We start from the raw sequence: 115,343 nt of genomic DNA, 5'->3' as shown, positions 1-115,343 counted from the left end.
GTCGAGAACATGCTCGCCGGCGAAGGGCGGGGCATGAAAGTGACGCAGGTGCGGCTGGCGCCGGCTCGCCTGACGCACTGCATGCGCTGGCTTGGCTTGTCCAAGCGCTGCGTCGAGATTGCGCGCGCCTATGCCACCGAGCGCTACGGTTTCGGTATCCGGCTCGCTGACCGCGAAAGCATTCAGCTCAAGCTTGGCGATCTGGCCATGCGCATCGAGATCGGCAGGATGCTGGTGATGAAGGCGGCGTGGGAGCTCGATCGCGGAGGTTACGCCCGCAAGGAGATTTCGATGGCCAAGGTGCAGGTCGCCAATGTGCTGCACGATGCAGCCGACGTGGCGATCCAGATCAACGGCGCGCGCGGCTATTCGAAGGATACCGTGCTTGAATGGATCTACCGCTATGCCCGCCAGGCACGATTGGTGGACGGCGCCGACGAGGTCCACAAAATGGTGCTGAATCGTTTCCTCAATGACGAAGGTTCGGGCTTCTGGCGCTGGAATGTCGAGGGTGAGGCCTAGATTGGCAATGGGGGGAGACAAGGCAACAGGCCTGATGAAAACCGATTTTGATCCGGCAGCACTGGAGGCTTTTCTGGCGGAGCGTTTCGGTCGTGGCGAGATGCGTCTGGAACGGATTGGAGGGGGGCAGTCCAACCCGACCTATTTCGTCGATTTCGGCGAACGCCGCATGGTTCTGCGGAAGAAGCCGGCCGGCGCGATCCTGCGAGGCGCGCATGCCGTCGACAGGGAGTTCCGGGTGCTCGAAGCGCTCGCCCCGACCGACGTGCCGGTGCCACGACCATTGCTGTTTCACGATGCCGACACGCCACTGGGAACGCCCTTCTACCTTATGGAGCGGCTTGACGGACGGGTCTTCCACGACTGTTCCTTGCCCGGTCTTTCGCGTGAGGAGCGACGCGACATATATCTCGGCATGGCTGAAGCCATGGCGAAGCTTCATGCCGTGCGCCCGGGCGAGGTTGGGCTGGACGACTATGGCAGGCCCGGCAATTATTTCGAGCGGCAGATCGGCCGCTGGACCAGGCAGCTCCGGGAATCGCCGGGCGAACGGATCCTTGATCTGGAGACAGTTGCCGATTGGTTGCCGCGTGAGATGCCGGCTGACGATAGTCAGGTGTCGATCGCCCATGGCGACTTCCGCCTTGGAAACCTCCTCTTCCATCCCGAAAAGCCGACGGTGATCGGTATCCTTGACTGGGAATTGTCGACGCTCGGCCATCCGCTTGCCGATCTCGGCTTTTGCAGTATGTCCTGGCACTCTTCGCCAGATGAGTATGGCGGCATTCTGGGGCTCGATCTGGAGACGCTTGGCATCCCGAGCCAGCGTGAATTCCTCGATCACTATTTCGCCCATGCAGTGCCGACTGCGCCGCTCGAGCCCTTCCACCTGGTCTTTTCGCTGTTTCGCTTCGCGGTGATCTTCGTGGGCATTGCCGACCGCGTGAGGGCCGGAAACGCCGCGGCCGCAGATGCCGCCGAGGTAGGCCCTCTGGCGGCTCTCTTCGCCGCCCGCGCCCTGGAGATCATCGATGGTGCGAGGCCATGGTAGCACCCTGATCGAGAAATTATGAAGAATAAATACTCGAAGTTTCTTTCATATCGCCGATTATAGCAAGAATAATAAGAGTAATAACTCTCTGAAAATCTTAAAAACCGGAAATCATCTATTCGATGAATTCCCAATCTTTGCTCCGGTGGTGGCGACGGATGCAGGGATCGATTTTTGCGTCACGCTCTGATTCCTGGGAGGGATCCATTTATGAAGTATGAATATCTACCGTCTGCGGCGTTGGCGGTGATGCTTGGAATGCCCGCGGCTTTCGCGGCCGATGGCATCGTCCTCGCCGAACCGGAGGCGGCCGAATACATGCGCGTCTGTGATATTTACGGAGCAGGCTTCTACTATATCCCCGGAACAGAGCACTGCCTGCGCATGAGCGGCTATGCACAATATGACGTGGGTGTGGGAGACCTGTTCGGCCGCACGTCCTGGGACAAGAAGAATGGTGCGCCTGACCAGAACGACACCTACTTCAAGCGCTCGCGCGTCACGTTGCAGCTGGATTCGCGCACTGAAACCGAACTCGGCACCTTGCGCAGCTATACCGAGCTCTTCCTCGACGACGGATCTACGAGAGACGCTTACAGCAATACCGGCTTCAGCTGGGAACTGAAGCACGCCTTTATCGAACTGGGTGGCCTGCGGGTCGGTAAATCGGATTCGCTGTTCAAGACGTTCACTCTGGCCGGCGGTAAGGTCATCAACGAACAACTGGTTCCGTTTGCACCGGTGCCGACGAACCAGATCTCCTATACCTTCAAGGGTTCGAACGGCTTCAGCAGCCTGATCGCGCTCGAGCAGGGTCACGGCACGAACACCATCGATTCGTATGTTCCCCATATTGTCGCGGGCGCTGGGTTCAAGCAGAAGTGGGGCAGCGTCATCGGCGTGGCAGGCTACGACTCCAACTATGAGGAGTGGGCCGCCAAGCTTCGCCTGGATCTGAATGTGGGCGAGGCGATCTCGCTGTGGGCAATGGTCGGCTACGGTTCGGACGACCATGTCGCCAAGAGCTTCTACAAGCCTTGGAGCGGCAACTGGGCCGTATGGGGCGGCGGCAGCGCGAGGGTTTCGCGGAAAGCGACGACAAATCTGGCGCTCGGATATGATGAGGACAAAAACTTCGCCGCGATTGCCAACGTTGTCTACAGCGTCGTCCCAGGCTTCTTCGTCCAGCCGGAGGTTGCCTACAAGGACAGGCTGAAAACCAGCGGCGACGGAGAGCTTGGCGGCTGGCTGCGTATCAGGCGCTCCTTCTAGGCTATCCGGCCGAGCGGCCGGTTCATGTTGCCGGAACCGTCCGGTGGTGCCGGACCACGGGCAGGAGGCGTGGAAGACGCCTCCTGCAAGGATATGATCGCTCGGCATGAGATTTGCTAAGCCGACGTCAGCGGGAATTGCAACGTGCAGCAAGATTGGCAGGTCGCGCCTACGAAGGGCGTCCTGTCGTCGCCCCGGACCACCGGTGTCAGGGTTGATCCTCGCTATTTGCCATGGCGTCCGGCACCACCACCAGCTTGCCGACGAAGTCCTTGGCCATGAAATCGGCCTGGGCGCGGTGGAAGTCGGACAGCCGGTAGACGCCGCCGACCAGCGGCTTGATGCTACCTTGCTCGATATAGCGCACGATGCGCCGGAAATCGCCGCGTGTGCCCTGGCTCGACCCGTTGAGCTGGAGCTGCTTCAGATACATGGTTCTGAGATCGAGCTGCACCACCGGTCCGGCAATGGCGCCCGCAGTCGTGTAGCGGCCTTCGGGACGCAGGATGCGCAGCAGGTCGTTGAACATCGGCCCGCCGACGAGATCGGCCACCACGTCGATCGGCTTGCCGCCGGTCGCCTCTGATACAGCCGCAGGCAGGTCGTCCACGCCGCGGGTGATCACCTTCTCCGCGCCGATGTCGAGCAATGCCTGTTCCTTGCCCTTGCCGACCACGGCATAGGGGACCGCACCGCGTGCGCGGGCAAGCTGCACGATGCCGGAGCCGACGCCGCCGGACGCGCCTGTCACCAGCACCCGTTCGCCCGCCTTGAGCGCGGCACGCTCCAGCATCTGCTCGCCGGTAAGGTAGGCGCAGCAGAAGGTGGCCAACTCGATATCGCTCAGGCTGGTGTTGACGACATGGGCGTTTTCGGCAGGCAGCGCCTGGTATTCGGCATAGCCGCCGTCGCGCCCGTGGCCCATATAGTCGATGTCGGCCAGCGAGTCGTCGTCGCGGTTGTAGATGGAGAAATCCACCATCACCCGTTCGCCGATGCGCGCCGTCGGCACCCCTTCGCCCACGGCCACGATAGTGCCTACGGTGTCGGTGCCCTGTATGCGCGGGAAGGTCAGCGTGTTGCCCTGACGGCGCCAGGTGGAGACGGCAGCAGCGTCTTCTTCGGTGCCATAGGCACCCTGCCGCACCCAGACGTCGGTGTTGTTCATGCCGCAGGCGGTGACTTTTACCAGCACCTCCCCGGCCGCCGGTTTCGGAACCTTCACGTCGGTACGGTAGACGAGTTTTTCCAGGCCGCCATGGCCGGTCAGCAAAACGGCGGCCATGGTGTCGGGGAGGGGCTTTGTCATGATATCCATCCGAACCGCCTCAGGCTTTGGAAAACACGCTCTTCACGGCATCCGCCGTTTTCGCGACGATCGTGTCGGCTTCTTCTTTCGTCAGGCAGAGCGGTGGGGCGAAGCCAAGAATGTCGCCTTGCGGCATGGCGCGGCCGATGACGCCGCGCTCGGCAAGAGCGGCCGCCACCTGCGGGCCGATCTTTTCCGACGCGTCGAAGAAGACACGGTCGTCGCGGTCCCTGACGAACTCCACCGCCGCCAGCATGCCTTCGCCGCGCACCTCGCCGACATGCTTGTGGCCGCCCAGCGCTTCAGTCAGTTGACGATTGAAATAGGCGCCGGTCGCGCCGGCGTTCTGCACCAGATCCATCTCGTCGATCAGCTCCAGATTGGCCACGCCCGCGGCCACGCAGATCGGATGCGCCGAGTAGGTCCAGCCATGGCCGATGGGGCCGAGCTTGTCGGAGCCCTCGACCAGCACCTGCCACACCTTGTCACCGACGACGACGCCCGACAGCGGCGCATAGGCAGAGGTCAGCCCCTTGGCGATGGTGATGAGGTCGGGCTTCATGCCGTAGTGGTCGGAGCCGAACATGGTGCCGAGGCGTCCGAAGCCCGTCACCACCTCGTCGGCTATGAGCAGGATGTCGTATTTCGTCAGCACCGCCTGGATTTTTTGCCAGTAGCCGGCCGGCGGCGGCACGATGCCGCCCGTACCCAGAACCGGCTCGCCGATGAAGGCGGCGATGGTTTCCGGTCCCTGCGCCAGGATCAGCTTTTCCAGTTCGTCGGCGCAATGTTGCGAGAACTGCTCCTGCGACATCGAACGATCGGCGCGGCGATAATAGCAGGGCGCCTCGGTGTGCAGGATCGGCGCGCGCGGCAGATCGAAGGCGTTGTGGAACCCGGCGAGGCCCGTCAGCGAGCCGGTCATGACGCCGGAGCCGTGATAGCCGCGCCAGCGCGAGATGATCTTCTTCTTCTCGGGTTTGCCGCGAACGTTGTTGTAGTACCAGATCAGCTTGATGTTGGTCTCGTTGGCGTCCGAGCCGGACAGGCCGAAATACACTCGGCTCATGCCCTTCGGCGCGCGGTCGATGATCATCTTGGCGAGCCGGATCGAGGCTTCCGTGCCATGCCCGACATAGGCGTGGTAGTAGGCGAGGTTGCGGGCCTGTTCAGCGATGGCGTCGGTGATCTTCTGGCGGCCATAGCCGACATTGACGCAATAAAGCCCGGCAAAGGCGTCGATGCTCTTCTTGCCGGTCGTGTCCCAGATCGTTACGCCTTCGCCGCCGGCCATGATACGGTTCGGCGTCTCGCCACGCGCATGCATGCCCATATGCGTGGACGGGTGGAAGAAATGGTCGCGATCCCAGGCGGCGAGTTCGTTTGAATTTTCGAGCATGTTTTTCCCTTTCGATTTCGCCGGCCGGCTCACGCCAGGTCGAGGCAGACATATTTGAGGTCGGTGAAGGCTTCGAGGCCGTGGCGCGAGCCTTCGCGACCGAGACCGGACTGCTTGACCCCGCCGAACGGGATCGGTGCGCCGGTGATCTTCACCCGGTTGATCGCCACCATGCCATAATCGAGCGCATTGGCCATGCGCCGCTGGCGCGCGCCGTTTTCGGTCACGACATAGGCCACGAGGCCATATTCGCTGGCGTTGGCGCGGGCGATGAGGTCCTCCTCCGTGTCGAAGGGTGTCACTGCGGCGACCGGACCAAAAGTCTCCTCGCGCATGATCAGGGCGTGGTCCGGCACGTCGGCAAGCAGCGTCGGCTCATAGAACAGCGAGCCTGCGTCCCGGCGCCTGCCACCGGCTATGCGACGCGCGCCGTGTTGCAACGCATCGGCGACCTGTTCCTCGACCTTGCGCACTGCGCGCTCATGCATCAGCGGACCGATGTCCGTGTCCGGCGCCAAGCCGTTGCCGAGCTTCAATGCCGCCACGCGCCTGGCGAAAGCGTCGCAGAAACGTTCGTAAAGCGGCCGCTCGACATAGATGCGGTTTGCGGCAAGGCAATCCTGGCCGGAGGTCGCGAATTTCGCATCCGTGGCGATCCGCACGGCCTTGTCCAGATCGGCATCGGCGAAGACGATCAGCGGCGCATGGCCGCCCAGTTCCATGACGAGGCGCTTCATCGTCGGCGCGCATTGGGCGGCGATCAGCCGGCCGATCCCGGTCGAACCCGTAAAGCTCATGGCCCGTACGCGCGCATCCTCGCACAGCCGTCCGACGATGGTCGCGGCGTCTCCCGTCACCACGTTGAAGACGCCGGCGGGCAGGCCGGCGCGCTCGCCAAGTTCCGCCAATGCCAGCGCCGACAGCGGTGTTTCCGAGGAAGGATGCGCGACGATTGCGCAGCCGGCGGCAAGGGCCGCCGCCGCCTTGCGCGTCAACATCGCTGAGGGAAAGTTCCACGGCGTCACCACGCCCACCACGCCCAGGGGCTCGCGTCGCACCGCCATTTCCGCGCCGGGTAGATGGCTGGTCACGCCCTCGACATTGAGGCGTTTTGCTTCCTCGGCGTACCATTCGACGAAGGAAGCGGCATAGTCGATCTCGCCCCGCGCTTCCTTCAGCGGCTTGCCCTGTTCCAATGTCATGAGAAGCGCGAGATCGTCCTTTGCGGCGACGATCAGGTCGAACCACCTGCGCAATATGGCCGAACGCTCCTGCGGCAGCAGCGCCTTCCAGACCGGGAAGGCGCTGGCGGCGGCATCTATGGCCTTGCCGGTCTGGTCGGCATCCAGCGCGGCCACCCAGGCCAGGCTTGCTCCCGTGGCCGGGTCGGTCACTTCGAAGGCGGCAGCAGTGTCGCTCGCCATCCAGTGGCCATCGACATAGGCAAGCTCCCGATAGAGCCGCCTGTCGTTCAGGCGGTCGAGCGCTTCATGGCGCTCGGGACGGGCAAAATGGGCATGGGCAGACATGGGTTGCGCCTCCGGTGAGGAAGGCCCCGAGTCTAGGACGTACAGTGCGAGAGAAAGACCATTCCCGCAGCCACTGGTAGAGAAAGTCTCTGGTCATGACGCGCCCGCCAGAAGATTTCTCCGCGCCTCAGCGGTCTACCACCAGCTCCGCCACCGGCAGCACCGTGGCGTCCTTCACGGTCTTGGTGACGATGTAGGTAAAATAGCGGTCGATGCCGACTTCGCGCTCCAGCAGCGTGTCCACCAGGCGCTGGTAGGCGTCGATGTCGCGCGTCATGACCTTGAGCAGGTAGTCGACGCCACCGCCCACCGACCAGCAGGCGACGATTTCGGGAATGTCGCGTATGGCCCGCTCGAAGCGGTCGAAATCGGCCTGGCGGTGGTTGCCCAGCGTCACCTCCATCAGCACCGTTGCAATGGGCGCGATGGCGCGCATGGCGACACGCGCGTGGTAGCCGGCAACGATGCCTGCTTTTTCCAGCTTTGCCAGCCGCATCCAGCAAGGCGTCGGCGAAAGGCCGACCTGCTCGGCCAGCCTGAGCTTGGTGATGCGTCCATCGCGCTGGATGGCGTCGAGGATCTTCAGGTCGATCGGGTCGAGTTTCGTTCCGGCCATATATCCTCGCTTTTCGTTGTGCCACACCATGAGGGCGCATGATTTCGATTGTCAATTGGACTGATTTCGATCTCTAATGAAGTCATGACATTGTGGCGTCCCGATCCGGCGCTGATCCGCCGTCCTGCCTATCTTTCGCTGGCCGACCAGTTCGCCCGCGCCATCCATGATGGCCGGCTGGAAAATGGCGAGCGCCTGCCCACGCACCGGGCGCTGGCCGACGAGTTGAAACTGTCGGTGCAGACGGTCAGCCGCGCCTATGAGGAACTGATCCGCCGAGGGCTGGTGGCAGGCGAGGTCGGCCGCGGCAGCTTCGTCCAGACGCAGCGCCGGGAGCCCGATCCACCCTATCTGCCGGAGCGGCCGGGCGAGGTGATCGACCTGTCGATCCTCAAGCCTGTATGCGAGCCGATGCATCTGGAGCGGCTGAAACAGGCGCTGGGCTGGCTGGCGGATGCGCTGCCGGCAAGCTCGGCGCTTTCGTTCAGGCCAAACACGGTGTTCCCGCGTCATCGCGCGGTGGGGGCGGACTGGCTGAAGACCTGCGGGCTGGAGGTTTCGCCGCAAAATATCACCGTCACAAACGGCGCCACCGGTGGCATGACGGTGGCGTTGATGAGCGTGGCGCCGCCCGGATCCACCGTCGCCACGGAGGCCATCGGCCACCATACGCTGGTGCCGCTGGCGCGCTATCTCGGTTTCAATCTGGTCGGCCTGCCTATCGACGATGACGGCATCCTCCCCGACGCGCTGGACGATGCCTGCCGTCATTCCGATATCCGCGCCATGTTCGTGCAGCCTTCGGTGATCAACCCGACCGCCACGCTGATGGGATCGGTGCGGCGCGCGCAATTGGCCGAAGTGGCGCGTAGGCATGACATCGCCATCATCGAGAATGACGTGCTGGGGCCGCTGGTGGAGGAGCGCGCGCCGCCGCTCGCTCATTTCGCGCCGGAGCGAACGCTTTACGTCACTTCGTTTTCCAAGATCACGGTGCCGGGTTTGCGCATCGGCTATCTCGCCGCGCCCGACCGCTACGTCGCCGCTGTCGCCAATCGGCATCTGGTGTCGAACTGGATGGCCACGCCCATGGTTGCCGAGATCGCCACCAAATGGGTGGCCGACGGCAGCGCCATGGAACTGGTGCGCTGGCAGCGACAAGCGGTGCGCCGCCGCCTCGACATCGCCGCCGAAGTGCTGGCCGGGGTGAGGTTCCGCGCCCATCGCGACGGGCTGCATCTGTGGCTGCCGCTTCCCGACGACCGCTCCGAGGAAGGGTTCGTCGCCCAGGCCCGGCTGCAGGGCGTGGCGATCGCGCCCGGCGCGTCCTTCCGCATTTCAGAAGCGCCCTGGCATGCGGCCGTGCGCATTTCGCTGGGCTCCACGACCGAGAGCGAGCTGCGCGCCGGCCTTGGCGTCGTCACCCGCTTGCTGCTGGGAGATCCCGAGCATCTGCTCCTGGCGATCTAGATGTGAGCATGTTGCAGCCAAGTGGCATCACCTGGCGTCGCACACATGCGGCAAGATTAATCAGACAGACCATGATGTCCGTCCGAGACCGCTTCACGCTTTTTCGGCGTCACGGTCTAGTCGAAAAGGCGGCGGCGCTGGAAAAATTGTCATGATATTATTTTGTCAATTGACATGATTTGGTAGCTTCCCCATCGTTAGGGCGAAACTGGTTCTCCAGAGCGGGGAGACGGAATGGCCGCGCCCATCATCAAGATCGACGCGATTTCCAAGAGCTTCGGCGCCTTCAAGGTGCTGGACGGCTTGTCGATGCAGGTCATGCCCGGTGAGAAGCTGGCGCTGATCGGTCCATCCGGATCGGGCAAGACCACCATCCTGCGCATCCTCATGACGCTGGAGCGTATCGACGGCGGCCATATCGAAGTGGATGGGGAACAGCTCTACCACATGCAGCGCGAGGGCAGGCTGCTGCCGGCGGACGAGCGGCATCTGGCCCGGATGCGTCAGAAGATCGGCATGGTCTTCCAGCTCTTCAACCTGTTCCCGCACAAATGCGTGCTCGACAATGTCACGCTGGCGCCGATGCTGACCAAGAAGACGCCGCGCGCCGCCGCGCAGAAGCGGGCGATGGAATTGCTCGACATGGTCGGCATGGCCGACAAGGCCAAGGCGATGCCCGCCCAGCTTTCCGGCGGCCAGAAGCAGCGCGTGGCGATCGCGCGGGCGCTCGCGCTCTCGCCCAAGATCATGCTGTTCGACGAGGTCACCTCCGCGCTCGATCCGGAACTGGTCGAGGAGGTCCTGAACGTCATGCGTCGCCTGGCCGCCGAGACCGACATGACCATGCTGCTGGTCACGCATGAGATGGGCTTCGCCCACGATTTCGCCGACCGCGTGCTGTTTTTCGACCGCGGCAGGATCGTGGAGGAGGGCAGGCCTGATGAGATTTTCCGCCATCCGAAGCAGGAACGCACGCAGGGTTTCCTGAAGAAGATCATCGCGGCCGGCCATCGCGTCTGACCGCAATGCGGGGCGCTCGGCTCGCTCCGGCCACGCAAGAACGAAAAATGGAAGAAACCAGGGAGTTGGGAACAATGAAAAAACTAGCATTTCTGACAGGTATCGCCGGTCTGGCGCTCGGCACCGTTCTGGCGGCCACCGCCACGGGCTCCGCCGACGATGCGAAGCTGGAGCAGTTGAAGGAGCAGGGCTTTGCGCGTCTGGCCATCGCCAATGAGCCGCCCTACACGGCGGTCGCCGCGGACGGCAAGGTCTCGGGCGCCGCGCCGGACGTGGCGCGCGAGGTGTTCAAGCGTCTCGGCGTGCCGGACGTCGCCGCCTCGATCTCCGAATATGGCGCGATGATCCCGGGCCTTCAGGCCGGCCGCTTTGACGTCATCACCGCTGGCCTGTTCATGAAGCCCGAGCGTTGCGCGGCGGTGGCCTATTCCGAGCCGGTGCTGTGCGACGCCGAGGCGATGCTGGTGAAGAAGGGTAATCCCAAGAATTTCAAGAGCTATGAGGATGTCGCCAGGGACAGTTCCGCCACCATCGGCGCGCCGGGCGGCGGTACGGAGGAGAAGCTGGCGCTCAATGCCGGCGTGCCGCGCGAGCGCGTCATCGTGGTGCCGGACGGGCAGAGCGGCCTCAAGATGGTTCAGGACGGGCGGATCGATGCCTATTCGCTGCCGGTGCTTTCCATCAGCGACCTGATGAAAAAGGCCAACGATCCGAATCTCGAAGTCATCGCGCCGGTGCAGGGCGCGCCCGTCTACTGTGACGGTGCGGCCTTCAACAAGAAGGACACGGCCCTGCGCGACGCGTTCGACGTGGAACTGGCGAAGATGAAGAAGTCGGGAGAGTTCGCCAAGATCATCGAGCCCTACGGCTTCTCGGCCGCCGCCGCGATCTCGACGACCCGCGAGAAACAGTGCGCGGCACAGTAAATCCGACCCTCATCCGGCCGCTTCACGGCCGAACGCCGGCGCCGGTTATCTCCTCTCCCCTTTCCGGGGGAGAGGTCGCGCGGGCGCGGCGCCGGGCGGGTGAGGGGCATTCGCAAATCGAACGCGACAGGGCTCAATGATCGACTGGTCCGGATATCTCGGCCTGATCCTGCAGGGCGCGGTGGTCACCATCGAGCTGACGCTGATGGGATCGGCGCTGGCGCTCGTCATGGCCTTGCTGGCCGGGCTCGGGCGGTTGTCGCGCGTCTTTGCCATCCGCGCGCTGGCCACCACCTATATAGAATTCTTCCGCGGCACCTCGATCTTCGTCCAGCTCTTCTGGGCCTATTTCGTGCTGCCGTTCATCGGGCTCGAACTGACCCCGCTGCAGGCGGGCGTCCTGGCGCTCGGCCTGAATGTGGGTGCCTATGGCGCGGAGGTGGTGCGCGGCGCGGTGCAGTCCATCGGCAAGGAACAGTATGAAGCCTGCGTCGCGCTGAACCTCAGCCGCGGGCAGGGCATGCGCCATGTCATCCTGCCGCAGGCCTTTCTGGTCATGCTGCCGACCTTCGGCAACAACGCCATCGAACTCCTGAAGGCCACGTCGGTCGTCTCGCTGATCTCGCTGGCGGACCTTACTTTCCAGGCGCAGGTGGTGCGCGCCCAGACCGGCAGCACGCTGGTGCCCTTCGCCACCATCCTGGTCATCTATTTCGTGCTCGCGGTGCTCATCTCCTGGGGCGTGCGCAGCCTGGAGCGGCGCCTGTCGCGCGGCCTCGACGGAGTGCGCGTCTGATGGAATGGGATTGGGATTTCGTTCGCCAGATCATGCCGACCCTCCTCGAGGGCGTGAAGATCACCATTCTGGCAACCATACTCGGCTCGATACTCGCGGCTGTGGTGGGGCTTGCCATCGCGCTGTTGCGGCGCTCGCCAAACCGCGCCGTGTCGCGCACGGTCGGCTTCCTCGCCGAATTCATTCGCGGAACGCCGCTTCTGGTCCAGCTCTATTTCATCTTCTACGTGCTGCCCGACATCGGCATCCTGCTGCCGCCGCTGGTGGCGGGCGTGATCGGTCTTGGCCTGCACTACGGCACCTATACCGCCGAGGTCTACCGCGCAGGCATCGACAATGTGGCGCGCGGGCAGTGGGAGGCAGCCAAGGCCTGCAACCTCACCGCGCGCCAGACCTGGACGCACATCATTCTTCCGCAGGCGATCCCGCCGATGATCCCGGCGCTGGCCAATTACTTCATCGCCATGTTCAAGGAAACGCCGCTGCTCTCGGCCATCACCGTGCTGGAGCTGATGAACCAGGCCAAGAGCGTGGCCAATACCTACTACCGCTATGTCGAGCCGATGACCCTGGTGGGCGCCTTCTTTCTCGTCATCAGCCTGTGCTCGGTGGTGCTGCTGCGCTGGCTGGAACGCCGCTACGGCAAGGTGGAGGGATGATCATGGACACGCCCGAAATTCGTCAGCATCCGGCGCGCCCCACGCTCGATCCGCGTCCGCTGGAAAAGCGCGTCGGCCTCGTCGTGCTCGCCACCGACCACACCACCGAGCCGGATTACCGCCGCATGGTGGCAAGCGAGCGCATCGGGGTCCATGTCGCGCGCATCGCCTATGCCAATCCGACAACGCCGGAGAATTTGCGCAGGATGCAGCCGGCGCTGACCGAAGGTGCGGCGCTGATCCTGCCCGACGAGAAGCTCGACGCCATCTGCTATTCCTGCACCTCGGCCTCCGTTGTGATCGGCGACGCCGAGATCGAGGCTGCGATCCGGAAAGCAAAACCGGCTGTGCCTGTCGTGACACCACCGCAAGCCGCCATGCGCGGACTGCGGGCATTCGGCGTCAGCCGGATCAGCGTGGTGACGCCCTATACGGTCGAAACCAGCCGGCCGATGGCCGACTATTTTGCCCGGCACGGCTTCGACATCATGTCCTTCACCTGCCTCGGCTTCGACGACGACCGCGAAATGGCGCGCATTCCGCCGGCGTCGCTGGTCGAACTGGCGCGACAGGCGATGCACCCGGATGCCGAAGCGCTGTTCGTGTCCTGCACGGCCCTGCGCGCCGCGCTCGCCGCCGCGGCAATCGAGGAGGCCACCGGTCGCCCGGTCGTCACGTCCAACCAGGCGACGGCATGGAACTGCCTGCGGCTTTGCGGAGACGACACAAGCCACCCGCAATGGGGTCGGCTGATGACGCTCGCCTTGCCGTCCGATTGATTGACAGGCCATGCAGTACTCTTCCCGCCGTAAGATTGCCCCCATCCCTGAACTCTCACCACGAGGTGGTGGGAATATGCTCCCGCGCATTGGCCGAAAAGTGGGGTGGTGACGGATGATCTCTCTCTCCGATATCCGTGCCGCGCGGGCCCGCATCGCCGGCAAGATCGTACCGACGCAGGTTATCCGATCGGCCACATTGACGGAGCGGGTGGGCTGGCCCGTTCATCTCAAGCTGGAACATCGCCAGACAACCGGCAGCTTCAAGCTGCGCGGCGCGTCCAATGCAATCGCCTCGCTAAGTGGGGAGGAAAAGGCGCGCGGCGTGGTCGCGGCGTCCACCGGCAATCACGGCCGGGCGCTCGCCTATGCGGCGAAGCTGGAGGGCATGCGCGCCGTCATCTGCATGTCGAGACTGGTGCCGGCCAACAAGGTGGAGGAAATCCGTCGCCTCGGCGCGGATATCCGCATCGTCGGGAGCAGTCAGGATGACGCGCAGGCTGAAGTGGACAGGCTGGTGGCGCTGGAGGGGCTGGTCATGGTGCCGCCATTCGATCACCCGGCCGTCATCGCGGGGCAGGGCACGCTCGGGCTGGAGATCGTGGAAGCTGTGCCGGAGGTGGCGACAGTGCTGGTGCAGCTTTCCGGTGGCGGGCTGGCATCCGGCATCGCAGCGGCGGTCAAGAGCATGAAGCCGGCCGCCAGGATCATCGGCGTCTCGATGGAGCGGGGAGCAGCCATGAAGGCCAGCCTCGATACCGGCAGGCCGGTGCAGGTGGAGGAGATGCCGACATTGGCGGATTCGCTGGGTGGCGGCATCGGCCTCGACAACCGGTGGACTTTCGCCATGTGCCGCGACCTTCTCAACGATGTGGTGCTGCTTTCGGAAGACGAGATCGCCGCCGGTATTGCTCACGCCTATCGTCACGAGCGCGAGATCGTCGAGGGGGCGGGGGCGGTCGGCATCGCGGCCCTTCTGGCAGGCAAGGTCAAGGTGGATGGGCCGGTTGTTCTGGTGCTCTCCGGCCGCAACATCGATATGGACCGGCATCTCGACGTCATTTGTGAAAACCGGGAGCGTGCGACATGAGGTCCATGACCATCCTCACCGAGGCGGATTTGCGACGCGTCGTGAAGCTCGATCTCGATGCCGTTGCCTGCGTGGAAAATGCCTTTCGCGCGCTCGCCACGCAGAAGGTGGCGATGCCGCCGATCCTGCGGCTCGACATTCCCGAACATCGCGGCGAGGTGGACGTGAAGACCGCCTATGTGCCGGGTATCGACGGCTTTGCCATCAAGATCAGCCCCGGCTTCTTCGACAACCCGAAACTCGGCCTGCCGAGCACCAACGGGCTGATGGTGTTGCTTTCCGCCACCACCGGCCTCACCGAGGCGCTGCTGATCGACAATGGCTATCTGACCGATATCCGCACCGCCGCCGCAGGGGCGGTGGCGGCAAAACATCTGGCGCGCGAGGACGCCGCTGTCGCCGCCATCTTCGGCGCGGGCATGCAGGCGAAGCTGCAACTGGAGGCGCTGAAGCTGGTGCGGCCGATCGCGCAGGCGCGCATCTGGGCACGCGACCGCGCCAGGGCGGAGGTCGCGGCAGGCGAGTTGCGCGAAAGGCTGGGCATCGACGTGCGCGTCGAGCCCGATGCGACAAGGGCCGCTGCCGGCGCCGACGTGATCGTGACCACGACGCCTTCGACGGAGCCGCTGATCCATGCGGGGTTTGTCTCGCCCGGCCAGCACATCACCGCTATGGGATCGGACGCCGAGCACAAGAACGAGATCGCGCCCGCGATCATCCGCATGGCCGATCTCTATGTCGCCGACAGCGCCCGGCAGGCGCGGCGGCTCGGCGAGCTGCACCATGCCATCGAGGCGGGCGTGATGGCAGCGGACGCGGGAGTTGCCGAGCTTGGCCAGATCGTCGCCGGCCAGCGGCCGGGACGGCGCGCGGCGAGCGACATCACGCTGGCCGATCTTACCGGAACCGGTGTGCAGGACACGGCCATAGCCACGCTGGCGCGCGACCGCGCAAGGGCGGCAGGAGCGGGGACGATTTTCGAGAGCTGATGCCGGCCCGAGGGGCCATAACGAGGAAACCGGAAGATGCAGCCCAACCTGAAATTCACCCGCGAGGAATATGCGGACCGCCTCGCCAAGACGCGGCGAGCGATGGATGCAAGGGGCATCGATCTGCTGATCTGCTCCGATCCGTCCAACATGGCCTGGTTAACCGGCTATGATGGCTGGTCGTTCTATGTGCATCAGGCCGTCATCGTGCCGCCGCAGGGCGAGCCGGTCTGGTATGGTCGCGGGCAGGACGCCAACGGTGCGAAGCGCACCGCCTATCTCGGCCACGACAACATCATCGGCTATGCCGACCACTATGTGCAGTCGACCGAACGCCATCCGATGGATTTCCTGTCTCAGGTGCTGACCGAGCGCGGATGGGCGAACAAGCGCATCGGCGTCGAGATGGACAATTACTGGTTTTCGGCCAAGGCTTTCGCTTCGCTGCAGCAGCACCTGCCCAACGCCCGCTTCGTGGATGCGACCGCGCTGGTCAACTGGCAGCGTGCGGTGAAGAGCCCCACCGAGATCGACTACATGAAGAAAGCCGCACGCATCGTGGAGGCGATGCATGCCCGCATCGTCGACAGGATCGAGGTCGGCATGCGCAAATGCGATCTCGTGGCCGAGATCTACGACGCCGGCACGCGCGGCGTGGACGGTCCCGACGGCAAGATCGGCGGCGATTATCCGGCCATCGTGCCGCTGCTGCCCTCGGGCGCGGATGCCTCGGCACCTCATCTCACCTGGGACGACAAGCCGATGAAAGCGGGCGAGGGCACCTTCTTCGAGATCGCCGGCTGTTACAACCGCTACCACTGTCCTCTTTCGCGGACGGTATTTCTCGGCAAACCCACGCAAGCCTTCCTCGATGCCGAGAAGGCGACGCTGGAAGGCATGGAGGCGGGGCTGGCGGCGGCCAGGCCCGGCAACACATGCGAAGACATCGCCAATGCCTTCTTCGCGGTGCTGAAGAAATACGGCATCGTCAAGGACAACCGCACAGGCTATCCGATCGGGCTTTCCTATCCGCCGGACTGGGGCGAGCGCACCATGAGCCTGCGGCCGGGCGACCGCACGGAACTCAAGCCCGGTATGACCTTTCATTTCATGACCGGCCTCTGGCTGGAGACGATGGGGCTGGAGATCACCGAATCCATTCTCATCACCGAAACCGGCGTCGAATGCCTGGCCGATGTGCCGCGCAAGCTGGTGGTGAAGGACTAGCCGGCCATGCCGAGACCTTCCCCCATTTCCCCTACGGTCGATTTCGACCGGGACGGGGTGCAGCACGGGTTCCTGCGCCTGCCCTATAGCCGCGACGATTCCGCCTGGGGTTCGGTGATGATCCCGATCTGCGTCGTCCGAAACGGCGAGGGATCGACGGCGCTGCTCACCGGAGCCAATCATGGCGACGAGTATGAAGGACCGCTGGCGCTCTACGAACTTGCCCGCACGCTCGATCCCAAAAATGTTTCCGGCACGGTCATCATCGTGCCGGCGATGAACTATCCGGCCTTTCGCGCCGGTACGCGCACCTCGCCCATCGACAAGGGCAACATGAACCGCACCTTCCCCGGCCGTCCGGACGGTACGGTGACGGAAAAGATCGCCGACTATTTCCAGAGGGAGCTGCTTCCCCGCGCCGACATCGTCTTCGATTTCCATTCCGGCGGCCGCACACTGGATTTCGTGCCGTTCTGCGCAACCCATATCCTGTCCGACAAGGATCAGGAGACGAAGGCCTTCGCGGCGGTGGAGGCGTTTTCCGCGCCCTATTCGGTCAGGATGCTGGAGATCGATGCGGTCGGCATGTATGACACGGCGGCAGAGGAGATGGGCAAGGTCTTCGTCACCACCGAGCTTGGCGGCGGCGGCACCTCACGCGCCGGGACGGTGCGCATCGCACGGCGCGGCATCATGAACGTGCTGCGCCATGCCGGCATCGTAGATGGTGCGGTCGAGAAGGACCGAACCCGCTGGCTCGACATGCCCTCTGGCGACTGCTTCTCCTTTGCCGAAGAGGACGGCATGATCGAAACCATGGTTGACCTCGGCGAGAAGATAGAGGCGGGGGCGGTCGTGGCCCGCATCTATCCGACCGGCCGGACGGGACAGGCACCGCAGGAGATCAGGGCGAAGATGTCCGGGCTTCTGGCGGCCCGGCATTTTCCGGGCCTGGTCAAGGCGGGCGATTGTGCTGCCGTAATCGCGGTCGAGACCGGCTGAGAATTTGCGCCGCGGTCCTGGCAAGACCTGACCGCGTGCAGTCGCGGATAGTGTGGAATCCGGGTCGCGATTTACTCAATTTCGGTTCCGGATTCACCAATCCACGTGCCGGATTTGACTGAATCCGGGTGTTTTGTCATCACTATCTGATGGAATTCGCTATCCAGATCGACGCCGATTACCTTGTTGCCCGCCTCAAGGCGCTTCTCGCCATTCCCAGTCCGACGGGGTTTACCGACGAAACGGTGCGCTATACGGCGCGCGAACTGCAGCGGCTGGGACTGGAGGTCGTGCTCACCCGGCGCGGCGCCATTCGCGCGAGGCGACCGGGAAATGCGAGGCGGCCGGCGCGCGGCATCGTCTCGCATCTCGACACGCTCGGCGCGCAGGTGAAGCTCCTGAAACCGAATGGACGGCTGGAACTCGTGTCCATCGGCCACTGGTCGGCGCGCTTTGCCGAGGGTGCGCGTGTCTCGGTCTTTTCGTCGAAGGGCACCTATCGCGGCTCGATCCTGCCGCTCAAGGCCTCGGGCCATACCTATAACGAAGAAGTAGATACCCAGCCGACCGGCTGGCCCCATGTCGAAATGCGGGTCGACGCCCTGGCCCGTGACCGCGACGACCTCGTCCAGCTCGGCATCGATGTCGGAGACATCGTCGCCGTCGATCCCGCGCCGGAGTTTCTCGACAATGGCTTCATCGTCTCGCGCCACCTGGACGACAAGGCCGGCGTGGCGACCATGCTTGCCGCGCTGGAAGCGATGCAGCGGCTGGACGTTCAAACGCAGGTCGACACCTACTGGATTTTCACGATCGGCGAAGAGGTCGGGGTCGGCGCTTCGGCGGCGCTGGTCGCCGATATTGCCTCGCTGGTCGCCGTCGACAACGGCACGACAGCGCCCGGCCAGAATTCCTCCGAGTTCGGCGTGACGCTTGCCATGGCCGATCAGACCGGCCCGTTCGACTACCATCTGAGCAAAAAGCTGTTCGAACTGTGCGGCGAGCATGACATTCCGGTGCAGAAGGATGTCTTCCGCTTCTACCGTTCCGACGCCGCCTCGGCCATCGAGGCGGGTCACGATGTGCGCACCGCACTGCTGGCCTTCGGCGTCGATGCATCCCACGGCTATGAGCGCATCCACCTCAACGCCCTCATCTCCATCGCCAGATTGCTGGTCCACTATGCGGCCAGCGAAGTGCAGATCGAGCGTGACGCGACCGAAACGGCGGAGGGGCTGAAGGGGTTCACCCACCAGAAAATGTCGCAAGCCGAGCAGGACCTGACGCCCGACGAGGACTGAGCGGGCGGTAGAAATTCTCCACGAATGCGCGCTTCGGACGCCGTGCCGGACGGCGGGGATGATGCACGCCTCCCAAATTAATAATGATAATTAGTTGATCATATGTATTTTATCCATATAAATTAATGTGGAATGCAGCCAGCCGAAAGGAAGTCCTGCCCATGAAGTGGATATTTCGGAGCGTCGTCGCCGCAGCCATTTTAACGCTGAGCGCGGCCATTACGCCGGTTTTCGCGCAGACACCGCCAAATGTCCTGATCGTCGGGCAGATCGCCGAGCCGCAGTCTCTCGACCCGCACACCGTCACCGCGACCAACGATTTCCGTATTCTGGTCAACGTCTATGACGGGCTGGTGCGCTACAAGGACGGAACGCTTGAAGTGGAGCCGGCACTGGCCGAGAGCTGGACGGTTTCGGAGGACGGAAAGACCTACACCTTCAAGCTGCGGCAAGGCGTGAAATTCCACGACGGCTCGGATTTCAATGCGCAGGCGGTGAAGTTCAATTTCGAGCGCATGCTCAAGGAAGACCATCCCTATTACAATACCGGCCCGTTTCCGCTTTCCTTCAATTTTTCTTCCATCGACGCGGTGAACGCGCCCGACGACCACACCGTCGAATTCAAGCTGAAAGAGCCTTTCGCGCCATTTCTGTCCAATCTGGCCTATCCGACAGGCCTGATCGTCTCACCGGCCGCGGTCGAGAAATACGGGAAGGAGTATGGTCGCCATCCTTCGGGCACCGGGCCGTTCAAGTTTGCGGAATGGCAGTCCAATCAGCGCGTCGACGTCGAGCGCAATGCCGACTATTGGGGCGGCGCGCCGGCACTGGAAGCCATCGTGTTCCGGCCGATCGCCGATGCCAATACGCGTGTCGCCGAGATGATGGCTGGCGGCATCGACGTCATGGTCGAGGTGCCGCCGGACAATCTGGCAACCTTCAGGCAGGATCAGAATTTCGCCGTCGCCGAGCAGGCGGGACCGCATGTCTGGTTCGCGATCCTCAACGCCAGAACCGGCCCCTTCAAGGACAAGAAGGTTCGGCAGGCCGCCAATTACGCGGTCAACAAGGAAACGCTGGTCAACGACATCTTGCAGGGAGCCGCGACTGTGGCCGCCGGCCCGGTTCCGCCAGCCTTCAACTGGGTTGAAGAGACGGCTGACCCCTATCCCTATGATCCCGACAAGGCCAAATCGCTGCTTGCCGAGGCCGGTGTGGAAAATTCCGAGCTGACTTTCTACGTCACCGAGGGAGGTTCCGGCATGCTTGACCCGATCACCATGGGCGCTGCCATCCAGGCTGATCTTCAGGCAGTCGGTTTCAAGGTGAAGATCGAAACCTATGAGTGGAACACCTTCCTCGGGAGGGTCAATCCCGGTCTGGAGGCCAAGGCGGACATGGCCGAGATGGCGTGGATGACGAACGATCCGGACACCGTTCCTTATCTGACGCTGCGCAGCGATGCGATGCCCGATATGGGCGGTTTCAACTCTGGCTACTATTCCAACCCGCAGGTGGACGAATTGCTGGAAAAGGCACGGACCTCGACCGATCAGGCCGAACGCGGCAAGCTCTATGGCCAGATACAGAAAATCGTTCATGACGATGCGCCATGGCTGTTTGTGGCGAACTGGAAGCAGAACGCTGTGACGACAGCCGCCGTGCAGGGGTTCAAGCTGCAGCCATCGTTCCTGTTGCAATTGCACAGAGTGACCAAGCAGTAAGGCAAGGCCGGGGAGGAAATTCTTGCTCGCCTACGTGCTCAAGCGGCTATTTGCCGTGGTGCCGGTTCTGTTCGGGTTGTCGGTGATCGTCTTTCTGGTGATGGCGGCAATTCCCGGCGATACGGCAACAGCCATTCTCGGCTCCTATGCGACGCCGGAAAACGTTGCCCGGATCAACCGCGATCTCGGCCTCGACAAGCCGCTGGTCGAGCAATATTTCATCTGGATCGGCAATGTCCTGCACGGAGACTTCGGCCGCTCCTTCGCGCTTAACCGGCCGGTGCTGGACGAGGTGCTGGAGCGGTTCCAGGCCACATTGGTGCTGGCCGGGGTCGCGCTTGTGCTGTGTTCGATCTTCGGACTGCTGGCCGGCGTGGTCTCTGCCGTCCGGCAATTCGGCTGGGTGGATCGTACGATCACCTTTCTCGTGCTGGCGGGTATTTCAATCCCGTCCTTCTGGCTAGGCCTGTTGCTGATCTATCTGTTCGCGGTGCATTGGCGCGTGCTGCCCGCCTCGGGAATGTACGCCGTCTATGGCGGCGGCGACCTCAAGGATCTGCTCGTCCATCTGATCCTGCCGGCGGCGACGCTGGCGGTCGTGGCGGCCGGCGTTATCGCGCGGCTGACACGTAGCGCAATGCTGGAAGTGCTGCGACAGGATTATATCCGCACCGCGCGGTCCAAGGGTCTGTCGGAGCGGCGCGTCGTCTACCGCCATGCCTTCCGTGCTGCCTTGGTCTCCGTCATTCCGGTGATCGGCATTCAGGCAGGTTTCGTGCTGGGCGGCGCCGTCTATATCGAGACGGTGTTCCAGTGGCCCGGCATTGGTGCCATGCTGGTCAAGGCGATCTCGACGCGGGACATATTGCTTGTACAGGGGGGCGTGCTTGTGGTGGCGGCAAGCTATGTCCTGTTCAATCTTCTGGCCGACATCGTCCAGACCATGCTCGATCCGAGGATCCGCACATGAGTGTTCCGGTGGAACTCCAGGTCGAGCCGGCCGGTATATCCGCGCGCCTCTCCTCGTGGCGACTGCTGATGAACAATCGCCTTGCGGCCGCCGGCCTTGTTGCGCTGGTACTGATCGGCATGGCCATGCTTCTCGTGCCTGTGCTTCCACTGGCAGATCCCGATGTGACCGCTCCGGCAGATCGCCTGAAGCCGGTGCTGGCGGCCGGGCATCCGCTCGGCACGGACCAGCTTGGCCGGGACATGTTGAGCCGCTTGCTATGGGGCGCGCGCGTCTCCGTTGCCGTTGGTTTCGCTGCAACGCTGATTGCCGCCGTGATCGGCTCGGCAATCGGCCTCGTCGCAGGCTATGCAGGCGGGCGAACCGATAATCTCATGATGCGCGGCATCGATATGCTGATGGCGTTTCCCTACATCCTGCTGGCGTTGGCCATCGTCGCGGCACTGGGGCCGGGGTTGATGAATGCGCTCTATGCCATTGCTGTCGTAAACATTCCCTTCTTTGCCCGCAATGTGCGCGGCGTCACGCTGGGGCTGGCGCGCCGCGAATTCGTGGACGCGGCCAGACTGTCCGGCAAGGGGCACCTTGCCGTGCTGGCCACGGAGGTGTTGCCCAATGTCCTGCCGGTGATCGTGATTACCATGTCGACCACCGCCGGCTGGATGATCCTCGAAACCGCGGGCTTAAGTTTTCTCGGGCTCGGCGCGCAACCGCCGCAGGCCGACCTGGGCTCCATGCTGGGTGAGGGCAGGGCGCAGCTTTTCACGGCGCCGCATGTCTCGATTGTTCCGGGGCTGATGATCTTCCTGCTGGTCATCAGCCTGAATGTGCTTGGCGACGGCATACGCGATGTGCTCGATCCCCGACTGCGCTCCGGGGCGCTGGCGCGGCCGGGACCGGTAACGGACATCGCAGCGGATCGCGGCTCGTTTGAGCCGGGTGCGCGGGGTTCGGCGCTTTCCATCCGGAATCTGGAAACCGGCTTCCTCAGTGCAGGTGGCTTCGTGCCCGCGGTCAGGAGCGTGTCGCTCGACCTGGCGCCCGGCGAATGCCTGGGACTGATTGGCGAGAGCGGGTCGGGCAAGAGCGTGACGGCGCTTTCGGTCATGGGGCTTGTCGCTTCACCGCCTGGATTTATCCGCGACGGCGCTATCTATCTCGGCGACGAGGACGTGCTGGCCATGTCGCAGACCAGGCTGATCGCCAGCCGAGGCAGCCGCGTTGCCTATATCTTCCAGGATCCGCTGACCAGCCTGCACCCGATGTACCCGATCGGACGGCAGGTTGAGGAGGCGATCGGGGCGCATCAGCGGATGGGGCGCGGCGAGCGGCGCGAAAAGGCGGTGGCGCTGCTTGAAAAGGTCGGCATACCCGATGCGCGCGACCGCGCGGCCCACTATCCGCACCAGCTTTCAGGCGGTCAGCGGCAGCGGGTCGGCATCGCCATGGCGCTGGCCAACGATCCTGACATCATCATTGCGGATGAACCGACGACGGCGCTGGACGTTACGGTGCAGGCGCGCATTCTCGAATTGCTGCGTGACCTGCAGCGCGAGCGCAACCTGGCGCTGCTGTTCATCACGCATGATTTCGGCGTGGTTGCGGAAATCTGCGACCGGGTTGCCGTCATGCGCGATGGCGAGATCGTGGAAACCGGCCCGACCGGCAAGGTGCTGGCCAGTCCGCAGCATGCCTACACCAGGCGGCTTATCGCCTGTGTGCCGGAACTCGGTCTGGGCGACACCTTCCTCGACCGCATCGAGCACCTGTTCAAGCAGCCAAAGGCGGAGGCGCAGACGTGAGCGAAGCGGCAATCAGGACGCAAGGTCTCAGCAAGACGTTTGGTGGGAGGCGCACCCTTCTTGGCCGCACTCGGCATGAGATACGGGCTGTGAAGGACGTATCGCTGGAACTGCGTCGCGGTGAAACGCTTGCCGTCGTGGGCGAGAGCGGCTCAGGCAAGAGCACGCTTGCACGGATGCTCGTGGGACTGGAGGAACCGACTTCGGGCAGGATACGCATCGGCGGGCGCGATGCCATGGAAATGCGTCGCGAAGGACCGCGCGCCTTCGGCAGGATGATCCAGTATGTCTTTCAGGACCCCGTCGCTTCGCTCAATCCACGCAAATCCATCGGCCAGATATTGGATGCCCCGTTGCAGATTTTGTGCAGATACGACCATTCCGGACGCCGGGAGCGTATCCAGGAACTGCTCGATGCCGTGCAAATGCCGGGCGATACGCTTTCACGCTATCCGCACGAATTTTCCGGTGGTCAGGCCCAGCGCATTGCCATTGCGCGCGCGCTCGCTGCCGAAGCGGAGATCATGGTGCTCGACGAGCCGGTAAGCGCGCTGGATGTTTCGGTGCAGGCACAGGTGCTGCTCCTGCTGCGAGACCTCAAGCGCAGGTTCGCGTTGTCCTATCTGGTCATCAGTCATGACCTTGCCGTGGTCGAGGCCATCTCCGATCGCGTGGCCGTCATGCATTTCGGAGATATCGTGGAGGAGGCGCCCGCCGGGCGGCTGTTTGCCGACCCGCAGCACGACTATACACGAAAGCTTCTCGCAAGCGCGCCCCGCATCAGGAAAGAGTGACACGGCAATGGTTTCAACCAGCCAAAAACCCAGACAGAAAGTTGAAGAACAGGGACGTTTCTTCGTTCCGGTCGAACGAAGCCGCCGTCGGCCAGAGGCGATCGCCGATCGCATCAAGGATACCATTCGCGCGAACGCGCTGGTGCCGGGCGATCGCCTGCCACAGGAAAAGGAACTGATTGACCGGTTCAAGGCCGCCAAGGGCACCGTACGAGAAGCCATGAAGGCACTCGAGACGCAAGGCCTGGTCTATACCCGCAGCGGTCCGGGCGGTGGGGCATTCGTGGCACAACCGTCAGCCCGACATGCGATGGAGTTGCTGGGCAACTACTTTTTCTTCGATCAGCCGAGCCTTCCCGACATCTATGCGATACGCAAGATGCTGGAGCCGGAACTGGCGGCGCTGCTGGCGGGCAATGTCGAAGCCGATGATCTCGCGCGGCTGGAACGAACTATCCGCATCTACGACCACCCACCCGCCGATCTCGACGAACAATATCATCAGCGCATCGCGGAGCTGGATTTTCATTCGCTGTTGGCCGAACTCAGCCCCAGCCCGCTTCTGGGGTTTCTGTGTGGACTGATGCAGAATCTTTTGCGGGAACTGCCGCTGGCGCGGCAGATTTATGCCGATCCGGCGCCTGCCTCACGTGAAGAGGGGCTGCTGTTCCAGCATCGGCTGATGGCCGCCCTGAAGGATGGTCGCAGCGATGACGCGCGCCGCATCACCAGCGACCACATGGTGGCGGCGGAATGCTACATGATCGCCAAGGCCGCCGAGATTATCGAACGGGAGGCGAGTGGATGACGGTTTCTGACCGGAACCATCTGTGCCGTTCCCCGTTAGCGTTCGAGCGACGTCAGCCCATGGCGGTACCATGGACTGACGTTTTTTATGTCAGTGAACAATGGAGGTCCCGACCTTATTCATGTGTGGAATTTGCGGTGAAGTCAGGTTCGACGGCGGTACGCCGTCCGTTCTGGCAATCTCAACCATGGCCGACGTTCTTGCCCCGCGCGGCCCGGATGCATCCGGTATTGTTATACGCGGCAATGTCGGTTTCGGTCATCGACGATTGAGAATTCTCGACCTCTCCGAAAAATCGCAGCAACCCATGATCGACGCCGACCTCGGCCTGTCGGTCGTCTTTAACGGTTGTATCTACAATTTCCGTGAGTTGCGCGCCGAACTTCAGGAAAAAGGTTACCGTTTCTTCTCGGATGGCGACACCGAGGTGATCCTCAAGGCGTGGCATGCCTGGGGCGAGGATTGCATCTCGCGTTTCCACGGCATGTTCGCATTTGCCATCCATGAGCGCGACAGCGGCCGCCTGGCAATGGTGCGTGACCGCTTCGGCATCAAGCCGCTTTATCTGGCGCAGGTCGACGGTGCGTTGCGCTTCGCGTCGTCACTGCCGGCGCTGGCCAGGGCCGGTGGCGTCGACACCTCGATCGACCGCAGCGCCTTGCACAATTACATGAGCTTCCACGCCGTGGTGCCGCCTCCGCGCACCATCTTCAACGGCGTGCGCAAACTGCCCGCGGCAACGATTCGCATCTACGAGGCTGATGGTCGCTTCGAGGACCGCCTTTATTGGGACCCCGCCTATGCGCGCGGTCCCGGCGACGGCGCGATCAGTCGCGAGGAATGGGCCGAACGCCTGCTTTCGGCACTGCGGCTTGCCGTGAAGCGTCGCATGATCGCCGACGTTCCGGTCGGCGTGCTGCTTTCCGGCGGTGTCGATTCCAGCCTCATCGTCGGGTTGCTCGCGGAAGCGGGGCAACGCGACCTGATGAGCTTTTCGGTTGGCTTCGAGGAAGCGAACGGCGAAAAGGGAGACGAATTCGTCTATTCCGACCTTATCGCCAGTCATTTCGGCACCGACCATCGCAAGATTTTCGTGCCTTCCGATCAATTGATGGGCGCTCTGCCGGGAACCATCGCGGCGATGTCCGAGCCGATGGTCTCTTACGACAATGTCGGCTTCTACCTGCTGTCGAAGGAAGTATCGAAGCATATCAAGGTGGTGCAGTCCGGGCAGGGGGCCGACGAGGTGTTCGGCGGCTATCACTGGTATCCGCCGCTGGCAGAGTCCAACGATGTGGTGGAAGACTATGGCAAGGCTTTCCGGGATCGCTCGCACGAAATGCTGCGAACGCAACTCGCGCCCGACTGGATGCCGGAGCGCGACCCCAGCGGCGACCTGCTGCGGGAGCATCTGCTGCGCGACGGCGCCGATACGCCGGTGGACCGCGCGCTGCGGCTCGACAGCAATGTGATGCTGGTCGATGACCCGGTGAAGCGCGTCGACAACATGACCATGGCCTGGGGGCTGGAGGCGCGCGTGCCCTTCCTCGACCATGAACTGGTGGAACTGGCAGCACGCATTCCGCCGGAGGAAAAACTGCGCGACGGCGGCAAGGGCATCCTGAAGGATGTGGCGCGACGGGTGGTTCCGGCCGACGTGATCGACCGCAAGAAGGGCTACTTCCCGGTTCCGCAACTCAAATACATTGCCGGTCCTTATCTCGACATGCTGCGTGATGCGCTTTCCTCGCGCGCGGCGCGCGAACGCGGGCTTTTCCGCCAGGACTACCTGGAGCGGCTGTTTGCAAACCCTTCCGAGCACATCACGCCCCTGCGCGGTTCCGAGTTGTGGCAGGCAGGCCTTCTGGAAATGTGGCTGCAGGCACAGGAGGCGTAACATGAAGAAGCATGAAAACGTCGCCACCCTTCATTCCCGGCCGCGAAATACCAAGGCCGTTTCGCATCGCCTGACACGCCTGCGCGAAACGTCCAATGCCGGCACCTATCCTAGCCGCAGGAAAGCCGGCGGAGCTTCCGGAAATCGCAATGTCGCGCTCGATTGCGGCTGGGGCCGGCTGCTTTTCGCGCAGACATTCAGGGATAACGCCGCGCTGCTGGCGGAAATCCGCGAGGAAGCGCCTGCCAGCCGCGACATCGCCTTTTACGTGCGCGATCCTCATGTGCTGCTGGCCTCGGCGCCACAGGAGATCTTTCTCGATCCCTCGCACACATACCGGCTGGATCTCGCCACCTATCGGGGCAGCAATCGGCGCGCACGCGGCATCACCATTCGTCGTTTCGCTTCGGAGGCCGATGTCGAAGGCATCAATGCCGTCTATGGCGCTTGCGGGATGGTGCAGGTGCGGCCGGATTTCTTTTCGACCGAACGGGACAATCGCGCAGTTACCTATTTTATCGCGCAGGACGATGTCACCGGCCAGGTCGTCGGGACGGTAACGGGCATCGATCACCAGCGGCTGTTCGATGATCCTGAGCGTGGTGCCTCCCTCTGGTGCCTGGCGGTTCATCCGCAGGCACGCCAGCCGGGCATCGGCGAGCGGCTCGTGCGCAAGTTGGCCGAGCATTTCCAGGCGCGGGGTCTGAGCTATGTCGACCTGTCGGTGATGCATGACAACGACAAGGCGATCAAGCTCTATGAAAAGCTGGGCTTTCGCCGCGTCCCGCTTTTCGTGGTGAAGCGCAAGAACGCGATCAACGAGAAGTTCTTTGCCCTGCCGATCGAGTCCTACAGCGCGCTCAATCCTTATGCGAAGCTGATCGTCGACGAGGCCTTGCGGCGCGGCATCCAGGTGGAGATAACCGATGCGGCGGGCGGCTTCTTTCGCCTGTCGCATGGCGGCAGATCGATACATTGCCGCGAAAGCCTGTCCGAACTCACCTCCAGCATTGCGATGTCGATCTGCGACGACAAGGCGACGACACGCCGTTTCGTCTCGGAAGCCGGTCTCGTGGTCCCCGCGCAGATGGAAGCAGAAGCCGGGGAGTCCGAGATGGAGGCATTTCTCGCACGCCACCGCAAGCTGGTGGTCAAGCCGGCCCGTGGCGAGCAGGGTCGCGGCATCTCGGTCGGCATCACGACGATGAAAGACCTGAAAGCGGCAATCAGGCAGGCGCGCACCGTGTGCGAGCGCGTGCTTCTGGAAGCGTGTTTCGAGGGAGAAGACCTGCGGCTGGTGGTCATAGATCGAAAGCTGGTCGCCGCGGCGCTGCGGCGGCCGCCCCGTGTCGTCGGCGATGGCAAAAGCACGGTACGAAAGCTCATCGAGGTGCAATCGCGTCGTCGCGCCGCCGCGACCGGTGGGGAAAGCCGCATTCCGATCGACGCCGAGACCAGGCGTTGTCTCACCGAGCAGGAACTGGGCCTGGACACGGTGCTTGAGGACGGCCGCGAGATCGTGGTTCGCAGGGCTGCCAACCTGCACGCCGGCGGCACCATTCATGACGTCACCGCAAAGGTGCACCCGAAGCTGGTGGAGGCAGCCTGTCGCGCCGCCGAAGCGATCGACATCCCCGTAGTCGGCATCGACTTCATGGTGCGCGACCCCGAGCGGAAGGATTATGTGTTCATCGAGGCCAATGAGCGGCCGGGCCTTGCCAATCACGAACCGCAGCCGACAGCCGAACGTTTCGTCGATCTGCTGTTCCCCGGCACGCAGCCTTTCGGCGCGACCTCGTGACGGATACCTGTCTCTATCCCTGTTGCCTCATGGCCATTTGCGCGTAACGCCAGCCGAGTTCCGCCACCGGGCGGGCCAGCGCGCCGGCTTCGCGTGCGTGAGCGCTGGCGGCCGTGCCTTCCACCACGCGCTTCATGATGCCCTGACGTATCGCGGCGACACGGAACAGACAGAAAGCAAGATAGGCGTACCAGTCGCGGTTGCTCACACTCTCCTGGCCGCTGGCGACGAGGTATGCCGCGCGATAGGCAGGCTCATGTGGTATCCCCAGCGCCGCCAGATCGACATCGGCAAGCCCCCGGTAGGATCGCTGCGGAAAATGCCAGGTCAGCATGTGGTAGGCGAAATCCGCCATGGGATCGCCGAGCGTCGACAATTCCCAATCCACCACGGCCAGCACTTTTGCCTGAGTGGGGTGGAAGATCATGTTGTCGATGCGGAAATCGCCATGGATGAGCGAGGTGCGATGCTGGGCGGGTATGTTGTCGGGCAGCCAGGCGATCAGCCTGTCCATCGCCTCGATGATCTCGGTTTCCGAAGCGCGATATTGCTTCGTCCAGCGGGCGACCTGACGCGCCACGTAGTCGTTGGGCTTGCCGAAATCCTCCAGGCCAACCCTGGCGCAATCGATCCCGTGCAGGCCAGCGATCACACGGTTCATCTCGCCATAGATCGCAGCACGTTCGGCGGCCGTCATGCCGGGTAAGGAGGGGTCCCACAATGAGCGGCCCTCGACATAGTCCATGATGTAGAACATGGCGCCGACGATATCGGCGTCATCGCAAAGCAGCCGGGCGCGCGCCACCGGAACGCCTGAACCGTGCAGGGCGCAGATGACGCGGTATTCGCGGTCCACCGCATGAGCCGATGGCAGGAGCTTGCCGTCAGGCTTCTTGCGCAGCACCAGCTTGCGCTTGCCGTCGAAGGCAAGCACCATGGTCGGGTTGGACTGGCCGCCGCGAAAGCGCTCGACCGTCATTTCGCCCTGGCAGTCGGGCAGATGCTCGCGCAGATATCGCTGCAGTTTCTGCGGGTCCACGCGGCTGCCCGCCGGCAGCGGTTCTGTTCCGACAAAACGGCTCGCTTCCATCTGTCAGGTAGCCTCGGCGTATTTGGCGAGTTCCAGCCGGCCGATCTGGTTGCGGTGCACCTCGTCGGGGCCGTCGGCAAAGCGAATCTTGCGCGCATGGGCATAATAGTTGGCGAGCACGAAATCCTGCGAGACGCCCGCCGCGCCATGTGCCTGGATTGCCCAGTCGATCACCTTGCAGGCCATGTTGGGCGCGGCAACCTTGATCATGGCGATCTCGGCGCGCGCTTCCTTGTTGCCCACAGTATCCATCATATAGGCGGCTTTCAGCGTCAGAAGGCGCGCCTGGTCGATCAGGATGCGGGATTCGGCGATGCGCTCCAGCGTGACGGATTGTTCGCCGATGGGCCGCCCGAAGGCGACGCGCTTGCTGACACGCCGGCACATCAGCTCAAGGCAGCGTTCGGCTAGGCCGATCAGCCGCATGCAATGGTGGATGCGGCCGGGACCGAGACGGCCCTGCGCGATCTCGAAGCCGCGCCCTTCGCCGAGCAGGATGCTGGAAGCAGGTACACGCACATTCTCGAAACGGATTTCCATGTGGCCGTGCGGTGCATCGTCGTAACCGAAGACGGTCATCGGCCGGATGACCTCTATGCCCGGTGTCTTCAGGGGCACCAGGATCATGGATTGTTGTTTGTGTTTCGGTGCTTGCGGGTCGGTCTTGCCCATGAAGATGAGCAGTTCGCAGCGCGGATCGCCCACACCCGAGATCCACCATTTGTGGCCGTTGATCACATAGTCGTCGCCGTCGCGCACGATGGAACTTCGGATATTGGTGGCGTCGCTGGAAGCCACTTCCGGTTCCGTCATCGCAAAGGCGGAGCGGATCGTGCCGTCCAGCATGCCGGGAAGCCAGCGCGCCTTCTGCTCCTGCGTACCGTAGCGCTCGATGGTCTCGATGTTGCCGGTGTCGGGGGCGGCGCAGTTGAATATCTGCGGCGAGAAATGGGCGCGGCCCATCACCTCGCACAGCGGCGCGTACTCGACATTGGTGAGGCCCGCGCCATGCTCCGAATCCGGCAGGAACAGATTCCACAGACCGGCCGCTCGCGCCTTTTCCTTCAGCTCGTCGATGATCGGCGGATTGCCCCACCGGTCGGCGCAAACCTGCTCGTGGTAGAGCCGTTCATTCGGATAGACGTGGCTGTCCATGAACGCGTTGAGCCGCGCGAGAAGGTCCTTGGTCTTCTGATTGTATTCGAAATTCATCGCATTGACCGAAGATTGGGGGGGAAGGGGGCGATGCGCCCCCACGCTTGTCAGGCCGCGGCGCGAATGCCGGGCGGATTGCCCTTGAGCACCGTTGTACGCACTCCGTGCGGATCGAGGGTGCGAATGATCGCCAGTTGCTCCTCGGTGGGAGCTTCGGTGACCTTCATGCCGGCGGCGCGCAGCAGCGGGAAGCCGGTTGCTTCCTGCACCTGCTCGAACGTCACGCCGGGATGCAGAGACAGCACCTGGGCGGCATGATCGGGTCCGTTGAAGTCGAAGACGCACAGATCGGTGACGATCAGGCCAAGATCGGCAGCGGGCTTGACGCCTTCCGGCCAATTCTTCGGATTGAAGCCGACGCTTGCGACCACATCGACCTCACCTTCGACGAAGGTGCGCTTGTTGTGGTTGGGCAGGAACATCGAGTTCTTGTGGCAGATCGAGTTGCCCGGAAAGCCGCGAACGCCGAGCATCTGCACCTTCGGCTTCCTGAAATCCGGACCTAACGCGGAGATATTGGCCTGTCCGTAACGATCCACCTGGACGGGGGTCACCATGGCATGGCGCTGGCCTGACCAGACGCTGTCGAAGACACGGCTGTAGGGCATCCAGCCGCTGTATCTGGGCTTGAAATCGCCGCGCGGTCCAAGCGGTACGGGCGTTTCCACCAGAAAGGCCTCGCCGTCGGTGAGCTGAATTCCGGGAGCGAAGGTCATCTTGGCAAGGCCTGCCGCGATGCGAGGTACAGGGCCGATACCGGTGACGAACAACTCGCCGTCGCCCCGCCATGCTTCGGCGGCCGCCACGATGATCAGTTCGGCGAGAGTGAAATCCTTGGCAATGGTCATGTTGTTTCCGATCACATTGTTGGGAGGGGCAACTGGCGGATCTGGGCTTCGCCGCCAACGCTTGCGGCGTAGCTCTCCTCGCCTCCGGCGATATGCTTGTCGAAATAGGCTGCCCAGCCATTTTCCTCTGCGGCGGAGGCCACATAGGCCTTCAGATGCGGCAAATCCCATCCGTAGGAATAGTGCGAGGCCGTGGGATGTGCGCCCAGCGGTGCGTTGACCACGCCCTTGACGAGATAAGGCTCGACGAGGTTGGCCTTCATGTCTTCGGGGTTGTCGGAGGCGATGCTGTCGACCACCTCTTCCGCTGTGACGTAGACCTTGCCCGCGGCGCGCGCGAAGAGGTCATCGAAATAGGGATCGGGACCGAAGGTAAGCGTATTGCCGTTGCGGTCGGCCCGGCTGACGTGAAGCAAGGTCGCGTCGAGCTTGATCGCCGGCATTGCCACCAGAACTTCGCCGTCCTCATAGGGCGATCTGATGGTCTTGAGCTGAGGATTGTTGATCATGACGGCGGAGCCCAACCCGACCCGCGTCGGAATGAAGGGCACATTGTGCCCGGCCGCGCGCAGGCCGAGCAACAGATGACCTTCGTCGAGTTCGACGACATCGATGGCGCCGGCTTCGCGCGCCTTGCGGAAATACGGTTCGATCGGGATCACATCCATGGACACGAAGCCGTAGATCAGCTTCCTGACCTTGCCGGCAGCACACAGCATGCCGATTTCCGGCCCGCCATAGGCGACGATTGTGAGGTCCTTCAGATCGGAGCGCAGAATCTCGCGGACAAGCGCCATTGGCTTGCGGCGTGGTCCCCAGCCGCCCATCCCGATGGTCATGCCGTCGCGCAATTCCGCGACGACAGATTTAAGGGTCATTTCCTTTGTCATTGGCTCAGTATCCGTGTTGCAATTGAGGTATGGGAGGTGATTGCCTAGCCGTAGAAACCGCGATCCTCGGCTGCGAGCCGTTCGATCAGCCCGGCAGGCTTGAAATAGTCCTCGCCGACCAGCGCGCTGTAGCGGTCGAGGGCTTCCTTGATCCTGGGCAGGCCGATCTGGTCGGCATGGAACATCGGGCCACCGAGATGGGTCGGCCAGCCGAAGCCGTTGGTCCATATGACGTCGATGTCACCGGGGCGGGCAGCGGCCCCTTCCTCCAGGATCTTCGCCGCCTCGTTGATCATCGCATAAAGGCAGCGCTCCAATATCTCCTGATCCGTCACGTCGCGGTGGCTGAAACCGCGCGCCTGGCGATGTTGCGCCAGCAGTTCGTTGACCGCGGGATCGGGTTGCGGCTTGCGATCGTCACCATAGAGATAATAGCCGGCACCGCTCTTCTGGCCGAGGCGTCCGGCAGCGGCGAGTTTGTCGACGATGTCGCATTGCTGCTCACGGGGCGTCATCCGGGCAAATCTTGCGGCCCGTGCTGCGGCCATCACGTCCATGCCGGCGAGGTCCGCCAGCGCGAAGGGGCCTATGGGAAAGCCGAAACCTGATAGCACCTTGTCGACCTGCTGCGGGGTCGCGCCGTCTTCAAGCAGGAACTGGGCTTCGCGTGAGCGCTTGGAAAGCATGCGGTTGGCCACGAAGCCTTCCGAGCGCCCGACCATCACAGGAACCTTGCCGATCCGCTTGCCCAACGACGTGATGGTCGCCAGCACGTCGGGCGCAGTGCGGCTCGATCGTACATTCTCCAGGAGCTTCATGATGTTGGCGGGATTGAAGAAATGCATCCCCGCCACGTTCTCGGGGTTCGACACCGAATCCGCCAACGCTTCGATGTCCAGGAAGGAGGTGTTGGTGGCGACGATCGCCCGCTCGTTCAGGGCGGCGTCGAGTTTCGCAAAGACCGCCTTCTTGACCTCCAGGTCTTCCGTGACGGCTTCGATGACGAGATCGATGTCGCGCAGATCGTCGTAGCCTGTGGTTGTCGACAGCCGGCTCATGCGGCTTTCCACTTCATCAGGCGTGAGCGTGCCGCGCTTGACGTTGCCCTCATAGGTCTTGCGGATCGCGGCGACCGCCTTTGCGAGACTCTCTTCGGTTCTGCCGATCAGTGTCGTGGGAAGGTCGGCATTCAGCAGGCAGATCGCGATGCCGCGTCCCATGACACCGGGCCCCACCACAGCCACCTTGTTGATGTCACGCGGTTTGACGTCCGCCGGCACGCCGTCGATCTTCGCGGCCTCGCGCTCGGCGGCGAAGAGATGCCGGAGCGCCTTCGACTGGTTCGACCCGATAAGCTCTCTGCAGACGCGGTATTCCTCTTGCGCCGCCTCGCGGAACGGAGTGGAAGCCATCTTCTCGATCAGGTCCACGGCGATCTGAGGAGCCTGGCGGCCTTTGTATCTCTTCGCCAGTTCGGTGCGCTTCGTGGCAAGAAGGCCTGCATCGAAGGGCGGCACCGGCAGGTCGCTGGTCCTGCGCACCCTGGCGCCCTCGGCAATTACCGTCTGGGCGAAGGCGATGGCTTCGGCCTTGAGATCGCCCGATATGACGGTGTCCACGAGGCCCTTTTCACGCGCCTCCTGCGAACCGATCTGGCCGCCTTCGCTGATCATGGTCAGGGCATGCTCGACACCGATAAGGCGCGGCAGCCGCACCGTGCCGCCCGAGCCGGGCAGCAGTCCGAGCTTCACTTCGGGCAGGCCGAAGCGTGCGCTGTCAAGCGCGACGCGGTAACTGCAGGCAAGGCCTACCTCCAGCCCGCCGCCCAAAGCGGTGCCGTGGATGGCGGCGACGATGGGTTTGGCGCAGGCATCGAGCCGGTCGATGAGCGTGCCAAGGCGGGGCTCCTGAGGCGGCTTGTTGAACTCGCGAATATCGGCGCCGGCGATGAAGGTGCGCCCGGCGCACAGGATCACCATCGCCTTGCTGGCGTCGTCCTGCTCGAAGCGTTCGAGCGCATCCAGCAGCCCCGCGCGCACCGAATGCGACAGCGCGTTGACTGGCGGGTTGTCGATGACCGTAACCAGAACGGCTCCATGTCTTTCGACATGAACGGTTTGCTCGCTGACCTGGTTCATTGATTTGCTACCTTGCTAGAGACGGAAGAGGTGCTGCCGCCCATGTTGAGGACGACCTTGCCTTTGGCCGCGCGCTCCATGACCACGTCCAGCGCCTCAGCGAAGCGTTCCAGCGGATACGCGCCGGAGATGTGAGGCTTGAGCTGCCCCTGCGTGAACCAGGAGAACAGTTCGGCCATGTTGGCGGCCTGATGCTGTGGATTGGCGCGGGCGAAGCTGCCCCAGAACACACCGATCATCGAGCTCTGCTTGAGCAACAGCAGGTTGAGTGGAATGCTTGGGATGTCGCCGGCGGCAAAGCCGATCACCAGAAGCCTGCCGTTGACGGCCAGCGAGCGCACGGAGGGCTCGGTCAGTCGCCCGCCGACGGGATCGTAGACCACGTCGATGCCCCTGCCGCCGGTCAGTTCTTTCAGCCGTTGCCGCAGGTCGTCGGTCGTGTAGTTGATGGTTTCGTCCGCGCCATGGGCACGGCACAGTTCGAGCTTCTCCTCGGTCGACGCGGCCGCGATGACCTTTGCGCCCAACTGCTTGCCGATCTCGACCGCGGTCAGGCCGACGCCGCCGGCCGCACCGAGGACCAGAAGCGTTTCGCCCGGCTTTATGCCCGCCCGATCCTTGAGGGCGTGATGCGAGGTCGCATAAGTGATGAGGAAGCCTGCTGCTTCCTGGAAACTCATCGAGTCTGGAATTTCATAGACGCGTTCGGCCAGCGCCACGGCTTCCTCGGCGTAGCCGCCGGTGCCGTTGAATGCGAGAACGCGCATTCCCGGACGGATATTGGTCACATCCGCGCCCGTTTCGACCACGATGCCGGCAACCTCGCTGCCCGGCGTGAAGGGAAGTTCCGGCCTGGTCTGGTATTTGCCTTCGACCATCAGGCCATCGAAGAAATTCAGGCCGCAGGCCTCGACGCGGATCAACACCTGATCGCGCCCGATGCGGGGCGTGGCAATCTCTTCCAGCCGCAGATTGCCGCGTGGTTCGAATTCTCTGCAAAGCACTGCCTTCATCGTGTCGCCATTCCGGGTCCTGGCCATCCTTCGTGTGGCCGTGACTTCACAGATGCGTGAAGCGGAGGGCTTGAACATCGTCCAATGGGACTAGCGCGCCGGATGCCTGCCAACGGCTGCACGGGGAGGGCAAGGCGTTTTAGGAATGGTATTTTGGGATGATGTTGTGGTGTTGCGGCGCTCACCACGGGCCAGATGCCGGGGTGGACAGCGGCACGCTGGTTTTCTGATCCGATAGAGGCGGCCGTTAGTCTTTTCAGACGATGTTCGCTCGATACGCTTTGCTACCGATGATCCTGAATTGTCGCCTTTCCGGCGCTCCCCTTCCATTGCTTCGGGAGAAGTCCTTTGCGTGAAGCCGTTATTGTATCCGTAGCTCGAACCCCTGTCGGCAAAGCTTACCGCGGCGCGTTCAATGACACCGAAGCGCCGGCGCTTTCCGGCCATGTCGTTCGCGAGGCGGTCGCGCGTGCCGGTATCGATCCGGCCGAGGTCGAGGATGTCGTCATGGGCTGTTCGGCTCAACAGGGCACGCAAGGCTACAACATCGGCCGCCTGACCGCGGCGGCGGCTGGCCTGCCCGAAACGGTTCCGGGCATGTCGATCGACCGGATGTGCTCGTCTGGCCTGATGGCGATTGCCGTGGGCGCCAGGCAGATCATGGTTGACGGCATGGATGTCGTTGCAGCCGGCGGCGTGGAGTCGATCAGCCTGACGCAGAACAAGCACAAGAACGCCTATCGCAATCGCTCCGATGCCGTGCTGGAGCATTGGCCGCATATGTACATCACCATGATCGAAACCGCCGAGATCGTGGCGCGCAAACATGGCATCAGCCGCGAGGCGCAGGACGAGTTCGCGCTTGTCAGCCAACTGCGGACGGCGGCGGCGCACCAGGCTGGCCGCTTCGATGACGAGCTCGCGCCTATGCCCTCGCGCAAGATCATCATCGACAAGGCGACCAATGAGCAGCGCGCCGAGGATGTGCTGCTCACGCATGACGAGGGATTCCGGGCGGACACGACGCTTGAGGGCCTTGCCAAACTCAAGCCGGTCTTTGCGGACGGGGAAGTCATCAAGGTTGGCGACTATATTACCGCCGGCAACTCATCGCAGCTTTCCGACGGCGCGGCGGCTCTCGTACTCATGGACGCCAAGCGTGCCGAAAGGCTCGGGCTTGAACCGCTCGGTGCATATCGCGGCATGTCGGTGGCTGGATGTCCGCCCGAGGAAATGGGCATTGGCCCGATCTTCTCGGTTCCGAAACTGCTTGCGCAGCATGGCCTGAAAATCGACGACATCGGCCTTTGGGAACTCAACGAGGCGTTTGCCAGTCAGGCCGTCTATTGTCGTGATTTTCTCGGCATCGATCCCGACAAGCTCAACGTGAATGGCGGCGCGATTGCCGTGGGGCACCCCTTCGGAATGACCGGCGCGCGCACGGCGGGTCATCTCCTTTTCGAGGGGCGGCGGCGAAAGGTGAAATACGGTGTGGTCACCATGTGCGTTGGCGGCGGCATGGGTGCCGCCGGCCTGTTCGAGATTTTCCACTGATCAGGGAGAATGCCGCGCCTGTTGCGACTGTTGATGCACCGGGGTGAAAGCCTATGCGCCAAGCCGCCCCGAAGCACATCATGAACCGGTCCGGACATGCTCACCTCGTTCCGAGGTTTAAGTTCCTCGCCGCTGCGAATGCCGTCCTGGATCGAGAGCTTATTTGAGACTGCGTTCCAGCGCTTCGATCTGCTGGCGCATGCCTTCGATGGCCGTGCGGATTCCATGTTCGTCCAGCGGGCGGTTCTTGTGAACCACAAGCCCCTGCAGCGCGATGTCCGCGATGATTTCGGCGATTTCGTCGGGCGTGCGTGCCCCTGACGGCGAATACCAGCGCGATGTCCAGTTGGCCATGCCGATGACGGCGAAGGCCGCGATCTTCGGATCCGTGCGACGGAATTCGCCGGCTTCGATACCTTCGGAAATGCAGCGGACATAAAAGTCGTAGATGTCGCGTCGGCCGCGATTGTAGAGCGGACCGAGCTCATCCGGAATCTGTGCCTCGAGTCTGGCCAGGAGGATGAAACGCGATCCCGACGAAAGCCTGCGGCGGATGCCGTCGGTTATTGCCTGTCGCAGACGCTGGGTGGGCGTCAGTCCGGGTTGCTGGATCAGTTCCTGAAGCTGGTGCGAGGGGGCAAGTGCCTCCGATTCGACCAGCGCCGCAAGAATCTCTTCCTTGTTGCGGAAGTAGTGGTAGACCGCCGAGCGCCCGAGACCGATAGCGCGCGCGATGTCGTTTATGTTGGTCTGGACATATCCCTTGCTGTCGAAAAGCTGGGCCGCGATATCGATCAACTGCTCGCGAACGAGCTCCTTGCGCGGATTGCTGCCGAGACGGGCATCACCGGACCGGGCCGACCCGGTGCCATCCGCCTCGGAATTGCCGTTCGCCTCTTCCGGAAGTGTCAGAGATCGGTTCAAATCTTGTCCTTTCACGCTCGCTGCGCAAGCGGGTCGAATCCCAGTATACTGCAGATATTGTAAATCCACCGCTTTTCCGGCAATTACGGCTATTGCCCGCCCCTGCCAAAGAAGAAAAATTCGCCCACGGTTTGTGATCCGGCATCGTTCGTTTGCAGTATGCAGGGACGCGGGCATGAAGGACGCTCATGCCCCTTCGTCATGTTCAAGCGGTCTGATGACCGCTTCTTTCACCCAGGATCACCGCGCTGTTGAGAACCAGCCTTACAAGCTCGGTTTGTCTGGTGATGCCGCTTTTCGAGAAAATCGAACGAAGATGGGCGCGCGCCGTGTTGCGGCTGATATCCAGCGAAGTTGCCGCATCCTCAAGCGAGAGACCTGCCGTCAATCTTCTGGTCACGGCTGCCTCGGCTGGCGTCAGGTCGAATATCTGCCTGACGAACTCGCTCTCGACGTCCGGGGCAAGGTCGCAATCGCGTATGTAAATCGCTACGCTGGTGTTGCCGGATGTGGCGCCCATCGATACCGGCCGGATCATCACGCCAAGAGTACGCGCGCCGGAGTGTTTGGTCAGCGAAAGGCCGCGTGAGGGGCCGGCGTCGCCGTTGGGCATTCGTTGCGAGGCTGCCTTTATCGCCCCCTGGAGTTCCCGGTCTTCCATGCCGTTGACGGCGCGGATCTTGCCGCCTTGCAACTGCAGACCGTCGCGATCGGACAAAAACCTTCGGGCCACTGCCGAGGCATTGGCCACTCTTCCCGAGCAATCCACGATGGCGACGCCGACATTCAACTTGTCGAGCACGTCGGAGTAAAGCGCGCGCTCGACTTCCGAGCTGCCCATACGCCTGGCGAGTTCGATGCTTCGGGCGAGCTGGGATGTGATGATACCAGCCATCGCCGTCTCCTCCGCGTCGAATTTGCCGGTATCACGCGCCCGAAACAGCCACAGCACATAGGTTGCGGTCTCGTCGGCGCCTGTCTCTGTCAAAGAGATGGAATGATAGCTATCGCACAATGCGCTGAGGTCCGGACCACGTTCGGAAATGCAGGCAGCGATTTCGGGGTGGATGGAAAACAGAACTGTCGTTTCGATGTGCCGGCCGCGTTGTTCGAGCGCCGCTCCACAGGCTTCGAAATGATTACGGATAGTGCCGAGAATCTCTTCAAGAGGGACACCATCCCCGAATGATCTCGATAGCTGACTTATAAGATGACCAAGTTCCGTGATCGACCGGGAATGAAAGGTCATGCGCGATCCTCCCCTGAACGCAACAACGTTGGGCTGTGCAGTATCTGAAATGAAGTACGGGTTCTGGCAGCTAGGCGATTGGCAACTGGAACAGCCGGGCCGGGTAGTCGATGTTTCCTGGCCGCTCCAGAGACGTCACCATGGCTTCCTCCCTTGAAACCTTGAGTATTGGCACAATGTCATTAATTCAACGCACTGTCAAACTATTTGACAGTGCGTTGAAAATTGCGCGTGATGTCAAATTGGGATCCAGAGGGTCCGGACACCGGCTCAAATGAAGCCGGCGTTGAAGGGTATGCTTCGGTAAGGGGAGCTATCCGCGTCGGCTACGGCGTTGCCGACGGACCAGTGCCGTCCCGATATGGATTCGTAATGCTGGTCCAAACGCCGGCAGGATGTCATCTTTGCCTGTTGCATTCCTGCGCAAGCGGATCGATGCGCATCATCCGAACTCACGATCTCGGGCCCTGGTATGGGATAGCGCGCGACAGGTGGCGGTCAGGGCCGCCGGTCACTTTCTCCCGGTCAGCCGGAGTGCCTTGGCCTGTCCTGCATTGCGGGGCCGATCAGGTTCGGCGCGGGTCAGCGGTTTGCATTCGATCAGCGAGGCCAGCGAACGATCGGCGAGGCGCTGATATTCGCCGTCGCCATTGTTTCGCCAGCGGATGGATTCCTCATCGAGCTCACGCACGGGCTTTGCCGGGTTGCCGATGATCAGTTGGCGATCTCCCGTCACCATATCGTTCTTCACGAGGCTCATTGCCGCAACGAGGCAGTCCTCGCCGATGACCGCACCGTCGAGGATGACGGAATTCATTCCCACCAGCGCGTTGGTTCCGATCGTGCAGCCGTGAAGGATCGCGCCATGGCCGATGGTTGCTCCGCGTTGCACGATGCAATCCGACCCGGAGCCGGTATGGAGCGTGCAGTTGTCCTGGATACTGCTATCCCCTTCGATTGTAATCCGCCCGAAATCGCCGCGCAATGAAGCGCCGGGTCCGATGTAGCAGCGCGGCCCGATGGTGACGTCGCCGATCAGCACTGCGGTCGGATGCAGATAAGTCGTCGGATCAACGACCGGCACGATACCTTCAAAGGAATAGACCGGCATCCTCAAAGCCTTTCCATGATTGTGGCCTTGCCCGTTACCGGCTGCCACTCACTGCGTTCGACCTGCTTTCTGGCGACCGAAAGGGATTGGGGCGCCATCGACGATATAGGCTTCAGGCATCTGCGGCCGCGTGCGTGAATGTATGCTCCGGTCCGAGTTCGCCGTTCAGCACGCGCTCTGCAATGCGGCCGCGATGGAAAGCAGGGCCACCCCACCAGTTGGTCAGGGCGATGGCCCGTTTCAGGAAGAAGTGGACGTCCACCTCCCAGGAATATCCCATGGCGCCATGCACCTGTATCGCTGTGCGCGCGGCGACGTCGGCGGCCTCCGACGCGACGAGCTTGGCGTGGGAAATGCGCGCGCGCGAATAGCGGTCGGCATGGTCGATCGTCGCCGCGGCAGCATACAGGACCGGCCTGGCGAATTCGATCTTCACCTGCGCCGTGGCAAGCTGGTGCTTGACGGCCTGATAGGTGCCGATGGGCTTGCCGAACTGCTGGCGTTCCCTGGCATAGGCGACCGCCAGATCGACGCAGCGCTGGGCGATGCCGAGCAACTGCGCCGCCGTGAAAAGCGCGCCCCGGTCGAGCGCTGACGCCAGCTTTGCTGCGGCTTCGTCGTTTCCCGCAACTCGCGTTGCCTCGCTCAGCCCGCCTTCGGCCGTGAACAGTCGCCGGAACGGATCGATGCTGGGCTGCAAACTCAGATGCACGTCCCCTGGCGAGACGAGGTGCAGGGCACTGTCGCGCTCGATGAGCAGGGCGCCGGCCGTGTCGGCATCGGCAATGAAGGGATTGGCGGAATGCCCGAGTGCTACGGTGATTTCCCCGGCGAGTGCGCGTTCGACCACGAAGCGCGTCGTCCCGGTCTGCGTAAGCGAAGCAAGGAGCGGCAAGGCGATGCCGGCATTCTCGACCAGTGGCTCGGGAAGGCAGGCATAGCCGCAAGCTTCCGCGACCAGCACGAAATCGACCGGACGCAAACCAAGGCCGCCGATCTCCTCGCCGACAAGTGCGCCCGCCAGGCCCATCTCGCTGATCTTTTCCCAACGGTTCGCGTCGCGCGCATCGCCCGACTCCATGAGCCGGCGGAGATCGGCGGGCTGGCAGAGATCGGCAAGCAGGTCGCGCACCACGCCGGCTGTCATCTCCTGTTCTTCGGTGAAACGGAAATCCATGGTCTCACGCCCGCGGAAGGCCAAGCATGCGCTCGGCGATAATGTTGCGCTGTATCTCGTTCGAGCCGGCGTAGATCGGTCCCGCAAGCGAGAAGAAGTAGCCGTCCAGCCATCTGCCGATGTCGCCGGCTTCCGGCGCGCTGCGCAGCAATTCGGCGCGCGCGCCGAGGATGGACAAAGCCGCCTTATGCAGGGCTATGTCCATCTCGGACCAGAATATCTTGTTGGTGCTTGCCTCGGCGCCGATATGACCGCCGGCAGCCAGTCGCGACGCTGTGCTGTAGATCGAAAGCGCATAGGCCTCCGTATCCATCCAGCTCCGCAACACCGCCTCGCGCACCGAGGGCTCCACCTCGTGTTCGTGGGCCTTGTAGAGATCGACGAGCTTGCGCGCGGCAACCTGAAACCGTGCGGGCGAGCGCAGCATCAGGCCGCGTTCGAAGCCGGCCGTCGCCATGCAGATGGTCCAGCCTTCGCCCTCTCCGCCCAGCCGGTTGAAGGCGGGGACGCGGACGTCCTCGAGGAAGATCTCGGCGAAACCGGTTTCTCCGTCGATTTGCGCTATGGGCTGAACGCGAACGCCGGGAGCATCCAGCGGGAAGAAGACCAGCGAGAGCCCCTTGTGGCGCTGGGAGGCTGGATCGGTGCGGAAAAGGCCGAAGGCCCAGTCGGCGAACACCGCGCGCGAGGACCAGATCTTGTGGCCCTTCAGCACGTAGTCGTCTCCGTCGCGCACGGCGCTCGACTTGACTGCTGCAAGATCGCTGCCGGCCTGCGGCTCGGACCAGGCCTGCGCCCAGATCTCGTCGCCGGAGGCCATGGCCGTCAGGAAGCGCGCCTTTTGTTCCGGCGTGCCGTATTCCATCAATGTCGGCCCGAGCAGGAAGATGCCGTTTTGGTTGACGCGCAGCGGCGCACCGGCCCGATAATATTCCTCCTCGAAGATCAGCCACTGGATGAGGTCGAGGCCGCGCCCGCCATAGGTTTCGGGCCAGGTCACCATGCCCCAGCGCCCTTGGCTCAAGGTGCGCTCCCATTCGCGATGGGCTTCGAATCCTTCCCGTGACGCGTCGAAGGAGGGGAGGGGAAGGGAGGGAACATGCGCTTCCATCCATGAGCGGACCTCATGGCGGAAGCGTTTCTGGTCGGGGCTATAGGTCAAGTCCACGCGCGTGCGTCCCGTAGGTATATTCTTTTTGCTGGGGCAGGGGCGTCAGGAGACACCGGCCTGCTTCTTGTTTGCAGCGGCCATGCTTTTCGCGTCCTGGCCGCCCAGCCTGTCGCCGGTGGTCAGGTCGTTCTGCGCATGCGCGAAGTGGTGCATGTGATAGTGGGCGTCCATGGCCGTTCGTTTGCCGCGCAGATCCTCGACATGGTTGATCGCCTGCTTGCCGAGCCAGAGGCCCAGCCGGGGATAGGCTGCCAGCTTTTCTGCCATAGTGCGCCCTGCCTGTTCGAGGTCTTCGCGCGCGACCATTTGATTGACCATGCCGAACTGCTCGGCACGGCTCGCCGTCATGCGCTCGCCCAGCAGCAGGAATTCCTTGGCGATGCGCGGCGGAAGCTCGAAGGCGTGGGCGAAATATTCCACGCCCGGAATGCCCATGCGCACCACGGGGTCCTGGAAGAAGGCGTCTTCCGAAGCGATGATGAAATCGCAGACCCAGGCGAGCATCAGGCCTCCGGCGATGCAGGCGCCCTGCACCAGCGCGATCGTCGGTTTCGGTATGTCGCGCCAGCGCCGGCACATGCCGAGATAGACTTCGTGCTCGCGCGTGTAGAGCATTTCGGCCGCAGGCTTGTTCACATGGTCGGCCCACATCAGCCGCCGCTCGAAGCTCTTGTCGACGTCCCGGCCCGGCGAGCCGATGTCGTGCCCGGCCGAGAAGTGCTTGCCCGCGCCGCGAAGGATGATGACCTTGATCGCGTCGTCATCGACGGCGCGCCTGAAGGCGTCATCGAGCGCATAGGTCATCTGGGAGTTCTGGGCATTGTTGTAGGCGGGGCGGTTCATCGTGATCCAAGCGATTGCGCCATCGGCCCGATAGTCGACAGGTGTGTCGGTCTCGTAGGTGATTTCAGCCGTCCGCGGCTCGACCAGATCGCTCATTGCCCATCCTTTTGTCCTGCCGCCAATCTATGAAGGCATCCGAAGCGGGCAATCGTCCAAAGAGACTAGCGACCGGATGGCGTCGGCGAAAACCGGAAAACGGTTTTCGGAAAAGATCATGCTTAAGCAAACAGACAGGGCCTGATGACGGTTAGGGAGAATGTCATCAGGCTCCATGTTTGGAAGGATGCTTTCAGGTTCGGGACCCACCGCCGTGCGACGGTCCCGCTTGCCGGCCTACCTTCGCTCCGATGCGCGCGCGATCCAGAGCTGGATGGGAACCACGATCAGCAGCAAGGCCAGCACGAGCAGGGTCGAAAGCGCGGCGGCTCCCGGCAGGTCGGGCACGTCCCAGAGCGTCCACATGACGGTGGACATCACCATGTTCTTGTTCGTCATCAAGAGCAACGGGATCGTGAGGTCGCGCGCGCTGTGCGCCAGAACCCAGATCCAGCCATTGAGCAACTGGGGCCAGACGAGCGGCAGGACGATCCGCCTCAGCGTGGTCCACCAGCCCGCGCCGCAAACCATGGCGGCGTCCGACAGTTCCTTGTGCAACTGCACCAGCGCGCTGGACATGGTGCGCGTGGCGAAGGCCAGATAGATCGTGATGTGCCCGATGATGAGGATCATCACCGAGCCATAGAGAGGCGTGCGCAGATAGAGCAACAGAATGGCCATCGCCATGACGATCGGCGGGATCGCCATCGGAGAGAACGACATCACGTCGAGCGCGCGCGCCAGCCAGCCCTGTCCGCGCGTCGCCAGCCAGCTCACGACCGACGCCAGCGCCATGGTGGCGATGCTGCTGACAAAGACCAGTATGACCGTATTCAAGATCGCGGAGCGCACGGCGGTGCGGCCAAGCACCTCCCGGTAGGTATCGAGCGACATGCGGGTCAGAGCGTCGAAGGTCGGCAGTTCGTAGAAGCGCAGGAAGCTGGTCCAGAACAGCACCAGCAGCGGCATGACCATGAGAAATACAAGCACCGCTGAAAGTGCGAACGCCGGTACGGCCCAGGGGCCGAGATGCACGCGGCGCGGATGGAAGGCCTTTCCGGTAACGACCTTGTATTTTTCACCGGCCCCGATGACACGGAAATAAAGCAGCATGAGCAGGCAGGCGATCATCAGCAGGAGAATGCCGAAGGCAGCCGAAAGGCCGTAGTTCGGAACACCGACATCGGGGGTCGAGAGAAGGTAGATGCGCGTGCTGAGCACGGGAATGCGGGCGGTCAGCCCCACGATCAGCGGGAGTTCGAAGGCTTGCACGACCGCGATGAACACGTAGATCGCCACCGAGAGCAGGCCCGGCATCAGCAGCGGGATGACGATGCGTCGCGCGACCGCCCATCTGCCGCCGCCATGCACGAACCCGGCGGTCTCAAGCTGCGGGTCCATGTTGCGGAACAGGCCGCCGATCATCACGAAGGCGGTCGGCGTGACGCTGACGCCGGTGATGAAGATCAACGCCCACATGGAATAGATCGTCAGCGGGCCGGCTTCTCCGGTAAAGAAGCTCCATAGCGCGTTGAGAATGCCGTTGCCGGGGTTGATGAGCAGAATCCACCCGAAGCCGAGAATGACCGGCGGCACCGCCATCCAGGTGAACAGCGCGATCCGAATGAACGTTCGGCCCGGCATATCGGTACGCTCGACCAGCCAGGCGAGCCACGCGGCCATCACCAGGCCGATGATGATGCTGCCGAAGGCATAGACAGCCGTGTTCAGCAGAAGCGTCGGAAGCTCCGAACTTGCCAGGATCGTCCTGAAGTTATCGAAGGTGAATTCCCACCCGTCGAGCGGAAACGTGTCCGGCGGCGTCAAGGCCGTTCGCAACAGGATCAGGAGCGGTCCGAGGACAAGGCAGGCTATGACGAGAAGCGCGACGGACAGAGCCAGTCGCGATGGTCCCGATGAGGCTGCGCGCGGGCGGGGCCGGGCGGGCGAGGTGGTCTGGATGGCCATGTCGGTCAATCTGCCGGCACGATGACGCAACGATCGAACGGCACCGTCAGACGGATCGTCGAGCCGGGCGGCGTCTTGTCATAGGAATTGAAGACAGCGCAGAGCTGCGTGTCGCCAACGGCAATGGTCGCGTCGATGAAGTCGCCGAGAAATGTTTGCCCGGTCAGCGCACCCTCGAAGATATTTTCCTCGCCGCCGGCGGCGAACGCTGAAAACGCCTGCGGGCGGATAATGCAAAGGGCTTTTTCTCCCGCCTTCACCTCGGAATCCGCCGTGCTGCAGATTTCGCCGATCGGCGTTGCCACCCTGCGTAGGGTTTGTCCGCCCGAGCGTTCGATCGACGTCACCTTGCCGGTGATCGTGTTGCTGCGCCCGACAAAGTTTGCCACAAAAGCGTTTCGCGGGCTGAAATAGACGTCCGAAGGCGAACCGATCTGCATGATCTCGCCCTGGTTGATCACCGCGATGCGATCCGCCATGCCCATGGCTTCCACCTGATCGTGCGTCACGAAGATCGTCGTGATGCCGAGGGACTTGACGATCTGGCGCAGCTCCTCGCGCATCGTATCGCGCAGCCTTGCATCCAGATTGCTCAAGGGCTCGTCGAGAAGAAGCAGGCGTGGCTCGTGGACGATCGCACGGGCAATGGCGACGCGCTGCTGCTGCCCGCCGCTGAGATGCGGCGCGAGCCGATCGGCGAAGCTCTCGAGCTTGACGCGTGCGAGCGCCGCCATGACGCGCTTGCGCACTTCTTCGCGGGGCTTGCGGTCGCGGCCGTGCACCAGCGGAAACGCCACATTGTCGAAGACGGTCATATGCGGCCAGATCGCATAGGACTGAAACACCATGCCCAGCATGCGCTGGCTGGCGGTAAGAAAGACCGAATTCGCCGCATCGAATACGGGTCGATCTCCGATCCGGATGGTGCCGGAATCGGGCGTCTCCAGACCCGCGATCGACTGCAGGATCGTGGTCTTGCCGCAGCCACTGGGCCCCAGCAAGGCAAAGAAATCCCCCCGTGCAACTTCGAAGCTCACGCCACGAAGCGCACGCACGGGATGGCTGCCCTTGCGGGCAGCATAGGTCTTTTCGATATGCTCTATTGCTAACATCAAATTCTACGTCAAAGGAAAGGTCGAGCCAGCAACGGAGCATCCGCCCGGCAGGTGGAGGCTATCAGTTGCCGGCGGTAAGCAGCTTCGTCAGTTGGTCGCGCAACTGATCCTGGGCTGCGATCTCCTCGAGGGATGTCGGGGTTGCCAGCTTCGCGCCGGCCTTTTCCGCCTCCGCCACGAGCTTCGCGATCTCGGAGTCCTTGTCGGCAAGCCGCGGCATCGCCTCGAACTGTTCCGCGACCTTCGAGCCCTCGGTGGTGAGCCATGCGGTGAACAGGCGGGCCGCATTCGGATGCGGGGCGTTCTCCGGTACGTAGATGTAGCCCTGATAGACCATGACGTAATCCGAGAAGAGCTTGAAATCGACCGGCTGCCCTTTCTTCTTCGCGGCGACCGCACCATGATAGGTGATAATGCCAAGCGGCGCCTGACCGACGGAGACAGCCTGCATCACCACCGGGCTGCCGCGCTGCAGGATCGGCTTGTTCTCGACGAGCTTTTTTGCGTAGTCGAGCATCTCGTCCTGACCGATCACATAGGCGATCGTCGGCAGCGGATTGAGGAAGAAGGCGTTGAGGGCGATCTTGCTGTTCCACTTGGGGTCGAGCAGGTCGGCGGTCGTCGAAGGCACTTCTTCGGTCTTGATCAGGCCGGTGTTCCATCCGAGGCCGTAAACGGCGTCAAGCAGATTGAACGTAGCGCCGCGCAGGTCGGGAATGACTTCATCGACAGCCTCTGCGATGCCAGGAAGTTCCTTGCCGAACACATCCGCCCACGGATATTCCTTGACCAGCCCGCGGCTGCGCAATGCCTCGACATCTTCCGCGCTTCCCAGCCCGATCAGGTCGACGGAACCCGTGCCGCCGCCTGCCTCGGCGATGACGCGGGCATTCGTCTGCGGCGCGCCCTGCGGCGTCCACTCGATCCTGATCGAGGTGCCGAAGCGCTCGTTGAATGCTTTTTCCAGCGCGGCGTGAGTTTCGGGCGAGCTCGGATTGGTCACCCGCACGACCACGCTTCCCTCAGCCTTTGCCTTCTCCAGAACCGTGTCGAAGTCGGCGGCATTTGCCGGCACGGCAGGGGCCGCCACGGCACAAAAAATTCCAATGGTTGCTGCGAAACCCAGTTTCACCAGACTCTCCTCCACAAGTCGCGACCGTTTGGTCGCCGGCGCCTAGTAGGGCATCAATTGAAGACAATGCCATAGTCCGAACGGACGTATTTGGATGACATATGTCCGAAACCGTCGGCCGATGCCAAAATCAGCAGTTGAGAGCCAGTCCCGGATGCGGCCAGTCCAGCGCCACCAGACGTCCGCTGTTGGCAAGGGTCACAAAGGCGGTCGCCTGGTTCGATCCGCCGAAGCAGATGTTCGTGGAGTACATGTCGGGAAGGGGAACGTGGTCGATATTCTTGCCGTCCGGCGAAATGACGGTTACGCCACCCTTGATCAGGGTTGCAACGCAGATATTGCCGGCGCTGTCCACCGCGAGGGAGTCGAACCACTGGTATCCGGGCAACCCGGCGACGAGCGTTCCACCGTGCGGCGATGGCCAGGGCTTGCGCACGATCTCGCCCGGTGCGGAAAGCTCGAATGCCCACAGGCGGGCGGTGTGGGTCTCCGCCACATAGAGCGTCTGCTGGTCAGGCGAGAGGCCGATGCCGTTCGGCACGAGCATGGGAAAGATCACCTCGCGGCATTCCGAGCCGTCCGCCCTTGCGTAGCAGACACTGCCGCGATCGGCATCGCGCGGTCGCGTCTTGCCGGAGTCGGTGAACCAGAAGCCACCATGGCGATCAAAAACGATATCGTTGGGACTGCGCAGATTTCCCTTGTCGCTGGTCTCGTAGAGCACTTCGACGTTACCGGTCTCCAGATCGACGCGATCGATACTGCCGGTTCTGTAACCGGGATCCTGGCCCATCGGCCGCAACCCGTATTCATCCGTGTGGAAGAGCACACCGCCATTGTTACAGATGTAGCATTTGCCGTCCGGGCCGATGGCGCCTCCGTTCGGGCCGCCGTCGAGCTTTGCAACCCTGGTTATCCTCCCATCCGTGCCTACACGCGCCAGGGCGCGGGCCTGCATCTCCACGACCAGGCAAGAGCCGTCCGGCAGCGCGATCGGCCCTTCGGGGAAACCCAGTCCGCTGGCGACTTCGCGAAACTCCGTGGGATAATGCGTCATGCTTTCGTTACCTTGTCTCGGCCGTGGGTCTGTTCAGCATCGGATGCAAGCGTCCTCCAGCGATCGAGGATCGCTTCGTAAGGCGTGGCGTCATGCGCCGCGGTGATCGCTTCCAGCATCGGGGCTGCGGTTCCGCTCGCCTGTGCAAGCGCGATTGCGTGACGCAGATCCTTGCGCGTCACGTCGACGACCGCCTTTGAGGCGGCCAGATCGGTACTGTTCCACGCAAAGAGCTTCTTGCGGGCTTCCCAATCGCGGGTCCCTGCATTGCGGCCCGAGCTCTGCTCCATCACATCCACCAGCCTCGGCAGGTCCAGATTAAGCGCCCCGGCGATCCGCATGGCTTCGGAGAAGAGGAACAGGTTCGTCACGCCGACGAGATTGTTCAGTATCTTCATGGTCTCGCCGCTGCCGAGCGCGCCGCAGTGGAAGATCGAGGACGCGAGATCATCCAGAAGCGGCCTCGCTTCGTTGAACAGGTTTTCGTCGCCTCCGACCATGATGGACAGTTCGCCGTCACGCGCCTTGATCGAGCCGCCCGAGACGGGGGCGTCGATCACGCGTGCCCCCGACGGAGCCAGTTGCTCGGCCACCGAGTGCACCGTTTCGGGCAGAACGGTGCTCATGACCAGAACAAGCGGACCGGCAGGGTGGTCAAGTGCCGGGGCGAGTGTGGCTGCCGCCATGCGCAACTGCTCGTCGTTCGCCACCATGAAGATGATGGTCGGGCATGATGCGCAATCGGTTGCCGTGTCGGTCACCGCACATCCGAGACCCGCGAAATGGGCCCGCACCCCGGGCGCGGGATCGCAGATCAACAGTTTTCGTCCGCGCTCCAGCAAACGTTCAGCCATGGGTGCGCCGATGCTGCCGGCGCCTATGAAAGCGATGTCGGGGGAGGGAATGGATGACAAGGTGCTCACCGCCTTATACCGAGAGATGTCGTTGCTTGATGTCCGGCCGCGCATCGAAATCCTCCCAGGAGCCTTGGTAGACAAGGCGGCCGCTTTCGATGACATACACGGCGGAGGTGCAGCGGCGGGCGAACCGAATATTCTGTTCGCTGAGCAGGAGCCCGGTGCCGAGCGCGTCGCAAAGGGCGGTGAGCGAAACCGCCATCTGATCCACGATCACGGGAGCGAGACCTTCGGTCGGCTCATCGAGCAGCAGGACTTTCGGACGCGCCGCCATGCCGCGCGCGACTGCTACCATCTGTTGCTGCCCGCCGCTCAGCTGGCTGCCGTAGCGCCCGACGAGGGGCTTCAGTATCGGGAAAGCCGCGAGGATCGTTTCGGGGTCGACGAGGCCTTGAGGGCCGGCCGCCGCCTCCACGAGGCGAATGTTGTCCATGACGGATATGTGCGGGAAAATCCGCCGATCTTCCGGCACCAGTGCCAGGCCCAGCCGCGCGCGCCGGAAGGATGGCAGCGTGCCCAGATCGCTTCCATCGAGCAGGACTTCTCCTCTGGCGCGGGGGCCGGCGTTCATCACGCTTTTCAGGAGTGTCGACTTTCCCGCCCCGTTGCGTCCGAGCACCGAAATGCGCGCCCCTTTCGCCACCCTGAGGCTGATGCCGTGAAGCACATGGCTGTCGCCGTAAAAGGCGTCGAGGGAGCGGACCTCAAGCATGATCGGCCTCTTCGCCGAGATAGATTTCGCGAACGGCCGTATTGGCCCGGATCTCTTCCATGCTTCCTGTCGCGACGGTCTCGCCATAGTTCATTACCATGACCCTGTCGGAGAGGTCGGAAACCACATCCATGTCGTGTTCGGTGAGCATGATGGTCAGCCCTTCCTCATCGCGCAGCCGCTTGATGACGTTGACGATGTCGTGACGGTCGGATGGCGACATGCCGGCGGTCGGCTCGTCCATCATCAGCACGCGGGGTTTCAGGGCCAGGGTCATGCCCATTTCGAGGCGTTTGCGGTCGCCATGCGACAGGAAGGAAGCCGACAGGCCGAGCTTGTCGGCCATGGCGATGCGCCGGGCGAGCACCCTGGCTTCGTCAACCACGTCCGGAGCCGGACCCAGCCGCCACCAGGAGGGTTTGACGCCCTGGTTTCGCTGCCTGGCTTCTATGGCGATGATCAGATTTTCCAGAACCGTATTGCCGGCGAGGATGCGGGCGACCTGAAATGTCCGGCCGAACCCGCGGGTGACGCGGGCGCTGGCTGACACATTGGTGATGTCCTCTCCCTCCAGACGGATGCTGCCGGAGTTTGCCCGGCTTTCGCCCGTGATCACTTTGAACAAGGTGGTCTTGCCGGCTCCGTTCGGGCCGATGATCGCAAAGGTTTCTCCTTTTCCGATCGTCAGCGAAATGCCCTTGAGGACCTTGATCGCGCCATAGTTCTTGTAGATTTCTCGGCATTCGATCATGGGTGCGCGCCTTCCCTTGCATCGTCGGGGGAGCCGGCTTGCGGACGCTTCGCACGAAAGATGCCGAGTTGCTTGCCGATGCCGAGTATGCCACCGGGTGCGCCGAGCACCACGACGAGCACGATGAGGCCGCTGATCACCTCGGATAGTCCGGCCAGTGTCCGCGTGGCATAGCCCAGCGTGGAAAACGCCACCGACCCTACGACAGGCCCCCAGAAGAAGCCGGAGCCGCCGAGAAGCGTATTCAGCATGGGTTGCGTGGAATGCAGATAGCTGACCGTATCGGGAGTGACGATCTGCGCCCATGGCGCATGCAGGGCGCCTGCGAGCGCCGCGACGGCTCCTGAGATCGCAAATGCCGTCAGGCGCACGCGCTGGACGTTTATGCCGAGAAATTCGGCGCGGACGGGGTCCTGCCGTGTCGACACCATCATTCGACCGAAGCGGCTGACGGTCAGTGCCCGAAGCAGGAGCGCAACCGTCGCGCAGGCGACGCACAGGAACCAGAAATAGGCGCGCTCCGAGGACAGATCGACACTGAACAAACCGAACTCGAGCGTGGGGCGAGGAATGCCGGAAAGACCATCGTCGCTGCCCAGCGTCTTGCTGTAGTTGATGATGCGCCTCAGGATTTCTCCCAGCGAGAGCGTCAGGATGCCAAGCGCGATGCCGCTGGTTCTGCGCAGCGCCACCAGTCCGACGATCATGGCAGACAGGACGCCGAGCGCCGTTGCCCCGGCCAGCAACAGAGGAAAGGACACGCCGTAGTCGCGCAACAGAAAGCCGACGAAATAGGCACCGATGCCGAAGAAGGCCGCGTGGCCGAATGTTGCCAGCCCGACATAGCCAAACAGGAAATTCCAGGACAGCGCGAGCAGCGCTTCCACCATCGCAAAACCCGCAATGAAGAGGAAACCTTCATTGACGTATATCGGCATGCTTGCCACCAGAACTGCGACGAGAGCGATAATGCACGCGATCTGCGGTGACAGGCGAACCGGCATAGCCGAGGGAATGCTCGTCGGATCCGGGGCCTTTTCGGTGTGACCGGCGGTGTCCGCCCCCGGTTGCCAGAACAAGCCCTGTGGTCGCCAGAGCAGGAAGGTTACGAGAAGGAAGTAGATGAGCAGCCCGGGCAATTCCGGCATGATGAGAAAGTTCACGCCATCGACCAGGCCGAGCATCACCGAAGCGATGAATGCGCCCCTGATGTTGCCCAGCCCGCCGATGATGACCACCATGAAGGATTGGAGCAGGTAGGACTCGAAGAGGAGCGGCGAGACGCTCTGGTTGGGAAGCAACATGCCGCCGGCCATGCCCGCGAGGAAAAACGCCGCCATCACGACGAGCGCATAGACCAGAGGCGTGTTGATGCCGGCGAGATTGGACATCCATTCATCGTGGGCGATGGCGCGGACAACCTTGCCGATCCGTGACCGGTGAATGAGGATTTCGAGCGCCAGGAACGTCGCGATGCCCATGCCGATGATGAACAACGAATATGTCGGCACCAGAACCGGACCCAGGAAGATGGCGCCGGCAAGGGCGTCGGGGGCGCTGATCGAATGGTAGTTGACGCCCCAGACGAGCTTGACGAGACCGTTGCATATCATCAGCATTGCGAAGGTTGCGATGAGCGAGTAGGCCTCGTCCACATGCCGCAACCTGCGGAACACGCCGAAGTTGATACACAGTCCGGCTACGGCGAGAACGCCCCCCGCAACCAGCCCGCCGACAAGTAGCCACGAAATCGATCCGGGCTCTATGCCAACAACGGTAAAGGCGATGTACGCTCCCACCATGAAGATGCTGCCGTGGGAGATATTCAGGATGCGCAGCATTCCGAATATCAGCGTTATGCCGGCGGCAACCAGAAAAATCGCCATGCCGACGGCAAGCGCGTTGAAAAGTGCAAAGCCGATTTGCATTGCGAAGGGCTCCTCCCACCCGCTGAGACCTCAATCGTGCATGTCTGTCGATGTGCGTCATAGTCCGTTTGGACGGTTACGCTTCCTTCCTTTCCGCCGTGAATGTGTGATCTGGCAGCGGATCCCGGGAGGTGGAATTGGCCGCGTTTCTTGTGTTCGAAATCTCCATTCAAAATCGCGGCGAGTATGACAGCTACCGCTCGGCGGCAGGGCCCATCCTGGAGCGTCATGGGGGCAGGTTTCTTGTCCGAAGCGTGAGGGGAGAGGAGGGGCGCCTGGAGGTTCTGGAAGGTGGTTGGGACCCCGAACGCTTCTTTGTCGTCGAGTTTCCAGGCTGGGAGCAGGCTCGGAATTTCTATTTCTCGGACGAGTATCAAAAATCGGTTCAGGCGCGGTTCGCGTCCTCGATCGGGAAAGCAATTCTCGTGGAGGGAATGCCCTGGACCTTGGAACGGTAAGACGCCGGCGAGCTACTCGGCAGACACCTGCAGCGAACCGCGATCAGACCGACAGATTTGCAACGTGCCGAATTCTGGGAGGAGATGGCATGCGATTGAACAGACGCGACTTTATGCTTTCCACGGCCGCGCTTGGAGCGGCCACGATGAGTTCTCGGGTGCTGGCGCAATCCGGCGACCCCATACGCATAGGTCTTCTGGCCCCGCTCACCGGCTTTGCGCCGGACCTCGGGCGAGACGTCCAGCTCGGCGCGCAATTGGCCGTTGCCCAGATCAACAAGGCCGGCGGCGTCCTGGGGCGGCCCGTCGAGCTGATCGTCCGCGACGACAAGATCAATCCCAATGAAACCGTTGCGGCGATCCGCGAGTTGTCCGGGATGGGGGTCAAGGTTTTCGCCGGCGGCGTCTTCACCGCGACCGCGCTTGCCGCCTTCGGTATCCTGCCATCTGTCGATGCCGTATTCATGACCGTTCACGCAAATGGCGATACGCTGACGCAAGAGAAATTCTCGCCACTCGGCTTCCGGCTGAACGAAAGCGCGGCGATCCGGGGGCGAGCCGCCGGCCGTCTGGCCGCCAAGCGCTACCCCGATGTCGTCAACTGGAGCGGCATCACGACCGATAACGAGGCGGGAGACTCGCAATGGCGAGCCTTTGCAGCGGGGGTCAGGAAATACTATCCTCTGGTTGCCGGCAAGGAAGCGAACATCATCGATCCGATCAGGGTGAAGGTCGGCGCCAACGACTTCAAGAACGAGATCGCGCAGATCATGAGCGGCCCGGTCGAGGCGCTGATGCTGTCGTTCCCGGATCCTGCTACGCTCGTGCAGCAGGCACGTCCGTTCGGCTGGGAAAACAAGGTGAAGGTATTCATGGACATGGGCAACGACATTGTCCTTGCCAATGCGCTGGGCAAGCGCACGCCTCCCAATTTCTGGACTTGCTCGGACTGGCACTACAGCGCCTATGTCGACAAGATCCCGGAAGCGAAACAACTCTTCGACGACTACAGGGCAGGCACCGGAGATGACCGCCCCAGCGGTTATGTCGGCATCGCACATGCCGCGATGGCGGTTTACGCCCAGGCCATCGCGACGGCGGGCACGGCCGACGATACGGCGGCGATCGTCTCTGCGCTGGAAAACTCGACATTCGACACGGTTGGCGGAAAGCGTTCTTTCCGCAAGGACCATCAGGCCACGGGCGACACCAACATGTATCGCTTCGCGTCATCGGACGAAGATACGCGGGGCTGGGAGGTTGCCGAATTCTTCGCCGAGGACAATGCGGAAGTCGCGCCGCCAGCGACACCGGGCGCGAAGCTCGCGGATGAGCTCTGAGCACCCGACCGAACAGGCGATCATCCCGACAAGAACCTGTCTGCATCTGCGGGCAGGTTTCTTTTTAGCTTTCGCAGCGCATTTGCAACCGGTCGTAACATTCTGAATTTGCGTGTAAAAAAACCGCCAGTCGCCCGGCGGGTTTTTTTGGAGCAGGGCCGTCAGGCCGATTATTTGCGCAGATCGAGCAGACGGCGAACCTTTTCCTTGCCGTGGCGCGTATGTTCCGCCAAGGTTCCGGGATCGACGATCTCGACGTCCACTTTCACGCCAAGATCCTTGAACAAGGCCGCCCGCATATCGGCTTCGAGCGCGGCGGAATCCACTTCGCCCGACTTGCGTTCGATGCGCACGGTCATTTCCTCGCGGCGGCCGAGGCCTTCGCCGACATAGTAGGCCACGCAGATATAGTCGCCTGTGGTCCGGTCGTCCTTGGTGACGGCGTTCTGGCAAGCCAGCGGATAGACATTCATGCCGCGCAGCTTCACCATTTCGTCGGCACGTCCGAGAAAGGTCGAAAGCTTGCGGGAGATGATGCCGGATTCCGACTCCTCGCGATCGGTCATGATCATCAGGTCGCGCAGATCGTAGCGGATGATCGGCGGGACCGCGCGGTGGAGGCTGGTGGCGACGAGGTTGCCGCGCTGTCCGTAGGGCAGCGGCGCGCCCGTTTCGGTGTCGACGATCTGGACGTATACCGTATCTTCGTTGATATGCTTGCCCTTGCGCTCGCGGCCCTCGAAGGCGATGAGGCCGATCTCGTGGGTGCCGTAGTTGTCGTAGATCGGGCAACCCCAGGCCGCTTCCAGCTTGGCGCGGAAATGCCCTTCGATATCCGGTCCGAGATAGGAGTGAAGGAAGCGCGTCTTCAACTGGTGAAGATCGAACTTCATCTCTTCGGCGACCTGTGCGAGGCGGCCGAGATATTCGCCGCGTGCGAACCACCAGTTCACGCCCCATTCCTTGGCATATTCCAGTTTGCGCGCGCTCGGCGTCACGATGCCCGTTCCGGTGGTTACGGGCACGCAACCCATCCAGTTGAACAATGCCGTGAAGGCATTCCAGGCGGAATTGGCGAGCGAATTGGTGTAGGTGATCTGGACGATGTCGCCCGGCAGAGCGCCCTGTTCATAGAAGGCGCGGGCCATCTGCACGGCCTGGACTTCCCAGGCTATCGGATCGAACAGTGTCGGCCGCGGCATGCCGGTCGTGCCCCCGCTGGTCTGGATCTTCAGCGGCACCTTGCCGAAGTCGGGCCGGCCAAACTGGTAGTGATCGCCGAAGGGTGGCGCCGACTGCAGCGCGCCCTTGAGATCGTCGCTGGTGAATGTGGGAATCCGGTCGATGTGTTCCAGGCGCGTGACGTCGCCCTTCTCCAGCCCCACGGTTTTCCAATGGCGCTGATAGAATGGCACATTCCAGGCATCCGCGACGCGATCGAGGAAGCGCTTCTCCTGCAGGGCGTGCATGGCATCTGCCGAAAGCCGACCGACCGTTGTGTGGAAGTGCGGCGGCGGAGGATAATCGGCGATGAACTGATCCCAATCGACGGATTTGCAATAGTAAGGAATGCTGAGTGTCATGGCAAAGAGGCTTCCGGCTCCGGTAGGTGAGCAGTTGCAGCAACTTGGCCACCGTACAGCGAGAACGCAGTGCTTCGCCAGGGTGCAAGAAACGCAACCAATTGCAGGCGGATAAGTCCAGGAAATGTGGAAAAGAAAAACCGTCTGAATGGACTATGACGCCATGTTGCGACGGCTATGTGGTGAGAAAGCCACTGCCGGCGAAGCGGGCCGAAACAGGTGCTTCAAATGAGGTCCGGCCTCAAACATAGCGCATCATGATGGCGATGCTGAGCCCGACAAGGATGGTGCCGCTGGCTCTCGAGACCCAGGCATGGGATCTCGTTGACGATACGAGCGGGGAGGCAAAGGACGAGATTCCCACCGACGCGAGATCGGCAATCGAGAATGCACCGTTGACGAGGGTGCCCAGGATGAGAAACTGCAACCAGATGGGAAATGCGGCTTCCGGCTGAACGAATTGCGGCAGGAATGTCAGGAAAAACAGCGCTGACTTCGGATTGAGGACCTCCACCACGAAGCTGTCCCGCAGAACTCTCCTGTGGTGAGCAACGTCTTCCGTGTCCTGCTGTCGGTTCGCCGAAAAAATCATTCGGCCACCCAGCCACAGCATGTAGAGCGCGCCGGTAAACCTGATGACCGAATAGACCGGGGGCGCATGATGAAGAAGCGCCGCCAGCCCGACAGACGCCGCCGCAATGTGGACATAGCAGCCCAGATGCACGCCAAGCGCAGCCACAAGGCCAGCCCGGTGCCCGTAAGCCAGGGTTTGCGCCGACATGTAGAGAATGGCGGGGCCCGGCATGCAGGCAAAGGCAAGCGTGGCAAAGGCGAAGGGTATCCAGCTTTCCAACGACAAAGGCAGCAATCCCGTCTCTAGACAGGATCAGTCAAGCAGCCTTCATTGATCATGAGAAATGATTTATCATCATGCTACTAAGTATGATCCGAGGTAAATCGATGTTCGATATCCCGCTGCTTCGCACCTTCGAGGCGGTTGCCAGCCTGTCGAGCTTCACGAAGGCCGGACAGCAGGTGAACCTGACGCAGTCCGCGGTCAGCGCGCATATTCGCAGACTTGAAGATCAGACGGGCTCCGCTCTTTTTGAGCGCAGCACCCGCACGGTCACCTTGACCCAGCAAGGACAGGCGCTGCTTGGATATGCCCGGGCGATCTTGCGCCTGAGTGAGGAGGCCCAGATCCTCATGAGGGGAGGCGGCAGCGCGGTTCATCTGCGAATTGGCGCATCGGATGATCTTACGAGCACTTGGCTGCCATCGGTGCTGGGGAAGTTTCAGGACACCCGGACGGCGAGAACGCTGGAGATACAAATCTCGAACACGCCTGCGCTGCTCGAAAGCATGGACAGGGGCGAACTTGATCTGATTGTCGGCTGCCGATGCAGGGGAGACCAGTCGGGGATCCATCTGTGGAATGAGCAGCTCAGATGGGCGCTCGGAGAGACCCTTCTCGAAGTCGATTCACCTGTTCCGCTCGCTGTATTTCCGGAGCCATGTCCCTATCGGGACGCCGCCCTTGCCGCGCTCGCCTCGAAAAACTGCAAATGGAGAATTGCCACCGTTAGCCCCAGCCTCGGCAGTTTGACGGCCATGGCCGCGGCCGGGCTTGCGGTCACGCCCCTGAATTCCACTTCGATTCCAGCGGCTTTGCCATCGTCGGAGTCCACTGATCTACTGCCGCCGCTACCCGATGTGGAATTCGCGGCCCATGTCCGACCGGGGCTATCGGAAGAAACCGCTCTGCTCACACGCTCGATCATAAAATGGATCACGGCCAACAGACCACAGGGTCGCCAGGTTTCAAGGCGAGGATATATGGCATCTGAACGTCACGGTTGAAGCCGGGGCAAGTCGAAGAAACGGTCTTGCCGGAAGCAGAGGAATAGCCGCATTCGAGAACGATTGCGAAGGACCAAATCAAAACCGTCAGGAAGAAAGCCGTCCCGAACGTAGCCACCTTGTGACGTGATCCGACATAGCTGTAGAGGGCTAGTGGAGCATTATACCCGGTATTACCGCATTTGTTCCATAATGCATATTATGCGATTTTCTGATGTAGCCAATTGGGTTCTATCTTGAGCTGCGACTTGTACCGATACCGATGGCTTATCGCACACAAGGAACCGCAGACAAAACGCACCTACTTACAATCGATCTGGATGATCGGCCAGCTTCCAGATCGTGACGTATAACGATGGTCGGCAATTGGCAGACGCCTATGCCGGCCAGGGCCGCGAACCGCAATGCCGCCATGTCCTCGGTGAGCAGTCGCGGCTGAAGGGGTATGGTGGCGACAGCGCCGTCGGGACCGTCGATGCACCATTCATAGACGATCAAAATTCCAGAGTGTGCAACACATCGCCTCCTCCTCCATCTCATTCACGTCAAATATGACCCTGCCCTGCTCTCGCTAATGTGAAATAGCCACCGCTCAACGGATTGTTCACAATAACGCACCTATAAACTCCTAATTCGTTCACATATCTTCATCACATCAGATCGCTTCGGCGACCGCCAATTCAGATTGATGGAGAGTTGAAATGAAAAAGACCGTTCTCACGCTTGCCGCCGTTCTGCTTACCTCCGGCGCCGCTGTTGCCAGCGAACGCTTCGGTGATGCGGCTCCGGCCGTGACCTATGAAGCCCAGGGCGTGATCGCCACGACCGCTCCCGAAGTCACCGCCCTTTCGGGCGACGCCGCGCCGACCTCGGTCGTCGTCAATGTGCCCGGCATCAATGATTTTGCATCGAGCGCTGCCATTGGCGCGACCGACACCAAACTCGGTGCCAGCCCGCGCATCCTCTATGGCAGCAACTGATCACTGACATAGACTAACAGAGCTATTTGGGCGGCGAGGCTTCGGCCTCGCCGCCCTTGCCATGTCTGAAGATACCTGTTCCCCGAGGCCGAGCCGCCCCGCAGGCCTGGTCGTGCATGCGGAAGGTTTGCCGTTGATGATGAAATGCCGATGGGTCAGAGCGCAGTTCGCGGCCAGAGCCACCAGGGCAGAAAAGTAGCTGTGGCAAGCCACTGGATGAAGATGAAGGCGAGTCCAATCAGACTCGATGGCCGTACCAGGCGCTGTGCCGCGGCCTCACGGAACTCCGCCATCAGATCTGGCGGGATGAGCAAGACCGCCAGCATGATGCCGAGCGGCGTCGTCAGGATAACCTAAGCACCGGGACAAGGTCCGGGATCAGGTGTCGATCGGGGGAAGCGCACAAGCGGCGACGACGACCGCCATCGCCTTGGCGATGACGGGTGTACGGGGATCGCGGGTGGCGAGCCAGGGTGCCACCAGGTCACGCTTCATCAGGCGGGTCCAACTGCGCTACCGGTTCTACAAGCCCGTCATGCCGGTGGCCGCCATCGTCACCCCCAGCCGTTGGCCCCGATGCACAACGTTGCCGGACCCGTCGGGGCATTCTTTTGCCGATCCACGGCCACCATTGCACCGAGACAGAGCCGATTGGCGAGATTCCCGAGCAAGGGCAGAGGCCGCTGCATTGGCTTTCCACCCTTTCTGGTCTCAGCCGATTGAAGTATTTGACCGAAAGGTTCAAGCAGCAAGGGGTTCTCCGCAGCGGCGATAAGCACCGCCACAGCGAACGGGTTGCAGCCAGAACTGGTTACGTCGGCCCCGCCGTAGTGGACAGGCCGGGGATGACATGCCGTCCGGTTTGCGTAGTACTCCAGCATGGCGCTGATCAGGTCATTCTTGGTCGCGAAGTGGTAGAGCAGCCCACCCTTGCTGAGGCCCGCATCACGGGCGACCAAGCTCAAGGCGACCTTACCAAAACCGTTTCGCAACGCGACCGATATCACCGCATGGAAGATGCGTTCCTTCGGCCCTGGGCCTTCGGTACAAGTGGCCTCCTTTCCAGCATCGGCAAGCATAGAATTTCACTCTGCCGGCAAGCGAGGCGCTTCGCTCACTTGCCGGTCCGCACTGGCTTCTGCCTTGCCGCGTCCGAACAGCTTCGCGACAAAGACGAAGAAGACCGGCACGAAGAACACCGCAAGCACCGTCGCCGAGATCATCCCGCCGAGCACGCCGGTGCCGATGGCGTTCTGGCTGGCCGCGCTTGCGCCGGTGGCGATTGCCAGCGGCACGACGCCAAGGCTGAAGGCGAGCGATGTCATGATGATCGGCCGGAAGCGCAGCTTGGCGGCCTCCACCGTCGCCTCGAGCAGCGACAGGCCCTCCTTGCGCAGGTCCTTGGCGAACTCGATGATCAGGATCGCGTTCTTGGCGGAGAGGCCGATGATGGCGATCAACCCGACCTTGAAATAAACGTCGTTCTCCATGCCCATGAACGTCACGGCCAGAACCGAGCCGATGACGCCAAGCGGCACGACCAGGATCACCGACAGCGGGATCGACCAGCTTTCGTAAAGCGCGGCCAAAAGCAGGAAAACGAACACGATGCTGAGCCCGATCAGCGCCGGAGCCTGCGAACCGGACTGAATTTCCTGCAGGGACTGCCCCGTCCACTCATAGCCGAAACCTGCCGGCAACTGGTCCGCGAGCCGCTCCATCTCTTCGATGGCCGCGCCTGAAGAATAGCCGGGCGCCGCCTGCCCGCCGATGCGAACCGACGGATAGCCATTGTAGCCGACGATCTGCGCCGGGCCTTTTTGCCACTCCACACTGGCAAAGGACGACAGCGGAACCATGCCGCCATTGGCATTGCGCACGTTAAGGTTCAGCAAGTCGTCGGTCTGCATGCGGCGTTCCGCATCCGATTGCACGGTGACGCGCTGCATCTTGCCGGCATTGGGGAAGTCATTCACATAGGCGGACCCGAGATTGGCCGAAATCGTCGAGTTGATGTCGGCGAAACTCACGCCGAAGGTATTCGCCTTCTCACGGTCGATGAGCAGGTTGACCTGCGCGGCATCGGGCATGCCTTCTACGCGCATGCCGGTAATAACCTCGCTCTTTGCCGCCGCAGCCATGAGTTGGTCGCGCGCGGCAGCCAGCGCTGTTTGTCCCTGCCCTGCCCGATCCTGAAGGCGGAAGGTGAAACCGTTGGACGTACCCAGTCCCTGGATGGGCGGAGGCGAGAGTGCAAACGAAATCGCGTCCTTGATCTGGAACAGCGCGCGGTTTGCGCGACCGGCTATCGCCGTCGCCGAGTTCTGCTCGTCACGTTCGCTCCAGTCTTTGAGCGTGACGAACGCCAACCCGGCATTGTCGCCCGCGCCTGAAAAACTGAACCCCCTGACCACTACCATGCGGTCGACGGCTTCCTCGCCGTTGAAGACGGTCTCCACCTGCTTGACGATCTCCTGCGTGCGGACGCTGCTGGATTCCGGCGTGCCCTGAATGTCGACAAGGACAAAGCCCTGATCTTCATTCGGCAGGAACGACGTCGGCAGCTTGATGAACGACCAACCCAGGCCGACCAGGAGCGCCAGGTAAATCACCATGAAGCGGCCTGTCCGCTTGACGATCCAGCCGACGGATGAGGTGTAGCTTGCGGCTGTCCGGTTGAACCCCCGGTTGAACCAGCCGAAGAAGCCCTTCTTCTCGTCATGATGGCCCTTGGCGATCGGCTTCAGGAAGCTGGCGCAAAGTGCGGGTGTCAGCGAGAGAGCAAGGAAGCCGGAGAACAGGATCGACACAACCATCGTCAGGCTGAACTGCTGGTAGATGACGCCGACTGCGCCGGGGAAAAACGCCATGGGCACGAATACAGCCGTCAAGACCAGCGTGATGCCGATGATCGCGCCGGTGATCTGCTTCATCGCCTTGCGCGTCGCCTCTTTCGGAGACAGGCCTTCCTCGGCCATGATGCGCTCGACATTCTCGACCACCACAATGGCGTCGTCGACCAGAATGCCGATGGCCAGCACCATCGCGAACATTGTCAGGACGTTGATGGAGAAACCGGTTGCGAGCATGACCGCGCAGGTGCCCAGCAGCGCCACCGGAACCACCAGAGTCGGGATGATCGTGTAGCGGAAGTTCTGCAGGAACAGGAACATCACCGCAAAGACGAGCACCATCGCCTCGAGAAGCGTGTGGATCACCTTTTCGATGGACACCTTGACGAACGGTGAGGTGTCGTAGGGGATCGAATACTCGAGGCCTGCCGGGAAGAACCGCGCAAGTTCTTCCATTTGCGCGCGAACCGCATTGGATGTGGCCAGGGCATTGCCGGTCGGCGAGAGCTGCACTGCGATGGCGGCACTCGGCTGACCGTTCAATCTTGTCGCGAAATTGTAGTTTTCGGCACCTACCTGGATACGGGCCACGTCCGACAGCCGAACAGATGAACCATCGGGATTGGCGCGCAGCACGATCGAGCCGAATTCTTCCGCCGATGTAAGCTGGCCACGGACCAGCACCGTGGCTGAAATCTGCTGGGTGACCGGATTGGGCTGCGCACCGATGCGGCCGGCAGCGACCTGAGCGTTCTGCGAACGGATAGCATTGGTGATATCATCCGAAGTCAGGTTCAATCCGACCATCTTGTCGGGGTCGATCCAGATGCGCATGGCGCGCTGGGTGGCAAAGAGCTGTGCGCGGCCGACCCCGTCGATACGCCGGATTTCGCTCAGCACGTTGCGGCTGAGATAGTCGCCAAGGCCAACGACATCGACAGAGCCATCCGTCGATGTCAGCGCGACCATCATCAGGAAGCCGGTTCCGGCTTCCTGCACCTGAATGCCGGTCTGCTTGACGACCTGCGGCAGGCGCGGCTCGACGCGACGGATGGCGTTCTGGACGTCGATGGAAGCCTGGGCACTATTGGTGCCGGGCGCAAAGGTCGCGGTGATGCTGATCATTCCCGACGAATCCGAGGTGGATTCAAAATAGATCAGCCCGTTGACGCCGTTCAGTTCTTCTTCAATCGGGCTCGTGACGCTGCGATAGATGTCTTCCGGCGACGCGCCGGCGTAGTTGGCATAGACGGAAATCTGCGGCGGGGCCACGTTCGGATATTGGGCGACCGGCAGGAACGGAATGGCGATGACGCCAGCCAGCATGATGAAGATCGCCACGACCCAGGCAAAGATGGGTCGTTCAATGAAAAACTGGGGCATATCGAGCGTCCTTATCCGGCCGTGGATTCGCCGTTGGCGTTGACCGGTGCGTCACCATCCGTTGCAGACCTGGGGCTATCGGGGGTCCACGGCTGCGCGGTTACCGGCGCACCGGGTCTGATCTTCTGAAACCCTTCCACGACAACCTTGTCTCCGGCTTTCAGACCCTCTTCGACAACCCAGCGCTCTCCGACCACACGCCCCAGCCGCACTGTCCTCAGTTCAGCCAGGTTCTCGTCGGTGATGACATAGACCTGGGAGCGACCGCCGGAATCACGCTGGATTGCCTGCTGCGGGATAGCGATCGCGTTTTCCTGTACGCCCTGCTCGATCAGCACGCGCACATACATGCCGGGTAACAAGTCGCCTTCCGGATTGGGAAACTCGCCACGAAGCGTCACTTGCCCGGTTGTTGCGTCGACAGCCGCCTCGAGAAACAGCAGGCGACCGGCATGGGCGTATTCGCTGCCATCATCCATTCGCAGCAAGACACGGGCTTCACCCGGAGCGGCATTCGTTACAGCACCATTCTCGAGCGCGCGGCGAAGCCGCAAGAGTTCGTTCGCCGATTGGGTGAAGTCGGCATAGACGGGATCGAGTTGCTGGATGGTAGCCAGGCTTTCGGCGCTATTGGCGCTGACCAGCGCCCCCTCGGTAATCATCGCCCGGCCTATGCGACCAGAGATCGGCGCCTTGATGTTGGCGTAGTCGAGATTGAGCTGCGCGGCGGCGAGACCCGCATCGGCTATCGCAACTTCTGCGTCCGCCTGCGCGAGTGCCGCCACCGCATTGTCCATCTGCTGTCCGCTGGAGACATTGCGTTCGCGCAGGCGCGTCTGACGGTCTGCTTCCTGGCGCGCCCGAAGCTGGACAGACTGCGCACGCTGCAACGTTGCCTCGGCACTGGCGACCTGCACGCGGAAGGGCTGCGGATCGATGCGGTAAAGGACGTCGCCCTCCTCGACGAGACTGCCCTGCTCGAAGACGCGCTCCAGCACGATGCCCGACACGCGCGGACGCACTTCCGCAATGCGGGTAGGTGCGATACGGCCGGGGAGTTCGTTCAGGATCGGGATCGCCTCCGGCACCACTTCAACCATGCTGACGGCGGGAGGCGGCGGTGCCGCCGGTGCTTCGGCTGAGCTTTCCGCTTCGCTGCAGGCGGCGACCAATGAAAGAAGAGCAGCTGTTGCGGCAATCTTCAGCGAAAAAACAAAAACGTGCATGAAATGGGATCCAGATGATGATTGGCACCGGTCCGGTTGCGGGCGCCGGATCGGTTACAGCGATGAGGAGAGTTGCTTTCGGCAACGGGTTATGAAGAGCCCGACTCCCTGGCGATCATGTCGGGCGCAGGATCAGTGTCGACCAGCCAGCCGATTTCCTGCAGAATGCGCTGGCGTTCATCCTCTGGCCAGAAATGTAAATTGTGCCATTCCAGTGCCTTGAGGCCCTCAAGGGCGAGGAACGCCAGAAGGCCGCCCCGAGGACTTTTCGACGTTGCCATAATCGAAGCGATGATACGGCCGTAGAAATCCACTATGGGCTTACGCAGTTCATCGTCCTGTGCAAGCGCCGCGCCAAGATTGACTGCTACCGCCCGCGCATCATCCGTCAGCGCGTCCGCGGCAGCCTCGATCAGCCCACGTATCGAAATACTCGAAACCGGATCCAACCCTGCCGTTGCTGCCCGGATGCGGATCTCTTCCTTTTCGAGGCGCCGCTCGATCACGGCTTTGATGAGCTGATGCTTGGTCTTGTAGTCATAGATAACGCTGCCTTTGCTGATCCCGGCCTCTGCGGCCACCGCATCAAGGGTCAAATGCGCGGCACCGTCGCGAACGACGACAGCTTCTGCAGCATCGAGAATGTCGTTTTGTTCGATCACTCTGGGGCGAGCCATGCGCAGGCATCCACTAATTAATATCCGACTGTTTGGTTATTATATATGCGCCGCAGCAATATTTATCAACGATGGCCTAACCGGAAACGGGGCATCAAAATCTCAACAAACCGTGATCTGCCACAGCTCAGAAATCACGATTTGAAGTGAGAAGATGGAGAGCGTTGAAACGACGACGGTATAAAGGTGGCCGTGCGCCCAATGCGGCATCCGCATCGCGCGTGCATGCGATTTGGGATGAACTCGCCCGCTGTCAGCTACAGCGTCATCGTTTCCGTTACAGACCATCGCGCACGCGGTGCGGCTACATTTTCCTTTCGGGTATCGTCCGCAGACGCGCTCGCTGATGCGACTGTCGCGCTTAACCCACCAGGTTGCTCATGGCCGGATCGGGGATGACGACGATGGTGCTGCCGTCGCGAACGTTCTCGGCCAGATGGATCACGTCCTGGTTGATCATGCGGATGCATCCCGACGAGACTGCCCGTCCGATGGTTGAGTATTCAGGGCTGCCGTGGATTCGGTAGATCGTATCCCGATTGCCTTCATGAATATAAAGCGCGCGCGATCCGAGCGGATTGTTGAGCCCCGGCCCCATGCCGCCATTGGCGATGGAGTAGGGTTCAAGCGCTGGCTGGCGCGCGACCATTTCGTCGGGAGGGTTCCAGCGCGGCCATTCCCGCTTGTAGGCGATGTGGCCGCGGCCCGCCCATTCGAACCCCGCGCGGCCAACACCGACGCCATAACGCGTGGCCCGGCCACCCCGCTGGATATGGTAAAGATAGCGGTTCGGCGTATCGACGATCACCGTTCCGACCTTTTCGGCGGTCGGGTAATCCACGTCGGTTCGCCACCACTTCCGGTCGATCTTGGAAACGTCGACCTCGGGAATGGGAAAGCGCTCATTGGGCAGCGCATAGTAGATGGGCGGTGCCGCCGGTGGCAGAGGTTTTACCGGCGAGGCCACTTGCTCGATTTGCCGTGTGGACGTGCATCCGGCCAGTGCCAGCGCTCCGGCCCCTGCAAGGAATGCGCGCCGGCCGAGCGCGGCGGAGTGTCGGCTTTGCGTACTCAAAAACGTGTCCTCTTGTCAGTTCTGGACCGCGAATGACAGGAGAGACCTTAAGCCAACCTTAAATGTCGGCTACCGGATGGCGCGTGACGAGCTCAATGAGCGCTGAAACCTCGAAATTCTCTAGAAAAGGACCCGCATTGAGTCACGCAGCCAAAGGCACGGCGATGGCGAAGGGGGTTATTTCCGGCACCGTTGCCTGCACATGACGAAAGTCACATCTTGCCCTATCTGCTCGTGGAAAGAGCGCCTGGAGCATAATCGGCGGAAAGCGGCAAGCCGCGCGAGGAGGAGTGTCGTGTCCAGATTCGTCATCAATGCGCCGGTTTTCTTTGGATCTGCGGCGATCATTGCCGTGTTCGTCGGCATCGGCACGCTGGTGCCCGGACAGGCTGAAGCACTCTTCACTGCGATGCAGGCCGGCATCCTGTCCCGTTTCGGCTGGCTTTATTTGCTCGCGGTCGCCATCTTCCTGTTTTCCATGATTTTCCTGGTCTTCGGACGCTATGGCGACCTGAAGCTTGGCCCCGACGATTCGGAACCGGATTTTCCGTTCCTGTCCTGGATGGCCATGTTGTTCGCCGCGGGAATGGGCATCGGCCTGATGTATTTCGCGGTGGGCGAGCCGATGACGCATTTTGCCTTGCCCCCCGAAGCCGAGCCCTTGTCGGTTGCGGCGCAGCGCCAGGCCATGAGCGTCACCTTCTTCCATTGGGGCATCCACGCCTGGGCGGTCTATGCCGTGGTCGGTCTCTCGCTCGCCTATTTTGGCCATCGCTACAACCTGCCACTGACGATCAGGTCCGGGCTCTATCCGATCCTGAAGGAACGGATCAACGGGCCGATCGGCCATGCAGTGGACATCTTTGCGATCTGCGGCACGCTATTCGGCCTGGCAACGTCGCTTGGCTTCGGCGTCCTCCAGATCAATGCGGGACTGAACTATCTGCTGGGCGTCCCGGTATCGATTTATGTCCAGATCCTGCTGGTCATCGTCGTGACGGCCATCGCCACCATCTCCGCCATCACCGGCGTTGAGAGGGGCGTGCGCATTCTTAGCGAGATCAATCTTTCGGTCGCGGTTCTGCTGATGCTGTTTGTGCTGTCCGTCGGCCCGACCACAATCCTGATGCGGGACTTCGTCCAGAATATCGGGCTCTATCTTGATACGCTTATGCTGCGCACTTTCAATATCTACGCCTACGAACCGCGGCCATGGATCGACAAATGGACGCTGTTCTACTGGGCGTGGTGGATTTCGTGGTCGCCTTTTGTGGGCATGTTCATCGCCCGCATCTCGCGCGGTCGCACAGTCCGCGAATTCGTAGCGGCCGTTCTCTTCATACCGGCGGGATTTACCTTCTTCTGGATGACCGTATTCGGGAACACCGCCATGTATGTAGACATGACGGTGGCAAACGGCGCGCTTGCCAGGGAGGTTCAGGCCGATCTGTCGGTGGCGCTGTTCCAGTTCTTCCAGTATCTGCCATTGCCTGCGCTCACCTCCACGCTCACGGTGGCGCTCGTCGCCATTTTCTTCGTCACCTCGGCGGATTCAGGCTCGCTGGTCATCGACACCATCGCTGCGGGCGGCAGGACCGACACCCATCCGCTCCAGCGCGTCTTCTGGTGCGCGCTTGGTGGTGCGGTCGCAGCTGTTCTGCTCGCCGCCGGCGGACTTTCCGCGCTGCAGTCAGCCACGATTTCGACGGCCTTGCCGTTTTCTCTGGTGATGCTGGCCCTTGTCTGGTCGCTGTTCCAGGGCATGAACGCCGACGTAGCGCTGAGTCGTACGCTGCTGAACGGAGCGTCCCAGGCGCACCCCGCATCGGGAGTGCCATGGCAGAAGCGATTGGCTCTGGTGCTCAGCGCACCGGATGAGAAGGACATCGAACGCTTTCTGGAAAAGTCCGCCCTGCCCGCCCTCAAGGCCGTGGCTGACGAACTGGGGCGGCGTTCGCTGAACGCAGTCGTGGAGCGCGACGCCGAAACCGGCGCCGTTTCATTGACGGTCCCGGCGCAGGGCGTCCGCGATTTCATCTACGGTGTGCGCACGAGCGAACACAAGCTGCCCGCCTTCACGGCGTTCGAGGCGATGAACATGGGCTTGCGCTATGAAGCCCATACGTTTTTCTCGGACGGCAGCCGGGGCTACGACATCATGGGCATGTCGCAGGAACAGATCATCAATGACGTCCTGGTGCAGTTCGAACGCTATCTTGGCCTGGTGAAGTCTACGGAAACGGCCCTGCTGGTGACCGCGCCCGAACATTAGAGTATCCATATTGCTTCAGTAAAAAGGCCATCCCGCTTTCGGATCAGTAATATCCGAACATATGCGGGAGGAACAGAATGATTTGTGGGAAGATCACCAGGAGTAATAGCAGCATGATGAGCGAAGCGACAAAGGGAAGTATCGCGACAAATACCTTTTGAAGCGGCGCACCCGTGAGACTGGAAAGCACGAACAGCACCAGACCGTATGGCGGTGAAATCAACCCGATCATGAAGTTGATGACCACGACGACACCAAAGTAGTTCAGGTCGATCCCCAAGGCCTTGACGCTTGGCAGCAGCAGCGGAATGACCACCAGGAGGATAACCGATCCGTCGAGGAAGCAGCCCAGAACGAGCAGAATGGCGTTGACCAGGAGCATGAACTGCAGTTGCGTCAGCTCCATGGAGGAAATCCAGCGAACCAGCGCTGCCCCCAGCCCTTCATTGGCAATCGCGTAGTTGACGACAAAGGCACTGGCAATCAGCAGCATCGTGGCCGCCATCTGCCGGACGGAGGTTTCAAACGCTCCCGGCAACTGCCGCAGCTGAAGCGTACGCATGATCAGGATACCCAGAACCATCCCCCAAAGCGCGGCAACAGCCGCGGACTCGGTCGGGCTGAACCAGCCTGTCCATATGCCGCCCAAAAGCACCACGGGCAGTGTCATCGGCAGCGCGGCCCGCCCCAGGCGCGGCATCGTTTCGCCAATCCGCGCGCCGGTGCCGGTCGGCAAATCATAGAACCGCGCCATGACCGCGATTGTCGTCATGATAATCAGGGCCATGAGAAGGCCCGGTACGATACCGGCAAGAAACAGCGTTCCGACCGATGCGCCCGACAGCATGGCATAAATCACCAGCGGTATCGAAGGCGGAATAACGGGTGCGATCACGCTTGCCGCCGCCGTGACGGCCACGGCAAGTTCGATCGGGTAGCGGCCGATCTTGCGCATCATCTTGACGGCTACGACGCCGGGGCCGGCGGCCTCCGTCACCGCGCTTCCGGTCATCGAGGAAAAGATGATGCTGACGAGAACGGTGACGTGTCCCGTGCCGCCGCGCAAGCGGCCGACAAGCGCGTCGGCGGCGCCCCAAAGGCGTTCGCTGATGCCGCTATCGTTCATCACATTGGCAGCAAGAATGAACATGGGGATGGCAACGAGAACATAGATCCCCGTCATCTGCCCCATCACCTGATCGGCCAGCAGGCCAAGATCCTGGCTGGTCACGATGAAATACACGGCACCGGCCAAAAACATGCTGAGCGCGATTGGCAGCCGGATCAGCGAGGCGAGCACAAATGCGCCGACAAGATGGGTACGGCATATTTCGGTTGCCGAATTGCAGGACCTGTTTTCGACGCGGCGCGAGCTTGAGGCAAACTGCCTGCGCATGGCGATGGCAAACCGTACCCCCGAATGGGAAGCCGAAATCCTGCGGACGATGCACCTCCTCGCCTCAGCCCCCCTGCCCCATACGGCAGATGATCGGGAAGGTGCGGCAAGATGGGAAACCTTCCATCGCCAGTTCCATTTCGCGCTGGTTTCGGCCTGCGGTTCGGCCTGGCGCCTGCAGTTCTGGAATACGCTGACCGACCATTCGGAACGGTACCGCAAGCTGCGGCTGGTCACGGCCAGCCCGGACAGCTCCATTTCACGCGACATTCGGGCCGAGCATGAGGCCATCGCGCTTGCCGTCATCAACGGCGACGCCGAGCACGCCCTGGGACTTATGGACAGTCACCTAGGGAAAACCGAAACGGTCGTGACAGAACTGCTGGCCAGCATGGCAATCGAGGGAGGAGAAACCGCATGATCATCCGCAGCGCATTTCTGGAGGGCAGCGTGGCTGCCGCCGAGCAGCCGGAATTCGACCGCCACATGCGCGAGACCGTGGTCCGCGAGATACTGACCTATCCTGGCATACGCCGGGTAACTCTGCGGAAACTTGCCGAGGCCGATACCGGAGCGGCGGCTGCTTATATGCAGTTCGATCTGCATTTCGATAGTATCGAGGCCATGAACGACGCCCTCGCCAGCCCGGTTCGTCAAACGGTTCAGGCCCGGATAAAAGCAGGAATGGGGTCGTTTTCCGGCCGCGTCACCCATGTTGTATCCGAAGTTCTTGAGGACCAGAAATGACCGTCCTCATTACCGGCGCTGGCCTGATCGGCTGTGCACTTGCCGAAGGCCTTGCCGCGCAGGGCAAGGATGTCGTTCTTGTCGATATCTGCGAGCCGCCCGCATTGCCGCCGAGGACAAAATTTCTCGCGGTCGATGTCACCGACGCTCAAGCAATTGACCGGGCAATCGTGGATCACAACGTCCGCGAGATAGTTCATACGGCTGCGCTGCTATCGACCGCCATGCGCACCGATCCCGTCCGGGGGCTCAGCGTCAATCTGCTGGGCACGATCACTCTTCTGCAGGCATGCCGCCATCACGGCCTGCGCCGCATCGTCCTCGTCAGCTCGACCACGGTGCTCTACTCCGGCTTTGCCACGCTCGGTCCCGAGCCTGTTCCCGAGGATGCTGCGCTCGGTCTCGTCAGCCAGCGCCCCGGCAGCCTTTACGCAATCAGCAAGCTGACCGGAGAGCAACTCGCGCTGCTTTACCGCGATCTGGATGGAGTGGACACGATTTCACTCAGGTTCGGCGCTGTTGTCGGTGGCCGCAGCGATGCGCCGACAAGCGTTCCGGGACGACTGTTTTCGACTCTTGTGGAGGCCGCCCGCAACGGCAGGTCGATCCGGATCGATGATCCGTTTCTCATCTGGAAGGGCAAGGAAGAATTCGTCGATGTGCGTGATTGCGCCCGCGCGGCGATCTGCGCTCTGGAAACCGAACGAGCGCCGCTCGGCGTTTACAATATCGTTCATCCCCGGCAGTGGTCCCTCGACGAGGTCATCGCAACCGTTGCCGATATATATGGACCATTCTCCGTCAGCTACGACCGAACGGTCAGTACGGGCTTTGCAGGATTTCCCCATGTGCGTCCGGCAGGTTCCGCCACCTCCAAAGCGCGTGACGAGCTTGGCTTCAGCGCCTCGCATGATCTGGTCGATAGTCTCGGATACTGGTGGCAATCGAGCGCACGGGCCAATCGATCCATGTGACCTTGGACGGCCGGTCGCGGCAGCCAGCCTGTTCGCGATCAATCGACGTTAAGGCGGTAACCGACGCCTGTCTCGGTCAGGATGTACCGTGGCCGCTCGGGGCTGGCCTCGATCTTCTGGCGAAGCTGTCGGATGTAGATGCGCAGATACTGCACGTCGGTTTCTCCGCCCCACACCTCGCTCATCAGCATCCGGTGGGTCAGTATCTTACCGGCGTGGGCAACCAGCAGGCGCAATATGTCGTATTCCTTCGGCGAAAGTTTAACTTCCGCCCCGCGCACGCGTACGATCCGCCGCACCAGATCGACCGACAGGTCGCCGTTCTGGAAGACGGGTTGCTCGCCCTGCTGCTGCAGCCGGTGCCGGAGCGCGGCGCGGATGCGGGCGAATAGCTCAGCCGTGCCGAACGGCTTCGTGACGTAGTCATCGGCGCCAAGGTCGAGCGCCTCGACCTTGCCCTTTTCATCGACCCTGCTTGACAGGACCAGGATCGGCACGGGGTTGCCGCCCGTCCTCAGAATGCGGATCAGATCGAGCCCCGAAATATCCGGCAGGCCAAGATCGAGAATGATGAGGTCAGGGTGAGAGCGCTCGATCTCGGCAAGCGCCTGCCTGCCGTCGGCCGCCTCCTGAACCCTGAAGTCTTGTGAGGACAGGCTCGTGCGTAAGAGACGCCGGATTGCCGGTTCGTCATCGACCACCAGAATATTCGTGGCAACGGCGTTCATGGGGTGACGCTTATCCTTTCGTCTTCCGGGACCGGCAGCGTTATCGTGAAGACCGCCCCGCCACCGTCGAGGTTGTCGGCTTCGACAGAGCCCCCCATCGCTTCCACGAAGCCCCGACAGATGGCAAGCCCAAGCCCGGTTCCGGCACGCTGGCTGTCGCTTTTGCTGACCCTGTAGAATTTGTCGAAGATGCGATCGAGGTCGGCCCCTGGAATCCCGCCGCCCGCGTCCAGCACCTGCAGCTTCACCGAGCCGCCAGCCCGCCAGCCCCGTATCCGTATGGTCGAGCCTGATGGGGCATATTTGGCGGCATTGTCCAGCAGGTTGAAAAGCACCTGCTCGAACAGCACCGCATCGAGCCGGACCAGCGGGAGGTCTGGCGTCAGGCTGGTTTCGACATGGTGCTCGACAAGGATATTTTCAGCCCGCCGCAATGCCGCACCCACCAGTTCGCTTATATCCTCCAGCCCCATGTTCGGCTCGATCGCGCCGGATTCCAGTTTGGTCATGTCGAGCAGGTTGGCGATGAAACGGTTCAGCCGTTCGGATTCTTCCTGAATGGTCGATAAAAGCGCGTCACGGTCCCTTTGTGGAAGATTGGGCAAGGTGGCCAGACTGTCGGCTGCGCCAAGGATTGACGCAAGCGGGGTGCGAAGGTCGTGCGATATCGAGGTGAGAAGTGCGGCGCGCAGCTTTTCGCGCTCGGCTGCCCGCATGGCGTTGTCGAAGTCGGTTGCGAGGTTGATCCTTTCGATCGCCAGCGCCGCCTGATCGGACAGCGCATCGAGCAGGCGCCGCTCGTCGGGCGTCAGGATCGGGCCGGGCTTGTCGCTGTCGATGCCGATCACCGCGACCGGACCGCGGCCGGTGCGCAATGGCAGGAACAAGCGTTGTGCGCCCGGCAGCGTATCGGCGCCGCGCCCGGCCGGCTGGTTGCTTTCCCACGACCATTTCGCGGCGGCCAGATCGGCCTCTTCGGCCACATCCTCGGGGGGCCATGCAGCCTTGAGCTCAAGTGCGCCATTGTCCGGCAGGAAAAGCACCACGCGCACCTTCAGCATCGAGGCGACCTGTGACGCGATCACCCACAGCAGGTCATCGAGCGAGGCGATGCCGGCAAGCTTGGCGCTGAAACGATAGAGCTCTTCCGTGGTCCTTGCCCGGCTGCGCGCCATCAGGGCCTGGTTGCGCACGCTCGCGGTCAGGTTGCTGGCAACCAGCGCCACGATGAGGAAGAAGAACAGCGCCACCACGTTTTCGGGATCGGAGATCGTGAAGCTGTAATAGGGCGGCAGGAAAAAGAAGTTGAAGGCAAAGACACTGAGCAGGCTGGAAAACAGCGCCGCGCGAAGACCGAACGTGACGGCGCTGACCAGCACCGCAGTGAGAAAGACAAGGGCGACGTTCTGCACTTCGAGGACCCGGCTGAGCAGAATGCCGCAACCCAGCGCGATGCCGACCAGCCCGCAGGAGGCAAGATAAGGCTGGGAATCGAATGGCGTCGCCGGCGCCCGCGTGGCCACAGTCGCGGCATGCGGGGCATCGCCTCCGCTGCCTGAAATGATATGCACGGAAATGTTGCCCGCGCGCCGCGCGATCTCATGGGTGATCGATCCGAAAAGCCATTCGTGCAGGCGGGAGCGTTCGCTCTTGCCGATGACGATATGGCTGAAATTGTTCCTGGCCGCGTAGTCCAGGATCTCTCGGGCAAGCTCGTTGCCGGGGATCGTGACGGCATCGCCGCCGAGGCGCTCGGCAAGCCGCAGCGCTTCGGCGATGCGGTCGCGCGCCGGCTCGGCAAGGCGCATCGCCCGCGAGGTTTCGACATAGAGCGCCGTCCATGGTCCCTGCAGCCGCTCGGCCATGCGGCGGGTATAGCGCACCAGTGCGGCCGCCTTCGGGTGCTCGTTGACCACCACCAGAACACGGTCTCCCGCCGCCCAGGGACCTTTTATGGCGTGCGCCTGCATGTGTGTCAGCAATTGCTGGTCGACGCGCTCGGCCGTGCGCCTCAAAGCCAGTTCGCGCAGCGCCGTCAGGTTGCCTGGCGAGAAATAATGCGCCAGCGCCCGCTCGGCCGCCTGCGGAACATAGACCTTGCCTTCCCGCAGCCGCTGCATCAGATCGGCGGGAGTGATGTCGATCACCTCGATCTCGTCGGCACGGTCGAGGAAGGCGTCAGGGACGGTTTCGCGCACCCTGATGCCGGTAATCTGGGCGACGATATCGTTCAGGCTTTCCAGGTGCTGGATATTGACGGTCGTGTAGACGTCGATGCCTGCGGCAAGCAGTTCCTCAACATCCAGATAGCGCTTGAGATGCCGGCTGCCCGGTGCGTTGCTGTGGGCCAGTTCATCGACCAGGGCGAGCTGCGGCCGACGGGCGAGCACGCTGTCGAGGTCCATCTCCTCCAGCCGCCGCCCCCTGTACTCCACGGTTCGTCTCGGCAGCACCTCAAAGCCGGCGAGAAGAGCTTCGGTCTCGGCGCGACCATGCGTCTCGACCACGCCGATGACGACGTCCACGCCCTCGCGCCTGCGCGCGGCAGCGCTCAGCAACATCTCATAGGTCTTGCCGACACCGGGGGCGGCGCCGAGGAAAACCTTGAAATGACCGCGCGTCTCCCGAGACGCTTCGTTGAGCAGTGCTTCGGGATCGGGTCGGTTACCTTCACTGTTCTGGTTCGCCATCGTCTTCCGCTCCCCTGCCCTTTTTACATGCCGAAGGCGGCAAATGCCCAGATGGGCATTGCCGCTGTAGTCAGGTCAGGCAATATCGACGCTACCTGGACCGTGCGCTCATTGTGAGCCTGTCTCGTCCAGGGCAAGATTGAGCAACAGCACATTCACCACCGGCTCGCCGAACAGGCCCAACTGGCGCGGTTCGACATGAGCGTCCACGATCGCGCGCACCGCGTCCTCGGACAGGCCGCGCGCCTTTGCCACGCGCGACACCTGGAAGAGCGCGGCCTGCGGCGAGATGTGCGGATCGAGCCCGCTGCCCGATGTGGTCACCAGATCGACAGGGACCGGCGCTCCTGGATTTTGCGCGGCGAGCACAGCGGCATCGTCCTCGACGCGGGTGATCAGCTTCTTGCTGGTGGGGCCGAGATTGGATCCGCCGGAGGCCGCGGCGTCATAGCCGTTGCCGGCGGCCGAAGGGCGGGGATGGAAATAGCGGTCGCCGGTGAACGCCTGAGCGATCAGCGCGGAGCCAGCGACATGGCCGTCGCGTTCGATCAGGCTGCCGTTCGCCTGTGTCGGAAAAGCCATCTGGGCGATGCCGGTCACGACCAGCGGATAGGCCAGCCCGGTGATGACGACAAATGCCGTAAGCATGACGAGCGCGGGGCGGATGTGATTGAGCATCTTGCGGCGTCCTTCAGGAAAGTCCGATTGCGCTTATGGCGATGTCGATCGCCTTGATGCCGACGAAGGGGATGATGACGCCTCCGAGGCCGTAGATGAGAAGATTGCGGCGCAGCAGTGCCCCCGCGCCGATGGGCCGGTATTTAACCCCCTTCAGTGCGAGCGGGATCAGCGCCACGATGATGAGCGCGTTGAAGATGATGGCCGAGAGGATGGCGCTTTGCGGGGAACTCAGCCGCATGATGTTGAGCGCCTGGAGCTGCGGATAGAAGGCCACGAACATCGCCGGAATGATGGCGAAGTATTTGGCGACGTCATTGGCGATCGAGAAAGTCGTCAGCGAGCCACGCGTCATCAACAATTGCTTGCCGATTTCCACCACCTCGATCAGCTTGGTCGGGTCGCTGTCGAGGTCCACCATGTTGCCGGCCTCGCGCGCGGCCATGGTGCCGGTGTTCATGGCGACGCCGACATCGGCCTGAGCGAGGGCCGGCGCATCGTTTGTCCCGTCGCCGCACATGGCGACCAGCTTGCCCTTTGCCTGCTCGGTGCGGATCAGTTCGAGCTTGTTCTCCGGCGTTGCCTGGGCGAGAAAGTCGTCGACGCCGGCTTCCGCGGCGATCGCCGCCGCCGTCATGGGATTGTCGCCGGTAATCATCACCGTGCGGATGCCCATATGGCGCAGGGCCGCGAAACGCTCGCGAATGCCGCCCTTGACGATATCCTTGAGGTGGACGATGCCGAGCAGCCTGCCGTCGCGCGCGACGGCCAGCGGAGTGCCGCCAGACTTGGCCACCCGATCGGTGATCTCCCGAAGTTCGCGCACCGCCGCTGTGACCACGACTGTCCCGGATGCGCGCATGGCCGTGCCGGGAAGGGTCGGGACGGGGCTTGAACCCCCGACACAGGCGAGCATCGAATCCACCGCGCCCTTGCGGATGGAACTGCCGTCAATGTCTATGCCACTCATTCGCGTCTGGGCGCTGAATGGTACGAAATGCGCATGCAGTTCGCCCATGTCCCGGCCGCGAATGCCGTATTTCTCCTTTGCCAGCACGACGATGGAACGGCCCTCGGGCGTCTCGTCGGCCAGCGAGGAAAGCTGCGCGGCGTCGGCAAGTTCGCGTTCATCGATGCCGTGCAGCGGCAGGAACTCGGTCGCCTGCCGGTTGCCGAGGGTTATGGTGCCGGTCTTGTCGAGCAGCAGGGTATCGACGTCGCCCGCCGCCTCCACAGCCCGGCCCGACATGGCAAGCACGTTGAAGCGCACCAGCCGGTTCATACCGGCGATGCCGATGGCCGACAGCAACGCGCCGATGGTGGTCGGGATCAGGGTGACGAACAATGCCACCAGCGACACGATCGGGATAGCCCCGCCGGCATAGGCGGCGAAGCTGGGAATGGTGGCCACCGCCAGCACGAAAATGATGGTCATGCCGGCCAGCAGGATGTTGAGCGCGATCTCGTTGGGCGTCTTCTGGCGCTGCGCACCTTCGACGAGCGCGATCATGCGGTCGAGAAAGGTCGAGCCGGCAGCGGCCGTGATGCGCACCCTGATCTGGTCGGACAGCACCTGCGTTCCGCCGGTGACGGCGGAACGGTCGCCGCCGGATTCGCGGATCACAGGCGCGGATTCACCGGTGATCGCCGCCTCGTTTACGGAAGCGATACCCTCGATCACCTCGCCGTCCGAAGGGATGATGTCGCCGGCCTCGACGATCACGACGTCACCGACCTTGAGGCTGGTCGCAGGGACGATCTCGTAGCTCGAATGGCTGTCCGGCGCGAGGAGCTTGGCGTCTGTCTGGGTACGCGCCTTGCGCAGCGCATCGGCCTGGGCCTTGCCTCGTCCCTCGGCGACCGCCTCGGCGAAATTGGCGAAAAGCACCGTGAACCACAGCCAGAGAATGACCTGGAAGGAAAAGGCCAGATGCCCGCTGCCGGTAACAAGGTCGCGCAGGAAGATCAGCGTGGTTAGCACTGCTCCCATTTCGACCACGAACATGACCGGGTTCCTGATCTGGACCATCGGGTGAAGCTTGGCGAAAGCGTGGCCGATCGCCGGCCACACGATCTGCGGATCAAAGACGCCGGTTTCTGCGGGTTTTGACATGATGTGCTCCTGTGACGGCCGCTCAGAAGGACTGCCCTGCAAGCATCGACAGATGCTCGACCACGGGACCCACCGCGAGCGCCGGGAAATAGGTCAGGCCGCCGACGATCAGCACGACGCCGACCAGAAGTCCGATGAACAGTCCGCCGTCGGTCGGGAATGTGCCGATGGAGGCGGGCACGCTCTTCTTCGCCGTCAGCGACCCGGCGATAGCCATCACCGGTACGATTACGAGGAAGCGACCCATCAGCATGGCAAAACCGATGCTGATGTCATACCAGGGCGTGGCGGCGTTGAGCCCGGCGAGCGCGCTGCCATTGTTGGCCGTACCCGATGTGTAGGCATAGAGAACCTCGGAGTAGCCGTGCGGGCCAGCATTGGCGATGGAGGCCAGGCCGGTCGGCAGCATGACCGCGACCGCGGTGAACCCGAGAATGGAAAGCGGCAGCGACAGCACCGCCAGCATCGTCATCTTGACCTCCCTGGCCTCGATCTTCTTGCCGAGATATTCAGGTGTGCGGCCGACCATCAGCCCGGCGATGAAAATCGTCAGGATGACAAACAGCAGCATGCCGTAGAGGCCGGCGCCGACACCGCCGATGATAACCTCGCCAAGCTGCATGTTGATGAGCGGGATCAAGCCGCCGAGCGGCATGAAGCTGTCCATCATGGCGTTGACAGCACCGCAGGAGGCGGCCGTCGTGACCACGGCGAACAGCGCGGAGGCGGCGATGCCGAAGCGGACCTCTTTGCCCTCCATGTTGCCGCCGTCAATTCCGAAGGCGGCGAAGGCCGGATTGCCGTTTGCCTCGGCCCAGTAGGCCACGGCAACGCCGGCGACAAACAGCACCCCCATGGCTGCAAAGATCGCCCAGCCCTGGCGCTCGTTGCCGACCATGCGGCCAAAGACATTGGTGAGGGCCGCGCCGATAGCGAAGATCGAAACCATCTGGACGAGGTTGGTCAACGCAGTCGGGTTTTCAAAGGGATGCGCCGAGTTGGCATTGAAGAAGCCGCCGCCATTGGTGCCAAGCATCTTGATGGCAAGCTGGGATGCCGTCGGACCGACCGCGATCGTCTGCTTCGTACCCTCAAGGGTGGTCGCATCGACATAGGCTCCGAGCGTCTGGGTGACGCCCTGGCTGACATAGAAGATCGCGCACAGGAGAGAGAGCGGCAGAAGGACATAGAGCACGCAACGGACGAGGTCGGTCCAGAAATTGCCGACCGAGCGCGCAGAGGCACGCGAGAAGCCGCGGATCAGCGCCATGGCGATGGCGATACCGGTGGCGGCCGAGACGAAATTCTGCACCGTCAGCCCTGCCATCTGCACGAGGTAGCTCATCGTGCCTTCGCCACCATAGCCCTGCCAGTTGGTGTTGGTGACGAAACTGACGGCGGTGTTGAAGGCGGAACTGGGTGAAACGCCGGCCATCTGCATCGGATTGAGCAGCAGCGCGCCCTGCAGCCTCTGCAATGCAAAAAGCAGGACGAAGCCGGCCGCGTTGAAGGCCAGCATCGCCAGGGTGTAAGTCAGCCAGTGCTGCTCCTGTCGCTCGTCCACGCCGCCGGCGGCGTAGAGCAGCCTCTCCACGGGCCGCAGCACAGGCGAGAGCAAGGTGCGCTCACCTGCCATGACGCGCGTCATGTAACCGCCGAGCGGCCTCACCAGCGCGATGACGACGGCGCAGAAGATCGCTATCTGGAACCAGCCGTAAAGTGTCATGATCGGCGGGCCTCAGAAATGTTCGGGGCGCAAGAGCGCGTAGACGAGATAAACAAGGATAAGTGCGGCCACCAGGCCGCCTGCCGCATAGTCGAATAACATCGGGGTTTTCCTCAAAGCTTTTCGCTGGCAATGCCGTAGAGAACCAGAAGGGCGAAGAAGCCGAGGCCGATTGCCAGCAAGATCACGTCGCTCATCGAGCCGTTCTCCGTGTGCTCATGCATGATGCCGGGATCAGGCAGCGCGCATGACCTGTGTTGTGCACGGGAGATTGGGCCGGGATGCATATATTTTCGAGCGTGGCCGCAGGCGCCCCTCATAGTATTTTCATATATGGATCGGCTTTATGACGGCCCTTTCGAAGAGAAGACGATCGGACACGCGCCACGGATGACCGCCCCAAAGCGGACGCCGGGCACCATCTGCCGAACGCGTTGAGCGAGAGCAGCCGTTCAACGCGCAAGGCTCGATGCTTATGTCTTGACTGGACCGGATCTCTGTCAGTCGGTCGCTGACACGCCGGTGAAAACCGCCAGTTGCGCGTCGAATGCACGCTGGTAGGCGGGCCGCGCCTTGCCGCGCGCGACGTAGGTGGACAGGTTCGGATACTCTTCCAACATGCCCGATCCCTCCAATCTGCGCAGCACCGTCACCATCAGCAGGTCGCCGGCGCTGAACGCGCCATCCAGCCACTCGGCATCGTCAAGGCGACTGGAAAGATCGCCCAGACGCTTTCGGATGTTCGCCTCGAGGACCTGCAGGCGCTGCTCGTACCAGGGCTCGTCGCGCTCCAGGATGTTGGCGAGGCTGCGCTCGAAGATCGGCGGCTCCACGGTGTTGAGCGCGGCAAACATCCAGGCGATCACGCGCATCCGCGCATTCGCATCGTCCGGCAGCAGACCCGGGTGACGTTCCGCTATGTGAAGCACGATCGCTCCAGACTCGAACAGGATGAGATCGCCTTCTTCATAGGTCGGTATTTGTCCGAATGGATGCCGCGCGAGATGCGCGGGTTCCTTCATCGCTTCGAAGGAGAGAAGACGAACGTCATAGGGCTGCCCCACTTCTTCAAGCGCCCACCGAACGCGCATATCACGCGCCAGACCCCTGCCCCGATCGGGCGACCTTGCAAAAGCTGTGATGGTTGGGATCATCGCGCGCGACATGACAGGTGCTCCTTCCGTCAGCGGTTTCAGTGACAGTTTTCCGGGCTGATATAGTAATGACGGACGGAGTCAGGCGAATTCGACATCGCATCGGAATAAATGAAGGCTCTTTCATTTCTCCGGTGCGGGCCCCGGATATTCGAGTTGCATGGTGACCACATTGGTTGTGGCCTCGCCGTAGCGCACCGCGATCGCCTCAAGCGTTTGGTCGAGAACTTCGGCCGGCTTCCCGCCGGAAAAGGTCGAGACGCGCCGGTCTTCCGGCCAGTTGGTGCCTGTTCGGTCGGGAATGATGCGCACGCCGTTCCGGCTCTCCACCGAATCCGGTGCGGCTGCGTGGGTTGTCGCATGTGACCGGTAGGTTCGCGACCATGCGTCGGCAACGAAGGCAAGCGATACCTCGTCCATGCCCGGTTCGAGAGAAACGCCGAATTCTTCCCGGTTCCAAAAGGCCAGCCTGTTGGCGAGCACGGTCATCGCAAATGGGCGCGTGAGCCTGAACGCGCCGCTCGCATGCCGCGAATCCCATCGTTCGAGGCCGAGATCGTGCGCGACCGCTTCCGCCTTCGCCCGTCCCGCCATCGCCTCGATCAGCGTCAGCATCATCGGCATGGACGCGGTAACGCCGGTCGTCGTCGTCACGCCTTCGTCCGAGACCAGCCGCCGGTTTGCGACATAGTCGATGGTCTGATCACGCTTGAGCATTTCATCAAGATAGTACCAGTGTGTCGTTGCGCGTTTCCCGTTGAGCAACCCGGCCGCCGCGACGACCTTGGCGCCAGCGCAGATGCCGATGATCTTCGCGCCCTTTTGCGCCTGGTCTCTGAGCCAGGCGATCACAGCCGGATCGTCATCCCGGCTCATGGCCGGCACGATGACATAGTCCGCTCCTTCGGGATGCGCGGCATCGAATGCCGCGATGGTTGCATCCGGCTCGACCTGAAGTGCGGGAAAGAGCTGCACCGGGCCTGACGCCGCTGCCAGCATCGTCACGTCAGCCACATCAGCGCGGCGCAGGATGCCCGCCGGCACGATATAGTCGGTCGTTTCCGTGGCATCGTTGAGGCCGATGATGGCGACCAGCGGCCGCTCCCGTTTGGTCGGCCTGAGCGAAGCCAGCATGGCGTTCGCCTCTTCCCGCGGCACCGGCGGCGCCTCCATGCCCGCCGTCGCTGCCGGCAGGCTCAGCACCCAGCCTGCAAAGCCCGCCATGGACAGGAGGATTAGGGCGACCCCACCCCAGACGAAGATGGATTTCGACATGACCGGGTGTCTCCTGATGAAGGAACCGAGTGCATGAGAACGTCCGTCATCGGATACTTGCATCGACGAAGAGTCAATTGGTCGGATGTGGCGGGGTTTGACCCTCGGTCGGCTTTCAAGGCGTTGGTCCCTGAAGGCCTCCATACCGACAAAACACAGAGATCATCGCCGCGCTCTCGGCGTTCGCGAGAGAGTAGTAGACAATCCTCCCTTCCCGTCTGGCTTTCACCAGTCCGTCGTGGCGAAGCCGGGCAAGGTGCTGCGAAACCACCGACTGGGGAAGGGTCATGATTTCTTCCAGTTCGGACACCGATTTTTCGCCGTCGGCGAGAAGGCGCAGGACAAGAAAACGCCCTTCATGAGCGGCAGCCTTCAAGACGTCGCTGACCTTTGCCGCCCATGCGGCCAGGCTGTCGAAGCCGGCAGCCGCCGAGGTCAGGTCGGCATTCGGCGCCTGCGCCGAATGCCTCCGTGGTCGAGGCTCGCCAAATGGACGTTCGCCCATATCAAGAAAGTTCGTCAGCATGGCAGGCCCTGGAGATAGCTCTGCAAAATCTCGTATGCGATATATTTATGTGAATATATCACTAGCCCGGAAACGCAAGCTGAAAATGGGCGAAGAGCAAGCCGGGCGCTATCATCCGTGCTCGTACAAGCCAAATTCTGCCCGCTGCCCGTTTCAAATCACATCGTTTACGGCGTGAGGTTTGGCGAAAAGTCGAGACACAATATATTTGCAATAATATAACGATTGCCGCCTGATGAGGAATGCCGTCGGCAATCTAAGCCCCTTCCGGGGCCTTTTCCTTTCGAACGGCCAGAAGCACCGCGATGAAAGCGGAGAGTCCCAGAAGCCAGACCGCCAGCGTGGGAGCGGCAATCGCGGCAAAGCCATATTCTTTATGGAACACGGCTCCGGCCGCGGCCCCTGCAACAAACAAGCACCAGATCAGCGCGTGAGGCGTCCAACTCCACGGCCGTGCGTTTCCGGTCACGGACCCTCCCAATGCCTGACTCAGGCTGACCAGCGTGCCGGTCATGAAGGTGACGCCGAGGCGAATTCCGCGGATGGGTTGCAACGCTGTGTTCTGGACGCCCATGGCAGCCACTACAGGCATGATGGAGAGGGACGAGGGCCAGTTGCTCTCGATCATCAGAAGCGCGCCTGAAAGGCAGGTGCCTTCCAGCGCAATGGCCGCCGGTATTCCCCATGGCCGGATCATACCGGAAATCACGCTCGAAGCCGTAGCCGCAACGACAAAGATAGTGACCAGAAGAAGCGCATGGTACACAGCGTCCGCGTGCATCGTGCTTGCATTGACGCCAAGGGAAATGCTCGCGCCGCTCATGAACGATGCGAAAAAACCGCCAAGCTCGATGAAGCCGACCGCGTCGATGAACCCCGCCAGCGCCGTCAAGATAACACCTATCCCAAATCGCAGCGGCTGGGGGATCACCTCCTGACTCTCTGAGCGTCCGGTCATGTTCGAGGATGCTTTTGGGGTCGGTTCCAGTTTCGCTTCGTCGCTGCCAGCCATCCCTATTCCCGATATTTTTGCTTCGCACGGCTCAGCGGAACATTTTTCTCATCGGTTTGTCATCAATTGTATTCAGGCGCACCGTTGCGTTGCCCACCAGCACCGAATCTTGCGCGGCAGCCATCACAGCCGGGATTTCATGATGGCCGAGAAGCGTGGATCGAAAGCGCGGGAGATTGGCTCGGCGGCAGCGCCCAGCGCCACGGCCCAGCGGTCGCCGAGGCCGGACTGGAGGCGGGCCTGCGGAAAGCGCTCGCGCCGTTCCGAGACCGATGGCAGCAGCGGATGCATGCGCGCCACCAGTTGCTCGACCAGCATCCGTGGCGCACTGCTGCACAGGATGATCGTTTGCGGATCGAAGGTCGATTCCAGAAGCTGCACGGTCCAGCGCAGTCGCTCGGCCGCCCTGGCGAGCCAGTCCAGCATGCGCGGGTCGGCCTGGTCGAGGGCATGGACGACTGTTTCGGACAGGTCGGGATCCGCCGGGTCGATGTCCAGCGCCTTGCACAGCGAGGCGATCGAGGCCACGTGCTCCAGCGGAGCAATGCCGGCGTCTCGGGGCGCGAGCGCCAGCATCATGCCGATCTCGCCGGCATTGCCATAGGCGCCGCCATAGAGTTCGCCATTGACGATCAGGCCGGCGCCAAGGCCATAGCCGAGGAAGATGCAGATGGCGTGGTCGAGCCCGTGCGCGGCGCCAACCATTTTCTCGGCGACGGCAGCAGCCGCGGAGTCGTTCTGCACGACCACTTCAAGGCCGGTTTCAGCGGAGATGGTCTCAACCAGCGGAAAGGCCTGCCAGGCCGTCATCATCCAGGGATCGCCATAATCGGTGTCGATGTCGAATGGACCCGGCATGGCGATGCTAAGGCCGACCAGCCGCTCGTCGGCCTGCGGATCGATCCGGCGCAGCGCATCGCGCGCCTGACCGACGAGGCCAAGCACTGCCTTCACGCCTTGCGCCGGGCCATCTTTCGGCAGTTTCGCCTCCATCTTCACCAGCGCCTCGCCCAGCAGGTTGACCACCACCACGCGCGTCACATGACGATCGATCTGGAGGCCGATGGCAAAAGCGCCTTTGGCCACCAACTGGTAGGGCGTGGCGGGCTGCCCCCTGCCCCTGCGAACGATCTCCCGCGACGTCACCAGCCCGTCGCGCGACAGTTCCTCGATGATGTTCGAAACGGTCTGCGGAGTCAGTCGCGTGGCACGTGCGAGGTCGGCCCGCGACAAGGCGCCGTTCACCCGCAAGGCGTCGATGATGACCCTGCGGTTGTGCGCGCTCGCACCCCCCAGGTTGGTGCCGCTCTTTGCCCGGATCTGCCGCATCTCGCTCATCGACAACCCTCTTGACAGGTTTTCAATATTCATCAAGGAATATTTCAAGACAATTGATTTAATGGGGAGCGCACTTGTTTTCATGTGATGGTCTGGGATTGTGCCGGATGCGGTTGCCTCGCCAACCATGTTGATGAACACTGAGGGAGAAAAGGTCAGTAACGGCCGGGAGGAGTAATTATGCTGAAGCCGATCAAGACTGCGCTGCTGGGCGCAACGCTTTTCACCGCGGCATTTGCCGGCGCGGCACATGCCGAAACCAAGCTCAATGCCTTGTTCATGGCGCAGGCCGCCTATAGCGAGGCCGATGTCCGCGCCATGACCGAAGCCTTCACCAAGGCCAATCCGGATGTGACGGTCAATCTCGAATTCGTCCCCTATGAAGGGCTGCACGACAAGACCGTGCTGGCGCAGGGTTCGGGCGGTGGCTACGACGTCGTGCTGTTCGACGTCATCTGGCCGGCTGAATATGCCGCCAACAATGTGCTGGTGGATGTGAGCGATCGCATCACGCCTGACATGAAGGACGGGGTACTGCCGGGCGCATGGACCACGGTCGAATATGAGGGCAAGCGCTACGGCCTGCCGTGGATCCTCGACACGAAGTATCTCTTCTATAACAAGGAAATCCTTGAGAAAGCCGGCATCACGAACCCGCCGAAGACCTGGGACGAGCTTGCCGAACAGGCCAAGACGATCAAGGAAAAGGGCATCCTCGACACGCCGATTTCCTGGAGCTGGTCGCAGGCCGAGGCCGTGATCTGCGACTACACCACGCTGGTCAGTGCTTATAAGGGCGAATTCCTGAAGGACGGCAAGCCGGCCTTCCAGACCGACGGCGGGCTGGATGCGCTCAACTATATGGTCGATTCCTACAAGTCCGGTCTTACCAATCCAAACTCGAAGGAATTCCTGGAGGAAGACGTACGCCGCGTGTTCCAGAACGGCGAAGCCGCCTTCGCGCTGAACTGGACTTACATGTACAACATGGCCAACGATCCCAAGGACAGCAAGGTGGCCGGCAAGGTTGGCGTCGTGCCGGCGCCGGGCGTCGAAGGCAAGAGCGAGGTTTCGGCCGTCAACGGCTCCATGGGCCTTGGCATCACCACCACCAGCAAGCACCCCGACGAGGCCTGGAAGTATATCGAGTTCATGACTTCGCAGGCGACGCAGAACGCCTATGCCAAGCTCAGCCTGCCGATCTGGACTTCGTCCTATGAGGATCCGGCCGTTGCCGAAGGCCAGGAAGACATGATCGCCGCGGCCAAGGTGGCGCTGGCGGCCATGTATCCGCGCCCGACGACGCCGAAATATCAGGAGCTGTCGACCGCGCTGCAGCTTGCCATTCAGGAAGCGCTGCTCGGGCAGGCTACGCCGGAAGATGCGCTGAATACCGCTGCTGAAAACAGCGGCCTTTGATGACGTAGGCTGAATTCGCGGGCGGCGTTGCTGAACGTCGCCCGCTTTTATTTAGGGATTATCGGAACCGCTCAATGTCCACTGCCTGGGTCAACATGCGCGCATGGCTGCTGATGCTGCCTCTGCTGATCGTCATGGTGGCCGTTATCGGCTGGCCGCTGGTGGACACGGTGCGGCTTTCCTTCACCGACGCCAAGCTGGTGGGCACGTCCGGAAATTTCGTCGGCATCGCCAACTATGTGAAGATGCTGTCGAATACAGGTTTCCAGCGCGCGTTGGTCACCACCACGTGGTTTGCGGTCATCTCGGTCGCGGCCGAGATGGTGGTGGGCGTCGCCGCCGCCCTTCTGCTCAACCAGCAATTCCACGGCCGCGCCGTGCTGCGCGCGCTGATGATCCTGCCCTGGGCACTGCCCACGGTGGTCAACGCCACGCTCTGGCGGCTGATCTACAATCCCGAATATGGCGCTCTCAACGCCGCGCTGACGCAGATTGGTGTGCTCGACGCCTATCGCTCCTGGCTGGGTGAGCCGGGAACCGCACTGGCCGCCCTCATCCTCGCCGACACCTGGAAGAACTTTCCGCTTGTCGCGCTGATCGCTCTCGCCGCATTGCAAGCCGTGCCGCGCGACATCACCTCGGCGGCCATGGTGGACGGGGCCGGCGCATGGTCGCGCTTCCGTTTCGTCATCCTGCCCTATCTCGCCGGCCCACTTATGGTGGCGCTGGTGCTGCGCACCATCGAGGCCTTCAAGGTGTTCGACATCATCTGGGTGATGACGCGCGGCGGCCCCGCCAACTCGACGCGCACCCTGTCGATCCTCGTCTACCAGGAGGCGTTCTCGTTCCAGCGGGCGGGGTCCGGCGCATCGCTGGCGCTGATGGTCACGCTGATGGTGACTGTCCTTGCCGTTATCTACGCGGCCGTCATCCGCAGAACCGCAGGGGCACGCTGATGGAACGCCGCAGTCTTTTCGTCACCATCCTGATCCACATATGCGCGCTGCTGCTGGCAGCGGTCATCCTTGCGCCGGTGGCCTGGCTGTTCATCATGAGCATTTCCTCCACCACCGACCTCATTTCCAAACCGCTGAACTGGTGGCCCGAAACGGTCGATCTGTCGCGCTACACCCGCCTGCTGACGGCTGTGACCAATACCGAAGGCGCAGCCTTCGTGGCGGCGCTGTTCAACAGTTTGCGGGTTGCCGGCATGGCGACGGTTGCAGCGCTTCTTGTGGCCATCCCCGCCGCCTGGGCCGTGTCGCGCACGCCCAAAGTCGGCTGGTCTCTCTATGCGGTGATCGCCACCTATATGCTGCCGCCTGTGGCGCTGGCCGTGCCGCTTTATATGGCGCTTGCGGCACTCGGCTTGCTCAACACCGTGTACGGGCTGGCGTTGGTTTATCTTACCATCCTTGCGCCTTTCACCACCTGGCTCCTGAAATCCGGCTTCGACGCTATTCCGCGCGAGATCGAAAGTGCTGCGATGATAGATGGCGCGCGGCTCGACCAGATCCTGAGGCTCATCACGCTGCCGCTCGCGGCACCCGTGATGGCCACCGCCGCGCTTTTTGCCTTCCTGCTTGCGTGGGACGAGTTCTTCTATGCCCTGCTCTTCACCTCCGACCTCAGGGCCAAGACCCTGACGGTGGCGATCGCCGACCTCGCCGGCGGCCGGGTGTCCGACTATGGCCTGATCGCGACGGCCGGCGTGCTTGCCGCCTTGCCGCCGGTACTGATCGGCCTGTTCATGCAGCGCGCCCTGATTTCGGGGCTGACACAAGGCGGCGTCAAGGGATGACAGTGACAGCAGGAAACGAACGCCCCGCGGGCCTGATCGCCATCGAATACGAAATGGCCCGGCAGAACGCCGACGCCATCGCCTCCTTCGAGGCGGCAAAGCCGGTCGCTGAAAAGATCGCCGAGGCGTTGCGCGCCACCGGCCGCCTGCTCCTGCTCGGCATGGGCGGCTCGCACGCGGTGGGCCGCGCGGTCGAGCCGCTCTACCGCGATCTTGGCATCGATGCCGTCGCCGTGCCGCTGTCCGAACAACTCGGCCAGCCGCTGCCATTGTCGGGTCGAACTATTCTCGTCACCTCGCAGTCGGGCGAAAGTGCCGAGGTGCTGCGCTGGTTCACCGAAGCCGGTGTACCGGAAAACACCTTTGGTCTCACGCTCGACGGCAATTCCAGTCTCGCAAGGACCGTGCCATGCCTCGTCGGCGCCGGCGGAAACGAACAGGCTTTCGCAGCCACGCGCAGTCTCACCATCAGCTTCGCGCTGCATCTGGCGGTGCTGGCCGAGCTTGGCGCCGACCCTACGCAGGCGGTGCAAATTCTCAAGAACCCATCCGCCGCTTCCATCGACGCAGCCGCCGCGTCGCTGGCCAATGTTTCGGCTATCGTCACGTCCGGCCGCCGCACGCAGGGCATCGCAGAGGCCATCGCGCTTGGCCTCACCGAATTGTCGCGCATACCCTGCTTCTCGCTCGAAGGCGGCCAGTTGCGCCACGGGCCGATGGAGATGCTGGGACCCGATATCGGCGTGGTGCTGTTCCGGGCCGCCGACACGACCTCTGAACTCGTCGCGCGCATGGCCGTTTCGGCGGCGCAAGCCGGTTCTCCCGTGGTCGTGTTCGATGCCTCGGGCGAAGCGCCGGTTGCCGGCATCGAGACCATGAAGGTGGACGCCGCATCCGGCGCCGCTGCGATCTTCGCATTGCTGCCGGCCGCGCAACGCTTCATGCTGGCTTTCGCCTCGCATCGCGTGGCCGACGTCGGAACGCCGGTGCGTTCCTCCAAGATCACCAAGGTCGAGTAGTCCCATGACCCTGCACACCATCAGCGGAGAAAGCCGTTGAGCGCCCTGGATATCATCGGCGTGCGCAAGCGCTACGGCACGGTCGACACGCTGAAGGGCATCGACCTGTCTCTGGAGAGCGGCGAGTTTCTGGTTCTGCTGGGACCTTCGGGCTGCGGCAAGTCCACCCTGCTCAACATAATCGCCGGGCTTGCTGAGCCGACAGCGGGCGACGTGCACATCGATGGACGTTCCGTTGTCGGCGTGCATCCCAAGGACCGCGACATCGCCATGGTGTTCCAGTCCTATGCGCTTTATCCGAATTTGACGGTGGCGCGGAATATCGGCTTTGCGCTGGAGATGCGCAAAGTGCCGGCGGCCGAACGCGCCGAGGCGGTGAAGAAGGCCGCAAAGATCCTGCAGATCGAAAACCTGCTCGAACGCCGGCCATCCGAGCTTTCCGGTGGCCAGCGCCAGCGCGTCGCCATCGGCCGCGCTCTGGTGCGCAACCCGCAGGTGTTCCTGTTCGACGAGCCGCTGTCCAATCTCGACGCCAAGCTGCGCATGGAAATGCGCACCGAACTGAAGCGTCTGCACCAGATGCTCGGCACTACGGTGGTTTATGTCACGCACGACCAGATCGAGGCGATGACGCTCGCCACCCGCATTGCTGTGATGCGCAACGGCCAGATCGAGCAGCTTGCAACGCCGGCCGAAATTTATGAGCGGCCGGCCACGCTCTATGTTGCCGGTTTCGTCGGCTCGCCCTCCATGAACATGCTCGATGCGCGCATCGAAGGTGGCATGGCTCGCGTCGAAGGCTCCGAAGTCGCCATTCCATTGCCAGTCGAAGCCGCTGCCAAGGGCAAGCCCGATCAGAATCTGGTGCTGGGTATCCGCCCGGAAAATCTGCGCCTGGCTTCGGACGGTGAAGTGCTGGCCCTTGAGGCAGCCGTTGACGTGGTGGAACTGACCGGGCCGGAACTCGTCGTCAACGCGATGGTGGGAGCGCAGCGTATCACCGCCACCCTGCCCCCGAAGTCCGGCATAGAGGTTGGGTCGCCTCGCCGTTTCGGTTTCGACGCCGGTGCCGTCCACGTCTTCGACAAGGAAACCGGCAAGCGGCTGTAGCTTCTTGCCGGCGTTGCAGCTTACGCTGCCGTTGTCACCGCCTCGCCTGGCATCCAAAACCAGCGCAGCGCCTCGGCCTCGCTGCTCAGGCTATTTTGAGCGTCCGCATTCCCACCGGCGGTATCCGCCAGTTCCTGTGCAAGCCGCAGGCAGGCGGAGAAATCGGGTGCATCGTCAGTCGAGGGTGGCATGGCCTTACCCGACCAGATGTCGCCCAGTTCGGAAATAGCTGCCGCTTCGCGAAGCGGAGCATCGACTACGCGCCACAGGCCGGCCTTGGCGTCCACCTCGTAGAGCGGCAGGAAATCGGCACCACGCTGCGCGATGAAGCGCACCGCCGAGATGATGTAGGCCACCGTCTCTTCGTTGAAGAAGTAGTTGAAGCCGAGCCGTACCCAGCCGGGGCGCAGCAGGCTTTCGCCGCCGGCCACCAGTGCCTCGTGTCGTTCAGCCTGCCCCGCCGGAATGGCCAGCAGGTCGTGCGCATAGGGCCCGGCGCAGGAACAGCCGGCGCGTGCCTGGATGCCGAACAGGTCGTTCAGCAGTGCGGTGACGAAGCCGTGATGCAAGGTCTTGCCCCCGGCGCGGATATTGAAGGCGAAGATGCCGGCACGGCTTGCCGTCGGCGAACCGAGCACATCGATGGCCGGTTCGGCCAGAAACGCCTGCATGACCTTGTCGACGATGACGCCTTCGCGCCGTTCGATCTCCTGTGCGCCGACGCTCGATTTCAACTCCAGCGCGATGCCGGCGCGGATGTCGCCGACGATATTGGGCGTTCCGGCTTCCTCGCGGCGTTCCGCGTCCGCAACGAAGACGTGATGGTCCGCGGTGACGTAAGCGACCGTGCCGCCCCCGGCGATGGATGGCACCGTGCCGCACAGCAGCGCACGGTCGGCAATCAGCAGACCCGACGCGCCCGGCCCGCCGATGAACTTGTGCGGCGAGAGGAACGCGGCGTCGATATGGTCGCCCGCGCCCGGCGCGCTCTCGGCCATGTCGATGTCCATGTAAGGCGCACCGGCGGCATAGTCGCAGAAAAACAGCGCGCCATGTCGATGCAGAAGTGCTGCCAGCCTGCGCATGTCGGTCTTGATGCCCGTGACGTTGGAGGCGGCCGAAAACGCGCCGATCTTCCTTTCGCGGCCTTCGTGCTTCACCAGCAGCCGTTCCAGCGTATCGAGGCAGATCTGGCCTTCCGCGTCGAGGGGAACGCGCTCGACGTCCACCAGCGCCTCGCGCCATTGCAGGTCGTTGGAGTGATGCTCATAAGGCCCGACGAAGACTACGGGCCGGGAGGCCTCGCCCTGCCCTCGCGTCTTTGCGCGCAGCGTCGCCGGAGCATAAAGCCCCATCGCGCGGATCAGCTTGTCGATCGCGCCGGTCGCGCCCGATCCGGAGAAAATCACGGCATGCCGCGGTCCCGCGCCCACCGCACGCCTGACCGCCGCACGCGCCATTTCGCGCAGTCGCGTTGTCTCGCGCCCGGTGAAGGATGTTTCGGTGTGGGTGTTGCCATAAAAGGGCAGCACGAGGTCGCGCACCGCATCTTCCACGAAAGTCAGCGCCCGGCCCGAGGCGACGTAGTCGGCATAGACCAGCGGACGCGGGCCGAACGGCCCGTCGATGCGCATCCCTTCGCCAACAACACCTTGCCTGATCTTCTCCACCAACCCGTCAGGCGATGACGCCGAGGGGCAGTTCGGTCGAGTATTTGATCTGTTCCATGGAGAAGCAGGACGTGACATCACTCAGTTCGATCTCATCGATGAAGTTCTTGTAGAAGGTGTCGTAAGCGGCGTTGTTCCTGGTGATGACCTTGAGCAGATAGTCGTATTCGCCCGCCAGCCGGTTCACCTCGACAATCTCCGGGAACTTGCCGACAGCCGCATTGAAACGTTCCAGCCATGCCCTGTTGTGCTGGTTGGTTCGGATCATCACGAAGACCGTCAGTTCGAGCCCGACGCGCTCCTGGTTCAAAAGCGTCACCCGCCCGTCGATGAACCCTTCGCGCTCCAGCCGCTGCAGCCGCCGCCAGCATGGCGTCGGCGAAAGACTGACGCGCTCGGCGATGGCTGATACGGATAGACTAGCATCCTTCTGGATTTCGCAAAGAATCTTTTTATCGAAGTCGTCAACTTGCATGGTTCACCTCAAAAACGTGAAAATGATAGGATGAACATTTCTAGCCGACTTCGATTTCCATTGAAACGGAAACAAGCCGCCTAATTCCGAGCGGGACGCAAAGGCGCACAAGGCATCCGGCGCAATGAAAAAGCCCGGCGTCGATGACGCCGGGCTCCCTGAAAGCGGATAGTTCGATTCGGGCTCAGACGCGCTCGAGCGCGATCGCGATGCCCTGTCCGACGCCGATGCACATGGTGGCCAGCGCCAGCTTGCCGCCGCGCTCCTTCAGCTCAAGTGCGGCCGTGCCTGAAATGCGCGCGCCCGACATGCCGAGCGGATGGCCCAGAGCGATCGCACCGCCATTCGGGTTCACATGTTCCGCGTCCTCGGAAATGCCGAGGTCGCGCAGCACGGCGATGCCCTGGGAGGCGAATGCTTCATTGAGTTCGATGACATCGAAGTCGGACGGTTTGATGCCGAGCCGGGCGCACAGCTTCTTCGTTGCCGGTGCCGGGCCCATGCCCATGATGCGCGGGGCAACGCCGGCGGTTGCGCCGCCAATGATGCGGGCAATCGGCGTCAGGCCATATTTCCTGATCGCGGCCTCCGAGGCCACGATGAGGGCGGCCGCGCCGTCATTGACACCCGAGGCGTTGCCGGCCGTCACCGTGCCGCCTTCCTTCTTGAAAGGCGTTCCCAGCCTGGCCAGTGCTTCGAGGGTGGTGCCAGCACGCGGATGCTCGTCTTTGGCGACAACCACCGGATCACCCTTGCGCTGCGGGATCGTCACAGGCGTAATTTCCTTCGCCAGTCGTCCGTTTTCCTGCGCGGCCACGGCCTTGGCCTGGCTGCGCACGGCGAAGGCGTCCTGGTCGGCACGGCTGACGGAAAAGTCCGCGGCGACGTTCTCGCCGGTTTCCGGCATGGAATCGACGCCATACTGTTTCTTCATCAGCGGGTTGATGAAACGCCAGCCGATGGTGGTGTCGTAGATTTCCGCGTTGCGCGAAAACGCGGTATCGGCCTTGGGCATGACGAAGGGCGCGCGGCTCATCGATTCCACGCCGCCGGCGATCATCAGCTCGGCCTCGCCGGCCTTGATGGCGCGCGCGGCGGTGATGACGGCATCCATGCCCGAGCCGCACAGGCGGTTCATCGTCGTGCCCGGCACTTCGATGGGCAGGCCGGCCAGCAGCGATGCCATGCGCGCGACGTTGCGGTTGTCCTCACCCGCCTGGTTGGCGCAGCCATAGATAACGTCGTCCACAGCGGCCCAATCGACGGAGGCATTGCGCTCGACCAGCGCCTTCAGCGGGATCGCGCCAAGATCGTCGGCGCGTACCGAAGACAGCGAGCCGCCGAAACGGCCGATGGGCGTGCGGATGTAGTCACAGATATAGGCGTCGGCCATATTTTATACCTCCGGAACGACGAGATCTTTGACGCTGCCTTCGACCACAAGCGTGGCTTCGGTCAAGGCCTGGAGTTCATCGAGACTGATGCTCGGCAGCTTTTCGCGAAGAACGAAGCGCGCGTCGACGATGTCGAGCACGGCGAGGCTTGTATAAACCGTCGTCACGCAGCCGACGCCGGTCAGCGGCAGACGACACTGTTTCAGAAGCTTCGGCTTCCCATGCTTGGTGACGTGGTCGGTGATGACGCAAACCCGCTTGGCGCCATGCACGAGGTCCATCGCGCCGCCCACGGCCGGCACCGAGCCCGGCCCCGTGCTCCAGTTCGCCAGATCGCCGTTCTCGGCAACCTCGTAGGCGCCCAGGATGGCGACATCCAGATGCCCGCCGCGCACCATGGCAAAGCTGTCGGCATGGTGGAAGAAGGAAGCTCCCGGATTGAGCGTGACGGCCTTCTTGCCGGCGTTGATCAGGTCCCAGTCCTCCTGGCCGGCAGGCGGTGCCTCGCCGAAATCGAGGATGCCGTTTTCGGTGTGATAGATCACCTCGCGGCCATCGGGCTTGAACTTGGCGACCATCTCGGGAAAGCCGATGCCGAGGTTGACATAGGCGCCGTCGGGAATGTCCTGCGCAGCACGCCATGCAATCTGCGCGTTCGTCAGTTTGGCCGTCATCACTTGGTCACCTCGCGCAACAGAGCTTCTTCCTGCTTCGGGCTTGCAACTTCCACGATCCGGTTCACGAAAATGCCCGGCGTCACGATATGCTCGGGATCGATACCGCCGGGCTCCACGACGCGGCTTGCCTGCACGATGGTGGTCGCCGCCGCCGTCGCCATCAGCGGCGAGAAATTGCGCGCCGCCATGTGGTAGGTGAGATTGCCCTTGCGGTCGGCCAGTTCGGCCTTGAGCAGCGCCACGTCCGCCTTCAGCCAGCGCTCCTGAACGTATTTGCGGCCTTCGAATTCGGCGACGGGCTTGCCGTCCGCAACCAGAGTGCCGTAGCTAGTCGGCGTGTAAAAGGCAGGAATGCCCGCGCCGCCAGCGCGGATGCGCTCGGCCAGCGTGCCCTGCGGCACCAGTTCGAGTTCGATTTCGCCCGCGAGATATTTTTCCGTGAATGCCCTGGGATCGGACGAACGCGGGAACGAGCAGACCATCCTGGCAACCATGCCCGCATAGATCATGGCCGCGATGCCGACATCACCGTTGCCGGCATTGTTGTTCACGACGGTAAGCCGACCGGGCGATCCGGTCTTCTTATATCGCTCGACCAGCGCATGAATGAGTTCGATCGGCGCGCCGGCTCCGCCGAAACCGCCAATCATCACCACCATGCCGTCCTGGATGTCGGCGACCGCATCCTCCACGCTCGGACTGATCTTGTTCATCGTTACTCTCACCTATCGTAACTGGCGACCGTGATGGCCGCAGAGAGAAACCCCAGGCATCGTCTCCCTGTGTGGGTCGATGCTTTCACAAATGTTCGTATTGCGAACATTTGTTTTATATGCGATACTTTGCCATGATCACTTCCGAAGAGTCAACCTGCGTTGCGGCCTGCGGCCGCGCCTGTGGAGGCATTACCCATGTCCGATGAAGCAGCGTCGCGAGACCATGTAAACTCGCTGGAGCGCGGGCTCGGTGTGATGGAGATCCTCGCCGCCCATCCAGGCGGGCTTACGCTCACCGAAACCGCCGAAAAAGCCGGGCTGACGCGTGCCGGCGCGCGGCGCTTCCTGCTGACGCTGGTGGCGACCGGCTATGCTACGCAGACCGGCCGGCTGTTCGCGCTCTCGCCACGGCTGCTGTCGGTGGCGCGCACCTGGTTGCAAGGCACCTCGCTCTGGGGTTTTGCGGAACCCTTCATGCGCCACACGGCAGCCGCACTGCAGGAGTCCTGTTCCGCCACCATCCTGTCGGGTGACGATGTCGTCTATGTGGCCCGCGTCGCGGGTCCGCGCATCGTCAACCTGGAACTGCATGTCGGTTCGCATCTGCCGGCCTATTGCACGGCCATGGGCCGTGTTCTGCTCTCGGGCCTGGAACCCGGGGAGGTGGATGCTTTCCTTGCCCGCAATGCCCTTCTGCCAAAGACTGACAAGACCCTCACGGATCCGAAACGCATTGCCGAAGCCGTTGCAACTGTGCAACGGGACGGCTACGCGCTGGTTGATGAGGAACTGGAAATCGGACTGCGCTCGATTGCGGTGCCGCTGCGCGACCGTTCCGGTGCGATCGTCGCGGCCATCAATGTCTCGACCCAGTCTGCGCGCCATTCCGTTGCTGAGATGGAGCGCGATTTCCTGCCCCTGCTGACACAGACGGCGGCGCGGATCGAGGACTTTTTCGTGCAGTAGGCACCAACTCTTCACCTCGCCGCCATGGAGAGATGAAGAGAGTGGTTTCAGTGCAGTCCGCCGACGCCCAGCAGTTTTTCGATCGTCTCGGGATCGGCGGATAGCGCGGCCGGCGTGCCGGACCAGGCAATGCGGCCGCGTTCTAGGACGATCACGTGGTCGGCAAAGTCGAGTGCGCTCTGGATGCGCTGCTCTACCAGCAGGATGGTCATGTCACCGGAAGCGGCGAGCTTCGAGAAGGCCGCCATCAGCTCCTCGCAGATGACTGGCGCCAGGCCTTCCAGCGGCTCGTCGAGCAGCAGCACGGTAGGCTTGCCCAGAATGGTGCGCGCCGTGGACAGCATCTGCTGCTCGCCGCCGGAAAGCTGCGAGCCAAGGTTTTTCCGGCGCTCTTTCAGGCGCGGGAACATATCATAGGCTTCCTCGATTGCCGGGCGTTCGCGATCCTTCAGCCCGACGAAGAGATTTTCCTCGACCGTCAGCGAGGGGAAGATGCAGCGCGCCTGCGGCACATAGCCGAGGCCGGAGCGCGCGCGGGCGGAGCTTTCGAGGCTACCGAGATCCGTATCGCCCAGACGGATCGTGCCGCCATAACGCCTGGTTTGCCCGGCGATTGTGGCGAACAGCGTGGTCTTGCCCATGCCGTTGCGGCCAAGCACCGCAAGGCGCGAGCCGGCGGCCACGGAAAAGCTTACACCCTCCAGAACGCGCGTCGGGCCGTAGCCGGCGCTGAGATCGGTGACTTCAAGCGGCGCTGCTGGCATTGGCATAGTTCCCGAGATAGGCTTCGCGCACGCGGGCATCCTTGGTCACATCCTCGGGCGAGCCGTCGAAGATGATGGCGCCGGCGGCAAGCACGACGACGCGCTTGGCGAAGCGGAAGACGAGGTCCATGTCGTGCTCGATCATCAGCACGGCGAGGTCGGCGGGCAACCCGGCAAGGGCGGCCTCGATACGCGGTGTGTCGCTTTGCGGCACGCCGGCGGCAGGTTCATCGAGCAGCAGCACCTTGGGCTCCAACGCAAGCGCCAGCGCGATTTCGAGGAGGCGCTGCTGGCCGTAGGCGATCTCGCTCACCTTGCGGGTGGCGATGTGGTCGATGCCGAGCGTATGCAGCAACTCATTGGTCTCGGTCATCACGTCGGGCATGGCGTGGAAATTGCCCAGCAGGCGCCCCGAGCGGCCGGTGCGCTGAAGCACCGCCAGTGCGATATGCTCCTGCGGCGTCATGTCTGAAAACAGCCGCGTGACCTGGAAGGAGCGCACAAGGCCCCGTCGCACACGCCTGGTGGGACCGAGCGCGGTGACATCCTCGCCGCCGAGCGTCACCTTGCCGGAATCGGGTTGCAGATGTCCCGTCACCAGATTGACGAAGGTCGTCTTGCCGGCTCCATTGGGGCCGATCAGCGCCACCCGGTCGCCCGGTGCCATGGAGATCGAAACGTCCTGCGTGACGGCAAGGCCGCCGAAGGATTTCTTCAGGTTCTGGACCTGGAAGACCGTGCTCATCACTGCCTCCGGAAACGATCGAGAAGCTGTACGGCGGTGCCGTAGAGCCCCTTCGGCGCAAACAGCACCACGGCGATCAGCAGCGCGCCGACGATGGTGAGCCAGTGGAACGGGTTGGCCGCCGAAACGAAATCCTCGAACCACATGAAGGTGACGGTGCCGATCAGAGCGCCAAAGAGCGAGCCCGTGCCGCCGAGCACCAGCATGACCAGCGATTCCGCCGAGGTGGTGAAGCTCAGGCTGTCGAGACCGACGACCTGCGTGGAGATGGCGTTAAGAGCCCCGCCGATGCCGGCCACGGCGCCCGAGATGACATACATCTTCAGAAGCGTGCCCTGCACGGAGGCACCCATGGCGCTGACGCGGATCGGATCTTCCTTGATGCCCCGGCACAGCATGCCGAAGGGCGAGCGCACCAGGAGGCGCAGCAGGACGAAGACGATGACCAGAAGCGCCATGCCGAAGCCATAGGCGGTGTGGCCCCACAGGTCGAACTCGAAAACGCCGAACACCGGATCGGGCGAAATGCCGGCCAGCCCGTCGCTGCCGCCGGTCCAGTAGGATGCCTTGTTGGCGATCTCGTGGAACAGATGCACGACGGCAATGGAAAGCACCAGTTGCGCCAGCCCGTGGCCGCGCAGGATCACCGCGCCCGACAGCAGCCCCGCAACGGCGCCGCCGACCGCGCCGACGCCAACCATGGCTATCGGGTCGGTGATGCCGTAATGTGCGGCGGCAATGCCCGATGCGTAGGCCCCTGCCCCGAACAATGCTGCGTGACCGAGCGTGGCAATGCCGCAATAGCCGGTGACGAGATCGAGCGACAGCACCAGAAGTGCGATGGCGATGATGCGCGTCAGAAGCGCCAGATTGTTGGGAAACAGCAGAAAGCCGATCGCCGCAACGATTAGAATTACAGCGATACCGGCAAGGTCGCGCAGCAGCCAGTTGGGGCCGGTCGCGGTTTTGGTCGCCGGGGTGGTGGTTTCAACCGAGGCCATTATTTCTTCCTGCCCAGAAGTCCGCGCGGGAAGATGCAGACGATAGCAATCACCGCGAGATAGAAGAAGAATTCGCCATATTCCGGCAACAGATAGCGGCCGGTCGTATCGATGCCGCCAAGCACGAGACAGGCCAGCAGCGCACCGGGGATGGAGCCCGCGCCGCCGACCGAGACGACGACGAGGAACGTCACCATGTAACGCAGCGCATAATAGGGTTCTATCGGCAGCAGTTCCGCGCCGACAATGCCGCCAAAGGCTGCAAGTCCGACCGCGACGGCGAAGCTGACCGCATAGACGATCTTGGTGCGCACGCCCAGCGAGGCGGCCATGGCGGCGTTGTCGACGGAGGCGCGCAGCTTCACGCCGAAGGCGGTCTTCTCGATGAGGAACCACAGAGCGGCCGCAACCACCACGCCGCAGGCGATGGCGAACAGCTTGTGCGCGGCAATGGAGCGGAAGCCGAGATCGACCGGGCCGCGCAGCAACTCAGGAAGCGGGATCGTCTTCAGCGTCGGGCCGAACACATAGTTGGCGAGGCCGATGACGCAGAAGGTGATGCCGATGGTCATCAGCACCTGCGTCAGTTCCGGCGCGCCATAGATGCGGCGATAGAGGAAACGCTCAACGGGAATGGCGATGAGGATCGTGCCGACGACTGCGATCAGGATCGCCACGGCATAACCGAGGCCAAGCGTCTGCGCCGCATAGGAGGCGATATAGCCGCCGATCATGGCAAAGGCGCCATGTGCAAGGTTGACCACGCGCATCAGGCCCATGGTCACCGACAATCCGATCGAGATGACGAAAAGCACCATGCCATAGGCAAGTGCATCGGTCCCAACACTGAAAACGGTTTGCATCGTTTTATCCGGCAAAGCGCCCGGAAGCCTCGCAGGGCCGCCGGGCGTCGGTTCTGGAAGCTTCGCTTACTTCACTTCGGCCAGGCCGGGGTCGCCCTGGTTCTCGAAGGTCGCGATTTCCTTGTTGTAATAGGTGCCATCGTCGGCCTTGGCCACTTCGCGCAGATAGATGTTCTGCGTCATGTGGCGGGTTTCCGGGTCGATCGACACGGGGCCGCGCGGGCTTTCCCAGGAGAGCCCCTTCACCGCGTCCACGGCCTTTTGCGCGTCCTGCTCGCCGCCGGTCGCCTCGATCATCTTGTAGATGACGTGCATGCCGTCATAAGCGCCGACCGAAGGGAAGGACAGTTCGGCCGGGTTGCCAATGGCCTTATGCGCGGCTTCCACGAACTTCTTGTTCTCGGCCGAGTCATGCGAGATCGCATAGTGGAACGTGGTCAACATGCCTTCTGCGGCCTCGCCGAGCGCGGGCAGGTCCGACTCCTGCGTCAGGTCGCCCGGCGCCAGCAACTGGACGCCGGCCTTCTTGAGGCCGTTATCGTTATAGGCCTTCACGAAGCCGAGCGTGGTCGGGCCCGACGGCAGGAAGGCGAAGACGGCATCCGCGCCGGAATCCTTCACGCGCTGCATGATCGGGCTGAAGTCGTTGGTCGAAAGCGGCATGCGGATCGAATCCACGACCTCGCCGCCTTCGGCGGTGAAGGTGGCCTTGAACGCGTTTTCGGAATCGACACCCGGGCCGTAGTCGCTGACCACGGTGATGACTTTCTTCACGCCGCGCTCCTTGGCGACCTTGGCCATCGGCGCGGAGGTCTGCCAGGTGGTGAAGGAGGTGCGCACGATCAGCGGGCTCTTGGTGATGATCGCCGAGGTCGCGGCGTTCATGACCACCATCGGCACATTGCCCTGCTTGAGCAGCGGCGTGACGGCCATGGCATCCGGTGTGAAATAGAAGCCGGCGAGATACTGAACGCCTTCCTTGACCACCAATTCCTGCGCGAGCGCCTTGGACTGGGCCGGATCGGCCTGCGGCACATCGCGATAGACGATCTGGATATCGTCGTCACCGACCTTGCTGCCGTTCAACGCCATATAGGCGTCGATGCCCGCCTTGAAATTCTTGCCCTGAATAGCGAACGGACCGGAGAACGGCCCGATGACGCCGACCTTGATCGTATCCGCATAGGCCGAGCCACAAAGCGCAATAGCAGCGACCGCTCCCAAAAGAATCTTTTTCATGCTTCCTCCATACCTAGTTGCCGGCTCGAACCTTAAGCCAGAGCTACCCATTCAACCTGCTGCAAGTGTCATGCTCAAAACGGTAATGTAAAATGAAAAGAAACGATCAATACATGAGCAAAGGGTTATGCTTGTAGCGACCGACCTGCCCTTAATAGGGCAAGCCGACGTAATTTTCAGCAAGTGACGCAGCGGCCACCTGCGAATGCACGAGATAATCGAGTTCGGCTTCCTGGATACGCTGGCCGAAGGCGTCGGTGTCGGGGAAGCGATGCAGCATGGTGGTCATCCACCATGAGAAGCGCACGGCCTTCCACACGCGCGCCAGCGCCTTGGCCGAATAAGCCTCCATGCCTGCCGAAGACTTGTCGAGATAGTATTCGCGCAGGCCCGAATAGAGATAGCGCACGTCGCTGGCGGCGAGGTTGAGACCCTTGGCGCCGGTTGGCGGCACGATATGGGCGGCATCACCCACCAGCGACAGCCGGCCGAACTGCATCGGCTCGGCGACGAAGGACCGCAGCGGCGCGATGGATTTTTCAAAGGACGGACCGGTAATCACTTTTTCCGCAGCCTCCTTCGGCAAGCGGCGACGCAACTCGTCCCAGAAGCGGTCGTCGCTCCAGTCCTCGATCTTGTCGTCCAGAGGGCACTGCACGTAATAGCGGCTGCGGTGTTCGGAGCGCATGGAGCAGAGCGCGAAACCGCGCGGATGGTTGGCATAGATCAGTTCATGATCGGCCGGCGGCACTTCTGCCAGAATCCCCAGCCAGCCGAATGGATAGGCGCGCTCATAGGTCTTGATGACGTCCTGCGGAGCCGACTTGCGGCTGACGCCGTGGAAGCCGTCGCAACCGGCGATAAAATCGCAATCGATGCGATGAGTTACGCCATCTTTTTCATAGGTGACGTAAGGAGACGTCGTGTCGAAATCATGCGGTTGGACGTTCTTGGCTTCGTAGATCGTGGTCAGGCCGCTCGCTTCGCGCTTGTCCATCAGGTCATGCGTCACTTCGGTCTGGCCATAGACCATCACGCGCTTGCCGGTGAGTGCGGTAAGGTCGATACGGTGCAGGCGATTGTCGAAAGCCAGCGAAATGCCTTCATGCGGCAGGCCCTCGGCATGCATGCGCGCGCCTACGCCGGCCTCGTCGAGCAGGTCCACCATGCCCTGCTCCAGCACGCCGGCGCGCACGCGGCCCAGAACGTAGTCCCGGTCCACACGCTCCAGGATGACGTTGTCGATGCCACTGTTGGCCAGAAGCTGCCCGAGCAGAAGGCCCGAGGGTCCCGAGCCGATGATCACAACCTGCGTGCGCATTGTTTTCCTTCTTATTTTCCTTGCGTTCAGCCAATCGTGGACCCCGACGGGTTCCACAGGCTCTGCGCGCATTACAAATTCCATGGTTGCGGAGGAGAAATCCGCCGCTATGTGCCGATGGCCTCGATCTGCCCGGCCAAAGTCTTCGCCTGTCTCAGCGATGCAACGGTTGCCGCCACCATCTGGGGCAGGATCAGCCATTCCAGTGTCCAGGCGGCACCCGAGCGCTCCTGCTCGTGGACCAGCGCCTGATGCATCCCGGAAAGCTGCGTGGCGTTGAAGCGCGCCAGGGTGACGAGCACTTCGGCCGCGACCGGATTCTGCTTGTGCGGCATGGCGGAAGACCCGCCGCCGCCCTTGAGCGCTATTTCGCTGCCGGCCTGCGCCATCAGCGCGACATCCTGCCCGAATTTTCCGAGGCTGCCGGAAATCAGCGAAAGCAGGCTTGCGAATTCGGCCAGCCGGTCGCGCTGGCTGTGCCATTGCGGCGCATCGCCAAGCCCGAGCTTGCCGGCCAATGCGGCGCGCACGGCATTCGCCTTGTCGCCCAGCTTTTCCAGCGTTCCCGCAGCGCCCCCGAACTGCACGACGAGAAGCCCGCGGCTTTGCGTCTCCAGCCTGCTGCGGTGACGCAGCAGCGGCTCGCGCCAGGCGCGAACCCGATCCGACACCGTGATCGGGATCGCGGCCTGCATGCGCGTCCTGCCCATCAGGGCCCGGTCGCCAAACCGCGCCTCGATACCGGCAAGAAGCTCGACGACGTCCGCCAGAACGGCGTCGAGATGGGCAATCACATGCTTCAGCCTGAGGATCAGGCCTGTGTCGATGACGTCCTGGCTGGTAGCGCCGAAATGCAGCGCCTTGTCATGCGGCTTGCCGATTGCGGAGCGCAGTTGCCTGACCAGCTCCGGCACGATCACGCCGTCCTGCCCGACCCCCGCCTTCAGCCCGGCCATGTTCGGCTTGAATGTGTTGAGCGCGGCAGCGATTGCCGCCGCCGCGTCCGTGTCGATCACGCCTTCGTCGGCTGCCGCCTCGGCCAATGCCCGCTCGAAAACGAGCATGGCCGCGATCTCGGCCTCCGCCGAAAAATGCCGCGCTGTCTCCTCGTCACCGAGAAGGCCGGAAAGCACGGGATGATCGAAGGGCGAGAAGGACATGGAAGCGCTCAGATGTCGAAGAAGACCGTTTCGTTCTCGCCCTGGAGATGGATGTCGAACACATAGGCGCCATCGTCGGCACGCCTGGCGATCAGCGTGGGCACGCGCAGCCTGTGTTCGATGCGGGCCAGCACCGGGTCCTCGGCATTCGCATTCTCTTCCTCGGGGAAGTACATGCGCGTCTGCAGGCCGATATTGATCCCGCGCGCCACGATCCAGAAGGAGATGTGGGGAGCCATTTTGCGGCCGTCCTTGAACGGCACGCGGCCCGGCTTGACGGTCTCGAACACGCATTCTCCGGTGTCCATGTCGGTGGCCTTGCGGCCCCAGCCGGTGAAGTTCGGATCGGCCGCGCCGCGCATTTCGGACGGTGAATTGTAAAGGCCGTCGCTGTCGGCCTGCCAGATCTCGATCAGTGCGTCCTTGAGCGCCGTGCCAGTGCCGTCGAACACGCGGGCGCGCACGGTGATGCGCTCACCCCTGGTCTTGTCGTTGACCATGGTGACGCCGAGGTCTTCCTGATAGACCCCGGTGATGCCGCAAAAATTCGGCGTCATGCCGATATGGACGTAAGGTCCCGCGGTCTGCGATGCGCTTTCCTTGAGACGGTCGAGTGACTGCGCCATCAGTTGCCCTCCAGCCTGTTTTCAAACAGCGACGAACGACGTCCGCGCAAAACGATATCGAACTTGTAGGCGCGTGCATCCATCGGGATGGTCGCCTCCCGGTCCAGGGCGGCCGTAAGTCCGTCGATGGCGGCCGGATCGTTGATCGTCTTGACGATCGGACACTGCCAGATCATCGGGTCGCCCTCGAAATACATCTGGGTGATCAGCCGCTGCGCGAAGCCATGGCCGAAGATCGAGAAGTGAATGTGGGCCGGGCGCCAGTCGTTGACGCCATTCGGCCAGGGATAGGGTCCCGGCTGGATGGTGCGGAAGGCGTAATTGCCCTCCTCGTCGGTGATGGTGCGGCCGCAGCCGCCGAAATTCGGATCGAGGGCGGCGAGATAGCCTTCCTTCTTGTGGCGATAGCGACCACCGGCATTGGCCTGCCAGAACTCAAGCAGCGCGCCGGGCACGCCCTTGCCGCGCTCGTCGAGCACACGGCCATAGACGATGATGCGCGGGCCGATGGCGCTTTCGCCGGGCCTGGCGAAATTGTGGATCAGGTCGTTGTCGAGTTCGCCCAGAATATTGTGGTCGAACACCGGGCCGGTGATCTCCGACAGCGTGTTGTCGAGTGACAGCAACGCCTTTTGTGGCGAGCGCAAAACGGAAGTCTTGTAGCTGGGCGTGAATGCCGGCGGATGCCAGGAGCGATCCCGCTGGAAAAAGGCGCCCGTCTCGGGCTTTCGATTCGAGAACGGATCGGCGCTCATTTGTTTCCCCCGCTTTCTGCATCCATTTCGGCAAAGACCTGCTTGGCGATCTTGATCGCCTGATTGGCGGCGGGCACCCCCGCGTAGACCGCCACATGCAGAAAAGCCTCGCAAATATCCTCGCGCGTTGCGCCGGTGTTGGCGGTGGCGCGCACATGCATGGCAACTTCGTCGTCATGTCCAAGCGCGGCGAGCAAGGCCAGCGTCACCATCGAACGCTCGCGCTTGCTCCAGCCCGGACGTGCCCAGACGTTGCCCCAGGCGGTCTCGGTGATCAACTCCTGGAAGGGGCGATCGAAATCGGTAGAGGCTTTCTCGGCGCGGTCGACATGGGCGTCGCCAAGCACGGAGCGCCTGACGGCAAGCCCCACTCGATACCTGCTCGAGGGCTGAGGCAGTTCACCCATGATGTCTTTCTCCGGAAGGCAGTTCTGCGAGGAAATCGCGAATGAGCTCGATCAGCGCGGCGGGCTGTTCGATGCAAGGGATGTGCCCGGCATTTTCGATGATCTCGAAACGGGCGTCGGGAATGAGGTCGGCCGTGGTGCGCACGAGATCCGGCGGCGTCGAGCCATCCTGATCGCCGACGACGCAAAGAGTGGGCACCGAAATGCCCTTGGCGACTTCGGTGTAGTCGGCGTCGCGCAGTGCCGCGCAGGTGCCAGCATAGCCGGCGACCGACTGGCGCACGAGCATGTTGCGGCAACCGGCAAGATCGGCCTCGCGCCCGTCATGGAATGCCGGGGTAAACCAGAGCTTCAGGATGCCGTCTGCGATGGAGGCGATGCCGTTCTTCTCGACGGTGGCAATGCGTGCGTTCCAGCCGTCCGCCGTGCCGATCTTATGCGCGGTGTCACAAAGGATAATGCCTTTGACCATGTCGGGACGGCGCGCCTGGAAGCCCAGCGCAACGAGGCCGCCGACCGAAAGCCCGCACAATACGACTTCCCGGATACCGAGGCGATCGACAAGTCCGACGAGATCATCGACATGATCCTCGATCGAATAGGGCGTGGCGCCGTCATCGGAAAGTCCGTGACCGCGCTTGTCGTAAAGCAGCGTGGAAATGCTGCCGGTGAAGGCATCGACCACACCGTTCCAGATACGGAAATCCGTGCCCAGCGAATTGATGAAAACAATGTGGCGGCCGCCCACGGACGGCTTGTGCGCAAAATGCAGCGTGACGCCACCAATATCGATGAATTGCACTGCGTTTCTCCTCACGACAACAGTGGATTAGATGTTTGGTTTGGTAAAATGATATTTTGTGGCATTCTCTTAACTGATGGGTTATGCATTGCCCATGATCGAAAGCCGCGTCCGGTTCCGCCACCTCCACACATTCCTTGAAGTCGCGCGACAGAAGAGCGTGGTCAAGGCAGCCAGCATCCTCAATGTCAGCCAGCCGGCAGTGACCAAGACCATCCGCGAACTCGAAGAGGCACTGGGCGTCGCGGTGCTGGAGCGCGACGGCCGCGGCATCCGCATCACCCGTTCGGGCGAGATATTCATGCAGCATGCGGGCATGGCGATCACGGCGCTGCGGCAGGGCATCGACTCGGTCGCCAATCCAGGCGCCGAGGCAGGCCCGCCGATCCGCATCGGCACGCTGCCGACCGTCTCGGCCCATATCATGCCGCGCGCCATGCAGCTTTTTCTCAACGAGGACACCGGCGTCACCATAAAGATCGTGACGGGCGAGAATGCGGTGCTGCTCGAACAATTGCGGCTGGGTGAACTCGATCTCGTGGTCGGGCGACTTGCCGCGCCCGAGAAGATGACCGGTTTCTTTTTCGAGCATCTTTATTCCGAACAGGTCGTGTTCGTGGTGCGCGCCGGCCATCCACTGCTCAAGGGCGGCCAGGATGTGTTCGAAAAGCTGAGCGACTACCCCGTGCTGATGCCGACGCGCGGCTCCATCATCCGCCCGTTTGTCGAGCGCTTCTTCATCGCCAACGGGGTGGCTGCCATCCCGACCGAAATCGAAACGGTGTCGGACTCTTTCGGCCGCGCCTTTCTGCGCCAGAGCGATGCCGTGTGGATCATTTCCGCCGGTGTGGTGATGGACGACCTGAAGGCCGGCACGCTGGCGACGCTGCCGGTCGACACCGGCGAGACGCGCGGACCCGTGGGACTCACCATGCGCACCGACATGGCAACCTCGCCAGCTTTCTCCATTCTTTTGAAGACCATACGCGAGGCGGCGGCGCATCACGGCTGAATCTGCCGCCTTCGTAATCAGCAATTCGTGGCTTGACAGCCGGCGGGGCATCCCCGACCACTGGCGGCTCGACGGTGATGAATCCGAAGGTTTCGGACGCATGGAACAGCTTGTGGAAAGCTTGCTCTGGGTCGCGCTGGGCAGCGCATTGGGCGGCCCGGCGCGCTTCTTCATATCCGGGGTGGTCGGGCGCCGCATCGGCGAGACGTTTCCGTGGGGCACCATGACGGTGAATGTAACCGGCGCTTTCGTGATCGGTCTCATCGGCGCCCTGGCCACCGGTGGCGGCCTGTTTGCCACGCCCGAGACATGGCAACTGGCGGTGACTGGCTTCCTCGGCGCGTATACGACGGTTTCCTCCTTCAGCCTGCAAACGCTGATGCTTGTCCGCGATGGCGAGATCCTGCTCGCCGGTGGCAATATCGCGCTTTCCCTGGTGCTCGGGCTGGGCTTTGTGACGCTCGGTTATATGGCGGGAACGGCCGCTGCCGGGGTCCCCATCTGATGCCGCCCGCTGACGGAAGTGTCTCGAAAACAGACAAGAGCCGGACGCAGACGAGGGCCCGTGTCCGCAGGCGCGGTTTTCGCGATGCGGCCTCGCTGTATCTCGCCGTATCGCTCGGCGCGGTGATCGGCAGCGTGCTGCGCGCGCTTGCCTCGATGGGATCGCTGGCGCTGACAGGACCGGGGTTTCCCTGGGGCACGTTGCTGGTCAACGTGGCGGGTTCCTTCGTGATCTGCTTCTATGCCACATTGTCGGGGCCGGATGGGCGCCTCTTTGCCGGCACGTGGCAGCGGCAGTTCGTGATGACCGGCTTTTGCGGCGGCTTCACCACATTCTCGACCTTCAGCCTGGAGACACTGCGTCTGGCGCTGACAGGCCATCAGGTTCTGGCTGCTTTGAACGTGGCGCTCTCGATCGCAACCTGGCTTGTCGCGGCATGGGTCGGTCATGCGCTTGCATCCCGTCTCAACCGTCTGAGAGGAGTTTGACATGCAGATTCCGAAACAGTCCGTACTGCTGCGCATATTCGTCGGCGAGGAAGATCGCGACGACGGCCGCCCGCTCTATGAGGCGATCGTGCTGAAGGCGCGGGAGATGCATCTTGCCGGCGCGACCGTCCTGCGCGGCGGGTTAGGCTACGGTCAGTCGAGCCGGCTGCACACGACAAAGATTCTGCGCCTGTCGGAAGATTTGCCGCTGGTGGTGGAGATCGTCGATAGCGAGGAAAAGATAAACGCCTTCCTGCCATATCTCGAAACGGTCATGACAAGCGGGCTGGTGACGCTGGAAAAGGTGCAGGTGCTGCACTACGGCTCGCCACGAGCCTAAAAATATATTTCGTATATTCCTTTACTCGCTGCAACCGGGCTCTAATTGGCTAAGTGACCTTTGCCCAGGGCACTTCAGGCAGGGTGAAATTTCGAGCACGGATGATCAAAGGGCAAGACATAGCCTCCCCATGACGGCAGCCTGACAGGACGGCGGTCCGCCGATTGGTTGTGCCTGCCCGTGGACAACGGGAGGGACCCGGCAATGGCAAAAGCGGCAGTGCATTCAGCGGCTTCTGAGGATCACAGGCCGCCTCCCGTCATCCGGTGGCTGTTCTCGACAAACCACAAGGACATCGGCTCACTTTACCTGGTCTTTGCGGTTATCACGGGGATTTTCGGCACTGCCCTGTCGGTTGCCATCCGCATGGAACTGCAGGAGCCAGGGCTGCAGATATTTTCCGATCCCACCTATTATAACGTGGTTGTCAGCGCGCATGGGCTGGTGATGATCTTCTTCGTCATCATGCCGGCGCTCATCGGCGGATTCGGCAACTGGATGCTGCCGTTGATGATAGGCGCGCCCGATATGGCGTTTCCACGGATGAACAACCTGTCGTTCTGGCTGCTCGCGACGTCGTTCCTGTTGTTCATCGTGACATTTTTCCTGCCGGGGCCGCCCGGCGTGGATGGTCATGGGGGTGGCTGGACGCTCTATCCGCCCTATTCCTCCCTGGTGGGGCAGCCGGGACCGGCGGTCGATCTGCTGATCCTTTCGCTGCATCTGGCCGGCGCTTCCTCGATCCTGGGCGCGATCAACTTCATCACCACCATCCTCAATATGCGCGCGCCGGGCATGACCATGCACAAGATGCCGCTGTTTGCCTGGGGAATGCTGGTCACCGCGTTTCTGCTGCTGCTGGCGCTGCCGGTCCTGGCTGGCGCCATCACCATGCTGCTGACCGACCGTAACTTCGGAACCACCTTCTTCGATCCCGCCGGTGGCGGCGACCCGATCCTCTTCCAGCATCTGTTCTGGTTCTTCGGCCATCCGGAAGTCTACATCATGATCCTGCCGGCCTTCGGCATCGTCAGCCATGTCATCTCCACCTTCTCCAAAAAGCCGATCTTCGGCTATCTGGGGATGGCCTATGCCATGGTCGCTATCGGCGTGGTCGGCTTCGTGGTGTGGGCGCACCATATGTTCATCGTCGGCATCTCGGCCGAGACGCAACGCTACTTCGCCTTCGCCTCGATGGTGATCGCGGTGCCGACAGGGGTGAAGGTGTTCTCCTGGCTGGCCACCATGTGGGGCGGGTCCATCGAGTTCAAGGTGCCGATGCTTTGGGCCATGGGCTTCGTGCTGTTGTTCACCATCGGCGGCGTCACCGGCGTGGTGCTCGCCAATCCCGGTCTCGATCGCATGCTGCACGACACCTATTATGTCGTGGCGCATTTCCACTATGTGCTTTCGCTGGGAGCGGCCTTCGGCATATTCGCCGGCTTTTACTACTGGTTCCCGAAGATGACCGGCTACATGTACAACGAAACGCTTGGCCGGGTACATTTCTGGCTGACCTTCGTCGGCGTCAACCTGGTGTTCTTCCCGCAGCATTTCCTCGGGCTCGCCGGCATGCCGCGTCGCTATGCGGATTATCCCGATGCGTTCGCGGGATGGAACCTGCTCTCCTCGATCGGGGCCTATATCTCCGCTGTCGGACTGATCGTGTTCCTGGTGCTCGTTGCCGAGGCGTTCAGCAAGAAGCGGGCGGCGGCCGCCAATCCGTGGGGACCGGGTGCGATCACGCTGGAATGGACACTGCCGTCACCGCCCCCATTCCACCAGTTCACCACATTGCCGGTCATCCGCTGAGGGGTGGCCGGGCGCGGCTGCGGGCGCTCCGCGCAGCCGCTGTCTTCCCGCGCTACAGATCCTTGGCGAGCCGTAGCGCGTCGTAGATCGCCGCATGGGTGTTTCGCGCCGAAACCGCATCGCCGATGCGGAAAAGCTGGAATGCACCCTGCCCACTCCCCGCTTCCTGCGGTTCGCCGGCAATGAGGCGCCTGTAGTCCACGGCGCCGCGATTGATCGATTTCGGCTTCAGCGCGAAATAGAGATCGTCCATGGGAATGGTGCCGTGGTTGATCACCACCTGGTCGACCCGCCGCACCTTGTCCACGCCGCCATAGTCGCTGCCGATGTGGGCGATCAGTTCGTTGCCGTCCTTCGTAACTTTGTCGAGCCGGAAGGTGACGGTGAAGGTCACGTCGAGTTTCTGCAGGCTGCGCATATAAGGCACCAGGTTCATCGCCATGACCTCCGGCGCGAAGGAGCGGTCAGGCGTCATGATCTCCAGCTTCGCACCGGCTTTGGCGATCACCTCGGCCGCCTGCAATGCCGGATTGTCGCCCGCGTCATCGAACAGCAGCACGTTTGCCCCCGGCTTGACGTCGCCGGACAGGATGTCCCAGGAGGAAACGACAAACTCGTTGCCTTCCGACAGCACTTCGGTGTGCGGATAGCCGCCGGTAGCGATGATCACCACATCGGGGTTCTCGGCCAGCACATCGGCTTCCTCCGCCCAGCTGTTGAAGCGGAAGGTGACGCCTCTGGCCGTGCACTGCGCCATGCGCCAGTCCACGATGCCGATCATTTCCTGCCGGCGCTGGCTGCGGGCGGTGAGCCGCACCTGGCCGCCATGGTGGGCGGAAGCTTCGAGCACCACGACCTCATGGCCGCGCTCGGCCGAAACGCGCGCCGCCTCAAGCCCGGCCGGGCCGGCGCCGACGATCACCACTTTGCGCCTGACGCTCGCCGGCGGAATGTCGTGCGGCATGGTCAGTTCGCGGCCGGTGGCAGGGTTGTGGATGCAATAGGCTGAACCGCCCTGATAGATGCGGTCGAGGCAATAGTTCGCGCCGACGCAGGGGCGGATGTCGTCTTCGCGGCCTTCCATGATCTTGCGCACGATATGCGGATCGGTCATGTGCGCGCGCGTCATCCCGACCATGTCGAGCTTGCCCGAGGCGATGGCGTGACGGGCGGTTGCCACGTCGGGAATGCGCGCGGCATGGAAGGTCGGCATTCCTGTTTCCGCGCGCACGTCACCGGCAAAATCCAGATGCGGCGCACTCGGCATACCCTGGATCGGGATCACGTCGGTCAGGCCGGCGTCGGTATCGATATGGCCGCGGATGACGTTGAGGAAATCGACCATGCCCGAGGCCTTGAACCGGCGGGAAATCTCGAGCCCGTCTTCGCGCGACAGGCCGCCGGCCATCGCCTCGTCCGCGGTGTAGCGGACGCCGACGATAAAGTCCGGCCCGACGCGCTCGCGCACGGCGGAAAGCACGTCGAAGGTGAAGCGCAGGCGGTTGTCGAGCGAGCCGCCGTAGGGGCCGTCAAGCTCGTTGGTGAGCGGCGACCAGAACTGATCCATCAGGTGGCCGTAGGCCTGCAATTCGATGCCGTCGAGCCCTGCTGCCTTCATGCGCTCGGCTGCGTCGGCATAGTCCCTGATGATGCGCTCGATGTCCCAATCTTCGAGCTTCTTGGGAAACGCCCGGTGCGCGGCTTCGCGATTGTGCGACGGCGAAACCACCGGCAGCCAGTCGGCCTTGTCCCATCTTGTGCGACGCCCAAGATGCGTAAGCTGGATCATCACCGCAGCGCCATGTTCGTGGCAGGCGTCAACGACATCCTTCATCCACGGCACCACCTCGTCCTTGTAAGCGAGCACGTTGTTGAACACAGGCGGGCTGTCGCGCGCGACCGAGGCGGAGCCGGCGGTCATGGTCAGTGCAATGCCGGCTCTGGCGCGTTCGGCGTGATAGGCGCGGTAGCGCGCCTTGGGCATGCCATCTTCCGGATAGGCCGGCTCATGCGAGGTCGTCATGATCCGGTTTCTGAGCGTGAGATGTTTGAGCTTGTAAGGTTGGAGAAGCGGGTCGTTCGACATCGATGGATGCTCCAGGACAAGGCGTCTGTATGGGATCGTAAGTGGAAATGTACATCACTGTCAATTCGATCGACAGCATCGTACATTTTGGGTTGCGTGGCTCTTTTTGCCGTGCCAAGCTCGCGGACATGGAGCAGGTAAAACTCGCCGAAACGGGTTGGCGCGGATCGCGCGAGGGATGGCTGGACGCTGCCTATGAAAGCCTGATCGAAGGCGGCGTGGACGCAGTCCGCGTGCTGCCGCTCTCGAAGCGGCTGAAGCTGTCGCGCACCAGCTTCTACTGGTTCTTCGCTGACCGCGAGGCATTGCTGACGGCTCTGATCGAGCTTTGGCGCTCCAGGAATACCGGCAATCTGGTCATGCAGGCGCAAAGCTATGCCGAAACCGTCACCGAGGCGGTGCTGAACGTGTTCGACTGCTGGCTGGACGAAAAGCTCTTCGATTCGCGCTTCGAGTTCGCGGTGCGAAGCTGGGCGCAGCAGTCGCCTCAGGTGGCCATGGAAATCGACGCCGCCGACACGATGCGACTCGAAGCGCTGCAGGCGATGTTCGTCCGCTTCGGTTTTGAGCCCGTCGTCGCCGATGTCCGCGCCCGTACCATCTACCTGACCCAGATCGGCTATATATCGATGAAGACCGAGGAGACATTGGCTACCCGCATGGCACGTATCCCCGGATATGTGGAGATATTCACCGGGCACGGACCGTCGCGAAGCGAAATGGAGCGCTTCAGTGCGCGTCATGGTTTTGTCGCCGCCGCGGAAGCCGGAAGGATTGGCCGATGACCGGGCCGGTTATCGGGATCGTTGGCGGCACGGGATGGCTGGGACGGGCAATCGCCAGCGCCGTGCTGGCAAAGGGTTTTGTCACACCTGACCGGCTTGTCGTATCCAGCCGCTCGCCCGCCGCCGCCCTCCCCGGTTGGCCGGATGTCGCCTGTGTCGCCGACAATCGGGACCTTGCCGCGCGTTCGGATGTCATAATCCTGTCCGTTCGCCCGGAACAATTTCCGGCGGTGGAAGTCGATGCCTCCGGCAAGCTGCTGATTTCGGTCATGGCGGGTGTTCCGGCCGCGGCGCTCGCCGCAAGCACGAATGCCGTGCGCATCGTGCGTGCCATGCCCAATGCGGCGGCCGAAATCGACAAATCCTATACGCCGTGGTTCGCCAGCGCCGCCGTGGGCCATGCGGACAAGGTGCTGGTGCGGCAGCTTTTCGAGACCTGCGGCACCGCCGACGAAGTGCTTCATGAGACCGATATCGACTATCTGACGGCGCTCACAGGTCCTGGCCCCGCCTTCCCTGCCCTGCTCGCAATGGCGATGCTGGGCCATGCGCGGACAAGAAGTTTGCCTGAGAGCGTCGCAAAGAGGGCGGTGAAAGCCGTCATCACGGAAGCAAGTGCGCTCCTGGCTGCGGAAAATGCTTCAATGGAGGAGACGGTCCGCACATTTCTGGATTATCGTGGCACCACGGCTGCGGGACTGCAGGCGATGATCGACGGAGGTTTCATGGATGCGGTCGAGGCGGGGCTGGATGCGGCGGAGGCTGCCGCGCTGGCCATGTCGCGGCCACGGTGAGAAACGGCGCGCATGTTCGGGGGGAGCTTCTTCGGAGATGCGCGGCCTGGGCCTCACAAGGCCGGAGAGCGGCAGCGCGCCCGGCTTCTGAACGAGTGGGAGATCGATGCGGTGTCGTCTGCCATGTCCGTATTCCTGACGCCGCACCAAGGGGAGAGAGTATGAAAAGACTGTTTGCATCTACCGCCATTGCTCTGGGGCTGATGGCGCTGGGAGGCACGGCGAATGCAGCCGAGTGCGGCACCGTGACCATTTCCAATATGAACTGGCAGTCGGCTGAAGTTCTGGCCAATCTCGACAGGCTCATTCTCAATGCCGGTTATGGCTGCGAAGCCGAGCTGGTCGTGGGCGACACCGTGCCGACGTTGACCTCCATGACCGAAAAGGGCCAACCTGACATTGCGCCGGAGGGCTGGGTGGACCTGTTGCCCGATGTCGTGCAGCGCGGCATTGCCGACAAGAAGCTGGTTTCCACGGTCGAGGCGCTTTCGGATGGCGCCGTGCAGGGCTGGTGGATTCCGAAATACCTCGCCGACGCACATCCTGACATCAAGACGATCGATGACGCGCTGAAGCATCCCGACCTCTTCCCCGCACCGGAAGATTCGTCGAAGGGCGCGATCTTCAATGGCCCGCAGGGCTGGGGCGGCACGCTCGTCACCACCCAGCTATTCAAGGCCTACGAGGCCGAGAAAGCCGGCTTCGTGCTGGTCGATACCGGCTCGGCCGCCGGCCTCGACGGCTCGATTGCAAAGGCCTATGAACGCAAGGAAGGCTGGATGGGCTACTACTGGGCGCCCACCGCGCTGCTCGGCAAGTACGACATGGTCAAGCTCGAATACGGCGTGCCCTATGACGCCGAAGAGTGGAAGCGCT

General features: G+C 62.4%; 105 protein-coding genes (2 of these 105 running past the window's edge). 45 read left to right on the top strand and 60 right to left on the bottom strand.

What is annotated here, in order from left to right; genetic code table 11:
* The 3 genes from C7441_RS02300 to C7441_RS02290 form a co-directional block, all read left to right on the top strand.
* Positions 1-522 carry the end of an acyl-CoA dehydrogenase family protein gene (locus C7441_RS02300; RefSeq protein WP_109611525.1) on the top strand. The gene continues 690 nt to the left of window position 1, outside the view, so the window shows 522 of its 1,212 coding nt (coding positions 691-1,212); its start codon lies off the left edge, out of view; the stop codon is at positions 520-522.
* A gap of 34 nt (positions 523-556) precedes the next feature.
* A complete protein-coding gene (locus C7441_RS02295) occupies positions 557-1,573 on the top strand; it encodes a phosphotransferase family protein (RefSeq protein ID WP_109611524.1) in 1,017 nt (338 codons plus the stop codon).
* Positions 1,574-1,783: 210 nt separating this feature from the next.
* The gene (locus tag C7441_RS02290) at positions 1,784-2,845 is read left to right on the top strand and encodes a porin (RefSeq protein WP_244916035.1); all 1,062 of its coding nucleotides are present in this window, start codon (positions 1,784-1,786) and stop codon (positions 2,843-2,845) included.
* Positions 2,846-3,053: 208 nt separating this feature from the next.
* On the opposite strand, the gene C7441_RS02285 is transcribed toward C7441_RS02290, so the two are convergent.
* The 4 genes from C7441_RS02285 to C7441_RS02270 all read right to left on the bottom strand — a co-directional run bounded on the left by C7441_RS02285 (position 3,054) and on the right by C7441_RS02270 (position 7,698).
* Positions 3,054-4,163, bottom strand: a complete 1,110-nt coding sequence (locus C7441_RS02285) for an alcohol dehydrogenase family protein (RefSeq protein ID WP_109611522.1) — start codon at positions 4,161-4,163, stop codon at positions 3,054-3,056.
* A 10-nt stretch (positions 4,164-4,173) separates the two neighbouring features.
* On the bottom strand, positions 4,174-5,553 hold the full coding sequence (locus C7441_RS02280; protein WP_109611521.1) for an aspartate aminotransferase family protein: 1,380 nt from the start codon (positions 5,551-5,553) through the stop codon (positions 4,174-4,176).
* A 29-nt stretch (positions 5,554-5,582) separates the two neighbouring features.
* Positions 5,583-7,082, bottom strand: coding sequence for an NAD-dependent succinate-semialdehyde dehydrogenase (locus tag C7441_RS02275; protein ID WP_109611520.1), 1,500 nt, complete (start codon positions 7,080-7,082; stop codon positions 5,583-5,585).
* Between the two features lie 127 nt (positions 7,083-7,209).
* A complete protein-coding gene (locus C7441_RS02270) occupies positions 7,210-7,698 on the bottom strand; it encodes an Lrp/AsnC family transcriptional regulator (protein WP_109611618.1) in 489 nt (162 codons plus the stop codon).
* An 84-nt stretch (positions 7,699-7,782) separates the two neighbouring features.
* Here C7441_RS02270 and ehuR point away from each other — a divergent pair, with 84 nt between their 5' ends.
* From ehuR to ngg, 18 genes are all read left to right on the top strand, one after another.
* On the top strand, positions 7,783-9,168 hold the full coding sequence (ehuR, locus tag C7441_RS02265; RefSeq protein ID WP_109611519.1) for a MocR-like ectoine utilization transcription factor EhuR: 1,386 nt from the start codon (positions 7,783-7,785) through the stop codon (positions 9,166-9,168).
* Between the two features lie 234 nt (positions 9,169-9,402).
* Positions 9,403-10,188: an ectoine/hydroxyectoine ABC transporter ATP-binding protein EhuA gene (ehuA, locus tag C7441_RS02260; protein ID WP_019170354.1), complete on the top strand. Its 786-nt coding sequence runs from the start codon at positions 9,403-9,405 to the stop codon at positions 10,186-10,188.
* A gap of 74 nt (positions 10,189-10,262) precedes the next feature.
* Positions 10,263-11,114: an ectoine/hydroxyectoine ABC transporter substrate-binding protein EhuB gene (gene ehuB / locus C7441_RS02255; protein WP_109611518.1), complete on the top strand. Its 852-nt coding sequence runs from the start codon at positions 10,263-10,265 to the stop codon at positions 11,112-11,114.
* Positions 11,115-11,250: 136 nt separating this feature from the next.
* Positions 11,251-11,910, top strand: coding sequence for an ectoine/hydroxyectoine ABC transporter permease subunit EhuC (gene ehuC, locus C7441_RS02250; protein WP_019170355.1), 660 nt, complete (start codon positions 11,251-11,253; stop codon positions 11,908-11,910).
* Positions 11,910-12,569: an ectoine/hydroxyectoine ABC transporter permease subunit EhuD gene (gene ehuD, locus C7441_RS02245; RefSeq protein WP_109611517.1), complete on the top strand. Its 660-nt coding sequence runs from the start codon at positions 11,910-11,912 to the stop codon at positions 12,567-12,569. The genes ehuC and ehuD overlap by 1 nt, the downstream gene beginning before the upstream one ends.
* On the top strand, positions 12,566-13,348 hold the full coding sequence (eutA, locus tag C7441_RS02240; RefSeq protein WP_425326551.1) for an ectoine utilization protein EutA: 783 nt from the start codon (positions 12,566-12,568) through the stop codon (positions 13,346-13,348). The genes ehuD and eutA overlap by 4 nt, the downstream gene beginning before the upstream one ends.
* A 115-nt stretch (positions 13,349-13,463) precedes the next feature.
* Positions 13,464-14,438: a hydroxyectoine utilization dehydratase EutB gene (gene eutB, locus C7441_RS02235; RefSeq protein WP_109611516.1), complete on the top strand. Its 975-nt coding sequence runs from the start codon at positions 13,464-13,466 to the stop codon at positions 14,436-14,438.
* The gene (gene eutC / locus C7441_RS02230; protein WP_109611515.1) at positions 14,435-15,427 is read left to right on the top strand and encodes an ectoine utilization protein EutC; all 993 of its coding nucleotides are present in this window, start codon (positions 14,435-14,437) and stop codon (positions 15,425-15,427) included. The genes eutB and eutC overlap by 4 nt, the downstream gene beginning before the upstream one ends.
* A 36-nt stretch (positions 15,428-15,463) precedes the next feature.
* Positions 15,464-16,654, top strand: coding sequence for an ectoine hydrolase DoeA (gene doeA, locus C7441_RS02225; RefSeq protein ID WP_109611514.1), 1,191 nt, complete (start codon positions 15,464-15,466; stop codon positions 16,652-16,654).
* Positions 16,655-16,660: 6 nt separating this feature from the next.
* Positions 16,661-17,656 (top strand): N(2)-acetyl-L-2,4-diaminobutanoate deacetylase DoeB, encoded by a 996-nt coding sequence (gene doeB / locus C7441_RS02220; protein WP_109611513.1) that lies wholly within the window; start codon positions 16,661-16,663, stop codon positions 17,654-17,656.
* Positions 17,657-17,805: 149 nt separating this feature from the next.
* Entirely contained in the window at positions 17,806-18,957 is a 1,152-nt protein-coding gene (locus C7441_RS02215) for an osmoprotectant NAGGN system M42 family peptidase (RefSeq protein ID WP_109611512.1), read from the top strand.
* A 161-nt stretch (positions 18,958-19,118) separates the two neighbouring features.
* The gene (locus C7441_RS02210; RefSeq protein ID WP_109611616.1) at positions 19,119-20,681 is read left to right on the top strand and encodes an ABC transporter substrate-binding protein; all 1,563 of its coding nucleotides are present in this window, start codon (positions 19,119-19,121) and stop codon (positions 20,679-20,681) included.
* A gap of 22 nt (positions 20,682-20,703) precedes the next feature.
* A complete protein-coding gene (locus tag C7441_RS02205; RefSeq protein WP_109611511.1) occupies positions 20,704-21,651 on the top strand; it encodes an ABC transporter permease in 948 nt (315 codons plus the stop codon).
* A complete protein-coding gene (locus tag C7441_RS02200) occupies positions 21,648-23,453 on the top strand; it encodes a dipeptide/oligopeptide/nickel ABC transporter permease/ATP-binding protein (protein WP_109611510.1) in 1,806 nt (601 codons plus the stop codon). Before C7441_RS02205 ends, C7441_RS02200 begins: the two co-directional genes overlap by 4 nt.
* The gene (locus C7441_RS02195; RefSeq protein ID WP_109611509.1) at positions 23,450-24,247 is read left to right on the top strand and encodes an ATP-binding cassette domain-containing protein; all 798 of its coding nucleotides are present in this window, start codon (positions 23,450-23,452) and stop codon (positions 24,245-24,247) included. The genes C7441_RS02200 and C7441_RS02195 overlap by 4 nt, the downstream gene beginning before the upstream one ends.
* 7 nt (positions 24,248-24,254) lie before the next feature.
* Entirely contained in the window at positions 24,255-25,055 is an 801-nt protein-coding gene (locus tag C7441_RS02190; protein WP_109611508.1) for a FadR/GntR family transcriptional regulator, read from the top strand.
* A 121-nt stretch (positions 25,056-25,176) separates the two neighbouring features.
* The gene (locus C7441_RS02185) at positions 25,177-26,952 is read left to right on the top strand and encodes an N-acetylglutaminylglutamine amidotransferase (RefSeq protein WP_109611615.1); all 1,776 of its coding nucleotides are present in this window, start codon (positions 25,177-25,179) and stop codon (positions 26,950-26,952) included.
* Position 26,953: 1 nt separating this feature from the next.
* The gene (ngg, locus tag C7441_RS02180) at positions 26,954-28,753 is read left to right on the top strand and encodes an N-acetylglutaminylglutamine synthetase (RefSeq protein WP_109611507.1); all 1,800 of its coding nucleotides are present in this window, start codon (positions 26,954-26,956) and stop codon (positions 28,751-28,753) included.
* Positions 28,754-28,766: 13 nt separating this feature from the next.
* Here ngg and C7441_RS02175 read toward each other — a convergent pair whose 3' ends face one another.
* The 6 genes from C7441_RS02175 to C7441_RS02150 are packed head-to-tail and all read right to left on the bottom strand — an operon-like array spanning position 28,767 to position 35,947.
* Positions 28,767-29,843, bottom strand: a complete 1,077-nt coding sequence (locus C7441_RS02175) for a phosphotransferase family protein (RefSeq protein ID WP_109611506.1) — start codon at positions 29,841-29,843, stop codon at positions 28,767-28,769.
* Positions 29,844-29,846: 3 nt separating this feature from the next.
* A complete protein-coding gene (locus C7441_RS02170; RefSeq protein WP_109611505.1) occupies positions 29,847-31,055 on the bottom strand; it encodes an acyl-CoA dehydrogenase family protein in 1,209 nt (402 codons plus the stop codon).
* A gap of 50 nt (positions 31,056-31,105) precedes the next feature.
* Entirely contained in the window at positions 31,106-31,906 is an 801-nt protein-coding gene (locus C7441_RS02165) for a CoA-transferase subunit beta (protein WP_109611614.1), read from the bottom strand.
* An 11-nt stretch (positions 31,907-31,917) separates the two neighbouring features.
* On the bottom strand, positions 31,918-32,796 hold the full coding sequence (locus C7441_RS02160; protein ID WP_109611504.1) for a CoA transferase subunit A: 879 nt from the start codon (positions 32,794-32,796) through the stop codon (positions 31,918-31,920).
* Positions 32,797-32,840: 44 nt separating this feature from the next.
* Positions 32,841-34,934, bottom strand: coding sequence for a 3-hydroxyacyl-CoA dehydrogenase NAD-binding domain-containing protein (locus C7441_RS02155; RefSeq protein WP_109611503.1), 2,094 nt, complete (start codon positions 34,932-34,934; stop codon positions 32,841-32,843).
* Positions 34,931-35,947 (bottom strand): NADPH:quinone oxidoreductase family protein, encoded by a 1,017-nt coding sequence (locus tag C7441_RS02150; RefSeq protein WP_109611502.1) that lies wholly within the window; start codon positions 35,945-35,947, stop codon positions 34,931-34,933. Before C7441_RS02150 ends, C7441_RS02155 begins: the two co-directional genes overlap by 4 nt.
* A 348-nt stretch (positions 35,948-36,295) precedes the next feature.
* On the opposite strand from C7441_RS02150, the gene C7441_RS02145 reads away from it, so the two are divergent.
* Positions 36,296-37,501: an acetyl-CoA C-acyltransferase gene (locus tag C7441_RS02145; RefSeq protein WP_109611501.1), complete on the top strand. Its 1,206-nt coding sequence runs from the start codon at positions 36,296-36,298 to the stop codon at positions 37,499-37,501.
* A 159-nt stretch (positions 37,502-37,660) separates the two neighbouring features.
* Here C7441_RS02145 and C7441_RS02140 read toward each other — a convergent pair whose 3' ends face one another.
* Both C7441_RS02140 and C7441_RS02135 read right to left on the bottom strand, forming a co-directional pair.
* A complete protein-coding gene (locus tag C7441_RS02140) occupies positions 37,661-38,425 on the bottom strand; it encodes a TetR/AcrR family transcriptional regulator (protein WP_019172588.1) in 765 nt (254 codons plus the stop codon).
* A gap of 205 nt (positions 38,426-38,630) precedes the next feature.
* Positions 38,631-39,320 (bottom strand): helix-turn-helix transcriptional regulator, encoded by a 690-nt coding sequence (locus C7441_RS02135; protein ID WP_244916034.1) that lies wholly within the window; start codon positions 39,318-39,320, stop codon positions 38,631-38,633.
* A 102-nt stretch (positions 39,321-39,422) separates the two neighbouring features.
* Between C7441_RS02135 and C7441_RS23920 the strand changes: the two genes are divergently transcribed.
* Positions 39,423-39,614 carry a hypothetical protein gene (locus C7441_RS23920; protein ID WP_170124956.1) on the top strand — a complete coding sequence of 64 codons (192 nt, stop codon included), beginning with the start codon at positions 39,423-39,425 and terminating at the stop codon, positions 39,612-39,614.
* Positions 39,615-40,185: 571 nt separating this feature from the next.
* Here the strand turns inward: C7441_RS23920 and C7441_RS02130 are convergent.
* The 12 genes from C7441_RS02130 to C7441_RS02075 all read right to left on the bottom strand — a co-directional run bounded on the left by C7441_RS02130 (position 40,186) and on the right by C7441_RS02075 (position 53,652).
* On the bottom strand, positions 40,186-40,785 hold the full coding sequence (locus C7441_RS02130) for a gamma carbonic anhydrase family protein (protein ID WP_109611498.1): 600 nt from the start codon (positions 40,783-40,785) through the stop codon (positions 40,186-40,188).
* Between the two features lie 112 nt (positions 40,786-40,897).
* A complete protein-coding gene (locus C7441_RS02125) occupies positions 40,898-41,962 on the bottom strand; it encodes an acyl-CoA dehydrogenase family protein (RefSeq protein WP_109611613.1) in 1,065 nt (354 codons plus the stop codon).
* 4 nt (positions 41,963-41,966) lie between these two features.
* Positions 41,967-43,130: an acyl-CoA dehydrogenase family protein gene (locus C7441_RS02120; protein WP_109611497.1), complete on the bottom strand. Its 1,164-nt coding sequence runs from the start codon at positions 43,128-43,130 to the stop codon at positions 41,967-41,969.
* Between the two features lie 45 nt (positions 43,131-43,175).
* Positions 43,176-44,072, bottom strand: a complete 897-nt coding sequence (locus tag C7441_RS02115; protein ID WP_109611496.1) for an enoyl-CoA hydratase — start codon at positions 44,070-44,072, stop codon at positions 43,176-43,178.
* A gap of 237 nt (positions 44,073-44,309) precedes the next feature.
* Complete coding sequence (locus C7441_RS02110; protein WP_146201426.1) at positions 44,310-46,040, bottom strand: ABC transporter permease; 1,731 nt, start codon at positions 46,038-46,040, stop codon at positions 44,310-44,312.
* 5 nt (positions 46,041-46,045) lie between these two features.
* Positions 46,046-47,152, bottom strand: coding sequence for an ABC transporter ATP-binding protein (locus C7441_RS02105; protein WP_109611494.1), 1,107 nt, complete (start codon positions 47,150-47,152; stop codon positions 46,046-46,048).
* Between the two features lie 64 nt (positions 47,153-47,216).
* The gene (locus C7441_RS02100) at positions 47,217-48,245 is read right to left on the bottom strand and encodes an ABC transporter substrate-binding protein (protein ID WP_170124978.1); all 1,029 of its coding nucleotides are present in this window, start codon (positions 48,243-48,245) and stop codon (positions 47,217-47,219) included.
* A gap of 172 nt (positions 48,246-48,417) precedes the next feature.
* Positions 48,418-49,344, bottom strand: coding sequence for an SMP-30/gluconolactonase/LRE family protein (locus tag C7441_RS02095; RefSeq protein WP_109611492.1), 927 nt, complete (start codon positions 49,342-49,344; stop codon positions 48,418-48,420).
* A complete protein-coding gene (locus tag C7441_RS02090) occupies positions 49,341-50,312 on the bottom strand; it encodes an NAD(P)-dependent oxidoreductase (protein WP_280523552.1) in 972 nt (323 codons plus the stop codon). The genes C7441_RS02095 and C7441_RS02090 overlap by 4 nt, the downstream gene beginning before the upstream one ends.
* Positions 50,272-50,973 carry an ABC transporter ATP-binding protein gene (locus C7441_RS02085; RefSeq protein WP_109611490.1) on the bottom strand — a complete coding sequence of 234 codons (702 nt, stop codon included), beginning with the start codon at positions 50,971-50,973 and terminating at the stop codon, positions 50,272-50,274. Before C7441_RS02085 ends, C7441_RS02090 begins: the two co-directional genes overlap by 41 nt.
* Positions 50,966-51,724, bottom strand: coding sequence for an ABC transporter ATP-binding protein (locus C7441_RS02080; protein ID WP_109611489.1), 759 nt, complete (start codon positions 51,722-51,724; stop codon positions 50,966-50,968). The genes C7441_RS02085 and C7441_RS02080 overlap by 8 nt, the downstream gene beginning before the upstream one ends.
* Positions 51,721-53,652 carry an ABC transporter permease gene (locus C7441_RS02075; RefSeq protein ID WP_109611488.1) on the bottom strand — a complete coding sequence of 644 codons (1,932 nt, stop codon included), beginning with the start codon at positions 53,650-53,652 and terminating at the stop codon, positions 51,721-51,723. Before C7441_RS02075 ends, C7441_RS02080 begins: the two co-directional genes overlap by 4 nt.
* A gap of 137 nt (positions 53,653-53,789) precedes the next feature.
* Here C7441_RS02075 and C7441_RS02070 point away from each other — a divergent pair, with 137 nt between their 5' ends.
* Together C7441_RS02070 and C7441_RS02065 are read left to right on the top strand one after the other, a co-directional pair.
* Complete coding sequence (locus tag C7441_RS02070; protein WP_109611612.1) at positions 53,790-54,110, top strand: DUF1330 domain-containing protein; 321 nt, start codon at positions 53,790-53,792, stop codon at positions 54,108-54,110.
* A gap of 89 nt (positions 54,111-54,199) precedes the next feature.
* The gene (locus C7441_RS02065) at positions 54,200-55,450 is read left to right on the top strand and encodes an ABC transporter substrate-binding protein (RefSeq protein ID WP_109611487.1); all 1,251 of its coding nucleotides are present in this window, start codon (positions 54,200-54,202) and stop codon (positions 55,448-55,450) included.
* Positions 55,451-55,620: 170 nt separating this feature from the next.
* On the opposite strand, the gene C7441_RS02060 is transcribed toward C7441_RS02065, so the two are convergent.
* The gene (locus C7441_RS02060) at positions 55,621-57,033 is read right to left on the bottom strand and encodes a phenylacetate--CoA ligase family protein (protein ID WP_109611486.1); all 1,413 of its coding nucleotides are present in this window, start codon (positions 57,031-57,033) and stop codon (positions 55,621-55,623) included.
* 241 nt (positions 57,034-57,274) lie between these two features.
* Positions 57,275-57,892, bottom strand: coding sequence for a LysE family translocator (locus C7441_RS02055; RefSeq protein ID WP_425326550.1), 618 nt, complete (start codon positions 57,890-57,892; stop codon positions 57,275-57,277).
* Positions 57,893-57,993: 101 nt separating this feature from the next.
* Here C7441_RS02055 and C7441_RS02050 point away from each other — a divergent pair, with 101 nt between their 5' ends.
* Entirely contained in the window at positions 57,994-58,893 is a 900-nt protein-coding gene (locus C7441_RS02050; protein WP_170124976.1) for a LysR family transcriptional regulator, read from the top strand.
* A gap of 701 nt (positions 58,894-59,594) precedes the next feature.
* A complete protein-coding gene (locus C7441_RS02040; protein WP_109611482.1) occupies positions 59,595-59,873 on the top strand; it encodes a hypothetical protein in 279 nt (92 codons plus the stop codon).
* 554 nt (positions 59,874-60,427) lie between these two features.
* Here the strand turns inward: C7441_RS02040 and C7441_RS02030 are convergent.
* From C7441_RS02030 to C7441_RS02010, 5 genes are all read right to left on the bottom strand, one after another.
* Positions 60,428-60,952 (bottom strand): TetR/AcrR family transcriptional regulator, encoded by a 525-nt coding sequence (locus C7441_RS02030; protein ID WP_109611481.1) that lies wholly within the window; start codon positions 60,950-60,952, stop codon positions 60,428-60,430.
* Positions 60,953-60,958: 6 nt separating this feature from the next.
* Positions 60,959-64,108 (bottom strand): efflux RND transporter permease subunit, encoded by a 3,150-nt coding sequence (locus tag C7441_RS02025; RefSeq protein WP_109611480.1) that lies wholly within the window; start codon positions 64,106-64,108, stop codon positions 60,959-60,961.
* An 11-nt stretch (positions 64,109-64,119) separates the two neighbouring features.
* Positions 64,120-65,334: an efflux RND transporter periplasmic adaptor subunit gene (locus C7441_RS02020; RefSeq protein WP_109611479.1), complete on the bottom strand. Its 1,215-nt coding sequence runs from the start codon at positions 65,332-65,334 to the stop codon at positions 64,120-64,122.
* A gap of 89 nt (positions 65,335-65,423) precedes the next feature.
* A complete protein-coding gene (locus C7441_RS02015) occupies positions 65,424-66,011 on the bottom strand; it encodes a TetR/AcrR family transcriptional regulator (RefSeq protein ID WP_244916033.1) in 588 nt (195 codons plus the stop codon).
* A gap of 361 nt (positions 66,012-66,372) precedes the next feature.
* On the bottom strand, positions 66,373-67,086 hold the full coding sequence (locus C7441_RS02010) for a L,D-transpeptidase (protein ID WP_170124975.1): 714 nt from the start codon (positions 67,084-67,086) through the stop codon (positions 66,373-66,375).
* A gap of 295 nt (positions 67,087-67,381) precedes the next feature.
* On the opposite strand from C7441_RS02010, the gene C7441_RS02005 reads away from it, so the two are divergent.
* Positions 67,382-69,358: a BCCT family transporter gene (locus C7441_RS02005; RefSeq protein ID WP_109611477.1), complete on the top strand. Its 1,977-nt coding sequence runs from the start codon at positions 67,382-67,384 to the stop codon at positions 69,356-69,358.
* Between the two features lie 43 nt (positions 69,359-69,401).
* Here the strand turns inward: C7441_RS02005 and C7441_RS02000 are convergent, their stop codons facing one another.
* Entirely contained in the window at positions 69,402-70,658 is a 1,257-nt protein-coding gene (locus tag C7441_RS02000) for a TRAP transporter large permease (protein ID WP_170124974.1), read from the bottom strand.
* Between C7441_RS02000 and C7441_RS01995 the strand changes: the two genes are divergently transcribed.
* Genes C7441_RS01995 through C7441_RS01985 form a run of 3 tightly spaced genes read left to right on the top strand, consistent with a single transcriptional unit; the run spans position 70,618 to position 72,475 of the window.
* On the top strand, positions 70,618-71,175 hold the full coding sequence (locus tag C7441_RS01995) for a GntR family transcriptional regulator (protein ID WP_210205598.1): 558 nt from the start codon (positions 70,618-70,620) through the stop codon (positions 71,173-71,175). The genes C7441_RS02000 and C7441_RS01995 overlap by 41 nt on opposite strands.
* Positions 71,172-71,501 (top strand): EthD family reductase, encoded by a 330-nt coding sequence (locus C7441_RS01990; RefSeq protein WP_019172553.1) that lies wholly within the window; start codon positions 71,172-71,174, stop codon positions 71,499-71,501. Before C7441_RS01995 ends, C7441_RS01990 begins: the two co-directional genes overlap by 4 nt.
* Positions 71,498-72,475, top strand: a complete 978-nt coding sequence (locus C7441_RS01985) for an NAD-dependent epimerase/dehydratase family protein (protein WP_109611475.1) — start codon at positions 71,498-71,500, stop codon at positions 72,473-72,475. The genes C7441_RS01990 and C7441_RS01985 overlap by 4 nt, the downstream gene beginning before the upstream one ends.
* Before the next feature lie 38 nt (positions 72,476-72,513).
* Here C7441_RS01985 and C7441_RS01980 read toward each other — a convergent pair whose 3' ends face one another.
* The 11 genes from C7441_RS01980 to C7441_RS01930 form a co-directional block, all read right to left on the bottom strand.
* Positions 72,514-73,203 carry a response regulator gene (locus C7441_RS01980; protein WP_109611474.1) on the bottom strand — a complete coding sequence of 230 codons (690 nt, stop codon included), beginning with the start codon at positions 73,201-73,203 and terminating at the stop codon, positions 72,514-72,516.
* A complete protein-coding gene (locus C7441_RS01975) occupies positions 73,200-75,893 on the bottom strand; it encodes a sensor histidine kinase (protein ID WP_109611473.1) in 2,694 nt (897 codons plus the stop codon). The genes C7441_RS01980 and C7441_RS01975 overlap by 4 nt, the downstream gene beginning before the upstream one ends.
* A gap of 108 nt (positions 75,894-76,001) precedes the next feature.
* Entirely contained in the window at positions 76,002-76,571 is a 570-nt protein-coding gene (kdpC, locus tag C7441_RS01970) for a potassium-transporting ATPase subunit KdpC (RefSeq protein WP_109611472.1), read from the bottom strand.
* Positions 76,572-76,584: 13 nt separating this feature from the next.
* Positions 76,585-78,684 (bottom strand): potassium-transporting ATPase subunit KdpB, encoded by a 2,100-nt coding sequence (kdpB, locus tag C7441_RS01965; RefSeq protein ID WP_109611471.1) that lies wholly within the window; start codon positions 78,682-78,684, stop codon positions 76,585-76,587.
* A gap of 22 nt (positions 78,685-78,706) precedes the next feature.
* Complete coding sequence (kdpA, locus tag C7441_RS01960) at positions 78,707-80,410, bottom strand: potassium-transporting ATPase subunit KdpA (RefSeq protein ID WP_109611470.1); 1,704 nt, start codon at positions 80,408-80,410, stop codon at positions 78,707-78,709.
* 12 nt (positions 80,411-80,422) lie between these two features.
* Positions 80,423-80,512 (bottom strand): K(+)-transporting ATPase subunit F, encoded by a 90-nt coding sequence (gene kdpF / locus C7441_RS01955; protein ID WP_019172546.1) that lies wholly within the window; start codon positions 80,510-80,512, stop codon positions 80,423-80,425.
* A gap of 398 nt (positions 80,513-80,910) precedes the next feature.
* Positions 80,911-81,564: a glutathione S-transferase family protein gene (locus tag C7441_RS01950; RefSeq protein WP_109611609.1), complete on the bottom strand. Its 654-nt coding sequence runs from the start codon at positions 81,562-81,564 to the stop codon at positions 80,911-80,913.
* Positions 81,565-81,687: 123 nt separating this feature from the next.
* Entirely contained in the window at positions 81,688-82,839 is a 1,152-nt protein-coding gene (locus C7441_RS01945; RefSeq protein ID WP_109611469.1) for a DJ-1/PfpI family protein, read from the bottom strand.
* Positions 82,840-82,954: 115 nt separating this feature from the next.
* Entirely contained in the window at positions 82,955-83,365 is a 411-nt protein-coding gene (locus tag C7441_RS01940) for an ArsR/SmtB family transcription factor (protein WP_244916032.1), read from the bottom strand.
* A 256-nt stretch (positions 83,366-83,621) separates the two neighbouring features.
* Entirely contained in the window at positions 83,622-84,377 is a 756-nt protein-coding gene (locus C7441_RS01935) for a YoaK family protein (protein ID WP_109611468.1), read from the bottom strand.
* A gap of 123 nt (positions 84,378-84,500) precedes the next feature.
* Positions 84,501-85,715: an ROK family transcriptional regulator gene (locus C7441_RS01930; RefSeq protein ID WP_109611467.1), complete on the bottom strand. Its 1,215-nt coding sequence runs from the start codon at positions 85,713-85,715 to the stop codon at positions 84,501-84,503.
* 180 nt (positions 85,716-85,895) lie between these two features.
* On the opposite strand from C7441_RS01930, the gene C7441_RS01925 reads away from it, so the two are divergent.
* The 5 genes from C7441_RS01925 to C7441_RS01905 all read left to right on the top strand — a co-directional run bounded on the left by C7441_RS01925 (position 85,896) and on the right by C7441_RS01905 (position 91,064).
* Complete coding sequence (locus tag C7441_RS01925) at positions 85,896-87,134, top strand: extracellular solute-binding protein (RefSeq protein WP_109611466.1); 1,239 nt, start codon at positions 85,896-85,898, stop codon at positions 87,132-87,134.
* A 74-nt stretch (positions 87,135-87,208) separates the two neighbouring features.
* Positions 87,209-88,090 (top strand): carbohydrate ABC transporter permease, encoded by an 882-nt coding sequence (locus tag C7441_RS01920; protein ID WP_109611465.1) that lies wholly within the window; start codon positions 87,209-87,211, stop codon positions 88,088-88,090.
* Complete coding sequence (locus tag C7441_RS01915) at positions 88,090-88,935, top strand: carbohydrate ABC transporter permease (protein ID WP_109611464.1); 846 nt, start codon at positions 88,090-88,092, stop codon at positions 88,933-88,935. The genes C7441_RS01920 and C7441_RS01915 overlap by 1 nt, the downstream gene beginning before the upstream one ends.
* A complete protein-coding gene (locus C7441_RS01910; RefSeq protein ID WP_109611463.1) occupies positions 88,932-89,954 on the top strand; it encodes an SIS domain-containing protein in 1,023 nt (340 codons plus the stop codon). The genes C7441_RS01915 and C7441_RS01910 overlap by 4 nt, the downstream gene beginning before the upstream one ends.
* A 36-nt stretch (positions 89,955-89,990) precedes the next feature.
* Positions 89,991-91,064: an ABC transporter ATP-binding protein gene (locus C7441_RS01905; protein ID WP_109611462.1), complete on the top strand. Its 1,074-nt coding sequence runs from the start codon at positions 89,991-89,993 to the stop codon at positions 91,062-91,064.
* 20 nt (positions 91,065-91,084) lie between these two features.
* Here the strand turns inward: C7441_RS01905 and C7441_RS01900 are convergent, their stop codons facing one another.
* The 5 genes from C7441_RS01900 to C7441_RS01880 form a co-directional block, all read right to left on the bottom strand.
* The gene (locus tag C7441_RS01900) at positions 91,085-92,698 is read right to left on the bottom strand and encodes an aminotransferase class V-fold PLP-dependent enzyme (protein WP_210205597.1); all 1,614 of its coding nucleotides are present in this window, start codon (positions 92,696-92,698) and stop codon (positions 91,085-91,087) included.
* 43 nt (positions 92,699-92,741) lie between these two features.
* A complete protein-coding gene (locus C7441_RS01895) occupies positions 92,742-93,209 on the bottom strand; it encodes an Lrp/AsnC family transcriptional regulator (protein WP_109611460.1) in 468 nt (155 codons plus the stop codon).
* A gap of 184 nt (positions 93,210-93,393) precedes the next feature.
* Complete coding sequence (gene pcaF / locus C7441_RS01890; protein ID WP_109611459.1) at positions 93,394-94,602, bottom strand: 3-oxoadipyl-CoA thiolase; 1,209 nt, start codon at positions 94,600-94,602, stop codon at positions 93,394-93,396.
* 3 nt (positions 94,603-94,605) lie between these two features.
* Positions 94,606-95,277, bottom strand: coding sequence for a 3-oxoacid CoA-transferase subunit B (locus C7441_RS01885; RefSeq protein WP_019172534.1), 672 nt, complete (start codon positions 95,275-95,277; stop codon positions 94,606-94,608).
* On the bottom strand, positions 95,277-95,993 hold the full coding sequence (locus C7441_RS01880; RefSeq protein ID WP_109611458.1) for a 3-oxoacid CoA-transferase subunit A: 717 nt from the start codon (positions 95,991-95,993) through the stop codon (positions 95,277-95,279). Before C7441_RS01880 ends, C7441_RS01885 begins: the two co-directional genes overlap by 1 nt.
* A 198-nt stretch (positions 95,994-96,191) precedes the next feature.
* Between C7441_RS01880 and C7441_RS01875 the strand changes: the two genes are divergently transcribed.
* The gene (locus C7441_RS01875) at positions 96,192-96,962 is read left to right on the top strand and encodes an IclR family transcriptional regulator domain-containing protein (RefSeq protein WP_109611457.1); all 771 of its coding nucleotides are present in this window, start codon (positions 96,192-96,194) and stop codon (positions 96,960-96,962) included.
* 47 nt (positions 96,963-97,009) lie between these two features.
* Here C7441_RS01875 and C7441_RS01870 read toward each other — a convergent pair whose 3' ends face one another.
* From C7441_RS01870 to pcaD, 11 genes are all read right to left on the bottom strand, one after another.
* Positions 97,010-97,726: an ABC transporter ATP-binding protein gene (locus tag C7441_RS01870; protein ID WP_109611456.1), complete on the bottom strand. Its 717-nt coding sequence runs from the start codon at positions 97,724-97,726 to the stop codon at positions 97,010-97,012.
* On the bottom strand, positions 97,707-98,471 hold the full coding sequence (locus C7441_RS01865; RefSeq protein WP_109611455.1) for an ABC transporter ATP-binding protein: 765 nt from the start codon (positions 98,469-98,471) through the stop codon (positions 97,707-97,709). Before C7441_RS01865 ends, C7441_RS01870 begins: the two co-directional genes overlap by 20 nt.
* Complete coding sequence (locus C7441_RS01860; RefSeq protein ID WP_019172530.1) at positions 98,471-99,472, bottom strand: branched-chain amino acid ABC transporter permease; 1,002 nt, start codon at positions 99,470-99,472, stop codon at positions 98,471-98,473. The genes C7441_RS01865 and C7441_RS01860 overlap by 1 nt, the downstream gene beginning before the upstream one ends.
* On the bottom strand, positions 99,472-100,335 hold the full coding sequence (locus tag C7441_RS01855) for a branched-chain amino acid ABC transporter permease (RefSeq protein ID WP_019172529.1): 864 nt from the start codon (positions 100,333-100,335) through the stop codon (positions 99,472-99,474). Before C7441_RS01855 ends, C7441_RS01860 begins: the two co-directional genes overlap by 1 nt.
* Positions 100,336-100,401: 66 nt before the next feature.
* Entirely contained in the window at positions 100,402-101,574 is a 1,173-nt protein-coding gene (locus C7441_RS01850) for an ABC transporter substrate-binding protein (protein ID WP_019172528.1), read from the bottom strand.
* A 151-nt stretch (positions 101,575-101,725) separates the two neighbouring features.
* On the bottom strand, positions 101,726-102,895 hold the full coding sequence (gene pobA, locus C7441_RS01845) for a 4-hydroxybenzoate 3-monooxygenase (protein WP_109611454.1): 1,170 nt from the start codon (positions 102,893-102,895) through the stop codon (positions 101,726-101,728).
* Between the two features lie 107 nt (positions 102,896-103,002).
* Positions 103,003-104,055 (bottom strand): 3-carboxy-cis,cis-muconate cycloisomerase, encoded by a 1,053-nt coding sequence (locus tag C7441_RS01840; protein ID WP_109611453.1) that lies wholly within the window; start codon positions 104,053-104,055, stop codon positions 103,003-103,005.
* Positions 104,056-104,063: 8 nt separating this feature from the next.
* Positions 104,064-104,681 (bottom strand): protocatechuate 3,4-dioxygenase subunit alpha, encoded by a 618-nt coding sequence (pcaG, locus tag C7441_RS01835; RefSeq protein ID WP_109611452.1) that lies wholly within the window; start codon positions 104,679-104,681, stop codon positions 104,064-104,066.
* Complete coding sequence (gene pcaH / locus C7441_RS01830) at positions 104,681-105,436, bottom strand: protocatechuate 3,4-dioxygenase subunit beta (RefSeq protein WP_109611451.1); 756 nt, start codon at positions 105,434-105,436, stop codon at positions 104,681-104,683. The genes pcaG and pcaH overlap by 1 nt, the downstream gene beginning before the upstream one ends.
* Positions 105,433-105,843, bottom strand: a complete 411-nt coding sequence (gene pcaC, locus C7441_RS01825) for a 4-carboxymuconolactone decarboxylase (protein ID WP_109611450.1) — start codon at positions 105,841-105,843, stop codon at positions 105,433-105,435. The genes pcaH and pcaC overlap by 4 nt, the downstream gene beginning before the upstream one ends.
* A complete protein-coding gene (pcaD, locus tag C7441_RS01820; RefSeq protein ID WP_109611449.1) occupies positions 105,836-106,645 on the bottom strand; it encodes a 3-oxoadipate enol-lactonase in 810 nt (269 codons plus the stop codon). The genes pcaC and pcaD overlap by 8 nt, the downstream gene beginning before the upstream one ends.
* 94 nt (positions 106,646-106,739) lie before the next feature.
* On the opposite strand from pcaD, the gene pcaQ reads away from it, so the two are divergent.
* From pcaQ to ctaD, 5 genes are all read left to right on the top strand, one after another.
* Entirely contained in the window at positions 106,740-107,657 is a 918-nt protein-coding gene (gene pcaQ / locus C7441_RS01815) for a pca operon transcription factor PcaQ (protein ID WP_109611607.1), read from the top strand.
* Between the two features lie 100 nt (positions 107,658-107,757).
* A complete protein-coding gene (gene crcB / locus C7441_RS01810) occupies positions 107,758-108,162 on the top strand; it encodes a fluoride efflux transporter CrcB (protein WP_109611448.1) in 405 nt (134 codons plus the stop codon).
* Positions 108,162-108,650: a CrcB family protein gene (locus tag C7441_RS01805; RefSeq protein ID WP_244916031.1), complete on the top strand. Its 489-nt coding sequence runs from the start codon at positions 108,162-108,164 to the stop codon at positions 108,648-108,650. The genes crcB and C7441_RS01805 overlap by 1 nt, the downstream gene beginning before the upstream one ends.
* A 1-nt stretch (position 108,651) precedes the next feature.
* Complete coding sequence (locus C7441_RS01800; protein ID WP_109611447.1) at positions 108,652-108,990, top strand: DUF190 domain-containing protein; 339 nt, start codon at positions 108,652-108,654, stop codon at positions 108,988-108,990.
* A gap of 204 nt (positions 108,991-109,194) precedes the next feature.
* A complete protein-coding gene (gene ctaD, locus C7441_RS01795; RefSeq protein ID WP_109611446.1) occupies positions 109,195-110,802 on the top strand; it encodes a cytochrome c oxidase subunit I in 1,608 nt (535 codons plus the stop codon).
* Positions 110,803-110,854: 52 nt separating this feature from the next.
* Here the strand turns inward: ctaD and C7441_RS01790 are convergent, their stop codons facing one another.
* Positions 110,855-112,888: an NADH:flavin oxidoreductase gene (locus C7441_RS01790; RefSeq protein WP_109611445.1), complete on the bottom strand. Its 2,034-nt coding sequence runs from the start codon at positions 112,886-112,888 to the stop codon at positions 110,855-110,857.
* Positions 112,889-113,016: 128 nt separating this feature from the next.
* Here C7441_RS01790 and C7441_RS01785 point away from each other — a divergent pair, with 128 nt between their 5' ends.
* From C7441_RS01785 to C7441_RS01775, 3 genes are all read left to right on the top strand, one after another.
* A complete protein-coding gene (locus C7441_RS01785) occupies positions 113,017-113,673 on the top strand; it encodes a TetR/AcrR family transcriptional regulator (protein ID WP_170124990.1) in 657 nt (218 codons plus the stop codon).
* Positions 113,670-114,467, top strand: coding sequence for a pyrroline-5-carboxylate reductase family protein (locus C7441_RS01780; protein WP_109611443.1), 798 nt, complete (start codon positions 113,670-113,672; stop codon positions 114,465-114,467). The genes C7441_RS01785 and C7441_RS01780 overlap by 4 nt, the downstream gene beginning before the upstream one ends.
* 161 nt (positions 114,468-114,628) lie before the next feature.
* Positions 114,629-115,343: the 5' portion of an ABC transporter substrate-binding protein gene (locus C7441_RS01775; protein WP_109611442.1), read on the top strand. It continues 287 nt past the right edge of the window; only the first 715 of its 1,002 coding nucleotides appear in the window; the start codon lies at positions 114,629-114,631; its stop codon lies off the right edge, out of view.

Source organism: Pseudaminobacter salicylatoxidans, from assembly GCF_003148475.1.
Lineage (GTDB): Bacteria > Pseudomonadota > Alphaproteobacteria > Rhizobiales > Rhizobiaceae > Pseudaminobacter > Pseudaminobacter salicylatoxidans.
The sequence above is the reverse complement of the archived record's forward strand: the minus strand, read 5'-3'. Positions and strand labels throughout refer to the sequence as shown.

Bases quoted from the DNA above. Each gene is read 5' to 3' on its own strand.
- C7441_RS02295 (WP_109611524.1), top strand. From the start codon at position 557: ATGAAAACCGATTTTGATCCGGCAGCACTGGAGGCTTTTCTGGCGGAG.
- C7441_RS02290 (WP_244916035.1), top strand. From the start codon at position 1,784: ATGAAGTATGAATATCTACCGTCTGCGGCGTTGGCGGTGATGCTTGGA.
- C7441_RS02285 (WP_109611522.1), bottom strand. From the start codon at position 4,163: ATGGATATCATGACAAAGCCCCTCCCCGACACCATGGCCGCCGTTTTG.
- C7441_RS02280 (WP_109611521.1), bottom strand. From the start codon at position 5,553: ATGCTCGAAAATTCAAACGAACTCGCCGCCTGGGATCGCGACCATTTC.
- C7441_RS02275 (WP_109611520.1), bottom strand. From the start codon at position 7,082: ATGTCTGCCCATGCCCATTTTGCCCGTCCCGAGCGCCATGAAGCGCTC.
- C7441_RS02270 (WP_109611618.1), bottom strand. From the start codon at position 7,698: ATGGCCGGAACGAAACTCGACCCGATCGACCTGAAGATCCTCGACGCC.
- ehuR (WP_109611519.1), top strand. From the start codon at position 7,783: ATGACATTGTGGCGTCCCGATCCGGCGCTGATCCGCCGTCCTGCCTAT.
- ehuA (WP_019170354.1), top strand. From the start codon at position 9,403: ATGGCCGCGCCCATCATCAAGATCGACGCGATTTCCAAGAGCTTCGGC.
- ehuB (WP_109611518.1), top strand. From the start codon at position 10,263: ATGAAAAAACTAGCATTTCTGACAGGTATCGCCGGTCTGGCGCTCGGC.
- ehuC (WP_019170355.1), top strand. From the start codon at position 11,251: ATGATCGACTGGTCCGGATATCTCGGCCTGATCCTGCAGGGCGCGGTG.
- ehuD (WP_109611517.1), top strand. From the start codon at position 11,910: ATGGAATGGGATTGGGATTTCGTTCGCCAGATCATGCCGACCCTCCTC.
- eutA (WP_425326551.1), top strand. From the start codon at position 12,566: ATGATCATGGACACGCCCGAAATTCGTCAGCATCCGGCGCGCCCCACG.
- eutB (WP_109611516.1), top strand. From the start codon at position 13,464: ATGATCTCTCTCTCCGATATCCGTGCCGCGCGGGCCCGCATCGCCGGC.
- eutC (WP_109611515.1), top strand. From the start codon at position 14,435: ATGAGGTCCATGACCATCCTCACCGAGGCGGATTTGCGACGCGTCGTG.
- doeA (WP_109611514.1), top strand. From the start codon at position 15,464: ATGCAGCCCAACCTGAAATTCACCCGCGAGGAATATGCGGACCGCCTC.
- doeB (WP_109611513.1), top strand. From the start codon at position 16,661: ATGCCGAGACCTTCCCCCATTTCCCCTACGGTCGATTTCGACCGGGAC.
- C7441_RS02215 (WP_109611512.1), top strand. From the start codon at position 17,806: ATGGAATTCGCTATCCAGATCGACGCCGATTACCTTGTTGCCCGCCTC.
- C7441_RS02210 (WP_109611616.1), top strand. From the start codon at position 19,119: ATGAAGTGGATATTTCGGAGCGTCGTCGCCGCAGCCATTTTAACGCTG.
- C7441_RS02200 (WP_109611510.1), top strand. From the start codon at position 21,648: ATGAGTGTTCCGGTGGAACTCCAGGTCGAGCCGGCCGGTATATCCGCG.
- C7441_RS02190 (WP_109611508.1), top strand. From the start codon at position 24,255: ATGGTTTCAACCAGCCAAAAACCCAGACAGAAAGTTGAAGAACAGGGA.
- C7441_RS02185 (WP_109611615.1), top strand. From the start codon at position 25,177: ATGTGTGGAATTTGCGGTGAAGTCAGGTTCGACGGCGGTACGCCGTCC.
- ngg (WP_109611507.1), top strand. From the start codon at position 26,954: ATGAAGAAGCATGAAAACGTCGCCACCCTTCATTCCCGGCCGCGAAAT.
- C7441_RS02175 (WP_109611506.1), bottom strand. From the start codon at position 29,843: ATGGAAGCGAGCCGTTTTGTCGGAACAGAACCGCTGCCGGCGGGCAGC.
- C7441_RS02170 (WP_109611505.1), bottom strand. From the start codon at position 31,055: ATGAATTTCGAATACAATCAGAAGACCAAGGACCTTCTCGCGCGGCTC.
- C7441_RS02165 (WP_109611614.1), bottom strand. From the start codon at position 31,906: ATGACCATTGCCAAGGATTTCACTCTCGCCGAACTGATCATCGTGGCG.
- C7441_RS02160 (WP_109611504.1), bottom strand. From the start codon at position 32,796: ATGACAAAGGAAATGACCCTTAAATCTGTCGTCGCGGAATTGCGCGAC.
- C7441_RS02155 (WP_109611503.1), bottom strand. From the start codon at position 34,934: ATGAACCAGGTCAGCGAGCAAACCGTTCATGTCGAAAGACATGGAGCC.
- C7441_RS02150 (WP_109611502.1), bottom strand. From the start codon at position 35,947: ATGAAGGCAGTGCTTTGCAGAGAATTCGAACCACGCGGCAATCTGCGG.
- C7441_RS02135 (WP_244916034.1), bottom strand. From the start codon at position 39,320: ATGGCTGGTATCATCACATCCCAGCTCGCCCGAAGCATCGAACTCGCC.
- C7441_RS23920 (WP_170124956.1), top strand. From the start codon at position 39,423: ATGATAGCTATCGCACAATGCGCTGAGGTCCGGACCACGTTCGGAAAT.
- C7441_RS02130 (WP_109611498.1), bottom strand. From the start codon at position 40,785: ATGCCGGTCTATTCCTTTGAAGGTATCGTGCCGGTCGTTGATCCGACG.
- C7441_RS02125 (WP_109611613.1), bottom strand. From the start codon at position 41,962: ATGGATTTCCGTTTCACCGAAGAACAGGAGATGACAGCCGGCGTGGTG.
- C7441_RS02115 (WP_109611496.1), bottom strand. From the start codon at position 44,072: ATGAGCGATCTGGTCGAGCCGCGGACGGCTGAAATCACCTACGAGACC.
- C7441_RS02110 (WP_146201426.1), bottom strand. From the start codon at position 46,040: ATGGCCATCCAGACCACCTCGCCCGCCCGGCCCCGCCCGCGCGCAGCC.
- C7441_RS02105 (WP_109611494.1), bottom strand. From the start codon at position 47,152: ATGTTAGCAATAGAGCATATCGAAAAGACCTATGCTGCCCGCAAGGGC.
- C7441_RS02095 (WP_109611492.1), bottom strand. From the start codon at position 49,344: ATGACGCATTATCCCACGGAGTTTCGCGAAGTCGCCAGCGGACTGGGT.
- C7441_RS02090 (WP_280523552.1), bottom strand. From the start codon at position 50,312: ATGCGCGGCCGGACATCAAGCAACGACATCTCTCGGTATAAGGCGGTG.
- C7441_RS02085 (WP_109611490.1), bottom strand. From the start codon at position 50,973: ATGCTTGAGGTCCGCTCCCTCGACGCCTTTTACGGCGACAGCCATGTG.
- C7441_RS02080 (WP_109611489.1), bottom strand. From the start codon at position 51,724: ATGATCGAATGCCGAGAAATCTACAAGAACTATGGCGCGATCAAGGTC.
- C7441_RS02075 (WP_109611488.1), bottom strand. From the start codon at position 53,652: ATGCAAATCGGCTTTGCACTTTTCAACGCGCTTGCCGTCGGCATGGCG.
- C7441_RS02065 (WP_109611487.1), top strand. From the start codon at position 54,200: ATGCGATTGAACAGACGCGACTTTATGCTTTCCACGGCCGCGCTTGGA.
- C7441_RS02060 (WP_109611486.1), bottom strand. From the start codon at position 57,033: ATGACACTCAGCATTCCTTACTATTGCAAATCCGTCGATTGGGATCAG.
- C7441_RS02050 (WP_170124976.1), top strand. From the start codon at position 57,994: ATGTTCGATATCCCGCTGCTTCGCACCTTCGAGGCGGTTGCCAGCCTG.
- C7441_RS02040 (WP_109611482.1), top strand. From the start codon at position 59,595: ATGAAAAAGACCGTTCTCACGCTTGCCGCCGTTCTGCTTACCTCCGGC.
- C7441_RS02030 (WP_109611481.1), bottom strand. From the start codon at position 60,952: ATGCTTGCCGATGCTGGAAAGGAGGCCACTTGTACCGAAGGCCCAGGG.
- C7441_RS02025 (WP_109611480.1), bottom strand. From the start codon at position 64,108: ATGCCCCAGTTTTTCATTGAACGACCCATCTTTGCCTGGGTCGTGGCG.
- C7441_RS02020 (WP_109611479.1), bottom strand. From the start codon at position 65,334: ATGCACGTTTTTGTTTTTTCGCTGAAGATTGCCGCAACAGCTGCTCTT.
- C7441_RS02015 (WP_244916033.1), bottom strand. From the start codon at position 66,011: ATGGCTCGCCCCAGAGTGATCGAACAAAACGACATTCTCGATGCTGCA.
- C7441_RS01995 (WP_210205598.1), top strand. From the start codon at position 70,618: ATGCTGAGCGCGATTGGCAGCCGGATCAGCGAGGCGAGCACAAATGCG.
- C7441_RS01990 (WP_019172553.1), top strand. From the start codon at position 71,172: ATGATCATCCGCAGCGCATTTCTGGAGGGCAGCGTGGCTGCCGCCGAG.
- C7441_RS01985 (WP_109611475.1), top strand. From the start codon at position 71,498: ATGACCGTCCTCATTACCGGCGCTGGCCTGATCGGCTGTGCACTTGCC.
- C7441_RS01980 (WP_109611474.1), bottom strand. From the start codon at position 73,203: ATGAACGCCGTTGCCACGAATATTCTGGTGGTCGATGACGAACCGGCA.
- C7441_RS01975 (WP_109611473.1), bottom strand. From the start codon at position 75,893: ATGGCGAACCAGAACAGTGAAGGTAACCGACCCGATCCCGAAGCACTG.
- kdpC (WP_109611472.1), bottom strand. From the start codon at position 76,571: ATGCTCAATCACATCCGCCCCGCGCTCGTCATGCTTACGGCATTTGTC.
- kdpB (WP_109611471.1), bottom strand. From the start codon at position 78,684: ATGTCAAAACCCGCAGAAACCGGCGTCTTTGATCCGCAGATCGTGTGG.
- kdpA (WP_109611470.1), bottom strand. From the start codon at position 80,410: ATGACACTTTACGGCTGGTTCCAGATAGCGATCTTCTGCGCCGTCGTC.
- kdpF (WP_019172546.1), bottom strand. From the start codon at position 80,512: ATGTTATTCGACTATGCGGCAGGCGGCCTGGTGGCCGCACTTATCCTT.
- C7441_RS01950 (WP_109611609.1), bottom strand. From the start codon at position 81,564: ATGATCCCAACCATCACAGCTTTTGCAAGGTCGCCCGATCGGGGCAGG.
- C7441_RS01945 (WP_109611469.1), bottom strand. From the start codon at position 82,839: ATGTCGAAATCCATCTTCGTCTGGGGTGGGGTCGCCCTAATCCTCCTG.
- C7441_RS01940 (WP_244916032.1), bottom strand. From the start codon at position 83,365: ATGCTGACGAACTTTCTTGATATGGGCGAACGTCCATTTGGCGAGCCT.
- C7441_RS01935 (WP_109611468.1), bottom strand. From the start codon at position 84,377: ATGGCTGGCAGCGACGAAGCGAAACTGGAACCGACCCCAAAAGCATCC.
- C7441_RS01930 (WP_109611467.1), bottom strand. From the start codon at position 85,715: ATGAGCGAGATGCGGCAGATCCGGGCAAAGAGCGGCACCAACCTGGGG.
- C7441_RS01925 (WP_109611466.1), top strand. From the start codon at position 85,896: ATGCTGAAGCCGATCAAGACTGCGCTGCTGGGCGCAACGCTTTTCACC.
- C7441_RS01920 (WP_109611465.1), top strand. From the start codon at position 87,209: ATGTCCACTGCCTGGGTCAACATGCGCGCATGGCTGCTGATGCTGCCT.
- C7441_RS01915 (WP_109611464.1), top strand. From the start codon at position 88,090: ATGGAACGCCGCAGTCTTTTCGTCACCATCCTGATCCACATATGCGCG.
- C7441_RS01910 (WP_109611463.1), top strand. From the start codon at position 88,932: ATGACAGTGACAGCAGGAAACGAACGCCCCGCGGGCCTGATCGCCATC.
- C7441_RS01900 (WP_210205597.1), bottom strand. From the start codon at position 92,698: ATGCGCATCGACGGGCCGTTCGGCCCGCGTCCGCTGGTCTATGCCGAC.
- C7441_RS01895 (WP_109611460.1), bottom strand. From the start codon at position 93,209: ATGCAAGTTGACGACTTCGATAAAAAGATTCTTTGCGAAATCCAGAAG.
- pcaF (WP_109611459.1), bottom strand. From the start codon at position 94,602: ATGGCCGACGCCTATATCTGTGACTACATCCGCACGCCCATCGGCCGT.
- C7441_RS01885 (WP_019172534.1), bottom strand. From the start codon at position 95,277: ATGACGGCCAAACTGACGAACGCGCAGATTGCATGGCGTGCTGCGCAG.
- C7441_RS01880 (WP_109611458.1), bottom strand. From the start codon at position 95,993: ATGAACAAGATCAGTCCGAGCGTGGAGGATGCGGTCGCCGACATCCAG.
- C7441_RS01875 (WP_109611457.1), top strand. From the start codon at position 96,192: ATGTCCGATGAAGCAGCGTCGCGAGACCATGTAAACTCGCTGGAGCGC.
- C7441_RS01870 (WP_109611456.1), bottom strand. From the start codon at position 97,726: ATGCCAGCAGCGCCGCTTGAAGTCACCGATCTCAGCGCCGGCTACGGC.
- C7441_RS01865 (WP_109611455.1), bottom strand. From the start codon at position 98,471: ATGAGCACGGTCTTCCAGGTCCAGAACCTGAAGAAATCCTTCGGCGGC.
- C7441_RS01860 (WP_019172530.1), bottom strand. From the start codon at position 99,472: ATGGCCTCGGTTGAAACCACCACCCCGGCGACCAAAACCGCGACCGGC.
- C7441_RS01855 (WP_019172529.1), bottom strand. From the start codon at position 100,335: ATGCAAACCGTTTTCAGTGTTGGGACCGATGCACTTGCCTATGGCATG.
- C7441_RS01850 (WP_019172528.1), bottom strand. From the start codon at position 101,574: ATGAAAAAGATTCTTTTGGGAGCGGTCGCTGCTATTGCGCTTTGTGGC.
- pobA (WP_109611454.1), bottom strand. From the start codon at position 102,895: ATGCGCACGCAGGTTGTGATCATCGGCTCGGGACCCTCGGGCCTTCTG.
- C7441_RS01840 (WP_109611453.1), bottom strand. From the start codon at position 104,055: ATGTCCTTCTCGCCCTTCGATCATCCCGTGCTTTCCGGCCTTCTCGGT.
- pcaG (WP_109611452.1), bottom strand. From the start codon at position 104,681: ATGGCGCAGTCACTCGACCGTCTCAAGGAAAGCGCATCGCAGACCGCG.
- pcaH (WP_109611451.1), bottom strand. From the start codon at position 105,436: ATGAGCGCCGATCCGTTCTCGAATCGAAAGCCCGAGACGGGCGCCTTT.
- pcaC (WP_109611450.1), bottom strand. From the start codon at position 105,843: ATGGGTGAACTGCCTCAGCCCTCGAGCAGGTATCGAGTGGGGCTTGCC.
- pcaQ (WP_109611607.1), top strand. From the start codon at position 106,740: ATGATCGAAAGCCGCGTCCGGTTCCGCCACCTCCACACATTCCTTGAA.
- crcB (WP_109611448.1), top strand. From the start codon at position 107,758: ATGGAACAGCTTGTGGAAAGCTTGCTCTGGGTCGCGCTGGGCAGCGCA.
- C7441_RS01805 (WP_244916031.1), top strand. From the start codon at position 108,162: ATGCCGCCCGCTGACGGAAGTGTCTCGAAAACAGACAAGAGCCGGACG.
- C7441_RS01800 (WP_109611447.1), top strand. From the start codon at position 108,652: ATGCAGATTCCGAAACAGTCCGTACTGCTGCGCATATTCGTCGGCGAG.
- ctaD (WP_109611446.1), top strand. From the start codon at position 109,195: ATGGCAAAAGCGGCAGTGCATTCAGCGGCTTCTGAGGATCACAGGCCG.
- C7441_RS01790 (WP_109611445.1), bottom strand. From the start codon at position 112,888: ATGTCGAACGACCCGCTTCTCCAACCTTACAAGCTCAAACATCTCACG.
- C7441_RS01785 (WP_170124990.1), top strand. From the start codon at position 113,017: ATGGAGCAGGTAAAACTCGCCGAAACGGGTTGGCGCGGATCGCGCGAG.
- C7441_RS01780 (WP_109611443.1), top strand. From the start codon at position 113,670: ATGACCGGGCCGGTTATCGGGATCGTTGGCGGCACGGGATGGCTGGGA.